Source organism: Halostella pelagica, from assembly GCF_004762015.1.
GTDB classification, from domain to species: domain Archaea; phylum Halobacteriota; class Halobacteria; order Halobacteriales; family Natronoarchaeaceae; genus Halostella; species Halostella pelagica.
In genome coordinates this window covers 105,289-217,628 of sequence record NZ_SJES01000002.1, presented here as the reverse complement: position 1 = coordinate 217,628, position 112,340 = coordinate 105,289, and the positions used below count along the sequence as shown (strand labels likewise).

The 112,340-nt window shown below is 64.3% G+C and carries 113 protein-coding genes and 2 tRNA genes (2 of these 115 only partly in view); 60 read left to right on the top strand and 55 right to left on the bottom strand.

The window, feature by feature from the left end; translation table 11 throughout:
• A protein-coding gene (locus EYW42_RS05525) for an MMPL family transporter (protein ID WP_449271869.1) crosses the window boundary here: on the top strand, positions 1-2,312 show its 3' portion. Its footprint begins 688 nt before the window's first position; only the last 2,312 of its 3,000 coding nucleotides appear in the window; its start codon lies beyond the left edge, outside the window; its stop codon occupies positions 2,310-2,312.
• Positions 2,312-3,082, top strand: coding sequence for a TrmB family transcriptional regulator (locus EYW42_RS05520; RefSeq protein WP_135534260.1), 771 nt, complete (start codon positions 2,312-2,314; stop codon positions 3,080-3,082). The genes EYW42_RS05525 and EYW42_RS05520 overlap by 1 nt, the downstream gene beginning before the upstream one ends.
• A 22-nt stretch (positions 3,083-3,104) precedes the next feature.
• Here the strand turns inward: EYW42_RS05520 and EYW42_RS05515 are convergent, their stop codons facing one another.
• Positions 3,105-4,190, bottom strand: a complete 1,086-nt coding sequence (locus EYW42_RS05515; protein ID WP_135534259.1) for an mRNA surveillance protein pelota — start codon at positions 4,188-4,190, stop codon at positions 3,105-3,107.
• Between the two features lie 175 nt (positions 4,191-4,365).
• Between EYW42_RS05515 and EYW42_RS05510 the strand changes: the two genes are divergently transcribed.
• From EYW42_RS05510 to EYW42_RS05500, 3 genes are read left to right on the top strand one after another with little or no spacing between them, the layout of a single operon-like run.
• Positions 4,366-4,617, top strand: a complete 252-nt coding sequence (locus EYW42_RS05510) for a hypothetical protein (RefSeq protein WP_135534258.1) — start codon at positions 4,366-4,368, stop codon at positions 4,615-4,617.
• Positions 4,610-5,101 (top strand): response regulator, encoded by a 492-nt coding sequence (locus EYW42_RS05505; protein WP_135534257.1) that lies wholly within the window; start codon positions 4,610-4,612, stop codon positions 5,099-5,101. Before EYW42_RS05510 ends, EYW42_RS05505 begins: the two co-directional genes overlap by 8 nt.
• Positions 5,098-7,266 (top strand): bacterio-opsin activator domain-containing protein, encoded by a 2,169-nt coding sequence (locus EYW42_RS05500; RefSeq protein WP_135534256.1) that lies wholly within the window; start codon positions 5,098-5,100, stop codon positions 7,264-7,266. The genes EYW42_RS05505 and EYW42_RS05500 overlap by 4 nt, the downstream gene beginning before the upstream one ends.
• Positions 7,267-7,409: 143 nt before the next feature.
• On the opposite strand, the gene EYW42_RS05495 is transcribed toward EYW42_RS05500, so the two are convergent.
• The 3 genes from EYW42_RS05495 to EYW42_RS05485 form a co-directional block, all read right to left on the bottom strand.
• The gene (locus EYW42_RS05495; RefSeq protein ID WP_135534255.1) at positions 7,410-7,634 is read right to left on the bottom strand and encodes a hypothetical protein; all 225 of its coding nucleotides are present in this window, start codon (positions 7,632-7,634) and stop codon (positions 7,410-7,412) included.
• A gap of 104 nt (positions 7,635-7,738) precedes the next feature.
• Positions 7,739-8,905 carry a hypothetical protein gene (locus tag EYW42_RS05490; protein WP_135534254.1) on the bottom strand — a complete coding sequence of 389 codons (1,167 nt, stop codon included), beginning with the start codon at positions 8,903-8,905 and terminating at the stop codon, positions 7,739-7,741.
• Positions 8,906-9,251: 346 nt separating this feature from the next.
• The gene (locus EYW42_RS05485) at positions 9,252-10,622 is read right to left on the bottom strand and encodes an NAD(P)/FAD-dependent oxidoreductase (protein WP_135534253.1); all 1,371 of its coding nucleotides are present in this window, start codon (positions 10,620-10,622) and stop codon (positions 9,252-9,254) included.
• 129 nt (positions 10,623-10,751) lie between these two features.
• On the opposite strand from EYW42_RS05485, the gene EYW42_RS05480 reads away from it, so the two are divergent.
• Positions 10,752-11,540: an enoyl-CoA hydratase/isomerase family protein gene (locus EYW42_RS05480; RefSeq protein ID WP_135534252.1), complete on the top strand. Its 789-nt coding sequence runs from the start codon at positions 10,752-10,754 to the stop codon at positions 11,538-11,540.
• 65 nt (positions 11,541-11,605) lie between these two features.
• Positions 11,606-12,559, top strand: coding sequence for a D-2-hydroxyacid dehydrogenase (locus EYW42_RS05475; RefSeq protein ID WP_135534251.1), 954 nt, complete (start codon positions 11,606-11,608; stop codon positions 12,557-12,559).
• 44 nt (positions 12,560-12,603) lie between these two features.
• On the opposite strand, the gene EYW42_RS05470 is transcribed toward EYW42_RS05475, so the two are convergent.
• The 8 genes from EYW42_RS05470 to EYW42_RS05435 all read right to left on the bottom strand — a co-directional run bounded on the left by EYW42_RS05470 (position 12,604) and on the right by EYW42_RS05435 (position 20,077).
• Positions 12,604-13,440 carry a hypothetical protein gene (locus EYW42_RS05470; RefSeq protein WP_135534250.1) on the bottom strand — a complete coding sequence of 279 codons (837 nt, stop codon included), beginning with the start codon at positions 13,438-13,440 and terminating at the stop codon, positions 12,604-12,606.
• Between the two features lie 163 nt (positions 13,441-13,603).
• Positions 13,604-14,638 (bottom strand): aspartate-semialdehyde dehydrogenase, encoded by a 1,035-nt coding sequence (asd, locus tag EYW42_RS05465; RefSeq protein ID WP_135534249.1) that lies wholly within the window; start codon positions 14,636-14,638, stop codon positions 13,604-13,606.
• Between the two features lie 157 nt (positions 14,639-14,795).
• Positions 14,796-14,984 carry a 30S ribosomal protein S17e gene (locus EYW42_RS05460; protein WP_135534248.1) on the bottom strand — a complete coding sequence of 63 codons (189 nt, stop codon included), beginning with the start codon at positions 14,982-14,984 and terminating at the stop codon, positions 14,796-14,798.
• Positions 14,985-15,008: 24 nt separating this feature from the next.
• Positions 15,009-15,596: a DUF447 domain-containing protein gene (locus EYW42_RS05455; RefSeq protein ID WP_135534247.1), complete on the bottom strand. Its 588-nt coding sequence runs from the start codon at positions 15,594-15,596 to the stop codon at positions 15,009-15,011.
• Positions 15,593-16,426 (bottom strand): triphosphoribosyl-dephospho-CoA synthase, encoded by an 834-nt coding sequence (locus EYW42_RS05450; protein WP_135534246.1) that lies wholly within the window; start codon positions 16,424-16,426, stop codon positions 15,593-15,595. The genes EYW42_RS05455 and EYW42_RS05450 overlap by 4 nt, the downstream gene beginning before the upstream one ends.
• A 255-nt stretch (positions 16,427-16,681) precedes the next feature.
• Positions 16,682-17,434 (bottom strand): tRNA-dihydrouridine synthase, encoded by a 753-nt coding sequence (locus tag EYW42_RS05445; RefSeq protein WP_135534245.1) that lies wholly within the window; start codon positions 17,432-17,434, stop codon positions 16,682-16,684.
• Entirely contained in the window at positions 17,434-18,444 is a 1,011-nt protein-coding gene (gene cofD, locus EYW42_RS05440) for a 2-phospho-L-lactate transferase (RefSeq protein ID WP_135534244.1), read from the bottom strand. Before cofD ends, EYW42_RS05445 begins: the two co-directional genes overlap by 1 nt.
• A gap of 61 nt (positions 18,445-18,505) precedes the next feature.
• Positions 18,506-20,077 (bottom strand): hypothetical protein, encoded by a 1,572-nt coding sequence (locus tag EYW42_RS05435; RefSeq protein WP_135534243.1) that lies wholly within the window; start codon positions 20,075-20,077, stop codon positions 18,506-18,508.
• Positions 20,078-20,236: 159 nt separating this feature from the next.
• Here EYW42_RS05435 and ligA point away from each other — a divergent pair, with 159 nt between their 5' ends.
• The 4 genes from ligA to EYW42_RS05415 all read left to right on the top strand — a co-directional run bounded on the left by ligA (position 20,237) and on the right by EYW42_RS05415 (position 24,241).
• A complete protein-coding gene (ligA, locus tag EYW42_RS05430; RefSeq protein ID WP_135534242.1) occupies positions 20,237-21,937 on the top strand; it encodes an ATP-dependent DNA ligase LigA in 1,701 nt (566 codons plus the stop codon).
• A 50-nt stretch (positions 21,938-21,987) separates the two neighbouring features.
• The gene (locus tag EYW42_RS05425) at positions 21,988-22,746 is read left to right on the top strand and encodes an MBL fold metallo-hydrolase (protein ID WP_135534241.1); all 759 of its coding nucleotides are present in this window, start codon (positions 21,988-21,990) and stop codon (positions 22,744-22,746) included.
• A gap of 56 nt (positions 22,747-22,802) precedes the next feature.
• Positions 22,803-23,780, top strand: coding sequence for a zinc ribbon domain-containing protein (locus tag EYW42_RS05420; RefSeq protein ID WP_135534240.1), 978 nt, complete (start codon positions 22,803-22,805; stop codon positions 23,778-23,780).
• Between the two features lie 77 nt (positions 23,781-23,857).
• Positions 23,858-24,241, top strand: a complete 384-nt coding sequence (locus EYW42_RS05415; RefSeq protein WP_135534239.1) for a hypothetical protein — start codon at positions 23,858-23,860, stop codon at positions 24,239-24,241.
• A 137-nt stretch (positions 24,242-24,378) separates the two neighbouring features.
• Here the strand turns inward: EYW42_RS05415 and EYW42_RS05410 are convergent, their stop codons facing one another.
• Entirely contained in the window at positions 24,379-25,470 is a 1,092-nt protein-coding gene (locus EYW42_RS05410; RefSeq protein WP_135534238.1) for a DNA topoisomerase IV subunit A, read from the bottom strand.
• Entirely contained in the window at positions 25,460-27,898 is a 2,439-nt protein-coding gene (locus EYW42_RS05405) for a DNA topoisomerase VI subunit B (RefSeq protein ID WP_135534237.1), read from the bottom strand. Before EYW42_RS05405 ends, EYW42_RS05410 begins: the two co-directional genes overlap by 11 nt.
• 263 nt (positions 27,899-28,161) lie before the next feature.
• On the opposite strand from EYW42_RS05405, the gene gyrB reads away from it, so the two are divergent.
• The 3 genes from gyrB to EYW42_RS05390 all read left to right on the top strand — a co-directional run bounded on the left by gyrB (position 28,162) and on the right by EYW42_RS05390 (position 33,323).
• Positions 28,162-30,075, top strand: coding sequence for a DNA topoisomerase (ATP-hydrolyzing) subunit B (gene gyrB, locus EYW42_RS05400; RefSeq protein WP_135534236.1), 1,914 nt, complete (start codon positions 28,162-28,164; stop codon positions 30,073-30,075).
• 1 nt (position 30,076) lies between these two features.
• Positions 30,077-32,566 carry a DNA gyrase subunit A gene (gyrA, locus tag EYW42_RS05395; RefSeq protein WP_135534235.1) on the top strand — a complete coding sequence of 830 codons (2,490 nt, stop codon included), beginning with the start codon at positions 30,077-30,079 and terminating at the stop codon, positions 32,564-32,566.
• A 124-nt stretch (positions 32,567-32,690) separates the two neighbouring features.
• Positions 32,691-33,323: a metallophosphoesterase family protein gene (locus tag EYW42_RS05390; protein WP_135534234.1), complete on the top strand. Its 633-nt coding sequence runs from the start codon at positions 32,691-32,693 to the stop codon at positions 33,321-33,323.
• Between the two features lie 61 nt (positions 33,324-33,384).
• Here the strand turns inward: EYW42_RS05390 and rocF are convergent, their stop codons facing one another.
• Together rocF and EYW42_RS05380 are read right to left on the bottom strand one after the other, a co-directional pair.
• Positions 33,385-34,305, bottom strand: coding sequence for an arginase (rocF, locus tag EYW42_RS05385; protein WP_135534233.1), 921 nt, complete (start codon positions 34,303-34,305; stop codon positions 33,385-33,387).
• A gap of 40 nt (positions 34,306-34,345) precedes the next feature.
• On the bottom strand, positions 34,346-35,257 hold the full coding sequence (locus EYW42_RS05380; protein WP_135534232.1) for an NAD-dependent epimerase/dehydratase family protein: 912 nt from the start codon (positions 35,255-35,257) through the stop codon (positions 34,346-34,348).
• 226 nt (positions 35,258-35,483) lie between these two features.
• Between EYW42_RS05380 and EYW42_RS05375 the strand changes: the two genes are divergently transcribed.
• Together EYW42_RS05375 and EYW42_RS05370 are read left to right on the top strand one after the other, a co-directional pair.
• A complete protein-coding gene (locus EYW42_RS05375) occupies positions 35,484-36,017 on the top strand; it encodes an Rrf2 family transcriptional regulator (protein ID WP_135534231.1) in 534 nt (177 codons plus the stop codon).
• Between the two features lie 241 nt (positions 36,018-36,258).
• The gene (locus tag EYW42_RS05370) at positions 36,259-37,413 is read left to right on the top strand and encodes an NAD(P)/FAD-dependent oxidoreductase (protein ID WP_135534230.1); all 1,155 of its coding nucleotides are present in this window, start codon (positions 36,259-36,261) and stop codon (positions 37,411-37,413) included.
• A gap of 370 nt (positions 37,414-37,783) precedes the next feature.
• Here EYW42_RS05370 and EYW42_RS05365 read toward each other — a convergent pair whose 3' ends face one another.
• The gene (locus EYW42_RS05365) at positions 37,784-38,605 is read right to left on the bottom strand and encodes a nucleoside phosphorylase (RefSeq protein ID WP_135534229.1); all 822 of its coding nucleotides are present in this window, start codon (positions 38,603-38,605) and stop codon (positions 37,784-37,786) included.
• A gap of 344 nt (positions 38,606-38,949) precedes the next feature.
• Between EYW42_RS05365 and EYW42_RS05360 the strand changes: the two genes are divergently transcribed.
• Both EYW42_RS05360 and gfo6 read left to right on the top strand, forming a co-directional pair.
• The gene (locus tag EYW42_RS05360; protein ID WP_135534228.1) at positions 38,950-39,378 is read left to right on the top strand and encodes a hypothetical protein; all 429 of its coding nucleotides are present in this window, start codon (positions 38,950-38,952) and stop codon (positions 39,376-39,378) included.
• 151 nt (positions 39,379-39,529) lie between these two features.
• Positions 39,530-40,594, top strand: a complete 1,065-nt coding sequence (gene gfo6 / locus EYW42_RS05355; RefSeq protein ID WP_135534227.1) for a D-xylose 1-dehydrogenase Gfo6 — start codon at positions 39,530-39,532, stop codon at positions 40,592-40,594.
• A 15-nt stretch (positions 40,595-40,609) separates the two neighbouring features.
• On the opposite strand, the gene EYW42_RS05350 is transcribed toward gfo6, so the two are convergent.
• The gene (locus EYW42_RS05350) at positions 40,610-41,305 is read right to left on the bottom strand and encodes a DUF502 domain-containing protein (protein WP_135534226.1); all 696 of its coding nucleotides are present in this window, start codon (positions 41,303-41,305) and stop codon (positions 40,610-40,612) included.
• Between the two features lie 30 nt (positions 41,306-41,335).
• Positions 41,336-41,521 carry a hypothetical protein gene (locus tag EYW42_RS05345; protein WP_135534225.1) on the bottom strand — a complete coding sequence of 62 codons (186 nt, stop codon included), beginning with the start codon at positions 41,519-41,521 and terminating at the stop codon, positions 41,336-41,338.
• Positions 41,522-41,711: 190 nt separating this feature from the next.
• On the opposite strand from EYW42_RS05345, the gene EYW42_RS05340 reads away from it, so the two are divergent.
• The 4 genes from EYW42_RS05340 to arsN2 all read left to right on the top strand — a co-directional run bounded on the left by EYW42_RS05340 (position 41,712) and on the right by arsN2 (position 43,827).
• On the top strand, positions 41,712-42,086 hold the full coding sequence (locus tag EYW42_RS05340; RefSeq protein WP_135534224.1) for an ArsR/SmtB family transcription factor: 375 nt from the start codon (positions 41,712-41,714) through the stop codon (positions 42,084-42,086).
• Positions 42,079-42,885: an arsenite methyltransferase gene (locus EYW42_RS05335; RefSeq protein WP_135534223.1), complete on the top strand. Its 807-nt coding sequence runs from the start codon at positions 42,079-42,081 to the stop codon at positions 42,883-42,885. The genes EYW42_RS05340 and EYW42_RS05335 overlap by 8 nt, the downstream gene beginning before the upstream one ends.
• A 108-nt stretch (positions 42,886-42,993) precedes the next feature.
• Entirely contained in the window at positions 42,994-43,266 is a 273-nt protein-coding gene (locus EYW42_RS05330; protein ID WP_135534222.1) for a hypothetical protein, read from the top strand.
• Between the two features lie 114 nt (positions 43,267-43,380).
• Entirely contained in the window at positions 43,381-43,827 is a 447-nt protein-coding gene (gene arsN2, locus EYW42_RS05325; RefSeq protein WP_135534221.1) for an arsenic resistance N-acetyltransferase ArsN2, read from the top strand.
• Between the two features lie 76 nt (positions 43,828-43,903).
• On the opposite strand, the gene EYW42_RS05320 is transcribed toward arsN2, so the two are convergent.
• From EYW42_RS05320 to EYW42_RS05295, 6 genes are all read right to left on the bottom strand, one after another.
• Positions 43,904-43,974 (bottom strand) — tRNA-Gly (locus EYW42_RS05320).
• A gap of 43 nt (positions 43,975-44,017) precedes the next feature.
• Complete coding sequence (locus EYW42_RS05315) at positions 44,018-45,037, bottom strand: NAD(P)/FAD-dependent oxidoreductase (RefSeq protein ID WP_135534220.1); 1,020 nt, start codon at positions 45,035-45,037, stop codon at positions 44,018-44,020.
• An 84-nt stretch (positions 45,038-45,121) separates the two neighbouring features.
• Positions 45,122-45,760 (bottom strand): class I SAM-dependent methyltransferase, encoded by a 639-nt coding sequence (locus tag EYW42_RS05310; protein WP_135534219.1) that lies wholly within the window; start codon positions 45,758-45,760, stop codon positions 45,122-45,124.
• 60 nt (positions 45,761-45,820) lie between these two features.
• Complete coding sequence (locus EYW42_RS05305) at positions 45,821-47,917, bottom strand: type II secretion system F family protein (RefSeq protein WP_135534218.1); 2,097 nt, start codon at positions 47,915-47,917, stop codon at positions 45,821-45,823.
• A 25-nt stretch (positions 47,918-47,942) separates the two neighbouring features.
• A complete protein-coding gene (locus tag EYW42_RS05300) occupies positions 47,943-49,646 on the bottom strand; it encodes a type II/IV secretion system ATPase subunit (protein ID WP_135534217.1) in 1,704 nt (567 codons plus the stop codon).
• An 84-nt stretch (positions 49,647-49,730) separates the two neighbouring features.
• Positions 49,731-50,357 carry a DUF7549 family protein gene (locus EYW42_RS05295; RefSeq protein WP_135534216.1) on the bottom strand — a complete coding sequence of 209 codons (627 nt, stop codon included), beginning with the start codon at positions 50,355-50,357 and terminating at the stop codon, positions 49,731-49,733.
• A gap of 122 nt (positions 50,358-50,479) precedes the next feature.
• On the opposite strand from EYW42_RS05295, the gene EYW42_RS05290 reads away from it, so the two are divergent.
• On the top strand, positions 50,480-50,953 hold the full coding sequence (locus EYW42_RS05290; protein ID WP_135534215.1) for a DUF5793 family protein: 474 nt from the start codon (positions 50,480-50,482) through the stop codon (positions 50,951-50,953).
• 18 nt (positions 50,954-50,971) lie between these two features.
• Here EYW42_RS05290 and EYW42_RS05285 read toward each other — a convergent pair whose 3' ends face one another.
• Positions 50,972-51,616, bottom strand: coding sequence for an RAD55 family ATPase (locus EYW42_RS05285; protein ID WP_202613817.1), 645 nt, complete (start codon positions 51,614-51,616; stop codon positions 50,972-50,974).
• A 179-nt stretch (positions 51,617-51,795) separates the two neighbouring features.
• Here EYW42_RS05285 and EYW42_RS05280 point away from each other — a divergent pair, with 179 nt between their 5' ends.
• Positions 51,796-53,157, top strand: a complete 1,362-nt coding sequence (locus EYW42_RS05280) for a phosphopentomutase/phosphoglucosamine mutase (RefSeq protein ID WP_135534214.1) — start codon at positions 51,796-51,798, stop codon at positions 53,155-53,157.
• Positions 53,158-53,239: 82 nt separating this feature from the next.
• Positions 53,240-53,623, top strand: a complete 384-nt coding sequence (gene cdd, locus EYW42_RS05275) for a cytidine deaminase (protein WP_135534213.1) — start codon at positions 53,240-53,242, stop codon at positions 53,621-53,623.
• A 25-nt stretch (positions 53,624-53,648) separates the two neighbouring features.
• Here cdd and EYW42_RS05270 read toward each other — a convergent pair whose 3' ends face one another.
• Both EYW42_RS05270 and EYW42_RS05265 read right to left on the bottom strand, forming a co-directional pair.
• Complete coding sequence (locus tag EYW42_RS05270; RefSeq protein ID WP_135534212.1) at positions 53,649-54,029, bottom strand: hypothetical protein; 381 nt, start codon at positions 54,027-54,029, stop codon at positions 53,649-53,651.
• A 76-nt stretch (positions 54,030-54,105) separates the two neighbouring features.
• Positions 54,106-54,723, bottom strand: a complete 618-nt coding sequence (locus tag EYW42_RS05265; protein WP_135534211.1) for an RAD55 family ATPase — start codon at positions 54,721-54,723, stop codon at positions 54,106-54,108.
• 158 nt (positions 54,724-54,881) lie between these two features.
• On the opposite strand from EYW42_RS05265, the gene EYW42_RS05260 reads away from it, so the two are divergent.
• Positions 54,882-55,394, top strand: a complete 513-nt coding sequence (locus tag EYW42_RS05260; protein WP_135534210.1) for a GNAT family N-acetyltransferase — start codon at positions 54,882-54,884, stop codon at positions 55,392-55,394.
• Positions 55,395-55,537: 143 nt separating this feature from the next.
• Here the strand turns inward: EYW42_RS05260 and EYW42_RS05255 are convergent, their stop codons facing one another.
• A complete protein-coding gene (locus EYW42_RS05255; RefSeq protein ID WP_135534209.1) occupies positions 55,538-55,732 on the bottom strand; it encodes a cold-shock protein in 195 nt (64 codons plus the stop codon).
• Between the two features lie 110 nt (positions 55,733-55,842).
• Between EYW42_RS05255 and fen the strand changes: the two genes are divergently transcribed.
• The 3 genes from fen to EYW42_RS05240 all read left to right on the top strand — a co-directional run bounded on the left by fen (position 55,843) and on the right by EYW42_RS05240 (position 58,755).
• The gene (fen, locus tag EYW42_RS05250; RefSeq protein ID WP_135534208.1) at positions 55,843-56,823 is read left to right on the top strand and encodes a flap endonuclease-1; all 981 of its coding nucleotides are present in this window, start codon (positions 55,843-55,845) and stop codon (positions 56,821-56,823) included.
• A 171-nt stretch (positions 56,824-56,994) separates the two neighbouring features.
• Positions 56,995-58,404, top strand: a complete 1,410-nt coding sequence (locus tag EYW42_RS05245) for a class II fumarate hydratase (protein WP_135534207.1) — start codon at positions 56,995-56,997, stop codon at positions 58,402-58,404.
• 117 nt (positions 58,405-58,521) lie between these two features.
• Positions 58,522-58,755 (top strand): HVO_2901 family zinc finger protein, encoded by a 234-nt coding sequence (locus EYW42_RS05240; RefSeq protein WP_135534206.1) that lies wholly within the window; start codon positions 58,522-58,524, stop codon positions 58,753-58,755.
• An 89-nt stretch (positions 58,756-58,844) separates the two neighbouring features.
• Here the strand turns inward: EYW42_RS05240 and EYW42_RS05235 are convergent, their stop codons facing one another.
• Complete coding sequence (locus tag EYW42_RS05235) at positions 58,845-59,594, bottom strand: GNAT family N-acetyltransferase (protein ID WP_135534205.1); 750 nt, start codon at positions 59,592-59,594, stop codon at positions 58,845-58,847.
• A 166-nt stretch (positions 59,595-59,760) separates the two neighbouring features.
• Here EYW42_RS05235 and EYW42_RS05230 point away from each other — a divergent pair, with 166 nt between their 5' ends.
• Genes EYW42_RS05230 through gatE form a run of 3 tightly spaced genes read left to right on the top strand, consistent with a single transcriptional unit; the run spans position 59,761 to position 64,007 of the window.
• Entirely contained in the window at positions 59,761-60,246 is a 486-nt protein-coding gene (locus EYW42_RS05230) for a PH domain-containing protein (protein WP_135534204.1), read from the top strand.
• Positions 60,243-62,009 (top strand): PH domain-containing protein, encoded by a 1,767-nt coding sequence (locus EYW42_RS05225; RefSeq protein WP_135534203.1) that lies wholly within the window; start codon positions 60,243-60,245, stop codon positions 62,007-62,009. The genes EYW42_RS05230 and EYW42_RS05225 overlap by 4 nt, the downstream gene beginning before the upstream one ends.
• A gap of 36 nt (positions 62,010-62,045) precedes the next feature.
• Entirely contained in the window at positions 62,046-64,007 is a 1,962-nt protein-coding gene (gene gatE / locus EYW42_RS05220; RefSeq protein WP_135534202.1) for a Glu-tRNA(Gln) amidotransferase subunit GatE, read from the top strand.
• A gap of 1 nt (position 64,008) precedes the next feature.
• Here the strand turns inward: gatE and EYW42_RS05215 are convergent, their stop codons facing one another.
• The 3 genes from EYW42_RS05215 to EYW42_RS05205 all read right to left on the bottom strand — a co-directional run bounded on the left by EYW42_RS05215 (position 64,009) and on the right by EYW42_RS05205 (position 66,356).
• Positions 64,009-65,013 (bottom strand): hypothetical protein, encoded by a 1,005-nt coding sequence (locus EYW42_RS05215; RefSeq protein ID WP_135534201.1) that lies wholly within the window; start codon positions 65,011-65,013, stop codon positions 64,009-64,011.
• Between the two features lie 64 nt (positions 65,014-65,077).
• Complete coding sequence (locus EYW42_RS05210) at positions 65,078-65,800, bottom strand: RNA methyltransferase (RefSeq protein WP_135534200.1); 723 nt, start codon at positions 65,798-65,800, stop codon at positions 65,078-65,080.
• 7 nt (positions 65,801-65,807) lie between these two features.
• Positions 65,808-66,356 carry a hypothetical protein gene (locus EYW42_RS05205; protein WP_135534199.1) on the bottom strand — a complete coding sequence of 183 codons (549 nt, stop codon included), beginning with the start codon at positions 66,354-66,356 and terminating at the stop codon, positions 65,808-65,810.
• Positions 66,357-66,537: 181 nt separating this feature from the next.
• Between EYW42_RS05205 and EYW42_RS05200 the strand changes: the two genes are divergently transcribed.
• The 3 genes from EYW42_RS05200 (at position 66,538) to EYW42_RS05190 (ending at position 69,143) form a co-directional block, all read left to right on the top strand.
• The gene (locus EYW42_RS05200; protein WP_135534198.1) at positions 66,538-66,888 is read left to right on the top strand and encodes a DUF7344 domain-containing protein; all 351 of its coding nucleotides are present in this window, start codon (positions 66,538-66,540) and stop codon (positions 66,886-66,888) included.
• Between the two features lie 246 nt (positions 66,889-67,134).
• Complete coding sequence (gene folP, locus EYW42_RS05195; protein ID WP_135534197.1) at positions 67,135-68,325, top strand: dihydropteroate synthase; 1,191 nt, start codon at positions 67,135-67,137, stop codon at positions 68,323-68,325.
• A 134-nt stretch (positions 68,326-68,459) separates the two neighbouring features.
• Positions 68,460-69,143, top strand: coding sequence for a 6-hydroxymethylpterin diphosphokinase MptE-like protein (locus EYW42_RS05190; RefSeq protein WP_135534196.1), 684 nt, complete (start codon positions 68,460-68,462; stop codon positions 69,141-69,143).
• A gap of 8 nt (positions 69,144-69,151) precedes the next feature.
• Here the strand turns inward: EYW42_RS05190 and EYW42_RS05185 are convergent, their stop codons facing one another.
• Both EYW42_RS05185 and EYW42_RS05180 read right to left on the bottom strand, forming a co-directional pair.
• A complete protein-coding gene (locus EYW42_RS05185) occupies positions 69,152-70,159 on the bottom strand; it encodes a quinone oxidoreductase family protein (RefSeq protein ID WP_135534195.1) in 1,008 nt (335 codons plus the stop codon).
• A 102-nt stretch (positions 70,160-70,261) separates the two neighbouring features.
• Positions 70,262-70,999: a hypothetical protein gene (locus EYW42_RS05180; protein ID WP_135534194.1), complete on the bottom strand. Its 738-nt coding sequence runs from the start codon at positions 70,997-70,999 to the stop codon at positions 70,262-70,264.
• Between the two features lie 241 nt (positions 71,000-71,240).
• On the opposite strand from EYW42_RS05180, the gene EYW42_RS05175 reads away from it, so the two are divergent.
• Positions 71,241-71,483, top strand: a complete 243-nt coding sequence (locus EYW42_RS05175; protein WP_135534193.1) for a PRC-barrel domain containing protein — start codon at positions 71,241-71,243, stop codon at positions 71,481-71,483.
• Positions 71,484-71,584: 101 nt separating this feature from the next.
• Here EYW42_RS05175 and EYW42_RS05170 read toward each other — a convergent pair whose 3' ends face one another.
• From EYW42_RS05170 to EYW42_RS05160, 3 genes are all read right to left on the bottom strand, one after another.
• Entirely contained in the window at positions 71,585-72,601 is a 1,017-nt protein-coding gene (locus EYW42_RS05170; RefSeq protein WP_135534192.1) for a TIGR04024 family LLM class F420-dependent oxidoreductase, read from the bottom strand.
• Positions 72,598-73,374 (bottom strand): SDR family NAD(P)-dependent oxidoreductase, encoded by a 777-nt coding sequence (locus EYW42_RS05165; protein ID WP_135534191.1) that lies wholly within the window; start codon positions 73,372-73,374, stop codon positions 72,598-72,600. The genes EYW42_RS05170 and EYW42_RS05165 overlap by 4 nt, the downstream gene beginning before the upstream one ends.
• A gap of 156 nt (positions 73,375-73,530) precedes the next feature.
• Positions 73,531-74,424: a DUF7504 family protein gene (locus tag EYW42_RS05160; protein WP_449271866.1), complete on the bottom strand. Its 894-nt coding sequence runs from the start codon at positions 74,422-74,424 to the stop codon at positions 73,531-73,533.
• A 164-nt stretch (positions 74,425-74,588) separates the two neighbouring features.
• Between EYW42_RS05160 and EYW42_RS05155 the strand changes: the two genes are divergently transcribed.
• The 5 genes from EYW42_RS05155 to EYW42_RS05135 all read left to right on the top strand — a co-directional run bounded on the left by EYW42_RS05155 (position 74,589) and on the right by EYW42_RS05135 (position 78,555).
• Complete coding sequence (locus tag EYW42_RS05155; protein WP_135534189.1) at positions 74,589-75,986, top strand: cryptochrome/photolyase family protein; 1,398 nt, start codon at positions 74,589-74,591, stop codon at positions 75,984-75,986.
• Positions 75,987-76,068: 82 nt separating this feature from the next.
• Complete coding sequence (locus EYW42_RS05150; protein WP_135534188.1) at positions 76,069-76,761, top strand: hypothetical protein; 693 nt, start codon at positions 76,069-76,071, stop codon at positions 76,759-76,761.
• Between the two features lie 124 nt (positions 76,762-76,885).
• The gene (sod, locus tag EYW42_RS05145; protein ID WP_135534187.1) at positions 76,886-77,488 is read left to right on the top strand and encodes a superoxide dismutase; all 603 of its coding nucleotides are present in this window, start codon (positions 76,886-76,888) and stop codon (positions 77,486-77,488) included.
• A gap of 187 nt (positions 77,489-77,675) precedes the next feature.
• Positions 77,676-77,951 carry a DUF5827 family protein gene (locus EYW42_RS05140; RefSeq protein WP_135534186.1) on the top strand — a complete coding sequence of 92 codons (276 nt, stop codon included), beginning with the start codon at positions 77,676-77,678 and terminating at the stop codon, positions 77,949-77,951.
• Positions 77,952-78,252: 301 nt separating this feature from the next.
• Positions 78,253-78,555 (top strand): HalOD1 output domain-containing protein, encoded by a 303-nt coding sequence (locus EYW42_RS05135; protein ID WP_135534185.1) that lies wholly within the window; start codon positions 78,253-78,255, stop codon positions 78,553-78,555.
• 72 nt (positions 78,556-78,627) lie between these two features.
• Here the strand turns inward: EYW42_RS05135 and EYW42_RS05130 are convergent, their stop codons facing one another.
• Positions 78,628-79,227, bottom strand: a complete 600-nt coding sequence (locus EYW42_RS05130) for an MBL fold metallo-hydrolase (RefSeq protein ID WP_135534184.1) — start codon at positions 79,225-79,227, stop codon at positions 78,628-78,630.
• A gap of 242 nt (positions 79,228-79,469) precedes the next feature.
• On the opposite strand from EYW42_RS05130, the gene thyX reads away from it, so the two are divergent.
• The 3 genes from thyX (at position 79,470) to EYW42_RS05115 (ending at position 81,666) form a co-directional block, all read left to right on the top strand.
• A complete protein-coding gene (thyX, locus tag EYW42_RS05125) occupies positions 79,470-80,213 on the top strand; it encodes an FAD-dependent thymidylate synthase (protein ID WP_135534183.1) in 744 nt (247 codons plus the stop codon).
• Between the two features lie 101 nt (positions 80,214-80,314).
• Positions 80,315-81,520: a helix-turn-helix transcriptional regulator gene (locus EYW42_RS05120; protein WP_135534182.1), complete on the top strand. Its 1,206-nt coding sequence runs from the start codon at positions 80,315-80,317 to the stop codon at positions 81,518-81,520.
• A 71-nt stretch (positions 81,521-81,591) separates the two neighbouring features.
• Positions 81,592-81,666, top strand: a tRNA-Glu gene (locus tag EYW42_RS05115).
• Positions 81,667-81,860: 194 nt separating this feature from the next.
• On the opposite strand, the gene EYW42_RS05110 is transcribed toward EYW42_RS05115, so the two are convergent.
• The 7 genes from EYW42_RS05110 to EYW42_RS05080 form a co-directional block, all read right to left on the bottom strand.
• Positions 81,861-83,705 (bottom strand): acetyl-CoA carboxylase biotin carboxylase subunit, encoded by a 1,845-nt coding sequence (locus tag EYW42_RS05110; protein WP_135534181.1) that lies wholly within the window; start codon positions 83,703-83,705, stop codon positions 81,861-81,863.
• Between the two features lie 281 nt (positions 83,706-83,986).
• Complete coding sequence (locus tag EYW42_RS05105; protein ID WP_310732939.1) at positions 83,987-84,307, bottom strand: acc operon protein; 321 nt, start codon at positions 84,305-84,307, stop codon at positions 83,987-83,989.
• A complete protein-coding gene (locus EYW42_RS05100; RefSeq protein WP_135534747.1) occupies positions 84,288-85,832 on the bottom strand; it encodes an acyl-CoA carboxylase subunit beta in 1,545 nt (514 codons plus the stop codon). The genes EYW42_RS05105 and EYW42_RS05100 overlap by 20 nt, the downstream gene beginning before the upstream one ends.
• 99 nt (positions 85,833-85,931) lie before the next feature.
• Positions 85,932-87,332, bottom strand: a complete 1,401-nt coding sequence (locus EYW42_RS05095) for a sodium-dependent transporter (protein ID WP_135534180.1) — start codon at positions 87,330-87,332, stop codon at positions 85,932-85,934.
• Positions 87,333-87,454: 122 nt separating this feature from the next.
• Positions 87,455-88,786: a sodium-dependent transporter gene (locus tag EYW42_RS05090; protein WP_135534179.1), complete on the bottom strand. Its 1,332-nt coding sequence runs from the start codon at positions 88,784-88,786 to the stop codon at positions 87,455-87,457.
• 180 nt (positions 88,787-88,966) lie between these two features.
• Positions 88,967-89,677: an SDR family oxidoreductase gene (locus EYW42_RS05085; RefSeq protein WP_135534178.1), complete on the bottom strand. Its 711-nt coding sequence runs from the start codon at positions 89,675-89,677 to the stop codon at positions 88,967-88,969.
• Between the two features lie 293 nt (positions 89,678-89,970).
• A complete protein-coding gene (locus tag EYW42_RS05080; RefSeq protein WP_237561282.1) occupies positions 89,971-90,222 on the bottom strand; it encodes a hypothetical protein in 252 nt (83 codons plus the stop codon).
• Between the two features lie 133 nt (positions 90,223-90,355).
• Here EYW42_RS05080 and EYW42_RS05075 point away from each other — a divergent pair, with 133 nt between their 5' ends.
• Together EYW42_RS05075 and EYW42_RS05070 are read left to right on the top strand one after the other, a co-directional pair.
• A complete protein-coding gene (locus EYW42_RS05075) occupies positions 90,356-91,027 on the top strand; it encodes a glycerophosphodiester phosphodiesterase (RefSeq protein WP_135534177.1) in 672 nt (223 codons plus the stop codon).
• A 142-nt stretch (positions 91,028-91,169) separates the two neighbouring features.
• Positions 91,170-92,804 (top strand): hypothetical protein, encoded by a 1,635-nt coding sequence (locus tag EYW42_RS05070; RefSeq protein WP_135534176.1) that lies wholly within the window; start codon positions 91,170-91,172, stop codon positions 92,802-92,804.
• 126 nt (positions 92,805-92,930) lie between these two features.
• Here the strand turns inward: EYW42_RS05070 and yqeC are convergent, their stop codons facing one another.
• From yqeC to EYW42_RS05050, 4 genes are all read right to left on the bottom strand, one after another.
• Positions 92,931-93,659, bottom strand: a complete 729-nt coding sequence (gene yqeC, locus EYW42_RS05065) for a selenium cofactor biosynthesis protein YqeC (protein ID WP_135534175.1) — start codon at positions 93,657-93,659, stop codon at positions 92,931-92,933.
• 109 nt (positions 93,660-93,768) lie between these two features.
• Positions 93,769-94,800: an Mrp/NBP35 family ATP-binding protein gene (locus EYW42_RS05060; protein WP_135534174.1), complete on the bottom strand. Its 1,032-nt coding sequence runs from the start codon at positions 94,798-94,800 to the stop codon at positions 93,769-93,771.
• Positions 94,801-94,916: 116 nt separating this feature from the next.
• Complete coding sequence (locus tag EYW42_RS05055) at positions 94,917-95,138, bottom strand: TRAM domain-containing protein (RefSeq protein WP_135534173.1); 222 nt, start codon at positions 95,136-95,138, stop codon at positions 94,917-94,919.
• A gap of 191 nt (positions 95,139-95,329) precedes the next feature.
• A complete protein-coding gene (locus EYW42_RS05050) occupies positions 95,330-95,974 on the bottom strand; it encodes a molybdenum cofactor guanylyltransferase (RefSeq protein WP_135534172.1) in 645 nt (214 codons plus the stop codon).
• 76 nt (positions 95,975-96,050) lie between these two features.
• On the opposite strand from EYW42_RS05050, the gene EYW42_RS05045 reads away from it, so the two are divergent.
• The 5 genes from EYW42_RS05045 to EYW42_RS05030 are packed head-to-tail and all read left to right on the top strand — an operon-like array spanning position 96,051 to position 99,690.
• Positions 96,051-97,817 carry an aldehyde ferredoxin oxidoreductase family protein gene (locus EYW42_RS05045; RefSeq protein ID WP_135534171.1) on the top strand — a complete coding sequence of 589 codons (1,767 nt, stop codon included), beginning with the start codon at positions 96,051-96,053 and terminating at the stop codon, positions 97,815-97,817.
• Positions 97,814-98,638, top strand: coding sequence for a DUF7124 domain-containing protein (locus EYW42_RS05040; RefSeq protein ID WP_135534170.1), 825 nt, complete (start codon positions 97,814-97,816; stop codon positions 98,636-98,638). The genes EYW42_RS05045 and EYW42_RS05040 overlap by 4 nt, the downstream gene beginning before the upstream one ends.
• Before the next feature lie 58 nt (positions 98,639-98,696).
• Positions 98,697-99,206 carry a hypothetical protein gene (locus tag EYW42_RS19740; RefSeq protein WP_202613815.1) on the top strand — a complete coding sequence of 170 codons (510 nt, stop codon included), beginning with the start codon at positions 98,697-98,699 and terminating at the stop codon, positions 99,204-99,206.
• A complete protein-coding gene (locus tag EYW42_RS19420; protein WP_161972910.1) occupies positions 99,203-99,346 on the top strand; it encodes a hypothetical protein in 144 nt (47 codons plus the stop codon). The genes EYW42_RS19740 and EYW42_RS19420 overlap by 4 nt, the downstream gene beginning before the upstream one ends.
• The gene (locus tag EYW42_RS05030) at positions 99,343-99,690 is read left to right on the top strand and encodes a hypothetical protein (protein ID WP_135534169.1); all 348 of its coding nucleotides are present in this window, start codon (positions 99,343-99,345) and stop codon (positions 99,688-99,690) included. The genes EYW42_RS19420 and EYW42_RS05030 overlap by 4 nt, the downstream gene beginning before the upstream one ends.
• Before the next feature lie 101 nt (positions 99,691-99,791).
• Here EYW42_RS05030 and EYW42_RS05025 read toward each other — a convergent pair whose 3' ends face one another.
• Complete coding sequence (locus tag EYW42_RS05025) at positions 99,792-101,024, bottom strand: DUF7405 family protein (RefSeq protein ID WP_135534168.1); 1,233 nt, start codon at positions 101,022-101,024, stop codon at positions 99,792-99,794.
• Between the two features lie 105 nt (positions 101,025-101,129).
• On the opposite strand from EYW42_RS05025, the gene EYW42_RS19735 reads away from it, so the two are divergent.
• Genes EYW42_RS19735 through EYW42_RS05015 form a run of 3 tightly spaced genes read left to right on the top strand, consistent with a single transcriptional unit; the run spans position 101,130 to position 101,781 of the window.
• Complete coding sequence (locus EYW42_RS19735) at positions 101,130-101,267, top strand: hypothetical protein (protein WP_168192958.1); 138 nt, start codon at positions 101,130-101,132, stop codon at positions 101,265-101,267.
• On the top strand, positions 101,268-101,549 hold the full coding sequence (locus EYW42_RS05020) for a hypothetical protein (RefSeq protein WP_237561281.1): 282 nt from the start codon (positions 101,268-101,270) through the stop codon (positions 101,547-101,549).
• Entirely contained in the window at positions 101,542-101,781 is a 240-nt protein-coding gene (locus tag EYW42_RS05015; RefSeq protein WP_135534167.1) for a hypothetical protein, read from the top strand. The genes EYW42_RS05020 and EYW42_RS05015 overlap by 8 nt, the downstream gene beginning before the upstream one ends.
• Positions 101,782-101,823: 42 nt before the next feature.
• Here EYW42_RS05015 and EYW42_RS05010 read toward each other — a convergent pair whose 3' ends face one another.
• The 4 genes from EYW42_RS05010 to EYW42_RS04995 all read right to left on the bottom strand — a co-directional run bounded on the left by EYW42_RS05010 (position 101,824) and on the right by EYW42_RS04995 (position 106,016).
• Positions 101,824-102,159 (bottom strand): DUF7344 domain-containing protein, encoded by a 336-nt coding sequence (locus EYW42_RS05010; protein ID WP_135534166.1) that lies wholly within the window; start codon positions 102,157-102,159, stop codon positions 101,824-101,826.
• A gap of 76 nt (positions 102,160-102,235) precedes the next feature.
• The gene (locus EYW42_RS05005) at positions 102,236-102,907 is read right to left on the bottom strand and encodes a helix-turn-helix domain-containing protein (protein ID WP_135534165.1); all 672 of its coding nucleotides are present in this window, start codon (positions 102,905-102,907) and stop codon (positions 102,236-102,238) included.
• Between the two features lie 335 nt (positions 102,908-103,242).
• The gene (locus EYW42_RS05000) at positions 103,243-103,869 is read right to left on the bottom strand and encodes a TorD/DmsD family molecular chaperone (protein WP_135534164.1); all 627 of its coding nucleotides are present in this window, start codon (positions 103,867-103,869) and stop codon (positions 103,243-103,245) included.
• Complete coding sequence (locus EYW42_RS04995; protein ID WP_135534163.1) at positions 103,866-106,016, bottom strand: 4Fe-4S dicluster domain-containing protein; 2,151 nt, start codon at positions 106,014-106,016, stop codon at positions 103,866-103,868. The genes EYW42_RS05000 and EYW42_RS04995 overlap by 4 nt, the downstream gene beginning before the upstream one ends.
• Before the next feature lie 284 nt (positions 106,017-106,300).
• Between EYW42_RS04995 and EYW42_RS04990 the strand changes: the two genes are divergently transcribed.
• The 6 genes from EYW42_RS04990 to EYW42_RS04965 all read left to right on the top strand — a co-directional run.
• Entirely contained in the window at positions 106,301-109,537 is a 3,237-nt protein-coding gene (locus EYW42_RS04990) for a formate dehydrogenase subunit alpha (RefSeq protein WP_237561280.1), read from the top strand.
• A gap of 38 nt (positions 109,538-109,575) precedes the next feature.
• A complete protein-coding gene (locus tag EYW42_RS04985) occupies positions 109,576-110,229 on the top strand; it encodes a 4Fe-4S dicluster domain-containing protein (protein ID WP_375137124.1) in 654 nt (217 codons plus the stop codon).
• Complete coding sequence (locus EYW42_RS04980) at positions 110,226-110,804, top strand: hypothetical protein (RefSeq protein ID WP_237561279.1); 579 nt, start codon at positions 110,226-110,228, stop codon at positions 110,802-110,804. The genes EYW42_RS04985 and EYW42_RS04980 overlap by 4 nt, the downstream gene beginning before the upstream one ends.
• Complete coding sequence (locus tag EYW42_RS04975; RefSeq protein WP_135534161.1) at positions 110,801-111,808, top strand: cytochrome b/b6 domain-containing protein; 1,008 nt, start codon at positions 110,801-110,803, stop codon at positions 111,806-111,808. Before EYW42_RS04980 ends, EYW42_RS04975 begins: the two co-directional genes overlap by 4 nt.
• A gap of 58 nt (positions 111,809-111,866) precedes the next feature.
• Positions 111,867-112,055: a hypothetical protein gene (locus EYW42_RS04970; RefSeq protein WP_135534160.1), complete on the top strand. Its 189-nt coding sequence runs from the start codon at positions 111,867-111,869 to the stop codon at positions 112,053-112,055.
• An 81-nt stretch (positions 112,056-112,136) separates the two neighbouring features.
• On the top strand, positions 112,137-112,340 hold the beginning of the coding sequence (locus EYW42_RS04965; RefSeq protein ID WP_135534159.1) for a proteasome subunit beta. Its footprint extends 435 nt past the window's final position; only the first 204 of its 639 coding nucleotides appear in the window; the start codon lies at positions 112,137-112,139; the stop codon falls past the right edge of the window.

Below are 112,340 nucleotides of genomic sequence, written 5' to 3'. Positions count from 1 at the left end.
GCAACGAGAGCGTCCTCAGCGAGGAGTACGCGGCCGTTCGGGACCGAGCGGACGAACTCCAGCAGCGGCGCGAGACCCTCACCGAACGAGGCCAACAGCTCAAAGAGCGACAGGCCGCGGTTCAGGCGGGCGCTCTCCCGCCCCTCGACGAGCAGATCGACCAGGTAGAGTCGATGAACGATTCTCAGGTCGAGTCCGTCGTCGAGACGCTTCTGAGCGGCGACAACGGTGGGAACGGCGGGCCGCTCGCACTGATGGCGTCGAACTACGACCCCGGGTCGACCACCGCGGACGCGCGGATGATGGTCGTGTTCCAGTCCACCGAGTCGAGCGTTCAGAACCCGGGAGAGGTTTCAGATAACTTAGTCGATACTCAGTTGGCCATCCGCGACCAAGCTGAGCGTCAGAGCAACGGGGAACAGTACATCGTCTTCGGATTCGGCATCATCGGCGAGGAGACCGACCAGTCGATGGGCGACAGTCTCGCCATCGTCGGGCCGCTCGCGCTGCTGTTCGTCCTCCTCACCCTCCTGATCGCCTACCGGGACCTGCTGGATATCGTTCTCGGGTTCGTCGGCATCTTCACAGTCCTCATCTGGACGTTCGGGTTCATGGGCTGGGCCGACATCACGTTCAACCAGATCATGATCGCGGTGCCCGTGTTGCTCATCGGGCTCTCTATCGACTACGCGATCCACATCTTCATGCGTCACCGCGAACAGCGCCAGGCCAGCGACGGCGAAAGCGTTCGCAGGTCGATGCGAGCGGCGCTCGTCGGCGTCGGCGTCGCCCTGGTATGGGTGACGGCGACGACGGTCATCGGATTCATGTCGAATCTCATCAGCCCGCTCGGGCCGATCCAGGACTTCGGGATCGTGAGTTCGTTCGGCATCGCGGTCGCGCTGCTCGTGTTCGGCGCGTTCATTCCGGCGCTGAAAGTCGAGATAGACGGGGCGCTGGAACAGCGCGGCATCGACCGCCGGAAGCGTGCGTTCGGTACCGGCGGAGGCCGGTTCAGCCGAGTACTTTCGGTGGGGTCCACGGCCGCGAAGGTCGCGCCGTTCGTCGTCATCGCTCTCGCCCTGACTGTCAGCGTCGCGGGCGCATACGGTGCGACGCAGGTCGACACAAGTTTCTCCAACGAGGACTTCCTCGCTGACGACCCGCCGGAGTACATGTACGACCTGCCGGAACCGTTCCGTCCCGGCGAGTACTCCGTGAAGAAGAACCTCGATTACATCAACGACAACTTCCAGCGCGAGGACCAAGTCGCGCAGGTGTTGGTCGAGGGTGATATCACTCACCCGGACACCCTCGAACGCGTCAATCGGTCCGAGGAACGTATCAAAGAAAACGACGTGGCGTTCGTCACTTCCGGCGGCAATCCATCGGTAACGAGTCCCAACTCGGTGATCAGGTCCGTCGCTGATCGCAACGGGACGATGGCGGCGGTCGTTAACGAGACTGACACCGACGGCGACGGCATCCCCGACGAGAACCTGACGGCCGTGTACGATACGCTGTACGAAGTGGCCCCCGGCCAGGCCGGGCAGGTGATCTACCGCGATAACGGCGAGTACCGCGCCGCCCAGGTCGAGGTGTCCGTTCGCGGCGGTCTGTCGACGGCCGAGACCACCGACCGGATGCGAGACGCCGCGGGCGCTGTCGACGACGACGGCGAGAGCGATATCTGGACGGCCACCGCGACCGGATCGCCGATCGTCAACGAGATCGTCCAGGGCCAACTGCTCGACACGGTCATCGAGAGCCTGATGATCACGCTCGTCGCCGTGTTCGGGTTCCTGATGATCGCCTACCGGGTCACGCACGGCAGCGCATCGCTGGGCGTCGTCACCCTCATGCCGGTCGCGCTGTCCGTCTCGTGGATCCTCGGGACGATGCACGTGATCGGGATGCCCTTTAACGTCCTGACCGGGATGATAACCAGCCTGACCATCGGACTCGGCGTCGCCTACAGCATCCACTTGAGCGAGCGGTTCAACCTCGAACGCAAGCGTCGTGACAACATCTGGGCGGCGATGGACACGAGCATCACCGGCACCGGCGGGGCGTTGCTCGGCAGCGCCGCGACGACAGTCGGCGGGTTCGGCGTCCTCTCCCTCGCCATCTTCCCGGCGCTCCAGCAGTTCGGTATCATCACCGGGCTGACGATCATCTACGCGTTCATCGCGTCCGTGGTCGTCCTGCCGAGTCTGCTCGTCGTCTGGACGAGGTATCTCGCACCCGAGGACCGCACGGCCGAAACCGGCGACACGGACGCGTCGATTCATCCCGACGGTGGTGAGAACTGATGGCCGAGAGCGACGCGGTGTCGTCGCTCGAACACCTTGGGCTCACCGGCTACGAGGCGAGAGTGTTCATCGCCTTGCAGAAACTCGGTTCCGGCACCGCACGCGACGTTCACAGGGTCGCTGAGGTGCCCCGGTCACAGGTGTACAGCGCCGCCGAGAACCTCGAAGAGCGCGGTCTCGTCGAGGTCCAACAGTCGAACCCGATGCGATACCGGCCGGTCAGCATCGAGACGGCCCGGTCGATCCTGCGCGAGCGTTTCGAGCGTGAACAGGAGCGGGCGTTCGACTACGTCGAGGGCGTTCGAGAGGAACACAGCGACGACGGGGAGGAACAGGAGGACATCTGGACTGTCCGCGGTCAGGAACACGTGGAAGACCGGATCGTCGAACTGATTCGCGAGGCAGAGGAGAGCGTCATCTTCGGAACGCCAGACCCAGACCTGATGACCGAGACTATCGAGACGGCGCTTCGTGACCGGGAGAAAGCAGGCCTGTACGTGGGCGTCGTCAGCGTCGACGAGGGGGTCTTCTTCTCCGAGCACGGAGAGGAGGACGCCTTTCCCGTCAACCCGAACGACTCGACCGATGCTCGTGTCGCCGCTAAACGGCGGCGGCGGGACAGTAGTGAGGACCGCATCGTCGGCAAACCGGTTCCGGACGTTTCGGGCATCAACCGGGAGACGGCGTTCTGGAGCGTCGAGACGAACTTCGCGTCCGCCCTGATCGAATTGATGAATTCCAGTTTCGACTCGTTCGACCGGAAGGTGTGACCGTTCGCCGGGACCGCCCGTCTCACTCGAGGCGGTATCGAAGCAGCGCCGCGATGCCGCCGAGGTTCGCGAGTTGTTCGCCGGGCGCGAAGTCCGAGGAGAAGACGGTCACGTCGCCGCCCTGTTGCTCGACGTCCCTGACTATCTCGTTGACATCGACATCCCACTCGGCCCCCTCCTCGTCCTCGCTCACTGCGCCGCGCTCCTTTCGGAGGCGCTCGTCCAGCACGAGCAACTGTTCGACCGCGCCGAAGTCGGCGGCTTTCGCGACCTGTTCGGGACCGTATGCCGCTTTCGCGCCCTCGCCGATCCGCTGAGTGAGGGCGTCGATGAGTTCCGCTTCCTCGGCGATACGGGTTTCCTGTTGCACGTCCGCGACGGCCCCGCGTTTCAGCACCTCGTGGACGCCCCGGTCGCCGACCGCGCTCGTGTCGACGGTCGTGACCCTCTCGGCCATGTCGGGCGCTTCCTCTTCGACGAAATCTAACAGGTCCCGCTTCGTGAACCCCGGACCGGCGAGGATGATCGCGTCGACGTCGAGTCGCTTCAGCGCGGCGGTGACCTCGCCGAACAGTTCGTCGCGGGAGCGTGCGTACTCTCCTTTGCCAGTTGTCCCCGTGAACGACCCGTACTCGTCGGTGCCGTACTGGGCGACTGTGTGGATGTGCGCTTCGCCCTCTTCGACGGTTGCGATGGCGACGTCCGGCGCGTCCGTCGCCTCGACGGCCTCCTCTAAGCGTTCCAACTGGTCCGGCTGAAACCGCTTGGTGATCGTTATCTCGTCGCGTTCTTCGACGTTGAGCGTGTGATGGAAGCCGAGTTGGTCCTCGCGGGAGGTGTCGACTATCTCCCCGCCGACCCGCAGGCGGTTGGCGAACTTGGCGAACTCGACGGAGTCCACCTCGATGGTGACGTACATGTGTTCGCGCTGTCCGCCGGTATCGCGCATCTTGTCGTCGTCGCGCTGTATGCGCCGCGTCGTGTCGCCCGAGACGGAGTCACCGGGTTCGAGCACGTACTGCAGGTGCCAGAGGTCGTCCAGGCTCTCCGGGACGAGGGTGATCCGCGTTCGGCCCTCCTCGGCGCGATCCCGGCTCTTGATCTCCATACCTTCCCCTGCGAACTACCCGGATAAGTGCCCTGCTATTCGCGTCGCCGGACCTCCGGTAACCGGTCGGAACAGCGGAATACATCATACAAGTATACAGTGAAAATTGTCATAACAGGCCGCTAGAGGGATGGTAATAGGGAAACTTATCCTTTCGGGGCCCTGTACCGAATATATGACTGAACGGGTCGGGGACACAGGGAGGGTCCTCTGTCGAGATGCGGGCGAAACCGGACCTCTCGATCGCTTCGGCGCGACCAACGACGCCGTCGAGGTAATTGCTGGGTGCGGGAATATTCTCGGTATGTGTTACCTTCCACGCGACGACTGCGTTTCTCCTCTCGAATGTAACACCGAACAGCGTGCCACGGACCGAACCATCCCGGACGAAACGCTTGCCGACACCACAAATCCCGACGATGAGTGAACGGGCCAGTTCGAGCGATCCGGCGGACATCCTGCTCGTCGAGGACAACCCGGGCGACGTCCGCCTGACGAAGGAGGCGTTCGAAGACGGCAGGATCGCAAACACGCTCCACGTCGTAAACGACGGGGTCGAAGCGCTCGACTTCCTCTACAGGCGCGGGGACCACGCGGACGCCCCCTGCCCGGATATCGTCCTGCTCGACCTCAATCTCCCGCGAAAAGACGGCGACGAGGTGCTCGAAGAGATAAACAGCGATCCCGAACTCTCGCGCGTCCCCGTGGTCGTTCTGACGAGTTCGGAAGCACAGGAAGACATCGTCAGGTCCTACGAACTCGACGCGAACGCGTATCTCACCAAACCAGTCGACCCGAACAAGTTCATAGACACCGTGAAGACGTTGCAGACGTTTTGGCTCTCGGTCATCCGCCTTCCGCCGTATGCGGGCGAGAACGGGCTTCCACCGTCTACGGGTGAGAACGAGTGAGCGCTTCCGACGCGCTCAACGTCCTCCTGATCGAAGACAACCCCGGGGACGCGCGACTGTTCGAAGAGATGCTCAGAAACGCGGAGGAACTGCTTCAGCGTGTCGACTTCGGCCAGACAACTGCAATCGGTTCGCGAATCCACCACGAAAAGCGTATTTCCGACGGCCTCGCACGGTTGACTGAATCTGATATTGACGTGGTCCTCCTCGACCTCGGCCTGCCGGAAAGTACCGGTCTGGACACGCTCAGTACGATGGTCGATGCGACGGAGTTCGTCCCGATAGTCGTCCTCACGGGACTCCGCGACGAGCAGGTCGGGATCGAGGCGATCCAGCACGGCGCACAGGATTACCTCGTGAAAGACGACGTGACGAGCGACCTGCTGGTTCGGTCGATCCACCACGCTATCGAGCGGAACCGTCAGGAACGCGACCGCACGCGACGACACGAGCAACTGAAAGCGCTCAACACGCTAAACCGCGCCCTCACCGACGCCGAGACGGCGGACGAGGTAAGCGAGTTCGTGGTCGAGGCGGCCGCGGAGACGCTCGGTCTCCCCGTGACGGCTATCGCGCTTTACGACGACCAGGAAGGCGACCTCCGCCCGTCCAGGATGACGGACGACGCCGCAGACGTTCTGCGTGACACCTCGATACTCGACATCGGCGAGGGGTCAGGCTGGGGGGCGTTCATCGAGAACGACACGCGCCGCGTATCCGTCCCGCCCGACGACGGGGAGAGTCCGGATCACCCGTTGGCTACCGAGTTGGCTATCTTCCCCCTCTCGAAACACGGCGTATTCATAACGGGGGCGACCGAGTCCGGCGGATTCAATGCGACCGATTTCGAGTTCGGCGAAACGGTCGCCGGAAACGTTACGGCCACGCTCGACCGGGTGGACCGCGAACGGGAACTGTACGAGAGAGAACAAACACTCGAAGCGCAGAACCAGACGCTCGAACGGTTGAACCGGGTCAACGACATCATTCGGACCATCGCTCAGTCGCTCGTTCAGGCGTCCACCAGACAGGAGATAGAGACGGTCGTCTGCGAACAGTTGGCGGACGTCGGTCCGTACGAACTCGCCTGGGTCGGCGAACGCGATGCGATGGCCGAAGAACTCTCACCCCGGGAGTTCGCCGGCGACGAGAGGAGGTTCCTCGACAACGTCAATTTAAACGTGGGTGACCTCTCTGAGACGCAAAACCCCACCGCTGAGGCGGTGAAGACACGCGAACCTCAGGTCGTCAACAACGTCGTCGTAGACCGTTCGCTGGGTCCGTGGCGTCAGGAGGCGCTCGAACGGGGCTACCACGCCACCATTGCGCTGCCGTTGAGTTACGAAAACACGCTGTACGGTGTCCTCAACGTCTACGCAGGGGAATCCGGCGTGTTCAACGAACTGGAACAAACTGTACTGACGGAGTTGGCCGACACCATCGCGTACGCGATCAACGCGGTCGAGAGCAAGAAGGCGCTCGTGAACGACGAGATCACGAGACTGCGGTTCTCCGTAACTGACTCTTCTCTCACCTTCGTTGAGTTGGCTCGGGACCTCGACTGCGATATCACTGTCGACAACGTGGTCCCGCGGTCGGCCGGCGGGGTTCGGTATTTCTTTTCGACGCGCGGGGTGCCGGCGGACGACGTCCTCGAATACACCCACCGCTTCCCGGCGTTCGACCTCACTGTGATCTCTGAATACGAGGAAGACGGCGTTCGAATCAGTTTGTTCGAGGCTGACCTCTCCGCCGAGAGCCTCGCAACGACCGTGCTGGATCACGGCGGACGGATGCACAAACTGTACGTTGAAGACGGGGTCGCCACAGTGACGGTCGACCTAGCCGCCGATGCGGCCATCCGCGAGTTCGTCGACATGTTTCAGACGAAGTATCAGAACTCGGAACTGGTCGCCCAGCGGAACAAGGAACGCCCCCACCAGTCGACCACTGGACTGCGAGCCTCGCTGACCGAGGCGCTGACTGACCGCCAGCTAGAGGCGTTTCAGACTGCATACTTCGGCGGGTATTTCGAGACGCCGCGCGAGCGCACCGCAGTCGAAGTCGCCGAGTCGATGGGTATCTCTCAGCCGACGTTCAACAACCACCTCCGCGCGGCCCAGCGGAAACTCTGTGAGAAACTCTTCCACGAGGGGTCGCTATAACGTCGGTGTCTCGACCGACCCTCTGATAGGGACTGTTGTAAGTCATTTCGGCCTGTCACCGTCACGGGTCGGCGAATACCGGTCCACAGTTACAACAGTCTCTAAAGGAGTACGACCGCGATGCCCGCTCCCGGGGCTCTGTGTCACGACCCACGCCGTGACAGCAACGGACCGATACCAACCGAGTACATGATCACGCCGCTGAATATCACGGCGTAGTACAGCCATATTGGCCAGCCCGCGCCCTCGAAGGCGAACGTTACGACGCCGACCCACGCGACGATGACCACCAGATCCAGCACCAGTACACGCCAGGGAAGGGATCCGAGAACGAGCCGCGGTAGCCGTGACAGCCCGGTCAACGCCATAGTTACTCTGTGGACGTTCTCGGTAGTAAAAGTACACTGCCGGCTGTAACTGTTTGTGCGTCAGTCACCGGTCGATCCGGCGAACTCGGTCGCTGATCCGCTGGTTAGAAATGCAGGCCGTACTCGGAGTACAGGTGGTGCGCAGCGGTTCCCCAGGCGAAGTTCGACCCGGGCCACCAGGTCCGGGCGTTGTTGATGCCGCCGACGAGGAGGTAGTCGTCCGGGTTTTCGGGGTCCTGATGGAAGTTCACCGACCCGCTGTCGCCGTCGACGAGATCGCCCTCGTCGCCCCACTTGAGCTGTCCGGATTTACAGACCGCTCCAGTGTAACAGGTCACGCCGTCGATCCCTTTGATCCGGCCCGCGGAGTCGTCTGACAGCGCACCGACTTTCCTGAGTGATTCCCCCCGTGCACTCAGGTCAGCCAGTCCCATCTTGGTGTAGTGGCCGATGACCTGCGACGGCGACGCCCGTTCGATCTCCGTCGACGGACGGTACTCCTCGGCCGGGGCGATCTGGCCGATATCTGCCTCCGGATAGCCTCGCTCCACAGTTCCGATCTGATGCTGTTCCCCGTCGTGGAGGAGAAACAGCGACTCGCCCTGATGTTCGGTCGATTTCGTCCCCGAAGCGCCGAACACGTGATTCGACGTGGCGAAGAACCGAGAGCCGGTTTCGGCGTCGAACAGTGCCGGGGTGAGAGTGCCGAAGTTCTCTCCAGCCTGACAAACGACGCCACCGGGAACGTGGGCCGGGTCGAGTTCGGACACCTGATAGGCGTCCTCCGAGTCGTGGTCCGTTCCGGATTTCGGGGGGATCTCGTCGACGAGACTCACCTCGACGGGGACCTCCTCCGTCAGGTTCCCCAGCGAGTCGGAGATGTTCTCCTCCGTCGCGTCGACGGAGACCGATGCCTGGGGGTCGTCGTAACTGCCCGGGACGATGAACGAACCCTTCACCGGCGACAGGCTCGACGAGCGGATCTCCTCCTGTACCCGTAACGCTATCCGCAGGCTCTCGTGCCACGCGACCGGCACTTCCTTCGTTCGGGGTTCGAGCGTCGTCGCCCCCGGTTCCGGCCGGGCCATCGCGTAGGTGATGCTGTCGAGGTCGTTCGACGACACGTAGTTCGCACCGAAACCGAAGACGAGCGCACCCGCCACGCCGACGTTGACACCGGTCCGTAACAGTTGGCGACGACGGACGCCGCTGTCCGGTTCGGAGCCCTGATTCTCCGAGTCGTCGGTATCGGGTCGCTCTTCGTCTGTCACGTCAGCCCTACAACGCCGCGCGTAATGAATCGTTGCCAGAACAGGACGCTGAAAAGACACGACTACGGGATTAAATGTAGGCCCGGAACACTAACGACCGACATCACTCCTGGCGGCGTGCCGGGTCAGTCGGGAAACCCTCGTGCCGGGCCAGCGCTACGGCGTCCGCAGCGCCGAATCTATCGCGTGCCTGGGTTCTCCGCACTGTCATCGCTCCCTGACGGGAAAACTCGGGCGGGGACTTGTGGCGCGCACATACCTCAAGGAGCGCAACGGGTTAACCCCTTTCGAATGCCCTAAACAGCTATACCGTGCCGAAAACCGTCACTGCGTCTCCGTCAGTCCGTTACAGTGTGTACTCGGATTCGTCGAACTGGACGTACTTGCCGTTTCGGTACTTCCGCTTCGTCGACTTGTACTTGCCGTAGAGTTTGAGGCCTCTGACGCCGCTCCGGATCCGCGGCTTGAGAAGGCTACCGCTACGGTCGTCGGAGAGCATGTCGGTGGCCACGGAGAAGGTACGGTCCCAGTCGTCAGGTTCGTACTCTGCGACGATGTCAGCGAAGGTGACGTTTCGCAGTATCTCGTCGCCGATGGCTTCCTTCCAGGCGTCGTTGTACCGCGAGATCGAATCCGTCGCGGCGAGTTCGCCAGCTATCTTGCCCGAGCGGATGGCGACGTGGTAGCCGCCCTCGTGGAACGCCGAGGTGGTCCCCATCGCGCCGCCGGCGACGGCGACGTTGGCCGCGGTCGGCGAGTCGATGGGGCGAGTGGAAGAGATCGGGTACGTCTCTGTCCCCTTCGTCTTTCCGCGGTCCTCGACGATCGGGAAGTCCGCCTCGATGTCGTACTCGTCGCCGTACTCGCGTTCGAGCAGGCGGCGGATGTACTCGCCGCCGCGGGGGATCTCCTCGTCGTCCGGCCGGAGCAGGTCGTACTCTTCCGGATTCTCGACGTCGTCGATGTCCATGCCGATAGGCATGGTCAGGCCGACGCGGGCGACCGTGCCGTCGTTGGGGAACACCCACGGGTAGGCCGTCTCGCCGGGCATTACACCCCACCAGAACTTCAACGTGTCGTCGTCGAAGACGTCCTCCGGGAAGCGTCGGTACTCCTGATAGGCGATGTGGTTCGCGTCGGTCGACGCCAGCACGTCGGTGATGCTCCGGTCCTCGGGCGTGAACTGGTCTAGTACGCGGTTGGTCACGGTCCGTTGTGGACCGTCCGCGAGAACGAGGTAATCCGCCTCGACCTCGCCGCCGTCAGCCAGCGTGAGGTGATGTGTCGGGCCCGAGAGGTCCGTTTCCACGGTCCCAACGCTAGTGCCAATGCGGTACTCGGCCCCGGCGTCCTCCGCTTTCTCGCGCCACCAGTCGTCCATTCGGGCGCGGTGGAAGGCGAATCCGAAGTGCGGGTACGAGGAGTCGATCCCCGTCCGACCGAGGGTACACGACGCGGTCGGACCGATGAAGTCGACGTCCTCCAGTTCCTGTAAGATAACCTCGTCCGGGATCTCCCGGTAATCGACGTCCATGATGTCGACCCAGTAGTCCAGCATTCCCGCGGCGTCCGTCGAATCCGGTCCCGGGCCGTCCCTGTCCTCTCGGGGGACGCCCTTCTCGAAGACGACGACGTCCGCGCCGCGTTGGGCCGCCTGCAACGCCGCGGCGGTGCCGGCCGGACCCCCACCGACGACGGCCACGTCTGTCCGTTCCATACGCGAACCCGACTGGTTGGGCGGTATTAAATTCCCCTGACTCCGCGACGCTCGTCCGGTCCGGTTCGGCCGCGGAGCGGCAGTCCTCAGGCGGGGGGACTTTTCCCGGTCCCCCGCGCAGTAGCACGCATGTCGACGTACGAGTATCTCTCAGTCGAGCGAATCGACGGCGTCGGACGGATCGCGATGGAACGCGCCGACCACCACAACGCGCTCACCGTTCAGATGGCGGGCGAACTCCGCGACGCGACGAACGACCTCGCCGAGGACGACGAGGTTCGCTGTCTCGCCCTCACGGGATCCGGCGGCACGTTCAACACCGGAGCCGACCTCTCGACGTTCGAGGGCGACGCGACCGACGGGCGTCGCCTGCGCGCTCTCGCGAGCCGACTACACGGCGCGGTCCGGAACGTCGCCACCGCGAAGATGCCGACGGTGACGGGCGTCAACGGCGTCGCGGCCGGCGGCGGATTCGGCCTCGCGCTGTCCGGCGATCTGGTCCTCGTCGCAGACGACGCTCGCTTCGAGTTCGCCTACCCGGAGATCGCGCTCTCCGGCGACGGCGGGTCGACGTACTTCCTCCCACGATTGGTGGGTCACCGCCGGGCGCGAGAGATCGCCCTGCTCGACGAACCGATCCCCCCGGCGGAGGCTGTCGAGATGGGCCTCGCGACGGAACTCGTCCCGGCAAAGGAGTTCGACGACCGCCTCGCGGAACTGGCAGCGACGCTCGCCGACGGGCCGACGCGGGCATACGGCGCGACGAAACGCCTGCTGAACAAGAGCTACGCGCGGGACCTCCCGGCCCAGCTCGCCGCCGAAACCGACTCCATATCTCATCTATCGAGAACGTCGGATTACGCGCGAGGTCACGACGCGTTCTTCGGGGCTGACGACCCCGATTTCACCGGTGAGTAAGTCGAGTATCCGCCGGCGAGCCGCTCTTCTCAACAATTAAGCGGTTCCCCGCAGAGAGTTGATGTATGGTCGACGCTCCCGAGGTTCTGGTGTTGCGGAAGGGAACTCACGGCGATCCGGTCGAACAGTACGCCGACGCGCTCCGTGACCGACTGCCGGACGGAACCGTGACGCTGGCTCGAACGCCGGACGAGGAACGGGAACTGATTCGGGACGCCCGATACGTCACCGGGATGGAACTGGACGAGCGCGTGCTGGAACGCGCTGACGAACTCGACGTGTTCGCCTGCGCGTACGCCGGGACGGGCCACCTGCCGCTCGATGCCCTTGCTGACCGAGGCGTCGCCGTGACGAACGCTTCGGGCGTCCACGGGCCGAACATGGGCGAACACGTTCTGGGTGCGATACTCTCGTTCACCCGACGGTTCCACGAGGGGTGGCGTCGGCAACAGCGCCGCGAGTGGCGTCACTACCAGACTCACGAACTGGCCGGGAGTACGGTCACGGTCGTCGGCCTCGGCGCTATCGGCCGGGCCGTCGTCGAACGGCTGGAACCGTTCGGCGTCGACACCGTCGGCGTCCGCTACAGCCCCGAAAAAGGCGGTCCAACCGACGAGGTGTTCGGCTTCGACGACCTGGGCGAGGTTGCGGCCCGCACGGACTACCTCGTGTTGGCCTGCCCGCTAACCGACGAGACGCGCGGTATCGTCGGCCACGAGGAGTTCGTCACGCTCCCGCCGAGTGCCGTCCTCGTCAACGTCGCTCGCGGGCCAGTCGTCGACACTGAAGCGATGGAGACGGCGCTCCGGAAAGGGTGGATCCGCGGGGCGTCACTGGACGTCACGGACCCCGAACCGCTCCCCGAGGACCATCCGCTGTGGAACCTCGAGAACGTCCAGATAACGCCGCACAACGCGGGCCACACCCCCAACTACTACGAGCGTCTGGCGGACGTAGTCGCCGGTAACGCCGAGCGGTACGCCGCGGGCGACGAGGACCTGGAGAACCGAGTGATCTGACGACGGTTCGTGTCTTGCTCATCTGTCCGGTGTCGTCACCGAAGTCACTCTATCCACGCGATCCAGAGGAAGAGACAGCCGACCGCGACGACCCACGCAGCTATCCAGTAGAGCGCGACCGGCTTGTCGGCGTTTCTGCCAAGCACCGCCAGCCCCGCGCCGCCGGCGATGGTCCCCAGCCCCAGCGCGACGAGCGCCGCGGTGGCGGCGAGCGACTGGGTGTCGGCCGCTTCCGCGTCCTCGGCGGTTCGGTCGAGCACGGGGACCACTTCGTCGGCCACTGTACCCGGGAGGACTAGCCACCGCGGCATCCCGACACCCGCATCGTGAGAGAGGGTCACGACGGCGTACCCGCCGATATCACGCTGCCGGACATCTGTGATGGCGTCGATGTCTATCTCGCTGTTAGCGTACGTGAGTGACCCGACGTCCGGATCCAACACGCCGTCGCTCGTGAGCCACTTCCCGGCGGCGAAGGCGGCGAGCAAAACCACGAACATCGACGCAAGCAGCACCGGCGAACCGACGGCGAACGCGGCGACGAGCGCAACCGCGCCCAGTGTGGCTGCGACAACCGTCCCGCCGACGCTCAAGCGCCGGAACTCCCGCCAGGTCTCGGGCATCGGCGGCCGCTGCTCCGGGTCGGTGAGAAGCGGCAGGAGATACAGCAGCGAGAACGGCCCGCCGACGAGCGTCAGGAGAACGAGCAGGCCCAATACCCGGTAGTTGCCGCTCCAGAGCGTGAGCGCGAACAGGCCCACGATGCTGCCGGCGATCACCAGCGCCATCCCACCGAAGACGGCGATCTGGAGGTAGCAGAACCCGCGGACCATCCGCGAGTTCCCGGATCCGAGTGACCACGTCACCCGTCGCTCGGCCATAGTTTCGGCTAGGAACGGCGTAACGAAAAACACTTGCATTCATCCGCACCGTCTGACTGCCCAGAGGTCGAAGTGCGTTTCATCGCCAGTGACGGCTCGTGAACTCGCCGCTCCGGGGGGCGTTGAAAAAGCAGCAGCGGCCACCGTGCTGCTGTCGGGGCTTTCAGATGTAGTTCTGGTCGACCAGCAACTCTCCGTTCAGTACGCTCGCGCCGGCGGCACCGCGAATGGTGTTGTGTGCGAGACAGTCGTACTGCACGCCATCGGACGTTTCCTGCACGGGTCCGACGGCGATCCCCTGGCCGTCGTCGATGTTGCGGTCGAGACGCGGCTGGGGGCGGTTGGGGTCGTCGAACACGTGAATGAGCCGATCGGGCGAGGAGGGAAGATCGAGGCCGGACGCGTCGCGGAACGCCTCCTCGACCGCTTCGGGCGACGCCGACTCCTCGGTCTCGGCCCAGACGTTTTCGAGGTGGCCGTCGAGGGTCGGCACACGGTTACACGAGGCGGCGACGTCCATCCCATGCCACTCCACCTCGCTCCCGTCGAACTCGCCGAGGAGTTTCCGGGATTCGGTCTCCATCTTCTCCTCCTCGCCGCCGATGTGCGGGAGGACGTTGTCGATGATCTCCATGGATGAGACGCCGTCGTAGCCGGCCCCCGAGACGGCCTGCAGAGTCGAGACGGTGACGCGCTCGAGGCCGAACCCGTCGAGCACCGCGAGGGAGGGGACCATCGTGATCGTCGAGCAGTTCGGGTTCTTGATGAGCGCGCCGTCCCACCCGCGCTCGTCGCGCTGGACCTCGATCAGGTCGAGGTGGTCGTGGTTAACCTCCGGGATGACGAGCGGCACGTCGTCGGCCAGTCGCGCGTTCGAGGAGTTCGACGAGACGATGTAGCCCGCGTCGGCGAACTCGGGTTCGACTTGCTCGCCGACGCTCGACGGGAGAGAGGAAAAGAGGAGATCGACGTCGTCCGGAACCTCGTCGGGGTCCGTCGCGCCGACAGTGATGTCGGCGACGCCGTCCGGGATCGGGCTGTCGACGCGCCACTTGGCCGCGTCGCGGTACGTTCGTCCGGCGGAGCTTTCACTGGCGGTGAGCGCTGCGATTTCGAACTCGGGATGCGGGTCGAGTAGCTGGATGAGTCGTTGCCCGACCGCACCGGTTGCACCTAAAACGCCTACGCGTACAGACATTGACGTACCTTCGGCAACGGCGACGCAAAACCATTTGGGTCAGGCCACGATTTGCTGGCAGTTCTATCTCGCGTGGCAGACGGCCCGGAATCCGGGAGAGAGAAACGCATCGCTACGGACCGTCGTTCGTCTTCTATCGAGCCAGAATCGGGCCGAACTACGCTTCGGCGGTGTTCTGTTTCTTCGTGACGTAGCCGGCGATGCGGTTCCGGACGCCCTTCGCCTCGATGTTGGTCAGTTCCTGCACGCTCTTTTTGTTCTGCTCGAAGTCGTCGTTGAACGCGTCCGGGTACCGCTCCAGGAGGATGGTCCCGGTCTTCTTGACGTAGTCGGGTTTGATCGGCATACCCTGTCCTTGCCCGGACTGGCCCTAAAAGGATTCGTTCTCCGATTTCCACCCGGAGAGTTCCGTCATGCGCTCGAACGCGGCCCGTTCGCGGTCGCCGCCGCAGGTTTCGACGACCTCCTCGAAGTACGCGAGTCGGTCCCGGAGGGCGGCGGTATCATAGGCGTCGACGTCCAGTCGCGACGCCGCGACGGTCGCCTCGATGACGGCGTAGTAGCCGCGGTTGGTCGTCGGAACGGTCTCGCGCTCGACGCCGGAGTCCGCCGGCCTGAGTTCCCACGTCTCCCAGCGCGTGTCGCCGTCGTCGCCCGCGTCCGATCGGTTCGCTGTCACCTCGGCCCACGCGTCTGCACTGTCGAGTACGGGACCGTCGACCTCGTGAATCGAGAGCGCGGCCTCGACGAACGTCTCGGGGTCGCGGGAAAACTGGACGTAGCCGCCGCCCTGCCGGTGGAAGTTCCGGCGCGTTCGAGTGTCGCCCCACGTCGTCGCCGTCACCGGGTCACCGGCGTGAAGGCCGAGCGCCGCGACGTTCCAGCGGTCGTTCGGGCCGAGCGTGGTCACGAGCGACTCCGTGACCCCCCGGAGTTCGACGGGCCAGGGGTCGCTCATACCTCGACCTCGTTGCGTTCCAGTGCGACGAACAGCGCCGCGGCGGTGAGGTCGGCGGTCGTCCCCGGGTTGACGCCGGACTCGACCAGCGATTCGGCGAACGCGTCGACGAGCGCGGGACCGTCCTCGCGGGCCTCCTGTGCGCGTACCATGACGCTCCGCGCCGCCTCCGTGCCGTGTTGCTTGGCGACGAACGTGTCTGGTTCCCGCGAGAGCATCCACAGGAACGTGTCTGCCGCGCGGGCCGACACGGGTCCGTCGGCGTCGGCGATGCGGTCTGCGGCGCGGAACGTGCGCTCGAAGCCGTCGACCCACTCCCGGGCGACACCGTCGTAGTCGGCGCTCTCCGCCATCACGTCGTAGAGGGTGAGTCCGCGGTCCCGGATATCTGGGACGGCATCGCTTCCTCTGCGGACGTCGAGGGCGTCCGCGTCGTCCGGCAGATCGCCGGCGTACACGTCCACGTGGTCGAACGCGCGGTAGAAGTTCGCGGCGTCTTCGACGGTCGTGTCTCCGGCGACGGCGGCGGCGTTCTCGGGCGACAGGGCGTCGGCGGTCCGGACCAGGGGGGTGAGAAGCAAGAGCGCGCCGAACTGCGTGTTACCGCCGCTCTGGTCGCTCATCCCGCGGACCGCCCGCTCGAACGCTTCGCCGACTGGCGCGCCGTCGGCCGCCTCTTCGAGTCCGGGGCGGGCACCGACCGCACCCGCAAGGAAATGTTCGAACCGGAGGTCATGGTACTCCCGCTCGCGGTCGACGTTTCCGGGCTTCGGCGTTCCCGCTACTTCGAGCAAGAGTGCGAGTTCCGCGTTCTGCGCGGGCGTTCTCATGGCATGAGCGTTTTCCCGTGCGACTACTTATACTGTCGGCTGTCCCCGCCAAACAGTGCCGCCGGAGAGGCTGGAAGTATAACGTACTGCTACGGTATTCGGAGTCGAGTTGTCCTGGCCTGAGAGACACTGGGCTATCCGTCCTGCAGACACCGTAGTAGCCAGTGAAACGGCTCATATTGACCGTCCGATAGCAGGTGATCGAGTGTACAATGACTGTCACTGGCGACTATCGGCCGCGCGTCCCGTCCGAAATCACGACTGAACGGCGCTCGCGGAAAACCAGTCCTCCACCGCCGTCCGAACCCGCGACAGCACTTCCGAGTCGTCGCTCGGCCGCCCGACGCTCACCGCGTCCGCGCCGTACTCCAGATATTCGACTGCCGTCTCCCGGTCGCGGACGCCGTTGTTAGCGACGACGAACGCGTCGGTCGCGTCGGCGATGTCCGCGACGACGCCCTCGGAGTCCATCGCGTCCACGTGGACGATATCTGCGCCCGCCTCGTCGAGGCGTCGGGCGGTCGTCGGCAGGTCGACGCCAGCGACTTCGGTTCGCACCTTTACGCTCACCGCTGTGCCCGTTTCGGACGCGGTCCGGACGTACCTACAGAGCCTATCCGCGTCCCGGAGGAGCGTCTGGCCACAGCCCGCGTCGCAGAGTTCCGCCTGCCGGCAGTGGGCGTTTATCTCGATGACAGCGTCGTGGTCGGCACAGATCGCGGCGGCCCTTCGAACGGGCTCGGCGGTCGAGCTTCTGACGTTGAACCCGGGCCGGAGCGGCGCGTCGTCCAGCGCAGCGAGGTGCTCGTCCATGAACACGTACGGGTCGGTCGGCAGGAACTCGTTGCGGTCGCGGTCCCGCACTATCTCGCGGGCGGCGTCGCGGGCGGCGTCGTCCAGTGCGATGCCGCCCAGAAACGCCGCCCCGGCATGATCCTCGACGGCCCGCGCCCACGCGGCGTCCGACTCGCCGCTGAGACTGGCCAGCGCGATACGGGGGGTGAACACTACGGTGCCTCCTCCAGGGCCTTTGCTTCCTCCAGCGCCTCCGCCGCGGCCCTGGCGACGCGGGCGGAGTCTTCCGGATCGTTCATCTCCGTGTTGGTCCGGACGACCGGTTGCTCGAACTCCGTTGCGTCGTCCTCGTCGAGGACGAACGCGTCGGCGAAGGGGTACGCCGTTTCGAGACCGGCAGTCGACGCCTCGCCACCGACCGCCTCCATGAGCTTCCCCGCCGGGCCGGAGAACAGTTCGTCTCCGACGAACGGCGAGACGGCGACGACGGTCGCTTCCTGAAGCTTCTGTCCGATACCCTGGATCGATAGCATCGGGCCGATGCTGGTCACCGGGTTCGACGGGCCGATCACGACGTCGTCTTCGAGCGCGTCGAGCACGCCCGGCGCGGGTTCCGCCGAGGACGCGCCGCGGAACTCGACCTGTTCGATCTCCGGTTCGGCCCCGTGGGCGACCCAGTACTCCTGGAAGTGCATCTTCCCCATGGGCGTGTGGATGAGGCTCGCGACCGGGTCGTCGCTCATCGGCAGCAGGTCGACGGAGAGGTCGAAGCCGTCCGCAAACGTCTGTGTCACCTCCGAGAGGCTCTGGCCCTGGTCCAGTAGACTGGTCCGGGTGATGTGGAACGCGCGGTCCCGGTCGCCGATAGTCATGAACTCCGCGACGCCGGAGAACCGTCGCCACGCCGCGAGCGGCCGCCCCTCGGTCTGTAACTCGTCGTCGAGGAAGTGCGGCCCCGTTTCGAGGTCGAACGCGCTCGCGAGGTCGTCGAGCGCCGAGTTCGTCCGTTCGGTGTCGCCGCCGATACCCCACCACGATTCCCTGTCGAGAATGCCAGCGCCCTGAAACAGGAGCGTATCGAGGTCAGGGCAGACGATGAGACCGCCGAGTTCGACGTCGTCACCCGTGTTCGCGATAACTGTCGTGTCGTCCGGGGAGAACGCGGCCGCGGCACCGTCGAGGAGCTTCGGCGTTCCAGTGCCACCGGAGAGAAACGTGACCATACGTCCCGATATTTCACGGAGGTGCCTAATCGTTTCCGGCCACATCCGCGTATCATCCGGTTCAGCGGTCGTCGACCCAGTCAGCGAAGCTCCCGTCGATCAGCGTGTCGCGCTGGCGGTCGATGTAGCGGCGCTGCATCCCGTAGACGGCCTCCTCGAACGTCGACCCGTCGGATAGCCGCTCGCGCACCTGTTCGTGTTTCCATCCGGCGGGCGTCAGCCGATGGCGCGCGCGCTGGCGGAGCGGCCAGAGGTACTTCGCGACTTCTTCGTCGGAGAGACCGCGCGACTGCAGGCCCGCTTCGGCGTGGTCGAACAGGTCGGCGTAGATGTCGTCGTACGCCTGCGTCTCGTGACCGTCGTTCGTGATCCAGCGGAGGTCGGCGTCCAGACCGTCCCGCATGGCGGCGTAGAAGTTGTCTCGGGCGATGGCCCAGTCCTGGTCCGAGACGGGGTGTTCCAGCCGCGGCAGGCTCTCCATGAGTCCGGCGAACATCGCGAGGACGGAGATGGAGTCCCGAACCGTCGGCTGGGCGGGGACCGGCCGAAACTCGATCCGAGCGTTGGCCGAGGACCGGTCCGGGCCGCCGAACACCGGGCGGACCCACCGCCAGAACGTCCCGTGTTTCAGTCGGAAGTGCGCGAACTTGTCGTCGAACCGGTCGCCCTCTGCGACTGGCATCGGGACGAACGTGTCGTCTTCGGCGACGCGTCTGACGGCCCCCTCAACGCTGTCGATATCGTGCGGGAACCGCACCTTCCCCGCCGTGTCGTGTTCGGCGTTCAGCACCGTCTCGAACGCGTTAATACGGTGTTCCATCCACGCATCGGCGAGGATGGATTCGGGATCAGCGTCCTCGTCGTACAGGTCCGGCGGGAAAAACGGGGAGTTGACGCCGAGAGCGAGCACCGGGCCCGCGATGCGGAGCGCGTACCGGAAATACTCCGGCAGGTCGACCGCCTGCGGGACCTGATAGTGCGGCTGGATCGAGGTGATCAGGCTCTCCGGCATCACGGTGTCCGCGTCGAGCGTCACGTGTGGTGCGTCGAGACGCATCCCCGCGGCGTCGGCGCGGTCGGTGTTCGCCATCGCGTGGTATCGCACCGAGTCGCTCATGTTCGACGCGATCCGAATTCCGCGGTCCTCGACGCTGTCCGTGAGATACGAACGGGCCGTCTCGCCTTCGGGCGGGATGGTCCAGAGACCGTCGCTGATCAGGCGCATCCCTTCGGCGCGGGTGGTCGAGAGCGCGGTCGATAGGCGCGCTTTCACCTCCGACTCCTGTGCGGCGATGCCGTGTGAGTTCATGGGCTGCGGACTGACCGTCATCTCAGCGTTGTGCAGTCCGAGTTCCTTCTCGAATCCGATGAGTTCGAGCATCCGCCGGGGAACCCGCATCAGCGAGCAGGTGTCGACCGGTTCCGTTTCCGGGTTCGTTCGCCGGGCGTCCGGCCGCGGTTCCGACACCGCGTAGAACTCGTATTCCAGACCCAAAATCGCCTGCGGGTTGTCGAACGTCCCGTCGCGTAACTCCTCGACGATCACGTCGACGTCGTCTTCGACGCGCGCCTGAAACGCCTGGGCATCGACATCGAGGATATCGTCAACCGCGCCCGCCAGGTCGCCAACCATACGGAGTCCATGTGCTTCGGACTTCCTTGAAACCCGCGGCTACCCCGGGCTAATTCGGGCTTCCTTCGCACGGATAGACCGGTCGTCTCTCATCCGTTCTCGGTCCAACGGCTCTCCCGATCCACGCCGTTTACGTGCCCGCTCCCGTACGAGGGAGTGATGGAGTTCGACGAGTTCGCCCGCTACGCGGCGGTGATAGAGGACGAACCTGCCGACCTGGCTATCGTCGACCACGTCACCGACCTCCTGCGAGCGGCCGACGACGACCTGCCGATAGTCGCTCGCTTCGTACAGGGTCGGGTCTTTCCGGCGTGGGAATCGACGACGCTCGACATCGGGCCGAACTACTGCTACGAGGCCATCGCTCGCGCCGCCGGGCGGAACGTCTCGGCTGACGACGTGGAAGACCGACTCGCGGAACGGGGAGAGATCGGCGAGGTAGCCGCCAGCTACGAGTTCGGCGGCCAGCGGGGGCTCAACGCGTTCGGCGGCGGCGGGCAGGACGGCCTGACAGTCGGCGAGGTCGCCGACGAACTTGCGTCGCTCGCCGCCGTCTCGGGCGACGGGAGTCAGGACACGAAGATAGACAGCCTGTTCGGCCTGTTCAACCGCTGCGACCCGGCGGAAGCACGCTACGTCGCGCGTATCGTTCTCTCGGAGATGCGCATCGGCGTCGGGGAGGGGACCGTCCGCGACGCTATCGCGGGCGCGTTCGACATCCCGGTGGAATCCGTCGAACGCGCGCTACAGGTGTCCAACGACTTCGGCAAGGTGGCTGTCGTCGCCCGGGACGAAGGACGCGACGGACTGGACGCGATGACCCTTGCGGTCGGCCGGCCCGTCCAGTCGATGCTCGCCCAGACGGGCACCGTCCGCGGCGCGCTAGACGACTGGGAGGAAGCGGCGGTAGAGTGGAAGTTCGACGGGGCGCGGGTCCAGTTACATCACGACCCGCACGCCGACGAGACCAGCGTCTACTCCCGGAACATGGAGGACGTGACGGACGCGCTCCCGGAAGTCGTCGAGTTCGCCGACGAATACGTAGACGAGTTGGTCATCCTCGACGGCGAAGTCGTCGCCGTCGACGACGAGGGCGATCCGCTCCCGTTTCAGGAGGTTCTGCGGCGCTTCCGGCGCAAACACGACGTCGCCGCCGCCCGCGAGGCGGTCAAGGTACGTCCGGTCTTCTTCGACTGCCTGCACGCGGACGGGACCGATCTGCTCGACGCGCCGCTGACCGAGCGACACGAACGCCTCGAATCCGTGCTTGACGGCAGCGAGGGTCTCTCGAAACTGTGGACTACTGACGACCCGGACGAGATAGCCGAGGTCGAGACGGACTCGCTGGAGTCCGGCCATGAGGGGATCATGCTGAAAAACCCCGGATCGACGTACTCCCCGGGCCGTCGCGGGCGGAACTGGCGGAAGCGCAAACCCGACGTAGAGACGCTGGATCTCGTCGTCACCGGCGCGGAGTGGGGGGAGGGCCGCCGCGCGAACGTCCTCGGCACGTTCTTGCTCTCCGCCCGGACTGAGGGTAAAAACGGCGCTGACGCCAGCGAAACGGTCACGAACGCCGGCTACGAGACGCTCGGAAAGGTGGCGACGGGGGTCACCGACGAGGAACTGGCGGAACTGACAGATCTGCTCGAACCCCACATTCTGTCCGAGGACGGTCAGGACATCGACCTCGAACCCGCAGTCGTCTTCGAGGTTGGGTACGAGGAGATCCAGGAATCGCCGACCTACTCTTCGGGCTACGCCCTGCGATTCCCCCGTTTCGTCGCCGTCCGAGACGACGTCGACCCGTCCGACGCCGACTCGCTGGAGCGCGTCGAGCGCCTCGCCGAGCAACAGTAACGCCGTCCGATAGCCGAACCCTTTTCCACGGATCCGCAGTAGCGGGGGACATGACAGTCTCCGTCGAGAGCCTCGCGATCGACTGGCTCGGCTACGCGACCGTCCGAATCGAGTCCGGCGACGGAACGGTAGTGTATCTGGACCCTGGCCGGTACGGCGTGCTCACGGGCGAGTGGGAACCGGACACGCCGGGTGTCGCCCACCCGGAACCGCGTGACTACGTGCCCGGCGACGCCGACGTCGTCTGCGTCACCCACGACCACCATTACGACTCCGACGGTATCGAACGGGTCGCGAACGACGACACGACCGTCGCGGTGTACGAGGCGGTGTATCCCCCCGGGATAGACCGCGACGTCGCGTCACTCGATGACCTGCCGGGCGAGGTAGTCCGCGTCGGGGAACACGACGACGACCTGTTCGCGGACGTGGTCGTCCGGTCGCTCCCCGCCTACAACGATCCCGACGGGCCGCACACCCGAGAGAACGGGGAGCCGTACCACCCCGAAGGGTTCGGCGTCGGATTCCACCTCACAATCGACGACACTCGCGTGTTCTGGCCGGGCGACACGGACGTTCTCCCGGGCCACGAGGAGTTCGATGTCGACGTCTTCCTCCCTCCTATCGGCGGCAGTTTCACCATGGACCGCCACAGCGCGGCTGACCTGGCGGCGGCGCTCAGCCCGACACTGACTATCCCGATCCACTACGACACGTTCGAGGCGCTCGAAACGGACTCGCGGGCGTTCGCCGCCGACGTCGCGAGCCGCGGCGTTCCGGTCGCCCTCGACGAGTCGCGGGGGGACTAATCTCGGCTCGCCGATCCGTCGGAACAAATAAGCCCGCGTCGGCCCACCGTCCGGACATGACCAACGGCGGTGCCGAACGCGCAGACGACCCAGGACCCGACGAGGAGTTCTGCCAGAGTTGCGGTGCAGTGGTCCACTCCGAGGCAGTTATCTGTCCGGACTGCGGCGTCGAACGGAACATGGGCGCGGGGACGACCGACTCCGCGACCCAACACCGTCTGATGAACCTCCAGGCCCAGGGGTGGGAAGTCGAGGACCGATACAGCGACGGCGCGGTGCTCGTCAGGCGGTCGGTCGGGTCGGTCGGTACCCACGTCATGATCGCGCTCTTTACCGTCTGGTGGACCGGCGGGATCGGCAACGCCGCCTACGCCGCCTACAAATACTTCGTCGATGTCGACCGACAGGTCGTGTACGACGATACGGCTTCAAGCGGGCGATCCATCTCCAACGAACTGTTCTGTCGGTCCTGCGGGACGGAGATAAACGCCAGCGCCGATATCTGTCCGCACTGCGGCGTCCGAACCGTTAACGCCAGTGGTTCGACGACCAACCGGTCGATAACGGATGCGGACGTCGGCGGTGACTCCAGCGGGTCGACGTTTCAGTGGGTCTTTGGCGTGTTTCTGACGCTCGTTGGCGTCGCTGCGACCACGGAAGCTAGCGGTGTAACCGCTCTCTTTGGCGCGATAATCGTGCTCCTCCTTGGCCTGTATTTCATTCCGCCTGTACGTGAGCGGGTCCGGAGCGAACACCCCATCACTACCTTCGGCCGCCACCAGCGCGTGGAAGAGACGGTACTTCGCGGGGGAGAACGACCCTGTTCGGTCTGTTTCGACCCGGTCGAAGAGGGAGTCGAGAGGGATTACCGCGACGAGTTCGTCGTCTTCGGGGTCCCCGTCTACACCTACGAGAGCGGTACGAACGAGTACTGTCGGGACTGTGTGTCCGGGCGCACTCACGACCACACGACCGACGCCGCGAACGAGATCCGGGACGAAGAGGCGGCGAGAGCTGATTACGAGACGGAATAAACACGTTCCGGATGTGTTTGAGATATATACTATGATGTACGTTAACATTCATTGTTCCCGGCGTTGATCGGCTCACTATGGGTGGGTTCGAACTGGTAGACGACCTTCGAGAGACGCTCGACGATAGACTTCGTATGGCTCTCGTGTACGAAGAAACCCAGTACAAACACATTTACCTCGACGAGGAACTTCGGAACGAGTACTCTCAGTCGGATATCGAGCGTCTTCGGCGCGAGATCATCGTCCTCGCACTCGGTAAAAACAGGCTCACCGACTTCACGCACGTGGGGGAACTGCGGCGGATCATCTACGATACGGACGATGCGATGTCCATCCAGTTCCCGTTAGGAGAGCACGAGGGCGTGTTCGTCAGCATCGACACCGAGAACGAAGCGGAACTGTTCGACGTGATCGAAACGACTCAGAACTGGATCGACCGCGGCTGTCCCGTCTCCTGTTGATACGCGCTCGAAGAACGTTCGCTCGGTCAGTCGTTGCTCACAGTCTTCCGAAACCGCTGCTCGATGCGTCTCCTTATAGGACACCCATCTCGGAGAGTCGTTCCTCCATTCTACCTCAACGACGCCTCGATGCGCGTTCAGAGAACGCCCATCTCGGAGAGTCGTTCAGGCAGATACGTCTCCGTCACGAAATCCAACCCACGTGACGCGAGCGCCTGCTGTTCTGCCTTCTTCCCGATATCTAGCTGCAGTTCGATCTGCTCCTCCCAGTAGTCCGTCTGGAACCGGGGGTCCTCGAGTTCGCTCTCAAGCGCGTTGATGTCGGAGTCCGCGAGCGGGTCCGTCGGAAGGTCGTACTCCACGATGTCCTCCGGCTGGATGCCGATGAACTGGGCCTCGGGCGTGGCGAGATACTCAGAGAGATGCGCGCTCTTGATCGACCCGTAGGAGACAGACCCGAAGATGCGGTACGACCAGGGGTCACCGTCAGTGAACACCGTGACCGGGAGATCCAGTTCGTCGTGCAGGCGCTTGATGAGCCGTCGGGTTGCTCGGGCGGGCTGACCGCCGAGGTGAACGACCAGCGCGTTGTACTCGTCGTCGAAGCCGTTCTCGACCAGCCGATCGCGCATGCCGCCGGTCTCCACGCAGAGGACGAACTCCGCGTCGTTGTCGAGGAACTCGATGGTGTCCGGGTTGTTCGGGATCTGGTAGCCGCCCTGGCCAACGTCTTTCTGGCAGTGGATGTCGCGGTCGCCGCGGTTCGTCTGCTCGCGGAGGAGCAGCGGCCCCATCACCTTGGCCCCGGACTCCTCCGGGCGCATATGGAAGTCCTCGCGTTTTACCTCTGAGACGATCTCCAGGTCCTCGATGAGCTGGTTCGATTCGTCTTGGTTGTTGAACTGCGCTTCGTCGGTCTCCCACGACTCCGAGAGGTAGTACAGCTCACGCAGGGTCGACGAGCGGTCCTCGTCCAGTTGCTCGGCGAGGAAGTCGATCGTGTAGATCGCCTTCAGCAGTTTGCGCGCGCCGCGGACGCTCTTTGCCGACCGCGTGCTCTGGCGGTCGCCGTACACCCAGACGTTCTCGTCCTCGTCGTACTCGATGTTGCTTTTCGTCCGGGTCGGCAGCGTCATCTGCGGGACGTCGCCCTCCTCGAACTGGTCGTAGAACTCCGCGGCGAGTTCGATCAGTTGTTCCCGTGCGTCGGCGTTCGTATCAGTGCTCATTGTTGACAGTCAGTTTCTCCGTCTCGACCCCGTCTACGTCGAGGTCGAACGATGCGTCAGTGTCGGTCTCGTAGGTGAGCGTAGCGTCGTCCCCGCTGGCGACGTCGACCGACCACTTGACGAACCACTCGCCGTCCATCTCGACGGCGGTCGCGCCGTCCGACAGGCCGGTTGGTTCGGCAGTGACGATGTCCGTCACTTCCAGCGACTCGCTCGCGTTCGAGTGGTTCTCGACGGTGACGGACACCTTCTGGCCGTCGCCGTTTTCCTTCAGGTCGCGTCCGACCCGGACGTTGTTCATGATCCGGGCCATCGCGTCGCTGATGTCCGGTTGCTCGTTGCCCGTCACGTCGGACACCTTCTCGGCCATCTCCGGCAGGATGTTCGTCAGCACGTCCTGTTTCTTCCGGCGTTTCTCCATCGAGCGGCGCTTTTTCAGGAAGCTCTTCAGGTCGCGAGCGGCCTCCCGGATAGCCAGTTCGATCTCGTCCTCGATCTCGGGAATGTTGGCGACGGCGTCTTTCGATTCGCTGGTGAACGGGACGTTCGTGGAGGCAATGTGGACCATGATGACGACCGGCCCGTTCGGGATGCCGCTGCCGCCCGGCTGGTCCAGATTGTAGTTCCGCCAGCCGATATCCTTGACCACGTCCGTCGTCGCACACGCTCCCCGCTGGTAGACCAGCGGCACGCGGTTCGCAAAGCGCATCACCTGGGCCTTGCCATCCGTCGGGAGTTCGCCGCCGTAGGCGATGCCCGCCTCGACGATGAACGGGTCACCGCCGGTGACTTCGGCGTCACGGGTCGCCGCCGCGTAGAAGTCCGCGTCGAACTCCTTTTTCAAGCCGGCTTCGACGAGTTCGTCGGTGATCGGCGCGAGGCAGTTCGTCGGCGGTGCCATGATGTCGGTCGCGCGCATCGCGTCGAGCAGTTCGCTCGACGCGTCGCGGTTATCGGCGAGGTCGCTGACCTTCGGCACCTCGTCGGGGACGCGCTCCATCACCGACCAGACGGCCTCGACGACGTTCTCGCGCGCGGTGTCGCCGATGCTTGCGTCCTCCCGTTCGGCGGTTCGCTCCGCCGCCCAGTCGACGTACTCGGCGAGTTCGTCGTGCGTCAGGCGGTCGCGGTCGTCCTCGTCGTTACGAAAGCGGTTCGCGATCCGAGAGGCGAGCGACTCGACCGTCGCGTCGTCTTTCCGCGTGCTCGTCGCTTCATCGACGAGTCCGTACAGGTCGGCGCGTCGCCGGCCGTCGGGGACGTCCTCGTCCGCTTCGTCGCTCACGCCAAGAACCGCGTCCCAGGCGGCCTCGACGGCGTTTTCCTGCACCGTCGAGCCGAACGTCACGCCGAACCCGTCGCCGACAGCCTCGGCGGCGTCCGAAACCGTCTCGACTATCTGATGGTATGCGACGCGGTCGTAGTCGGTGAGCGCCTCCGCTATCTCCTCGGCGAAGGCGTCCGTCGCGTCGGCACCCTTGTTAGCGGTGGCGTCCGAGACCGCGGCCGCTATATCCGCGCCGTCACGCGGCGGCTCCCACGCCATCTCGCGACCGAAGTGGCGGTCTCGGAAGTTGTCGATGACGCTGTCGGAGGTTTTCGAGCCGACTCGCGTGAACTCCTCTTGCAAGAACCCGGAGACAGAGTGGGAGTTCGTCGCCTCCAGCATCTTCAGGACGGTGCCGAGTTCGACGCCATGGGGGTGCGGGCGGATCTCCTCGGTTTCGTCCGGTAGCTGGTCGGTCGCGCGCTCGAACTTGAAGTGCTCTTTCGGTTCGCGGAGTTCGAGGCGGGCGTGGGGGTTGACGACCGCAGTGTGCTTGATGTAGTCGTGGAGTTGCTGGCGGGCGCGCATGTTCCCCTCCATCTCCATCTCGATCCGGGTCCCGTGCGGGCGGTCCCAGGAGGTGGTCTCCTCGACGCTGATCTCGGGTTCGTTGTTGTCCGTGTCGATGATCAGCTCGAAGTACTCGGCCTCGCTCGAACCCTGTGTCCGACTCGTTATCTTCGCGGGCTTCCCGCTGGTTAACTGCGAGTAGAGAACGGCGGCGGAGATACCGATACCCTGCTGTCCGCGACTCTGTTCCCGGGCGTGGAAGCGGCTCCCGTACAGCAGTTTCCCGAACACTTTGGGGAGTTGCTCCTTCGTGATCCCCGGCCCGTTGTCCTCGACGACGAGCTTGTAGTAGTCGCCGACCTCCTCGATCTCGACGTAGATGTCGGGGAGGACGCCCGCTTCCTCCGCCGCGTCGAGAGCGTTGTCGACGGCCTCTTTCACGGCGGTAACCAACCCTCGGGCCCCGCTGTCGAACCCGAGCATGTGCTTGTTCTTCTCGAAGAACTCGGCGATGGAGATCTGGCGCTGGCTCTCGGCCAACTCCTCTGCGATCTCCGACTCCTCGCCGAGTGTCGACTGGAACGAGGTCATTCTGTGCCCCCACTTAGACGTGGGGAGTTTAAAACCTGTGTGCTACCGGGGTGAAAGTGAAGTTCGGAAGCAGTTCCCTCTGGCGTTCAGAGCGGACGACGGCCCGCTTTCCGACGATAGATCCAGTGGTCGAACGCACAGAGCGCCACCGAGTGCCCCGATGCGGCCGAACGGTCGAGAACGTGATATATAGCTGACTCACGCACGCGCGAGCGCGTACGTGACTTTTAAGACCCCCGGAGGCATAGACGGAAACAGATTTTATGAGTGAGGAGTCAGAGTACGGCGCCGGGCAGATTCAGGTACTGGAGGGCCTTCAGGCCGTTCAGAAGCGCCCGGCGATGTACATCGGTTCTACGGACTCTCGCGGGTTGCACCATCTCGTTTACGAAGTCGTCGACAACTCGATAGACGAAGCGTTGGCAGGACACTGTGACGAGATCACTGTCACTATCCACGACGACGACTCCGTCAGCATCCACGACGACGGACGCGGGATCCCGGTCGACACCCACGAGGAGCACGACAAGCCTGCCCTGGAAGTTATCATGACCGTCCTCCACGCGGGCGGGAAGTTCGACAACAAATCCTATCAGGTCTCCGGCGGCCTCCACGGCGTCGGCGTCAGCGTGGTTAACGCCCTCTCGAAGTGGCTCGAAGTCGAGGTCAAACGCGACGGCGCCGTCTGGAACCAGCGGTTCGACCACGGGGAACCCGAACAGGGGATCGAACGTGTCCGGGACATGGATCCCGACGAGGACACCGGGACGACGATCCGCTTCTGGCCCGACGACGACATCTTCGAACACACCGACTTCACCTACTCGACGCTCGAGAGCCGTCTCCGAGAACTCGCCTTCCTCAACTCGGGCGTCGCGATCACGCTCCGCGACGACCGCGACGACACCGAAGACACGTTCCGGTACGAAGGCGGAATCAAGGAGTTCGTCGAATATCTCAACGAGACGCGGACCGCCCTCCACGAGGACATCATCTACTTCGAGGACGAAGAGGAGGGAATTCAGGTCGAGGCGGCGATGCAGGCCACCGACGAACTGCAGGGTTCGCTCCACGCCTTCGCGAACAACATCAACACTCGCGAGGGGGGGACACACCTCACCGGGTTCAAGACCGCTCTGACCCGGATCGTCAACGATTACGCCAACGACAACGGCCTGCTCGGGGACCTCGACGAGAACCTCACCGGCGAGGACATCCGGGAAGGCCTGACGGCTGTCATCTCCATCAAACACCCCGACCCGCAGTTCGAGGGACAGACGAAGACGAAACTCGGCAACAGCGAGGTCAGAGGTATCGTCGAGGGTGCGATCCACGACGGTCTCGGGACGTTCTTCGAGGAGAACCCCGACACCGCCGAGGCCATCGTCGCGAAGGCCGTCGAGGCCGCGAAGGCCCGGAAGGCAGCGAAGAAGGCCGAGGAGCTAACCCGTCGGAAGAGCGCGCTCGACTCCACGGCACTGCCGGGCAAACTCTCGGACTGTCAGACCAAAGACCCCAGCGACTCCGAACTGTTCATCGTCGAGGGCGACTCAGCGGGCGGGAGCGCGAAGCAGGGGCGGAACCCTGAGAACCAGGCCATCCTCCCGCTCGGCGGGAAGATACTCAACGTGGAGAAACACCGCCTCGACCGCATCCTGGAAAACGACGAGATCCGGAACATGATCACGGCGATGGGGACGGGAATCGGCGACGAGTTCGACATCGAGGACGCCCGTTACGAGAAGATCATCATGATGACTGACGCGGACGTCGACGGGGCGCACATCAGAACGCTCCTGCTCACGCTGCTCTACCGCCACATGAAGCCCCTGATCGAAGCGGGGTACGTGTACGCCGCCCAGCCGCCCCTCTACCGCGTCCGCTACCGCGGCGAGACGTACGACGCGATGACCGAGGCGGAGCGCGACCGCATCATCGAGGAGAAATGCAACGGTAACCCAACGCAGGTGCAGCGGTTCAAGGGGCTCGGAGAGATGAACCCCAATCAGCTCTGGGAGACGACGATGAACCCGGAGAACCGCGTTCTCAAGCAGATAAACATCGAAGACGCCGCCGCCGCGGACAAGATGTTCTCCGTGCTGATGGGCGATGCAGTCGAACCGCGAAAGCAGTTCATCAAGGAGCACTCGCCGGAAGCCGAGTGGGTGGATATCTAATATGAGTTCTGAAGCGCCAGACCCGACGGACGTGGACGCCGACGCCGCGCGCGTCGACCGCGTCCGCATCGAAGACGAGATGGAGCAGAGTTACATCGACTACGCGATGAGCGTCATCGCCGGACGCGCGTTGCCGGACGTCCGCGACGGCCTCAAACCCGTCCACCGGCGCATCCTCTACGCCATGCACGAGATGGGCGTCACCAGCGGTTCCAGCCACCGTAAGTCCTCGTCCGTGGTGGGCGAGACGATGGGTGACTACCACCCCCACGGTGACGGTCCCATCTACGACACGCTGACCCGGATGGCACAGGACTTCTCCATGCGGTACCCGCTGGTCGACGGCCAAGGGAACTTCGGGTCGATGGACGGCGACCCCGCGGCCGCCATGCGTTACACCGAGGCCCGGATGAGCCCCATCTCGGAGGAGCTTCTGGAGGACATCGAGAAAGACACCGTCGACTTCCAGTCCAACTACGACGACCGCCTCACGGAACCCGAGGTGCTCCCCTCGGCGTTCCCGAACCTGCTCGTCAACGGTTCGTCCGGTATCGCGGTCGGGATGTCGACGAAGATACCGCCGCACAACCTCGGCGAGGTGATCGACGCGACGGTCCACCTCATCGACAACCCCGACTGCGAGGTCGAGGACCTGATGGAGCACATCAAAGGCCCCGACTTCCCGACGGGCGCGAACATCGTCGGCCGCGACGCCATCTACTCGGCGTACGCGACCGGCCGCGGCCGACTCCGCGTCCGAGCGGAGTTCGAAGTCGAGGAGGACGAACGGATCGTCATCACGGAAGTGCCGTACCAGGCGAACAAGGCGCGCATCGTCGAGCGGATCGCCGAGGACGTCAAGGAGGGGAAGATCGAGGGCGTCCGCGACCTGCGCGACGAGTCCGACCGCGAGGGCGTCCGCATCGTCATCGAACTCAAGCGAGGGGCGAACGCCGACGTCGTGAAGAACCAACTCCTCGAACACCACCTCGAAACCACCTTCGGCGTCATCAACCTCGCGCTGGTCGACGGCCAGCCGAAGGTGCTGACGCTGAAAGAGACCTTAGAGGAGTACGTTGCCCACCGCAAGGAGGTCGTCCGCCGGCGCAGCGAATTCGACCTCGCCGAGGCAGAGGACCGCGCACACATCCTCGAAGGCCGACTGACAGCGCTCGAAAACGTCGACGACGTCGTCGAGCGAATCCAGAACTCCGAGGACCGAGACGCCGCCAAGGAGGCGCTTATAGAGGCGTACGACTTCTCGCAGGACCAGGCCGACCACATCGTCCGGATGCAACTCGGCAGCCTCACCTCGATGGAGTCCACGGAGATCGAGACGGAGTACGAGGAGGTGCAGGCTCGGATCGAGCGCCTCGAAACGATCCTCAACGACGAGAGCGAACTGTTCGCCGTCATCAAGGAGGAACTGCAGGAGATCAAAGACGAGTACGACGACGACCGTCGGACGAGCATCGTCGAGGACCACGGCACCGTCACCCACGAGGACCTCATCCCCGAGGAAGACGTCGTCGTGGTCGTCACGGAGGACGACTACGTCAAGCGGATGCCCGTCGACCGGTTCGACCCGCAGAACCGCGGCGGGAAGGGGATCATCGGCGTCGACGTGAAGGAGGGCGACCGCGTTTCGAAAGTGTTCCGTGCGAACACGCACGACTACCTGCTCTGTTTCACAAACCACGGCCAGGTGTATCGCCTGAAAACCTACGAGATACCCGAGATGAGCCGGACCGCTCGGGGCAAATCGGCGGTGAATCTCATCGACTTCGACGACGGTGAGGAGATCACCGCCGTCGTCGCCACGGACGAGTTCGGCGGCAACGAGTGCGTCACGACCGTCACCCGCGACGGGTATATCAAGCGCACTGCCTGCGACGAGTTCGAGAACATCCTCTCGACGGGTATCATCGCCGCAGACCTGGACGGCGACGACGAACTGGTAGACGTCGCCGTGACCGACGGCACGAACGATCTCGTCGTCGCCACGCGCAACGGCATGACCATCCGCTTCGACGAGTCCGAGGTCCGCGAGATGGGACGGAACGCCCGCGGCGTCGGCGCGATCAAACTCGACAGCGACGACCAGGTTGCCGGCCTCGTCGCCACCGACGAGAGCGACGGCCGCGCTCTGTTGACCGTCACGGAGAACGGGTTCGGCAAGCGCACGCCCCTCTCCGAGTACCGGACGCAGTCCCGCTACGGAAAGGGCCTCATCGACATCAAGACCGGCGGCCGGAACGGCGGCGTCGTCTCGGCCAAGTCCGTCAGCGAAGCCGACGACCTGGTCGCCATGAGCGACCGGGGACAGATAATGCGGACCCGTGCAGCCGACGTGTCATCGGTCGGCCGCAACACGATGGGCGTCACGGTGATGGACTTAGAAGAGGGCGACTGCGTCGCTAGCGTCGACGTCATTCCCGGCGGTAGCGACGACGAATCCGGTATCGAGGAGTCGAGCGGTAACGAAGAGTAGACTGCCTCGGCCGCTTTTCTCGGAGCCATCCACACTCAACTCGCGCACGTCCACGACCCCGCACTGGGGGTAGTACTCCACGCGCTTGCCGGACGATTATCCCACCTGCGGCCGTAGGAGCCGTATGCTCGTCCTCGGTGACGCACACGCCGCCGACCCGGAGAACCGCGAGGCGCTGCGCTCGGCTTATGACGCCGCGGACGCTGATGTCGCACTCCACGTCGGCGACCTGGAGTATTACGACCTGCCGGTCCCGACGTACTTCGTCGCCGGCAACAACGAGGATTTCGATGTCGTCGAATCGATGCGGCAAAACGCGACGCTCGGCGACCGAAACGCTCGCCTGCTTGCGAGTACGGCGGTTGAGGTATCGGGCCTCCGCGTCGCCGGCCTCTCCGGGAACTACGCGCCGACGCGGTACGAGAAATCCCGCGACGAACTCTCCGGCGACCGGCGGCGGCATTTCACCCACGAGGACGTCAGGTCGGCGATTGAACTGTCCGACGTCGACGTGTTCCTCACACATGAACCGCCTCAGGGGTTCATGGGGCGCGGGTGCGCACACGTCGATGACATCCTGCGGGCGCTTCGCCCGGTACTCTGTCTCGTCGGTCACCACCACCGCCACGCCGAGGGGCGGTTCGAAGACACGCGGCTCGTGGGGCTGGAACCGGTGTGGGAGAGTTACTACACGATGGACCCGGAGACGCTCGAACTGGAACGACACGATACGCCCGGTTCGGCGGCTGACGGGTAACCAGCCGAGTTCGACGGCGGGCGAACGGGGACAACGAGCCAATGAATATGACGATGAACCGCTACAGGATCCGCTCGCCCAGCGCGCTGGCCGCCAGTTCGACAGCGAGTTCCGCCGTCTCGTTGTGCTCGTCGAGGATGGGGTTGACCTCGACGAGTTCGAGAGAGCGAAGCACGTCGTCGGTCTCGTCGAGTTCGGCGACTTTCTCCAGTGCGGAGTGCGCCTCGCGGTAACTGACTCCGCCTCTAACCGGTGTGCCGACGCCGGGCGCTTCCTTCGGGTCGAGCCAGTCGAGGTCGAGGCTCACGTGTATCCCGTCCGTGCCGTCGGTCGCGACATCGAGGGCGTCCTCTACCACGTCGGTGACGCCGCGTTCGTCGATATCCGACATCGTGAAGGCGGTGACGTCGCTCTCCCGGATCGCCCGCTTCTCCGCGTCGTCTACGCTTCGGAGACCGACGATCGCGACGTTTTCCTCCGCCAGTCCGTCGGCGCGTGCCCACTCCATCTCACCGATCTCGCCGTGGCCGAGCGCGGCCGCCAGAGGCATTCCGTGGACGTTGCCGCTGGGCGAGGTCGCGGGCGTATTGAAGTCGCCGTGGGCGTCGAACCAGACGACGCCGACCTCTGCGTCGCGCGCTGCGCCGCCGATCGAACCGATAGCGACGGAGTGGTCGCCGCCGAGTACCAGCGGCGTTGCACCGTCGGCGATAGCCTCTGCCGTCGCGTCGGAGAGGCGACGGTTGATATCCTCGACTTCGTTGAGGAACTTCGCGTCGCCGGTGTCCGGGGCCCGCCGGTCGGGGTCTCGTTCCTCCGCGCGCGGTGCGGCGAGGTCGCCGGCGTCGACGCAGTCGCCTCTGATACGTTTCACCGACTCGGCCAACCCCGCGTATCGGATCGCAGACGGACCCATGTCTACGCCGCGTCGGTTCGCACCGTAATCGGCCGGGACGCCGATGATACGTACTGAATCGTTCATGATGATCTCTCTCCGAGCGGGGAAAGTAAATCCGGCGGTCTCATCGGTAGGGATCGCAGACCATCCTTACGCCGTCCTCGAAATCGACGGCGGGTTCCCATCCCGTCGCTTCGCGGAGTTTCGATGCGTCAGCGCGCTGCTGGTAGTTGTAATTCTTCAGCGGAACGGGCTCGTACTCCGGCTCGATACTCGTACCCATGGCCTCGTTTATCTGGTCGATCACTTCGCTGAACGTGTAGTTTTCGCCGGTGCCGACGTTGTACACGCCGTCGAGACGTTCTTCTGCGATGCGGACGATCGCCCGAACGACGTCGCTGACGTGGACGAAATCACGGGTTTGCGTCCCGTCACCCCACAGTACTGGGGACTCGCCGTTCGCGATTCGGTCCGCGAACTGGGAGACGGTGTTGGCGAACTCTCCCTTGTGTTCCTCCGCGCCGCCGTACCCCTGATAGACGGAGAAGAAACGCGTCCCCGCGACGGCGATATCGTCGTAGAAGTTGTTGTAGTACTCCGCGTACCGCTCCCGGGAGAGCATCGACGCGTCGTATCCGGTGTCGGCCGCGACTGCCTCGTCCTCGCTGGACGGCAGGTCATCGTCATAGATGGAAGAGGTGGAGGCGTACACGAATGTGTCACAGCCGTCGGCGTACGCCTGTTCGACCACGTTCACGAACCCTTCCACGTTGACCCGCGCACCGGTTCGGGGTTCGTCTTCGAGCATCGCCCTCGAAGACAGTGCAGCCAGGTGGACGACGACGTCCACGTCCGTCGGTAGGTCGTCGTCCATAACGCTCGCTTCGTGAAACGTCACGTCGTCATCGAGGTTTTGCGGCGTCCCCAGATGGAGATTGTCGACGACGGTCACGTCGTTGTCCTCGGAGAGGTGGTTCGCCAGGTTCGATCCGATAAACCCTGCGCCGCCGGTGACGAGGACACGTTTCTCCTTCATGTTCGCGGAACCGACGGCCACCGCCAAATGGCTATCGCTCTAACCGCACTGATAGGTCTCCCGTTCGGCCCGTTTCCTCGGTAACGTGTCGCTTTGGGAAATGACTGGAGAGACTACCGCGACCGCCCGGTACCGATCAGTCGGATCCGATGACCGTTCTCCGCCAATTTTCCCGAAGAACGGGCTTTCCGTCGGATTTAAGGAAATCAATTACGAAGGTTTCGGCATGTCATCGATCGAACTGACGCCCAGTCAGAAAACAATTCTCAACGCACTTATTAATCTCCACAGGGAGACGGAAGACGCCGTCAAAGGCGAAGACATCGCAGAGGAGGTCGACCGGAACCCGGGGACTATCCGGAACCAGATGCAGAGTCTCAAAGCGCTCCAGCTAGTCGAGGGCGTGCCCGGGCCGAAAGGCGGCTACAAGCCCACCGCGACGGCGTACGAGGCGCTCGAGATCCAGCAGATGGACGAGCCCGCGGCCGTGCCGCTTCAGCACGAGGGCGAACCCGTCGAAGACGCTAACGTCGAAGAGATCGATCTCAGCAGCGTTCACCACCCCGAACTCTGCCGCGCGGAGATCCACCTTCAGGGTTCCGTCCGGGACTTCCACGAGGGCGACGCCGTGACCGTCGGCCCGACGCCGCTTTCGAAACTCGTCGTCGACGGCATCGTCGACGGAAAGGACGACACCAGCAACATTCTCATCCTTCGTATCGAGGGCATGAAAGCTCCGGCTGGCGACCCTGACCACTGAGGGGGGCCCTTGTAACTGTATGCCGGTGTTCGCCGACCTCGCGTCGGCGAATTACAGAACTGAATTACAAGTTCCTCTGAGTCCGGAAACTCGTCTCTCGGATTTCTCCCGTCTCCTCTGTCCCGTCGCTGAGAGGGGAGTGTAGCGCCTGCGCTACGCCGGAAAACCGCCGTATGGTACCACGCATCAATGGTATTCGTCTTTCAAAGCCTTTGTATCAGAGGATACCCGAGTTCGACGCATGACAGCGAAGGTCGTCGTTCTCGGCGCAGGCTATGCCGGTGCAGGTGCTATCAACCAACTCGAGGAAGAACTCGATAGCACTACAGAACTAACGTGGGTCTCGGATACGGACTACCACCTCGTCCTCCACGAATCACACCGCTGCATCCGCGATCCGTCGGTGCAGGAGAACATCACTATCCCCGTCGAGGAGATAAAATCACCCTCGACCCGCTTCATTCAGAGCGAGGTCGTGGACCTCCACGTCGACGACCAGACGGTCGAACTGGCGGACGGCGACACTATCGACTACGATTACGTACTCGTCACGCTCGGCAGCCAGACCGCCTACTACGGTATCGACGGCATGCGGGAGAACTCCCTGACGCTGAAGAGCCTTGACGACGCTCTGGAGGTCCATCAGGCCGTCAAAACTGCCGCCAAGGACGCTACCCGGAACGATCCCGCGAAGGTCGTCGTCGGCGGTGCCGGCCTCTCCGGCATTCAGAGCGCCGGCGAGATAGCGAAGTTCCGCGACGAACACCGCGCGCCGATCGACATCTACCTCGTCGAAGCGCTCGACGAGATCTTCCCCGGGAACGACCCCGAAGTGCAGGGTGCGCTCCGCAAGCGGCTTCAGGAGGCTGACATCGAGATCATGACCGACGACCCCATCGTCGAGGCCACCGAGGACGCCATCCACTTCGACGAGGGCGACCCGCTTTCCTACGACGTGTTCCTCTGGACCGGCGGGATCACCGGTCGCGACGCGCTCGACGGCGCTGACCTGGAGAAAGAGCACAACCGCGTCAACGCCGACGCGACGTTCCAGACCAGCGACGACCGAGTGTTCGCCATCGGCGACTCGGCGATAATCGAGCAGAACGACAACCCCGCTCCGCCGACGGCCCAGGCCGCCTGGCAGGCCGCCGAAGTTGCGGGCAAGAACGTCGCACGAGCGATCGAAAACCGGCCCATGAAGCGCTGGACGCACAAGGACAAAGGAACGGTCATCTCGATCGGCGACAAGGCCGTCGCTCACGACGTGATGGGCGTGCCCATCAACACGTTCGGCTCGTTCCCCGCGGAGAACCTGAAGAAGCTGATCGCCGCGCGCTGGATCGCCGACATCACTTCGTGGAAGCGTGCGATGACGGCGTGGTCTGATCTGTAAACGCGACCGTTTGCGTTGTCGTTCGGAAATCGTTCCCGTGATTTCCGCGATGACGAGACGGCGAAGCCGTCTCGAACCACGGCGTGACGAACAGTCCGCGGGCGGCGGACTGCTCGTTGTCCTCGGTAAACCCTCGACCAAAACCACTCCTCCTTCGCTCCGTTCAGTCGTCGTACTTGAGAATCAGCGATCCTTGGCATCACGGAAATTCACGATCCCCGTAAGTCCGCTCGCGCCCCGGAGCTCGCGGTGCACCGCCCCCGCTCCGCTCGTGCGGACAATCATCAAAGACGGCCTACCCTCCCCCGACTCGGAACACGCTTCGCGCGGCGAAGCGGCTCCTCGCGGCCGAACGACGATAGACAGGCCGTTAGTCCAAACTCATCCCGGCGTGCCAGCTATCGACGCCCACCTCTGCCTTCTTCTCGTCCATCTGTGCGAGCAGTTTGACCGCGAGCGAGGCGGTTTCCGCGGCGCGGGACTCGCCTTCGGTTCGGAACTCGCCGGTCTCGCGGTTGGCGTACACGGTACAGACCGCGCCGGCGCGGAGACCGTAGAGATTGGCGAGCGTGAGGATTGAACTCGCCTCCATCTCTAAGTTCATCACGTTCGCGTCCTTGAGATTCTCGACGAGTTCGTCGCTGCCGGCGGCTTCGAACCCTTCGAACCCGGGTCGGCCCTGCCCGGCGTAGAAGCTGTCGGTGCTCGCGGTGATCCCGGTGTGATAGTCGTAGCCGAGGCGCTCCGCGGCGGCGACGAGCGCGGAGACGACTTCGTGGTCGGCGGTGGCCGGGTAGTCCTCGCGGACGTACTCGTCGCTCGTTCCCTCCTGTCGGACCGCGCCGGTGGTGAGTATCAGGTCGCCCACCTCCGCTTCGGGCCGGATGGCCCCGCAGGACCCGACCCGGAGGAACGTGTCCGCGCCGATGCGCGCCAGTTCCTCGACAGCGATGGCCGCGGAGGGACTGCCGATACCGGTCGAGGTGACGCTTATCGGCGCGCCCTGGTAGGTGCCCGTGGCGGTGCGGTACTCGCGGTGGTAGCCCTTCTCTTCGGACTCGTCCCACAGCGCCGTGACCTTGTCGACGCGTTCGGGGTTACCGGGCAGCAACACAGCGTTCGCGACGTCGTCCGGCCCGACCTCCAGATGGTACTGTACGTCCTCGTTCGGGTCCTCGCTGTCTCCTGGCATCGCCCGGAGGTTCGCAGGGGACGGACAAATAGCCCGGTGGCCTCGAGCGGAACTGTACACTGGCGGCTGACTCGAACACGATAGCGGAGCGTCCCCAGTCTGAAACAGATGCGTCCGACGGTATCCACAGTGGGAGTGGACCGGATCGGCTCTTCGTCACGTTCCCAGTACTTCTCGTAAGACCCATGACGCACGCCTGGTCTAACGGTCACGCAGTCGCCCGATAACCTCCGAATACGGGCTGGTTTCTCACGGCTGTTCGAGCGTGGTGTTTATCCGTGAGCAACCCCTCCCAATGAACAGAGGATATACTCTACAGTCAGAGTATAACCGACAGTATTCAAATGTTCGACGAGGACCCTATTCCCGTAAGAGAACAGGCACCCGATTACCCCACCGAATTCCAGGGTAAACGCCTTCTCGGTATCGACGCCTACCATCACGCTCACTACTGGCGCGGCGACCGCATCGAGGTCATGGAGAAAAACCGCATTCTGAGCCGAGAGAACGGCGACGCCGTCCTGAACACGGAGTACGAAACCGTAGGTATCGTCCAAACCGACGACGTGACCGGCGGCCCGGGAGAGTACCTGCGGTCGGTCGGTACGTATCTCGACGATATCGTCGACGACGACGCTGACCCAGTGTACGCCGCCGACCACTACTCGTGGGAATGGATCTCCGAGTACGCCCGTGATCTCGCATCCGATGACGCCTCTTACGGGGCGGCTGACAGCCCCTCTGATTCCCGGTACGGGCAGAACATGGGGTAAACCGACGAACAACGTGACGCCATACCGCGACGACGACAGAGACGATCCACCGATATCGACCCCTCGGTCAGATCGTAGTTCATGGCCCGGTTGTATCAGGTCGGTGTGACAAGGACCAACACATTAGCCGCTGAACGTCCAACATAGAGCGGTGGACCTGGGATCGTACTTCGAGAATTTCACTCGGCGCGATTGGCAGACGGTCGACGACGGTACCGTCCGTATCGCGGTGGTCGGACTCGGGGGGTTCGCGCGCAATCGAGCGCTTCCCGCGATCCGGAACGGGCAGTTCTGCGAGGCAACCGTCCTCGTCAGCGGGTCGCCCGACAAGGCGGCCGCTCTCGCCGGCGAGTACGGTGTCGACCGAGCGATCTCATACGAGGCGTTTCACGACGGCGAGGAGACCGACATGTACGATGCGGTGTACATCGCAACCCCGCCGGCGTACCACCGCGAATACGCAGTGTCTGCGGCGAGATTCGGCAAGCACGTACTGTGTGAGAAACCGCTGGCTTCGGAGTTAGAAGGTGCACGTGAGATGGTCGACGCGTGCGCCGACGCCGGCGTCGTGCTGATGACGGCCTACCGCCTCCGAACCGAACCGGCGATCCGCCGTATGAGAGAGGCGATCAGTGACGGGGTCATCGGCGACCCCGTTCAGATCCACGCCGGGTTCTCGTCGAAGTTACTCGCGAACGTCGGGGCTGACTCGTGGCGACTCGATCCCGGCGTCGCTGGCGGTGGCGCACTGATCGACCTGGGTGTGTATCCGTTGAACACGAGTCGGTTCCTCCTGAACGCCGACCCCGTGTCCGTGTGGGCAGAAACCGTCTCGTCCGGCCCACCGTTCGACCGGGTCGAGGAACACGTCTCGTTTCTGCTCGCGTTCCCGTCCGGAACGACGGCGTCGTGTACGGCGAGTTTCAACGCTCACCACGACAGCCGTCTGCAGATCCTCGGCACGGACGGCCAGATAGTGATACGTTCGCCGTTCGGCGGACACGTTTCGGAGGGAGTCGTCATCGCGAGCGGGGAGTCCGAGACGAGTTACACCGGTCCCGCCGTCGACGAAGTGTGCGAGGAGTTCGACTACTTCGCCGACTGTCTCCTCGACGGCAACGAGTGCGAATCCGACGGCAACGAGGGAGTGACCGATCTCCGGATCATAGAGAGCGCGTACGAGTCGGCCGAGTCCGGCACGAGGGTCTCGCTCTGATAGCCGGGAAGCCGGTCAGGTCGTCTCCGTCTGGACGCTTTCGTCGAGTGACAGACCGGTGGTCATGATGGCCTGCATCCCCTCCTCGACGGAAAGGTCGACATCGTGTACGCGTTCCCGCGGGAGATTCAGGAGGTGTCCGCCCATCACCGGATTCGGAGCCATCGGAACGAAGACGGTCAGCATCTCGTCTTCCCCGGTGGCCTCCTCGATCTCCGGTGGCGTATCAGCGGTCAAAAAGGCGAGCGAAAAGCTGCCCTCGCGTGGAAACTCGACTATCTTGACCGCCTGAAAGCTCTCGGTGTCGCCCTCGACGATGACGTCGCTCATGCGATCGACGCCCGTGTAGATCGACCCGATTCCCGGGAGATCGGCCATGAGCGTATCGACCCGCTTCCCGAGATTGGTGTCCGGCCCGTGTTGTGCGGCGAGGCCGACGACGAAGATGAGCCCGAACACCAGCGTTGCGGCCATGCTCTCCACGATGAGCGGATTCATTCCGTCTCCCGGACCAAGAGCGACCAGAAGGTCGGACAGCGGCGTGAGCGCGTTCGAAACGACGTTCAGGGCCCAGATCAGGATAAGTACCGTGATGAAAAACGGGATAGTGAGTACCATCCCCGACAGGAAAACCTGTTTCAGGTCCCGTTGTACCTCCTGTTTCTCCGCCGCCGCCACGTCGACGATGTCGTCTACGTCTGGCCGAGACATTGCTACGTGCTTCCTACTACCTAAACAGACTTATATCGTGGCCGATACCACTTTCGGATAGTCTTGCGCCTGCGGTATCGCCGCAGTCTCTTCTTCCAGCGCCGAGACGAGTTGTGCCTTCTCCGCAGGGGAGACGTCATCGAGATCGAACTGGAAGTGAGTGTCGTCCCGCGACTTCGGCCCCGTTGGATAGCTTTCACCATCTATAGTAATCACTGAAAATCAATACACACCTGATCGGACGACAGCAATGCGATCAGCATGTGAATCATTTCAGTGACTACTATAACTGGTACCCGAACGCTCTGAGCACAGTCACCGTTTCAAACCCTTGCCTGATCTCCGAGTACTGCCGTATTCACCGCAACCATTATATTAGCTCACCCTAATATTAGCATGTACTAAGATGGAGGGCCAACAAACAGGTAACGAGAAAGCGGGTTCGCACGGGATACAGGAGGCTGACTGTTGTTCGGTCGGCCACTCCTTGACGGGCGAAGAGGTAGCCGCCGACGTTCAGATCCTCGCGACCCTCGGAACCGACACCCGATACGAGGCGCTTCGATTCATCGCCGAGGCCGACGACGACGTCTGCGTTTGCGAGATAGAGCCGTCGCTCGGAGTGAGCCAGGGCGCGGTCAGCCAGGCGCTGTCACGGCTTTTCAGCGATGGATTGGTCGAACGGCGAAAAGAAGGCCGATGGCGCTACTACAGCGCGACGCCGCGCGCGGAGCGGATCCTACGCGTCCTCGACGACACGAGGTCACTCGACGATGACTGACGACACTCCGACTCCGACGGACGGTTCGCGTCTCGACGACGCGGAACAGCGTACCGCCGTACGAGAGCGATACGCGCGCATCGCGACGGAGTCGTCGTCGTGTTGCGACGATACGGATACGGCCCAGTCGTGCAAACTCGGCTATTCGGACGACGACCGCGACGCCGTCGGCGCGGGTGCGGATCTGGGCCTCGGCTGTGGCAACCCGACCGCGATCGCCAGCCTCGACGAGGGCGATACCGTTCTCGACCTCGGGTCCGGCGCTGGATTCGATTGTTTCCTCGCGGCACGGGAAGTGGGTCCGACCGGTCGCGTCATCGGCGTCGATATGACGCCGGAGATGGTCGAGAAGGCCCGCGACAATCGCGAGACGAACGACGTGGCGAACGTCGAGTTTCGACTCGGTGAGATCGAACACCTTCCGGTCGCCGACGAGTCAGTCGACGTGATCCTCTCGAACTGCGTCATCAATCTCTCGGCGGACAAGTCACAGGTGTTCCGCGAAGCGTTTCGCGCCCTTCGGCCGGGCGGCCGTCTCGCCATCTCTGATGTCGTGTTGACCACCGAACTCCCGACCGACCTCCGCGCGGATCCGTCGTCGGTGGCCGCCTGCATCGGCGGCGCGTCGTCGATCCCCACGCTCGAATCGATGCTGTCCGACGCCGGGTTTACCGACGTCGCTATCGAGCCGAAGGGGGACAGCGAAGAGTTCATCCGCGACTGGAGCGACGACCGCGATCTGAGCGACTACGTCATCGCAGCAACGATCGAAGGCGAGAAGCCGAAAACGAGGTCCTGATCACAGCATGAGTACTGGACTCACACCCGAAGTCCTCAAGAGAGCGACTGCTACCGTACGTGTCGACCGGCGCAACCACAACAGCCACCATTCGCTGTCAGAAGACCAATGAATTCACCGCCACCTGATCCACGATATCACCTGGCTCCGGACGAACCAACGTTACAGAGCATCCTCGCGGCCTACGCCGTAGTGGCTGCGTTTCCGCTGTTGCTTTGGGTCATAAGTAACCCGCTGGTAGGGGCCGTTACCGTCCTGACCACCGTCACCCTGATAACTGGGGCGCGACGCGCCGTTGCCCTGGTTCGTTGCTTCTACGAGTGCCAGGGGTTCACCGTCGACCTCGGTGGGAAAGTCCGGATCACCGTCGCGCAACCGTAAATCGATGACCCGAACGATAGGACTCTCCGAAACGGTTTACCCATCGATGGTTCACTGGCGAACGCAGCACGGCCCCAGAACCCGCCCTCGCGAAAGGGGTTTCACTGCGACCGTATGACCGACGCTTCGATAACTGTACGGCAGGCGGATACGGAGGACTTAGACCGCATCGAAGCCGTGTTGCGAGCGAACGGCCTCCCGTATCAGGACGTGCGAACGAAGCCGGAGTGTTTCTTCGTCGCCGACGCTGATACGGAGCGAATCGGCATCGGCGGCGTCGAAACACACGGTTCAGACGGGCTCCTCCGGTCGGTGGTGATTACCGAAGCGAACCGTGGCGGAGGGTACGGATCGGCGCTCTGTGACGCGTTAGAGGCTCGTGCGCGCCAGAACGGTGTAGAGACGCTGTATCTCCTGACTACGACCGCATCCGAGTTCTTCCGACGGCGCGGGTACGAGGCGATCGACCGGGAGGCCGCGCCGTCGAGTATTCAGGCGACGACAGAGTTCTCGGACCTCTGTCCCGCTTCGGCGGTTTGCATGAGAAAGGAACTGCGATAGCCCGGATTCTCACGTTCCGTCCTTCGTCTCCACGCCGTTCGTAGCCAACAGCTACCTGTTGGTTCCGTTCAGAAAGTGCGCCGGCCGGGATTTGAACCCGGGCCATGAGCTTGGAAGGCTCAGGTCCTACCACTAGACCACCGGCGCTCACCCACCGCTAAATCGCCCTGCAATAAGGGTGTTACCCTTTCTAGTCGTCACCGTGAGCACGGGCGGCGTCGCGGAGGCCGGGAGAGATAGCGGGAACGTCCGTCTCGTCGACGGTGCCGTCTTCGAGTTCGTCGAGGGATTTGGGGAACGTCCGGAGGCTCTTGTGGATCGCGATGCCTGCCTTCGCCCCCTGGCCCATGGCGACGGGGATCTGGTTGTGACCGGGCGTGAGGTCGCCGACTGCGTACAGGCCGTCGACGCTGGTGCGGCCGTGGTCGTCCACGGCGACGGTGCCGTCGTCGTTGATCTCCGCGTCGAGGTCGGCGGCGAGTTCGTTGTTGTAGTTTGACCCGTACATCGGGAACCCGCCACGGTACTCGCGAACGGTACCGTCGGCGAACTCGAAGCCGCCGAGCCATTCGGGGTCGTTCTCGTCCTGAAACGCGCCGGTGACCTCGGACTCGACGATATCGATGGGGTGAGCGCGGAGCAGTTCGTCCGTCTCGTCGCCCCAGGTCGGGTCGTCGCCGTCGAGCAGCAGGTCCACCCGGTCGGTGAAGTTCAGCATGATCATGGCGACGTGTGCGGCGCTCTCGCCGCGGCCCATCACGAACACGGATTCGTCGACGAACATGTAGGCGTCGCAGTGCAGACAGTAGTGCAGGCCGCGCCCAGTTCGGGGAAGCGGCGGATCCGGCCGAGCGTCCGAAAACCCCGTGGCGAGGACCACGCGATCCGCGAGATACGACTCGTCGCCCGCTTCGAGTCTGAACCGGGCGTCGTCCCCGTTGACGGCAGTCACGCCCTCGACGAACGCCTGACGGCTATCCGCACCGTACCCCTCGACCTGATCCCTCGCGCGACCGAGGAGGTCGTTGCCCGACACGTCCTCGGTGATACCGATGACGTTGTGAGTGTCTTTCATCATCGCGGCGCGGCCGCCGCCGCGGTCGATCAGGACGGTGTCGTGGCCCAGTCTGGTCGTGTACAGCGCCGTCGTGAGGCCAGCGGGACCGCCCCCGACGACCGCTACTTCGTACTCGGGGGGTCGTTCAGTCATGAAGTGCCAGATCGTAGACGGTCGACGGATAAAAACTCAGAGCAGTCGTGCGACCGAGGCGAACGACCGCGAGCGCCCCCGGCGTTACGCTCCTTCGACGACGGCGTAACAGTTCCCGCTGGAGACGAACGCACTCCGAACGCCGAGGTCGCTTTCGGCCAGGTCCGACTCGAACTCGTCCGGCGAGTACACGTGGTAAAAACGCGGGACCGTCTCCCCGCCCGGAAGCGTCCAGTCGACCGTCGTGTCGAACCCCTCGCCGGCGTCAAACCGGTCGTGAGCGGTACTCCACGCGCTGACGAGTCCGGGAGCCCCCGTGGAAAGTACGCGGGCGAGTTCGTCGAGACTGGCCAGGCGAGCGTCGCCGGTAGGGAGGTGATGGAGCGTCGCGACGTACACCGCGAGGCTGACGGAGTCGGTGGCGAGCGGTACGGCGCTGGCGTCTCCCTGAAGGAGGTCGGCGTCGATATTTCGCTCGGAAAGACGGCTCCGTGCCGTAGCTAGGAGGCCGCGACTGATGTCGCAGGCGAGGACCCGATCGGTATGTGCGGCGAGGAGTTCGGCGTGGCGTCCGTTACCGCATCCGAGGTCCAGGGCGACCTCGCTGCGAGGGGCGTCCTCGACGAACGATTCGACCTCTGGCCAGGGGTATTCGCGCGTCTCGGCGAAGTGACCCGCGATCCGGTCGTAAGTGTCTCGAACGTCGACGGGACGCCGGTCCATGGCGGACGTTCGACGCGCAACCCGTAAACCCCGGCGATCAGACCTGACGGGGTCACCCTATCAGAGGATGATGATGAATCCGGCGTACGACAGTGCGAGCAGGATCGCCGCGTGTTTCGCGCCGGCGCGGACGTCACCGCCGCTCATCTGTCCGGCGACCAGGCCGGAGAGGACTCCCTGGATGAGCGTCGTGTGGAAGAACACGAGCGTGTACGCCTCCTCGTTGATCGTTCCGAGGTTGCTGACGGTATCGATCGCACCGATGCTACCTGCCGCCTCGCTCGTGGCGTTTGGAACGACGCTCCCCTCGGGGAGACTCGGTATCAACACGTTGTTCAGCGCGGCCACGATGACCAGGAACACGCCGAAGGAGACGTACACCACGACGACGTAGGTGAGCATCTCCTGTCGCCGCTCACGCTTGAGCCGTCGGTCTGCTTTCGCCTGTGCGGCGGAGATGCGGAGGACGGTCGCCAGGTCCCCGCTCGCGTTCATCGCCTGCGTCACCAGCGTGACTATCCGCGAGACGGTTCGCGTCCGCATCCGCGCCTCGAATCGCCGGAGTGCCGTATCCACGTCCGAGCCCCACTGAATGTCGGCCCAGACGCGGTCGAGTTCCTGATTGAGCGCGCCGAGTTCGCTTCCGCGGACGCGGTCGAGGCTCTCGACGACGGTCATCCCGGCCTCGTTGACGCTCGCGAGACGGTCGAGGAAGTCGGGTATCGACGCCTCGATAGCTTCGATGCGGCGGTCGTGGATCTCGTAGGCTATCGCGAACGTCCCCACGACGAACAGTCCCGCCTGAATAAACAGGTCGTCCACGCCGGCGGCCGTCAGTTGACCGCCCGTGGTCGCCTCCGGCAGTCGCCAGAGCGTAACGGCGACAGCGATCGGTACGGTGACCCACAGGAGGGTGATGGGACGGTCGAGGATCGTCTGTACCGGTTGGCCGATCCTCGTTCGGATCCACTGAAACCGCCGATGGGCCGACAGGCGCTGGACGTTCGGGTGACGATTCTCGGGGCCTCCGCCGTCTTGCCTCACCGTCTCAGTTCGACGGATCCCCGTTAGCTCCGACGGCCCCTCCGTGTTGTCGTCCGACATGTTCGTACCCGTCATCGATTCCATCACCGTACTGAGATAGAGGATGAAAGCGATGTTGATGATCGGTAACGCGAAGTACGCGATCAGTTGTAACATCGGCAACGTGTCGGTGACGGTGATGCCGATAATGACGAGAATCGTAATGAGAAAGAGCGGCCCCGCGACGAGGACGGTCACGTACGCCTCCGCCATCGTCGCAAGGAGGTTGAGCAACTGCTCCTGTTGGGCCTCGGCTTCATCCTGATACTGGTCGTACTGCTGATGGAGGAACTCCGAAAGGTTACGTCCGCTCTGCAGGACGCTCGTCAGGTTCTCGCTGAACTCCTTGAACCCCTCGCTGGGCGTCCGGCGGGACATCGTCTTGATCGCGGAGATCATGTCCATTCCGAACATGTCCATGTTCCTGACCGCGACGCTCACTTCGTCGGCGGAAGCGCCGTACACGGATCGGTTTTCGGAGAGGGTCCGCATCACCTTTGGAAACGCCATGCCGCTCCGGGAGAGGGCGTAGATGAACGCGACGGTCTGGGGCATGCTCACGTCGATCCGGTCGGCGCGCTGGTCGGCGATGTGGCGCGGGTAGTACCAGCGGAGCCAGTACGTGAAGATCCCGCCCGCAGTCCCCAGGGTACCCCCGGCAACGAGCAGGAGAACGAACAATTTTTCGAGCGACACCACCGTCACGCCGCCGAACGTAGCGAGTATCGATAGCTGGTCCGGCAGGGTTGCGCGAATCGTCTCCGGGTCGATGGCGAGGAGTTCGAGGCCCCCCCAGATGACGTACGTCGCGAGAACGCTTCCCGCGAGAGCGATGAGAGCGGCGTACAGCAGCGTCTTTGCCGCGTAGATACGAAACGTCGTCGGCAGGTGTGCGGCGCGGAGCAGTTGGCGGCGCTTGGCGCGCCGTCGTCCGACATCGCTGACGTAGCCGCCAAACAGGGACATCGCGAACCGCGTGACAACCCGGTCGGCCCGGTTGCTAACCGGCGCGAGGGCGACCGGAAGTAGGACGAGAACAGCGACGACGAGCGGGACGTAGTTCGCGAGAGACATCAGTTACTCACCGTGTGTTCTGCCATCAGTCTGTGGTCGCCGGTTCCGGTCCGTCCTCTATCGACGCCATCGCCGCTTCCGGATCGGCGTAATACTCGTTTACCATGGCGGTGAACCGGCGGTAGTCGTTCACGTCATTGTCCCACAGTGACCGGAGGAAGTCGCGTCTCCGCTGGAGTTCCCGCAGCAGTTCGGACTGACTCCACCCGTTGTCGTCGCGGATATCGTCGAGCACTTCGCTGTCCTCCCGCGAGACGGAGTCGTCGTCGGGGTTCCAGACGAAGGCGTTCGAGTAGTCGAGTTCGCCGGTTCGTTGGTCGATCCCTTCGATCTCGGCGATAGTTTTGTTCCGGCGGACGCGTTCGTCCTCGAACCGGGTGAGCGTCTGGACACAGAGGATGTCGAGGCTCTGGACCATCGCCCGCGGGACGTTGATAGGCTCGTTTTCGAGGCGGTTTATCACCGTTCGGACGCTGTCGGCGTGCATCGTCGAGTACGTCGTGTGGCCGGTGTTCATCGCCTGGAACAGCGTGATCGCCTCCTCCCCCCGGACCTCGCCCACGACGATGTACTCGGGGCGATGTCGGAGCGCCGACCGGAGCAGGTCGTACATCGTGATGTCGCTCCCTTCGGTCATGCGGTCCCGCGTGACGCTGGAGAGCCAGTTGTCGTGATACAGCGCTAACTCGCGCGTGTCCTCGATGGTGAGTACCTTCGAGCGCGGCGGGATGAACATCGAAACCGCGTTCATCGAGGTGGTCTTTCCGGACGCCGTCCCGCCGGCGAAGATGAGGCTCTTGTTGTTCTCGATCGCGAGCCACAGGTACGCCATCTGGTCCACGGTGAACGTGCCGTACTCTAACAGGTCGACGGGGGTGAACGGCTCGTCAGCGTATTTCCGGATCGTAAAGGCGGAGCCCCGCGGCGTCACCTCCTCGCCCAGCGCGAGTTCGGCGCGGCTCCCGTCGGGGAGTATCGTCTCGACCATCGGGTCGCCGATAGAGATGTGTCGCCCGGAGTGCTGGGCCAGTCGGATGACGAAGTTGTCCAGCGCTTCCTGGCTGAACGAAACGTTCGTCTCGATGTCCGTGTAATCGTCGTGGTACACGAAGATCGGCAGGTCGTACCCGTCACAGGAGATGTCCTCTATGTGAGGGTCACGCATGATAGGGTCTATCTTGTTGAAGCCGCGGAACGCCCGGTAGAGATAGTAAAACAGCTTGTAGAACGTCCGCATGTCGACCTCGGCACCGTACCGTTCCAGATGCTCTCTGAGTTCCTCTTTGAGTACGGATTCGACGTCACCGTCGTCGACCTCCTTCCGGTAGACGAGCGGGTCCCGGATGTCGTCGAACAGCGCTTCGAGCAGGGCGTACTCCTGGTCTTCGAGTTCAGGTTCGACCACGTGATACTGGTGGTCGTTCTCCTTCGGGTCCCGTTGTATCGATACGAACGCAAAGGGGGCGTTCACCCAGTACCGATCGACTTCTTCGCAGCCGTCAACACCGTCGAACGTGACGAGTCGTTCGTGGCGCGACGGATCGTAGTTCTCCAGAGATATCGTCGATCCCCGAAGCATTTCCACCGTCCGACGGATCTGTCGTCTGACGGCCTCGACCCGCGTTTGACTGCCGGGGTCCGACTGGTCGGGCGCGCCGTTTCGGTCGGCCTGCGTCGGTTCCCCGCGCGGTGACGTATCGCCCGACTGGTTGTTTGGGTTTCCTACCATTGGTATCTCCGGTCCCGAGCGGGACCGGTACGTTTCACTTACCGGATATCAGTCGACCGGACTTAAATCAGGCGGCCGATTCGGTTATCGGTCGACTGTCAGCAAGACGCCGGCGAAGACGACGTAAATCATCGGTCCGAGCGGGAGAAACAACTGGTCGAGATTAAGCAGCGTTCCGGGGAAGTTCCGGTAAAGCAGAACTGTCGCGGCGACGTACGAGACGGCGACGACGCCAAGTAACAGACCCATCAGTCTGACGGCGTCGACTGGGGCGGTGTCGAGAACGTCCGCCTCGACGTACATCAGAACGCTGAGTGCCACGGCGAGGAAAAGGACGACGACGCCGAACGTCCAGGTGAGATACGCAAGCACCTGCCCCCCGTTGGACGTGGCCAGCGCGTCGCTGACCGTCTCGATAGTGAGCGAAACGTCCGTCGTCCCGTAGCGCGATTCCAGTTCGGCGTTCGAATACGTCTGTGTCAGGCCGAGCGAGATGCTTCGTTCGAGCGCGTCGATGGGCGTGACGAGTCGGGTCCCGTCCAGTTCTTCCGCCAATCCGGCGAGGTTTTCGTACATCAGGAAAGGGAACCTGATAACGACATACCGAGAGCCTCCGGGCGTCCCGTACGTCAGCGACCAGGGGAGTAGCGCCGACAACCAGGCGAAAAGTACGGCGGCCTCCTCGGCGTACTCGGAGCGAACCAGGTCCATGGTTGGTGGGGAAAGCGGTAGGTCTAAAAGCTATCGAAGACTGACGCGCTCCTGCCGACTCGGGCCGTTCCCGCCCCGGGCGTTACGTTCATACTCGGTGAGAACGTAGCGTATCATAGGGAATGAGGCGCGACTATTTCACGCTTGACGTGAGCAACGTAGACTGGGTGGACGAGGACGGCGAGCCCGCAAAACCGACCGTCGAGATCGACTTCGAGGGGCCTGCATCGACGCTCAAAGAGCGCCTCACAGGCCCGGAAGGCGACTTCCTCGAAACGGAGGGCACTGACGTCGCGTACCGGCTTCAATCAGCGCTCGATGACCCGGATGCCACGGGCGTCGTCAGCGTCACTAACCGGGTCACGGGAGATTTCATCATCGAACTCAACGAGGAGGCTGACAACGTACTCGCCTTCATTCGGGCCGCCAGACGGTACGGCGAGGAGGCGTCCGACTCGGACGGCCGCTACGAGGTTCGCATCTACGTCGACGGCGAGGAACTCGTCGTCTACGATAAGCGGACGTTTCTCGTGTACAACAGCGAAGGAAACCTGCTCCGACAGCACAGTCTCATTCCGAGCGGCGTCGAACTGTAACGGCGTTACGGTTCCGGCTTAAAAGTCGATCCAGCGGTCGTCGGCGTCCGGGAGGCCGAGAACGCGGAACGCCCGTGAATCGTCCCCCTCGTTTCTCGTCTCGATCGCTCCGTCGAACAGCTGTTTGACCGTGTTGACCGTTTGGTCGTCGTGGACATCGCTGTCTAACGTACACAGTCCCAGCCCGTCAGCCGAACTTATCCGACCGGTGAGGATGTGCAGGAAGCGAAACACCGTCTTCACGTCGGCGTACATCAGCAACTGCGACAGCGACGACAGTCCCGTCCGAACTCTGTGGCCCCGGTCGCCGAACGTTTCTATCAGTTCCGAACTCGCCATCCCGATGCCGGTGAGGTCCGCGGGCGAGGAGACGGAGCGGATATGCTCGTCGTCGGCATGTTTCCCTGACCGTTCCTGCCCCGCGCAGTCGACGATTCCGAGATCAGTCACAGAGTCGACTCCGAGTCCGGCGGCGAAATCAGCGTGAATCTGGTCCGGGCTCTTCTGGGTCGTGATGAAGACGGCACGCTCGTCGTATCGATAGCTGTCGGCGAGGAGTTCGACGAGCAGGTCGTACTTTCCCGTCATCGGCGGACCCGTGATCAGCAGGTTCGTGCCGGATGGGATCGAATCGACCGGAAAGTCGGTGTCGATAGAATACATGTGTTACGTCAACTTGATCCGTTGTCTGTGTTTACTCCTGTTCACACCTCCTTCGGTTAAACTCTCCCGAAATCCGATGCAGTTGTAACGCACCGCCCGAATTCGCCGGATAACGACGGCGAATTCGCTCCGGCAGCTACAACCAGCAGTATAAGTGCTCGGAGGGTAAACGCCACCGTATGACCCTCTTCGGAACCGCAGGTATCCGCGGTCCCGTCCGCGACGACGTGACGCCCGAACTCGCACTCGCAGTCGGGCGGGCGGCCGGGCAGGACGGCGAGACGTTCGTGGTCGGACGCGACGGCCGCGTCACGGGTCCGGCGCTCGCTGCCGCGATGGAGGCGGGACTTGAGAGCGCCGGTGCGGACGTCAGGCGAGTCGGCCAAGTCCCGACACCGACGCTCGCGTTCGCGTCCCGAGGTCGACGCGGAGCGATGATCACCGCGAGCCACAACCCCCCGCAAGACAACGGGATCAAACTGTTCGACGACGGCGTCGAGTACGACCGCGAGGCGGAGAAGGCAGTCGAACGCCGCGTCGACGACGGACTCTCTCCCGCGCCGTGGGGCGAGTGGGGAGACGGCGAGGAACTCGACGTGACCGAGGCCTACTGCGACGCCGTCGCGACGTACGCCCGCGAAACCGGAACTGGGGCTGAGCGGCCGCTCTCGGGGCTGTCAGTCGCCGTAGACTGCGGCAACGGGATGGCGAGTCTCGCCACACCGCAGGTTCTTCGGCGACTCGGAGCCGACGTCGTGGCGCTGAACGCAAACGTCGACGGCCACTTCCCGGGCCGCGAGAGCAAGCCCACGCCGGAAACGCTCACCGACCTCCGCGAGTTCGTCCAGGGCGACGCCGACCTGGGTATCGGCCACGACGGCGACGCGGACCGCATCGTGATCGTCGGTCCGGACGGCGACGTGATCCACGAAGACACGATCCTGGCGGTTCTGGCGAGTCACTACACCGCTGCGAGCGACGCCGGCGACCCCGTCGTCGTGACGACGCCGAACGCCTCGGCCCGCATCGACGAGCGGGTCCGGGCCGAGGGCGGGCGCGTCGAACGGGTCCGCCTCGGGTCGCTGCACGAGGGTATCGCCCGGGAACGAGCGGCCGGCGACGCCGACACGGAGATCGTCTTCGCCGCCGAACCGTGGAAACACATCCACACGAACTTCGGCGGATGGATAGACGGCGTGGCGAGCGCCGCAGTCGTCTCGGGGCTGGTCGCCGAAGCGGGCGGCACTGAACCGCTCCGTGAACCCGTTACCGAACGACCGTACAGGAAAGTCAGCGTCGAGTGCCCGGACGAGCGAAAGAGCGACGCCATGGAGTATCTCTCTGTCAGACTGCCCGAGCAGTACCCCGACGCAGATGTCAACACGGATTACGGCGTCCGCGTCGAACTCCCAGACAGCTCCTGGGTGCTCGTCCGACCCAGCGGCACGGAACCGTACATCCGCGTCTACGCGGAGAGCGACGAAGTCGACGCGCTCGTGGAGACAGCGGTCGAAGCGGTCGAGAACGCCGTCGGTCAGTGAGCGCGGTAAACCCGCCTGACGACAGCAGGAAAGCAGCGCGGACGCCGGTGATTACTTTTCCCCCGGGTTCGAACCTCGGTGCATGGACGAACTTGTCGAAGCCGCACGCGAGGCTATGGCGGAGGCGTACGCACCGTACTCGGAGTACCGCGTCGGCGCGGCGATCCGGACGAGCGACGGAACGGTGTACACCGGTTGTAACATCGAGAACGCGAACTACAGCAACAGCCTCCACGCCGAGGAAGTGGCTATCGGGTCAGCGGTCAGGGACGGCCACAGCGAGTTCGACCGCCTCGCTGTCACATCCGACAGCCGGGACGGCGTTACCCCCTGCGGGATGTGCCGGCAGACGCTCGCCGAGTTCTGCGACGACTTGACCGTCGTCTGTGACGAGGGCGACGGTGCGACGGAGTACGCGCTCGGTGAGTTGCTGCCGAACACGATCACGGGCGACATGCTGGACTGAGGCCAGTCCCCGGCTGACCGACCGCTCACTCCGGCATGACCGTCTCGACTGTCGGCGGCGTCTGCAGGTCTTCGACGGCCTTCGGGTCGGCGTCGATTCCGTACGTCGTCACCCGCTCAGCGCCGCTTTCCAGGCGACCGGTCCAGGCGATCCGCTCGTCGTCGACCGTTTCCCAGCCGTCGGTGCCGAGGTCCGCGAGCGGTACGCTCGCCGGGACCTCGTCCTCGATGCGAACGGTCACGGGCTCGTCGTGGAGCGAATCCACGGACAGCGCCACCGCCGGAACCGGAAACGCGTCCGTGACGACTGTCTTCTCGACGCGTACGCCCGCGACGACGACTGAGATCGACACTGCGGGATCCGCTGCGTACGTCAGGTCTGTTCGGGAGTTATTCGTAGCACCCATACGAGCGTCGGCATCGCTTTTCACCATTGTTATAGTGTGTCTACGCGTCCGAATCCGGACCCCGTTTATCGGCGAATCAGGCGATATCGCGGCTGTTATCGACAGTTATGCGTGGACTGAAGTCCAGTTTGAGCGCGTCGCAGGGCGCGTCGCCGCGCCGGCACTTCGGAACCGTCAATCTGGTTCGAAGCCGGTCCCGGTGCAGGTCGACCGAGAGGTCGAAAATGACGTCCGCCATGTACTCGGTGACGTCGCGTCCGTCGGGAACGGTGCGGCCGTCGACGCAGTGGAAGACGGCGACGCTTCCCTTCTCGCGGAGCCGCGACCGGAGTTCCGACAGCCCCGCGCGGTAGTCGGCGTTTCGTTCCAGCGGTGCCGCGGGGTCGACGACGACGAACGTCCCCTCGGCGAGCGCGCTGACCATCTCCAGCAAGTCGTCGAGCGGGTCGGACCCGCCTACCTCGTGAACCCGGACTCGTCCCGGGTCTGCAGCGTCGTGGAGCGCCGTTTCGACGGCGTCGGTCGTCCGCTCGGTCGTGACGTACAGCGTCCGCTGCTGCGTCGCGAGTTCGTACAGCAATCGCTCGGACTGACTCGCCGGCGGCGCTGCCAGCGCGACGAGACTGCCCCCCTGGATCCCCCCGTCGAGTTCCCGGTCCAGCCGTTCGATACCGGTCGTGAATCGAAGTCCCATCTCGGACAAAGTGTCGGTATCACTGGATATTGTTACGCGGTCGCTACCGGACGATCTATGGCTTCTCGACGACGTTTTTCTTCCAACAGTTCTGCGGGCTACCGGCACCGCCGACGGTGTAGCGCCAAGGTAAAACGACCGGCGAACGAAGTCGACCTATGGACGCCGAACTCCTCGGCTGGCCGCTGGACGGGCCGACGCTCCGCCTCGACCACGAGCGGTTCAGCTACGCCGGGAAGTTCGTCATGTCGAACACGGGGAAAGCGGTGATCCGGGAGGGAGACGACATCGTCGCCGCCGCGGCGTTCAACGAGGACCGAACGGACGACGGCGCGCTCTGGATCCGCTACATCACCGCGAGAAACGACCGCCGCGGCGAGGGACTCGGCCCGCATCTGGCCGAATTCGTCGCGGAGCGAGCGAGCGAGCGAGGCTACGAGCGCGTCCGAATCGCGGTCAACAACCCGTTCGCCTTCGAGGCGCTGTACAAAGCCGGATTCGGCTACACGGGCGAGACGACGGGCATCGCGGAGTTAGTGCTCGAACGACCGGGGGATCGGAGCGGTGAGCGCTACCGTGCGGGTTTGACCGAGTTCCGCGGCCGGGAAAACCTGAGCGACGCGGAGCGGGCGTTTCTGGCGGACGCTGAAGCACCCCCGGAAACGCTGTGAGCGTTCGACTGTATCGAGCGCCGATGCGAACGTAACTGTTCGTGACTTCTCAGCGCACTGCCGTCCGTACCCACTGCTCACCGCGGCCACCCTCCCGTGTTAGTTGCCCCGTTCAACCTCGTCGGACCGTCTACGCGGTCCGCTCAGAGACGCGTCAGGTTGATCGCTCGCGGCCCCTTTTCGGCCTGCTCGATTTCGAACTCGACCTCCTGTCCCTCCTCCAGGTCCGGGCCGCCGACGTCCTCCATGTGAAAGAAAATATCGTCGTCCGCCTCGTCCGTCTCGATGAACCCGTACCCTTTCCGGTCGTGGAAGAAGGCCACCGTTCCTTGTGGCATGTGAACTTCACTCACGGCTTCTCGCCACAAGCGTATATACCCATCGCCGCCGGGAGCGATCCGGTCCGAATTGCCACGTTTCAAAGCGGTCCGTCCCCTACACCTCTCCAATGGGAAACTCCGATCTACGCGACCTCGCCGCTATCGAGGAGGTGCCGTTCGACGATCTGGCTGGGGACGTCGTCGGCGTCGACGCGCACAACTGGCTGTACAGATATCTGACGACCACGGTGCGGTGGACGAACGACCAGGCGTACACCACCGCCGAGGGAACCGAAGTGGCGAACCTCATCGGCGTCGTACAGGGCCTGCCGAAGTTCTTCGAGCACGACGTGACGCCAGTGTTCGTTTTCGATGGCGGGCCGTCCGAACTCAAGCAGGCGGAGATAGAGAAGCGCCGCGAGGCCAGGTCGGACCGGGAGGAGCAACTGGAAGAGGCGAAAGAACAGGGTGATACGGTCGAGACGGCCCGCCTCGACTCGCAGACGCAGCGTCTCACCGACACCATCCACCGGACGACGCGCGAGTTGCTTCGCCGTCTCGACGTTCCGGTCGTCGAGGCCCCCGCCGAGGGCGAGGCGCAGGCCGCCCACATGGCCCGACAGGGCGCGATAGACGCCGTGGGAACCGAGGATTACGACGCGTTGCTGTTCGGTGCCCCCGTGACGCTCCGGCAGCTAACGAGCAAAGGCGACCCCGAGCGAATGGACTTTCAGGCGACGCTCGACCGCCACGACCTCACCTGGGAGCAACTCGTCGACGTGGGGATCCTCTGCGGGACGGACTTCAACGACGGCGTCACGGGCATCGGCCCGAAAACCGCCGTCACCGCTATCAAGGAACACGGCGACCTCTGGGGCGTACTGGAGGCCAGGGACGCCTACGTGGAGAACGCCGACACGGTGCGGACGCTGTTTCTGGACCCGACCGTCACCGACGAGTACGAGTTCGACACCGCTCTGGACCCGGACCTGACGGCCGCTCGCGAGTACGTCACCGAAGAGTGGGGCGTCGCCGCCGCCGAGGTCGAGCGCGGGTTCGAGCGGATAGAGGAGTCAGTCACGCAGGCGGGTCTGGACCGCTGGACCTGAGTGGGATTGTTGTAGCTGTTTCCCCGGTTTCGCCGACCCCGAATCGACCAACTACCGGACTGCAGTACTGGCAGTCCCTACGAGAGCGATCCACGGAACGGGGCGGCCAAAACGGCTGGTCGGCCGTACCGTTTCGGTGGCTTTTACCGCTCACCGGTCCCTCACTCAGGTATGTCCGATGATTACCGCACTGAGCAGGACAGCCTCGGGGAAATGCGCGTACCCGCGGACGCCTACTGGGGCGCACAGACCCAGCGCGCGGTCGAGAACTTCCCGATCAGCGGCCTGACGTTCGGACGGCGGTTCGTCCGCGCGCTCGGGGTCGTGAAGAAAGCCGCCGCCCAGGCCAACCTCGACCTCGACCTGATCCCGGCGGACAAAGGTGAGGCCATCGTCGAAGCCGCAGACGAGGTCATCGCCGGGAAGCACGACGACCAGTTCCCCGTCGACGTGTTCCAGACCGGGTCGGGCACCTCGACGAACATGAACGCCAACGAAGTCATCGCCAACCGGGCGACCGAGATCTACGGCGGTGAAGTCGGGACCCGCGATATCCACCCTAACGACCACGTCAACTTCGGCCAGTCCAGCAACGACGTGATCCCGACGGCGATGCACGTCGCCGCACTGGAAGCCGTCGAAAAGGACCTGATCCCGGCGCTCGATACGCTCCGCGAGGCGCTCGAAGCGAAAGAAGAAGAGTTCGACGACGTCGTCAAGACCGGTCGGACCCACCTGCAGGACGCGACGCCCGTCCGCCTCGGCCAGGAGTTCGGCGGCTACCGAACGCAGGTCGCGAAGGGCCTCGCCCGAGTGGACAAGACCCGCGAGCATCTGGCGGAACTCGCACTCGGCGGCACCGCCGTCGGCACGGGGCTGAACACCCACGAGGACTTCCCCGGCGTCGCCGCGGAGTACATCACGAAAGAGACCGGCGTCCAGTTCCGCGAGGCGGACAACCACTTCGAAGCCCAGGCCGCCCACGACGCGATGAGCGAGGCCCACGGCGCGCTTCGGACGGTTGCCGGGTCGCTCAACAAGATCGCTAACGACCTCCGCCTGCTCGCCTCCGGCCCGCGAAACGGCCTCGGCGAGATAGAACAGCCGGAGAACCAGCCCGGATCCTCGATCATGCCCGGCAAGATCAACCCCGTCGTCGCCGAGGCGGTCAATCAGGTCCACAAGCAGGTCGTCGGCAACGACGCCGCCGTCTCCGCCGGCGCTGCCGAGGGCCAGATCGACCTGAACCTCTACAAGCCCGTTCTCGCCTACAACTTCCTCCAGTCCGCCGAGATGCTCGCGAACGCGAGCGAGACGTTCGCGGAGAAGTTCGTCCGGGAACTCGAAGCGAACCAGCAACACTGCGAGACCCAGGTCGAACAGAGCATGGCGCTCGCGACCGCGCTGAACCCCCAGATCGGCTACGACAAAGCCAGCGACGCGGCCAAGACGGCGCTGAAAGAGGGCAAGACCGTCCGCGAAGTCGCGATCGAGAAAGGCTATCTCAGCGAGGCGGAAGCGGACGACGTGTTAGATCCCGAGAAAATGACGCATCGCGGTATCTTGGGCGACGACGAGTAGGTCTTGGTGGGCCCACCGCGGATCCTTTCAGATCGGGACGTACACGACCCGTGCTAGCCGTTCACGAAGCGTAAACGAACAGGTGTAGTTTTGAGTGATGACGTAGTGATTTCAAGTATGCATACCTGTCGGAACTGTAATCAGAGCTTCACAACGGAACTCGCCCTCGACCTACACCGCGACACCTGCGCCGACGCCGACCTGTTCTGTCAGGTTTGCGGCGAGCGCTTCCGGGAGGGCGCGGCCACGCGGGACGGCTGGCACTATCGATGTCCGAACGATGACTGCGACGGCGAGGGCCGAGACGACGATCTGTTCGCTGTCGAGGACGCGAAAGTACTGACCCAGTAAACGCTGTCAGAGGGACTGTCGTATCTCCGCCTCGGGATGTCGCCGACCACGCGTCGGCGAACTACCGAAACGACTCACGGCAGTCCCTATCAGAGATAGCCCGCGTCCCAGTCGTCGGCGCGGTGGACGTTGCCGCACTCGGAGCATTCTAGCCGCCCCAGGTCGTCGCCGGCCGCGACGACCGTCTCGGAGTGCGAACACCAGAACGCGTAGGGGTTCTCTTCCTCCCTGTCCGAAAACAGCGGGTAGAACGGTCCCTTCTCGCCGCCCATCTCCTCGTCTCTGGCGACGTACAGCGTCTCGCCCTCGTCCTCGACCGTTTCCGGAACCGACCCCGGGTCAGTCCGCTCTGTCTCCGCGTCCGCCTCCGGAACGAACACGTTGACCGCGTGTTCCTCGCCGTTTATCTCGACTTGGTCCGTTCCCGCCTCCCCGTAGCCGAACTTCTCGAAGAACTGTGCGCCCTCCATGTTGTCGGAGAGGACGTTCGCCTGGACGCGCTCAGCGCCGCGCTCCTGGAGCGTTTCCTCCATCCGTTCGAAGAGCGAGGTGCCGGCACCTCGCCCCCTGCCCTCCGGCGCGACGTGATGCCAGTGGACCTCACCGTACTCGTCGCCGACCTCCCCTTCAGCGAACCCGATCGGTTCGTCGTCGTCCTCCGCGACGATGAGGACGCTGTCGTCGTCGCTCGCTAACTCATCGAGGCGCTCGTCGGCGTGGTACTCCTCGACGAGCGCCTCGATAGTCTCCGGGCTCAGACCGTACGACGCCCGCAGCGACCTCCCTGCGATGTCTCTAATGGCTTCCCCGTCGACGGAGTCGGGTTCGCGTACGTTCATACACCGTTGTTATTCCGTCCGGGCGAATAAACGCCCGTGTCAGCGTTCGTACACGCTGAGTACTGCACGTCATCGCACGCTCCCGCCGCGTGTCGGCTCCGGATCGACCGCGTATGTCCCGGTCGGAAGGGACGGTTTCTTGACCCGTCGGATGCCATACCTCCGCATGGAGAAGCTTCATCCCCGCGTGCGGTTCGTCTGGGGCATCGGTGCGGCCGTCACGGCGGCAGTGGTCGCACTCGTCGTCGCGGTCGGAACTGTCCTCGGCGAGCGTGTCGCCGTCGTCGATGGGGTAACCGCTGGTATCGAACTCCCGCTCGGTATCAGCGTCGTCGTGTTCGTTCTCGGACTCGTCCACGCACTCGCCCGCTTCCGGATCTGGCAGTTCGAGATCCAGGAGGACGCGCTGTATCTCGAACGCGGGGTCATCACACGGATCGACACCGTAGTCCCGTTCGTCCGCGTCCAGCACGTCGACACACAGCGGGGACCGGTCGAACGCGCGACGGGACTCGCGAGCGTCGTCGTCTACACCGCCGGATCCCGCGGCGCGGACGTGACAATTCCGGGACTGACGCCGGACCGCGCGCAGCGACTACAGTCCGAACTGCGCGAACTCGCCAGAGAGAGCGAACAGCAAGACGCAGTATGAAACTCCATCCAATCTCGCTGCCGTACCGCGCGCTCTCTCGCGGCATCACCGGCGCGTCCATGCTGTTTTTCGCCGGCGTTATGGCGTCTGGGACGCTCGATCTGGTGAGCGCGGCCCTGACCGTCCCTCTGCTCGTCCTCGGTGCCTTGCTCGGCGGAGCTTACGAACTGGCGTACTACCGACGCTTCGAGTACGAACTGACGGGGGACACGTTCGACATCCGGTCCGGCGTGTTCGGCCGCCGCGAACGCGAGATCCCGCTCCACCGGATCCAGAACGTCGACATTAGCCAGAACCTCGTCCAGCGCGCGTTCGACATCGCGACGCTGACCATCGAAACCGCGGGCGGGGGCGAAACCGAGGCGTCGCTGCAGTACGTCGGCTACGACGAGGCGAAACGACTGCAGGACGAACTTCGCCGGAGAGCGGACCGCGTGGAGGCCGACCGCGCCGCCGACACCACGGTAGGTGAGACGAGCGCCGAAACCGCCGTGGATGGAACCGCTGCCGCCGAAGACGGGACCTCACACCCGATACCGACCGCCGGCTCGACGGACCGAAGACGCTCTACCGATACGACGGAGGAGCTGCTGTTTTCGATCCGACCCTACGAGCTCGTTTTGCTCAGCATCGCGTCCGTCAACCCCGGGGCGCTCGTTCTCTCGGTCCTCTTTTTCCCGTACGTCGAACTCATCGACGTGTCGACGCTTCTGGCCTTCGCCATTCCGGGCGGGGCTCGGCCTGACATCACTCTCGTCCTTCCGAAACTCGGTGCGCTCGTTCTCGGAGCCTGGATCATCAGCGCCGGCATGACGCTCGCGCGCTACTACGGCTTCAAGCTCACGCGCGTCGGCGACGAACTCCAGTACGAGCGCGGCCTGATCCAGCGGTACAGCGGTTCGATCCCGCTGGAAAAGGTCCAGACGATCACGGTCACGGACAACCCGGTCACGCGCACCGCGGGCTACGCGACCCTCGTCGTCGAGACGGCGGGGTACACCGCCGGCCAGTCCGCCGGAACGGAGTCGGCGATACCGCTCGCCGCTCGCGAGCGCGTCTACGAACTGGCACAGTCCGTGGAAACGTTCGAGGACCCGTCGTTCACCCGGTCGCCGAAGCGCGCCCGGGAACGGTACGCGGTTCGGTACTCGCTCGTCGTCGGCGCGCTGACCGCGACGCTGTACGCGGCGGACCTGACGCTCGGCGGGCCGGACCAATGGTACGCGGCGCTCGCCTTGCTCGCAGTCGTCCCAGTCGCCGCACACCTGACCTGGCGGCACCGAGGCTACCAGACCCAGGACGGCCACGTCCTCACCCGGTCGGGGTTCTGGACCCGGACGACGAAGGTCGTGCCGTACTACCGACTTCAGACTGTAGTCCGGCAGCGGACCGTCTTCCAACGTCGCCGGAACTTGGCGAATCTCACTGCCGACACCGCGGGGGCGTTTAGCATCCGCCAGCGTGACGCGACGGCGATCGATATCGACGCCGATGACGCCGCCCGGATCCGCGGTGTACTCCGGGACCGTCTGCAGGAGAGCTTGCGGGAGCGGCGTCTGCGGGACCGTACGGTGCCCAGTAGCCGGACCGATGGACGGGTGGCCGAACGCGGGACCGATGCCGACGCCGCCGACGGCCTCGGGACGGCGAACGACGACGGAACGCCTGGTCGGGACGACGACACCGATGAGAGAACAGTGAACCGTGATGCCGACACAGACGACGGACCGTCGGAGCGCGACGACGAGTCGCGGCCGAACTGAACGGTTTTTTACCCCTCGCACCCGGAGTCATCAGCAATGACCGAGTACGACTACGAGGAACTGGGGCTCGTGGCTGGGCTGGAAATCCACCAGCAACTCGATACGGAGGCGAAGCTGTTCTGCGAGTGTCCGACGGAACTACGCGAACCGGACCAGTCGGTGCGGTCGTTCACCCGCTATCTCCATCCGACGAAGAGCGAACTGGGCGAGATAGACGAGGCCGCACTGGAGGAGAGCCAGGTCGAACGGGAGTTCGAGTATCTGGCCTACGACACTACCTGTCTCGTCGAAGAGGACGACGAACCGCCCCACCGCCTCGACGCCGAGGCGACGGAGGTCGCACTCGAGATAGCGCAACTGCTCGACATGAACGTGGTCGACCAGGCCCACGTCATGCGGAAGATCGTCGTTGACGGGTCGAACACGTCCGGATTCCAGCGGACGACCAAGGTCGCAAGCGAGGGCGAGATCGAAACCGACGCCGGGACCGTCGGGATCGAGGACCTCATGCTCGAAGAGGAGAGCGCCCAGCGCGTCGAGGAGACCGACGACGGCGTCCGCTACTCGCTAGACAGGCTGGGAATTCCGCTCGTCGAGATAGGCACCAAGCCCGACATCCGCTCGCCGGAGCAGGCCCGCGCCGCGGCCGAACGGATCGGCATGCTCCTGCGCTCGACCGGCGCGGTCAAGCGCGGCCTCGGCACCATCCGCCAGGACGTGAACGTCTCCATAGCCGAGGGGGCCCGCGTCGAGATGAAAGGCGTCCAGAGCCTCGACGACATCGACGACCTCGTCCGCAACGAGGTCCGGAGACAGGTCGAACTGCTCGACATCGCCGAGGAACTGCAAGCGCGCGACGCGAGCGTCGGCGACGTGCAGGACGTGACCAGCGTGTTCGAGGATAGCGAGGCGCAGAGCGCCTCGGACCATGCGAGCGGGCAAAGCCCGCGAGCAGACACGGACAGCGACGTCATTCAGGGCGCACTCAGTTCGGGCGGCGCGGTCACAGCCGTCCCGCTGTACGGCTTCGACGGCCTCGTCGGCCGCGAGATCCAACCCGACCGCCGCCTCGGAACCGAACTGTCGGACCACGCCAAGCGCCACGGCGCTGGCGGCATCTTCCACACCGACGAACTCCCCGCCTACGGCGTCACCGAGGACGAGGTGTCCGCGCTCCGAGACGCGGTGGATGCCGGGCCCGAAGACGCCGTCGCCATCGTCGCCGACGACGAGGAGACGGCCGCCGCCGCCATCGAGGCCGCCGCGGAGCGCGCGTCGGTCGCCATAGAGGACGTCCCGGAGGAGACACGCGGCGCGAACGACGACGGTACCTCCCGCTACCTTCGTCCGCTGCCCGGCGCGGCCCGGATGTACCCCGAAACGGACGTGCCGCCCGTCGAACCGGACGTCACCGAGGTCGAGACGCCCGAACTGCTCACCGAGAAGGTAGAGCGCTATCAGGACGAACACGGCCTCGACGAGGGTCTCGCGGAACAGGTCGCGTTCGGCCGCCGGATGCCCCTGTTCGAGGATCTGGTCGGTGACGGCGTCGCTGTGAGCGATTCGAGCGGGGGACCGTCGGACGGCGTCGACCCGACGCTGGCCGCCGGGACGCTGGAATCCACGTTGACTGCCCTCGACCGGGACGGCGTGCCGGTCGAGAACCTCACGGAGACGCACCTGTGCGACGCGATTACGCTCGTCGACGGCGGCGACGTTCCGAACGAGGGGTTAGAGGACCTGCTGACCGCACTCGCGGAAACCCCGGAGCTAACTGCCGAGGAAGCCGTCGAAGAGGAAGGTCTGGGCGGCGTCGACGAGAGCGAGGTCCGGGAGGCTGTCGCCGAGGTCGTCGAACGCAACGCCGACCAGGTCGAAGCGGAGGGTATGGGCGCGTTCTCCGGACTGATGGGCGAGGCGATGGGCGCGCTCCGCGGCAAGGCGGACGGCGACCTCGTGAGCGAGGTCCTTAGAGAAGAGATACAGCAGCGGGCGTGATCTAGCCGCTCACGTCGTCTTCTTCGTACGTCGCCTCGATAGACACTTCGCTGCCGTCCTGTTGGAGGTCGAACTCGCTCGCTTCGGCTCCGAGTCCGGACTCTAACTTGTCCGTAACGACGTCGTCCTCGCTGTCGTACACCACGCCGGCCCGGGCAGTCGCCTTGTTCGTGTCCGAGTCGATCGCTAGTGACTGCGAGAGACCGACCGCGCTGGTGAACGGCCTCACGTTGACGCCGAGGTCGTCCGACCCGCTCTCCGACTCGAACGTCTCCGACTCGGGCAACACGCCGTAGAGTAGATCGCCGTCGGTGACGGCCTTCGTCACTCGGTCGAACGTATCGTTGTCCTCGTGTTCTCGGGTTACTTCGCCGCGCTCGGCGTCGATGATGGCCGTTGCGATGCTTCCGGGGTCCTCCAGGTCGTTTCCGGAGACGGCGACGATAGTGTCGCTCCGAATCCCCACGGCGTAGGGGTTATCGGGATGTTCGTACAGGGAGAAGTCCCCAACCTCGCTCGGGTCGTCGTAGCCCATCTGGTCGAAGTTCGATTCGAGTTCCTCAGTGTCGAACGACCCTTCGAAGACGCTGTACCCGCCGACGAGCATCCAGCGGTCTATCGGGTTAGAACTCTTGTCTATCCCCTCCATGACCGAGGAGAGGCCCATCTGACTGTAACTGAGCGAGAGGAATGCGGCGGCGAGGTAGATCCCGAGCGGGTTCGCGACGAGCGGGTCCGTCGGCTGACCGGAGTCCGAATCCGATTGGTCCTCCGAATCGTCTTCCAGTTCGGCAAGCGCCGACATGTCGAACACGCCGTAAAGATATCCTCCGCTTTCGCCTTCGAGTTTGGACGCGGTCGGGAACCAGTCCCGGTAGTCAGGCGCACCGCCCGACGAACTGTCGTCGTCGCTTCCACCGTCTAGGACTCCGCTACAACCGCTGAGAAGGGCAGCGCTGCTCGCGCCGACCGTCTTGAGAACCGTTCGTCTATTCGTGTTAACCATACTATATACGAGTGTTCTGGAAATATATAATTATACTGTATTGCCATGAATGCCGACCGCGCCATTACTCCTCGTTCAGGCTCGATGTCGCGCGACGGAAAATACCTGTCAGGCGCGACGTCTCGCGCTCAGTGGGGTGGGCGCGGCCGACGAGGCGACGGAGCATCCGCTCGGTTTTCGACCGTTTGACCTCTGGGTGACCCACAGCGACGAGGAACGCCGAGAACTCGTCGTGCAGGCGCTCGATAGCCGGTTGGGCGGCGCGTTCCCGTTCGCGGTCCGGTAGCTGCGTCTCCGCCATCGCTAGATCCCGTAGCTCGTACAGCGTCACCGTCGCCGCCTGTCCGAGGTTCAGCGAGGAGTAGTCGGCGCTGGCGGGGATCGATCCGATCTGGTCGACGCGTTCGAGTTCGTCGTTGGTGAACCCGTTGTCCTCGCGGCCGAACAGGACGGCGGTGTCCGTTTCGACGGTGATCAGGTCCTCGGCCAGTTCGTCCGGCGTCGAGAACGGAAACCGGGTGTGCTTTCGGCAGTCTTCGTTGGTGGTTGCGGTCATTCCGACGGTGTGGTAGTTCTCGACCACCTCGTCGAAGGTGACGGTGTCGGCGTTCGGTAGGATGTCTTCGCGCGCCTGGCCGGCGAAGCCGTACGCCTCGCCGTCCCGGTCGAGTTCCGGCGGGTTCACCAGTTTCAGGTCAGAGAACCCGAAATTCTTCATCGCGCGAGCGATAGTGCCGACGTTGCCCGGCGTCTCCGCGTCCACGACGACGATCGAGGGCGCAGTCATCGTCGTCTCACGACGGGTAGTCCGCGGAGAGGTCGATGTCATCCAGAGCGTCCTCGTCGAGGTCGGTTTCTTCCGGTTCCATAGCGTCGCGGAGGGTGATGCGATAGCGGTCCTCGTCGTCGTTGGGGTTTGGCGGGTCCGGCAGCGCCTCGGGGTCGGTGTCGACGTGGTCGACGCCGCCGAACGCCTCCGGCGCGCGATTGCCGTCGTCGAACCAGCCGTGGAACGCGTCCTGCAGTTCGTCCTCACCGCGGTAGTCGTCCCCGCCGGCCTCGCTGAACCAGTAACGGAAATCGGCTTCGTGTTCGTCGCAGAGCACGACTTCCGACTTCGGTTCGCCGTAGACGATCTCGGCCTCGCGACACCGTTCGATATCCTCCTCGCCGTGGACCAGGAAGCACGCGTCACACGGTTTGGTGACGAGCGTTCGCAGACGAAGGAGACGTTCGCGGTCCTCGTCGTGCATCTCGTCGAACGGCCGCCAGTTGCCGTCCTCGGTGAATATTTCCGACTCCTCGAAACGCCATCCGCGGAGTCCGACGCTGACCTTTGCCATACGTGATGCTATCCGTCCGCGGCGTAAAAAGCGATTGAAACAACTGAGCGGCCGGTCGTGGGACCGTGACGGTCGGGTCAGTAACGGCTCGTATGCGGACGTAGAACGGTTCCGCGGTTCGGTAGACCCAAAGGGTTTGGCGTCACTCCGATGTTCTCTGCCTCGTATATTCCAGCTATCTATGAACCAGAAACCCGTGAAAGAAGGCGACAGTGGAACCGAAACGGAGGAAACGGATGTTCTCTTCTCAATTCTGTCGCGCGAACGCCGTCGGTACGCTCTTTACTGCCTCAAGCAGTACCGGAACCCGCTGACGCTCGCCGACCTGGCTGACGAAGTCGCTCGAATCGAACACGACGAGCAGAACCTCGCTCAGATCCCCGGCTCAGCCGTCAAATCGATCTACATGGACCTGTATCACTCGCACGTCCCGAAGATGGACGACGCGGGCGTGGTCGAATACAGCCAGTCCGACGATACGGTGCGTCTCAAGTACGAGTTCACCGACCTCGACCTAGAAGAGTTCGCGTAAATACGATGTTTCCCGTCTGAATACGTCGTTTCCCGGGTGAATACGTCGTTTTCCGTATGACCACGGCGTTAACCTACGGCCAACCGTTGCGCGTTTCGGCTTCGCACGCCGGCCCTTGGAACCCTCTCTCGGACGGGGGCGGTCATCCCCCAACGACTCGGAGAGACCGGGACTCGAACGGTCACATCAGGGGAGCGGTTCGCTCGGAACGCACTCCTTTTGGTTCCGTGGTCCCGCAGTACAGCCATGCGAAACGTTGACGCCGCGGGGCTGGGGATCGGCGACGACTACCCGCCGCGGATCATGGGCGTGTTAAACGTCAGCGAGGAGTCGCCGTACGACCCGAGCGTCTACGACGACCCCGGTGAAGCGGCCGCGTACGTGGACGAGGACCTGATCGGCGAAGGTGCGGACATCGTCGACGTGGGCCTGGAATCGGCGAACAAGAGCTTCAGTGTACTCTCCGCAGAGGAGGAACTAGACCGTCTAGACACCGCCGTCAACGCCATCGAGAGTGTGAGCGGCGACGCAGTCTTCTCGATCGAAACCCGCTACGCCGAGGTAGCCGACGAAGCGCTCTCGCGCGGATTCGACATGGTCAACGACATCTGCGGATTCGCCGACCCCGATATGCCGAACGTGTGCCGGGAGTACGATGTGGCCGTCGCCAAGATGGCTAGCCCGCCGGATCTGGAACGACCCGGTGCCCTCGAAGACGTAGACTGGGCGGAGCGACGGTCCGCCGAATGGGAGCGTAACGCCAGCTACGCGGACTATATTTACGACGCGCTGAAGCAAAACGGTCTCACGGACAAGACCATCGTCGACCCCGCCTTCGGCGGGTGGAGCGAGGAGAAGACGCTAGAGGACGACCGCGAGACGTTCCGCCGCCTCCGCGAGTTCCGCGGACTCGACCGCCCGATGCTCGTCTCGATCAACCGGAAGAACTTCCTGCGGAGTATCAACGACCGTTCGACGGAGGAGGCGTTACCGGTGAGCCTCGCCGCAACGTCGATGGCCGTCGAGCGAGGCGCGCACATCGTCCGGACCCACGACGTGGCAGAGACACGCGACGCCGCGCTCGTCGGTGACACGTTCGCCCGCGAGCGCATCCGCGACGGCGACGGCATCCGCATCGAGGAACTGGACGTGACGACGACCGACGAGGCGCGGCGACACATCGAACGTCTCGGCGGAGACCCGGACGCGGCAACAGCGTGTACGATGCGGGTGTTCGAACTGACAGGACTGACACGCGATGCGCGGCGCGCCCTCGCGTCGGCCGCGGCCGACCGGACCGCCGTGTTCGAAACGGGCGGGGACGGGGTGCTTCTGGCCGGTAAGCCCGCAGATCTATCAGCTATCGCGGCCGTTACTGCGGAGTGCGCCCCCGAGTTCGGACCGACGGAACGACAACTGCGTGACATGCTTGGGTAAGAGAAAACTTATGCCGGATGGATGTGTAGCCCCGCTTGGTAGCCGGAAGGGCCCTCGGGTAGGGGTACTTGGAGGAGCCATTCCGGCTCACGAAATCACGCGTTCCTAAGGATGGTTAACGTCCAGCTACTGCTATGAATTTCGACGAATGGAACCCGGTTTACGAGGCGATCCTGGCCGATTTCGGTTTCGAGCGGTCGGCGGACGAGCGCGTCCGAGACCGCCTCGCCGAACTAGTGTCACCGTTCGATACGGACCGACTCCCCGAGTTCGACGGGTCGACTGTCGCCGTCGCCGGTGCGGGGCCGTCGCTCTCTGCGGAAACCTCCGTCGCGCGGGAGGCTGACGTGGTCGTGGCGGCTTCCACGGCCGCGGACGTACTCCGAGCGCATAATGTAGCCGTCGATCTGATGGTGACGGACCTCGACAAAAACGTCGGAACGGCGGTCGACCTCTCCGAACGCGGCGTTCCCGTGGCCGTCCACGCCCACGGCGACAACGGCCCGGCGGTCCGGTCGTTCGTCCCCTCGTTCGACCCCGATTTCCTTCTCCCGACGACGCAGGCGAAACCGGCCGGTCCGGTACGGAACTTCGGGGGGTTTACCGACGGCGACCGGGGTGCTTTCCTCGCTGACCACTTCGGTGCGGCCGAACTCCGGTTTCCGGGGTGGGACTTTGACGACGACGCCGTCGATCCCGTGAAGTCGAAGAAACTCGACTGGGCGGAGCGACTGCTCCGTTGGTTAGAACGTCGGCGGGAGGAGCGATTCGACGTACTCGACGGGCGGCGGGACGGGATCGACTCGATTCCGGAGTGACGACCGATTCAGGTCCGCAGGACGACTTTCCCGGTGGAGTTCCGACCCTCGATGAACTCGTGGGCCTCGGCGGCGTTTTCGAGGGCGAACTCCTCACCGACGACAACTTCGAGTTCGCCGGCCTGTAACCCGCGCTGTAGGTCGGGGACGGCGCGGAGCACGCGGTCGGGGTCCTCGACCATGGCCCGGCCGAGATGGAACCCGGTCACGGTCTTATTGCCGAACAGGAGCGTTGCCGTGTCGACCTGTCCCGGTTCGCCGCTCGCAGCGCCGTAGGCGACGATCTGACCGAACTGCGGGACTGCGTCGACGCTCTTTCGGAACGTGTCACCGCCCACGCCGTCTAACACCAGGCCGACGCCCTCGCCGTCCGTTATCTCGTTGACCCGGTCGACGAAATCCTCTGACGTGTAGTCGATGGGGTGGTCACAGCCCAACCGTTCCGCGAGTGACCGTTTCTCCTGCGTGCTGGCAGTGCCGAACACCTCGGCACCCGCGCGGTGTGCAAGTTGTACCGCCGCTGTGCCCACGCCGCCCGCGGCGGCGTGGATCAGGACGCGGTCCGCCTGCTCGTCCGAACCGTCGCCGGACGCTCCGCCGTCCGGGTCCAGACTGCCCCACTCGAACAGACAACTGTGCGCGGTGAGGAACTGGACCGGAAAGCCGGCGGCCTCCGCGAACGACATGCCCTCAGGGACGGGAAACAGCGACTGCGCATCGGTGGTGACGTATTCGGCGTACGCCTCGCCGTCAGTCATCGCGACCACGCGCTGTCCCTCGTCCAGGTCGACGCCCTCGCCGACGGCATCGACGGTGCCCGCCGCCTCCATTCCGGGGACGAACGGCGGTTCCGGGCCGCCGTGGTAGTGTCCGCGACGCTGCATGATGTCGGCGAAGTTGATCCCGGCCGCCTCGACCGCGACGCGAACCTCGCCCTCGTCGGGTTCCGGACGCTCCCGCTCGACGAGACTCAATACGTCACTAGACCCGAACTCTTGGACCTGAACAACGTCCATGTTACCGCTAGGGCGGGATCGCCGATAAATGCCGGTAAACGGTGACAAACTACGGAGAAGTTGCGCTCGATAGCCGGCGCGTCAGCCGACTACGGAAGGGACTCAGCTGTCGAGTGCAGCCGTGACACCGTCGAGATGGTCGATGCCGACGACCGCGAGAACGTCTCCCGCCGTCCGGAGGTCAGCGAGTTTAGCGGCCATGCACTCTTCGCGTGTCGCGTCCCGGAGATGCATCGGCTCCGGGGTTTCGAAGGCTCGGAGGAGCGAGAGGCTCTGATTCGCCTGTCGCTTCTCGTCGGTCGCTTGCTCCGCGGGGGGATCCCAGCGAGTGCACTCGTGGTCGAGGGGGCGGTCGAGTTCGATAGTCCGTCCAGTAAGCTGGGCAACGACCGCACCTAGGCGGCACTGTAGGGCGTGACGCGACACGCTGAGCGTGCCGCGGAGGACGCGGTAGACGGTCCGAGGATCCGGCCGCTCGTCCAGTATCCGCGCCGCGAGGCGAACGACGAACGCGGCGTTCGGCGCGTCTACGCCGACGACCTCGCAGTCTGCGGCCTGAACCGCCGCGCTCATCTCGCCGCCGAACTCGGGCGGAGCCTCGTCTCGCTCTCCGGTCGCGTACGCCTCGAAGAGGGGGATCGCAAGCGGCGACAGTTCGAGGGCGACTGTCGCGGGGTCGTTCGATCCGATCAGCGAACGAACCCGATGGACGCTCGCGGGATGGTCGTGAACGACGCCGACGAGGGTGATGTCGCCGGCCTGGTCGTTTGCAGACGCGTCGGAGGGAATCGTTTCGACGTATTCGTCGTGAACGCGGGGGTCGTCGGTCGGGGCAGCCATTCGCTATCACCGACTACGACCGGAAGTTGATAACGCTTGCTTTCCTTCAGTAAGCGGGAATTACGAACTGCGACCCTCCGAATCTGTACTGATATCCAGCAGCCTAGCGGGGTAAGCCAGCGTTACTTGCAAAACCGGGCTGATGAGGGGATGGGGTTTTCGGAAAGTAGTCATTTCCTCCGGCAAGTTCACGAAACGATTCTGTCCTCTTATTGCGTCTTCCGTCGCCGGTAAAACCGGAATGAGATCGAACATCACGGACGACGACGAGGGCAAAAGCGTTGTCAACGCCGACGGCGAGACAGTTGGAATGGTCACGGAGGTACGCGGTGGGACGGCACACGTCGACCCCGACCCCGGGGTCACAGACAAGATCAAATCGAAACTCGGCTGGGGTGACACGAACGAGGACACATACCCCCTTCAGGAGGCGAACGTCGACGCGGTGACTGACGACGAGATCCGTCTAAGGCGAGACCTCTAAGCGGCCGTATCGCCGTTTCACCGGAAGCGTAGCACCGTCCAGAATAGATTGCCGTTCGTTCTCCGGGACTGCCGGCGAACGACGACGAAAGCGGTCGTTTCCTACGGTTCTAGCGCGTCGAGCGTCTGCCGCGCATCATCGACCGTCGCAGCGCGCGGGAAGCTGACGGCGACGACATCGACTCCGTCTATGCTCTCGAACGTCCGGATCCGGTCACGAACCTCGTCAGGTGTCCCGACCGCGGCGAGGTCGTCGAGGAGCGCGTCGTCGACGAGTTCCACGGCACGGTCGCGGTCGCCGTTCGCCCACGCCGTGGCGACGTCGTGAGCGGTGTCCTCGTACCCCTGCCGGGCCAGCGAGTCGCGGTAGTACGTCCCCATCCCACCGATGTAGAACGCGCAGTGTTCAGCGCCGAGTTCCCGCGCCCGCTCGCCGTCGTCAAGCGCACAGCAAGGAAGAGAGAGCGTCACGCGCACGTCGTCGATGTCGCGACCGCCCAGTTCGACGCCGCGACGGAGGTCCCCGAGTCGGTCCCGGAGTCCCTCGGGAGTGAAAACGATCGCGTGCCACCCGTCCGCGAAGCGTCCGCAGAGTTCCACCGCCTTCGGCCCCATTCCCGCAGCGTCGATGGGTGGCACCTGTTCCGGCGGGTCACAGCGCAGACGAAAGCCGGCGAGATCGAACACGTCGCCGTCGTAGTTCAGCGTCTCCCCGTCGAGAACGGTGCGGTACACGTCGATGTACTCTCGGGTCCGCCTGAGGGGACGGTCGAAGTCGACACCGTGCCAGCCTTCGATGACGGCGGGGCCGCTCGGACCGACAGCCACCCGGAGTCGTCCGTCCGCGACCTCCTGAAGCGTCGCCGCGCTCTGGGCGATAAGCGCCGGCGACCGCGAATAGACGTTGAGAACGCTCGGTCCGATTCCGATCCGTTCAGTGCCGTGTGCCATACTCGTAAGCGTCGTGACGGCGTCCCGGCCCCAGGTTTCGGGGAGCCATGCCCGCTCGTATCCCAGGTCTTCGGCCCGTCGAGTGAGGTCGACGAGCGTCTCGACGCTCGGCTGGGCCGCGACGGGCAGGTGGACGGTCCGGTCGGCCGCCGTCGGTTCGTCCGTCATATCTCGGGATCCTCCTTGATGTCGGGAACGCCGGCCGGAGCGATCGACTGTCCGACGAGGTACGAGGCGGCGGGACTGGCGAGGAACTGCGCGATGTCGGCGATCTCCTCGCTGGTGCCGAGTCGTCGCTCGACCGTCTCCCTGTCGACCTCGTCGGCGGACACGCCCATCTGCGCCTCGACGCCGGGCGTAGCGACGTATCCCGGCGAGATGCAGTTGACGCGGACGTTCTCGCTCGCCCACTCGAAAGCGAGCGTCCGAGTGAGGTTGATCACGCCCGCTTTCGCCGCACCGTAGTGACTCATGTACGGTGCGCCCTGCTCACCGGCCACGCTGGCGAGGTTGACGACGGTACCGCCCCCGTCTTTCAGGTGTTCGCCGGCGACCTGCGTGCAGTGATACGTTCCGGTGAGGTTGATGTCGACGACAGTCCCCCACCCGTTCGGCGTGATGTCGTCGAAGTTCGCCATGAAACTCGCCCCGGCGTTGTTCACCAGCACGTCTATCCCGCCGAACTCCTCTACGGTCGCCGCTATCAGCGCCTCCACGGCGTCTCGCTCTGTCACGTCGCATTCGACAGCCAGCGCATCGCCCGGACGGTCGCTCTCGGCGATCCCGTCAGCGATCGGTTCGACGTTGTCGATGTCGCGGGAGCAGACGACGACGTCGACGCCGTCGTCCGCGAACCGCTCGGCGATGGACTTTCCGATGCCGCTTGACGCCCCCGTTACTACCGCCGTCTCGCCGTCGACGTGGAACTGTTCGACCGTCACGTTTGACCCTCTCCTGAGCGCATATCCGATAATACACGATCAACTCTCATAAAGTTGTACGGATGCCGCGCAGTTCAGACTGGAAACGCGCGGCCGAGTGTCGCTGATGCGCCGTCGGTCTCGGCGGGGAACCGACCGCTGACTGCCCGCTACGGCTTAGTTCCGTTCGTCCGGGTGCGCCAGCGCGAGATACGGTTCCACCTCGGTGACCACCTCGGTCGCGGAGACGACTCGGTCCTCGACGGCGACAAGCCCGGTTTCTCGGAGTTTCGGCAGGTCGATGTGGTGGAGTCTGGTGACGATCTGTTCGATATCCGGTTGCTCGGTCGTCTGCGCGGCCGCGATACGCTGTGCGAGTTCGCGCACGTGGAGCGTTCCCTCCGCTCGCAGGAGACTACGCAGTACGAGCCGTTGTGAGCGGGAGGAAAGTACATCGAACACGTCGTCGGAGGACAGTTGGTCGTCAGTCGGTTCGAGGCTTCGGCCGAGTCGCCCCAGTTCGAACACCGTGCCGAACGTCTCCGTGACGGGTCGGATCATCCGCTCGCCGCGTTTGCCAGTTTCGAACGACGCACAACTGACCGCTCCGAGCGCCGACAGTGACGACGTGAGTCTGTCGAGAAAGCCGGTTACTGACGGGATCGGAACGTGATCTAATAGGGCGTTCACCGTATCGAGGTAGACGACGGTACGATCCGCGTCGGGCAGTTCGTTGAGATGCGCCTCGACGGCATCGTGGAGGTGCTGCAGGTTCCCCGGATCGGAGACGGTCCGGACTTGGTCTGGGTCTACTCCCGAAACAGTCGGTCGCGTCCGCTCTCCCACGTCGACGATGCCACACGTGAGAGGCGGCGCGCCGACGTAGTCGCTCCACCGATCGACGAAGCGTTCCGCAGACAGGTCACAGGTGACTGCCACCACGTTTCGCTCCGTCGGACGGTGTCCACTGACAATATTGAGACAGGTCTCCCGGGAAGCGGTGTTCAACCGTCTGGTCAGTATTACGGTGTGTGAATTCGCGTTCGAGAGTACACCTCTTGTTATCGACATTTTCCCAGCCACTGAAACGCGATTTCTGTTCACGAGGATATGGCATAAAACTTTGTATAGAACTACAATTTGAACCAACAGCGGACGCACATGACTGGTGGGTGTTATATGTGTTACATGAATGGCGGCCCGGGATTTTTCTCCCCACCGTCCTCACGGTACGTATGCAGCTCCACTGGCACCGGCGGGACCTCCGAACGGCGGACAACCGGGCGCTTTCACGGGCGACCACTGACGGTCCGGTCGTTCCGGTGTTCGTGTTCGATCCCGCCGTGCTCGAACACGGGTCGCCGCCACGGGTCGAGTTTCTGCTGGACGCGTTGTCGTCGCTTCGCGAGCGATATCGCGACCGCGGGAGTGACCTGTTGGTCCGACACGGCGAACCCGAAGTGGTCCTCCCCGAACTGGCCGAGACGTACGAGGCGGAAGCGGTGTTCTGGGCGAAAGACTATTCGGGCCTGGCACAGGAACGCGATGCCGCCGTCCGGCGCTCGCTCGACGAGGCCGGGTTCTCCTGCGAGGCAGTCCGCGACGGGATCCTCCACGAGCCCGGGGCTATCACCACCGCGGACGGCGACCCGTACTCGGTGTTTACGTACTTCGGACGAAAGTGGCTCGACCGAGAGAAGGGAGCGCCGTACGACGTGCCGGATGCGGGCGCGTTCGCCGACGTAGAGGGCGACGCACTGCCGACGCTAGACGACCTCGGATTCGACGACCCGGAGGCCGACATCTCACCGGCGGGTACGGCCCCCGCCCGCGAACGTCTCCGGGCGTTCTGCGAGTCAGACATCTACCGATACGAGGAGCGCCGTGACTACCCGGCGGACGAGGCTACGTCCCGCCTCTCGCCCCATCTCAAGTGGGGCACCATCGGCGTTCGCGAGGTGTACGACGCGACGACGGACGCGCTCGCAGAAGCCGAGACCGAGGCGGAACGAGACTCCGTCAAGGAGTTCCGGTCGCAACTCGCCTGGCGCGAGTTCTACACGCACGTCCTCTATTTCCATCCGGACGTGGTGCGGTCGAACTACAAGTCGTACGAGAACGACATCGCTTGGCGCGACGACCCGGACGCGCTTCGCGCCTGGAAGGACGGCGAGACGGGGTACCCTATCGTCGACGCGGGGATGCGACAGTTGCGGGCGGAGGGGTGGATGCACAACCGCGTCCGAATGCTCGTCGCCGCCTTCCTCACGAAGGATCTGCTGATAGACTGGCGTGAGGGGTACGACTGGTTCCGGGAAAAACTCGTCGACCACGACACCGCAAACGACAACGGCGGCTGGCAGTGGGCCGCGTCCACCGGAACTGACGCACAACCATATTTCCGGATATTCAACCCGATGACGCAGGGCGAGCGGTACGACCCCGACGGCGAGTACGTCCGCGAGTACGTCCCCGAACTCGCCAACGCGACCGCCGAACAGATCCACGACTGGCCCGACCTGACCCTGACTGAACGGCACCGCACCGCGCCGGGCTATCCCGAGCCTATCGTCGACCACGGCGAACGGCGCGAAGCCGCGGTAGCGATGTTCGAGGCCGCGCGCGGCGAGTGAACGGCTGTCGCGTTCCTCTCCGAAACCCTAGTAATGCGAACGGTTAGGGTGGTCGTTGTCGTACTACCACTGGGAGATTCTAATGACGGGGAACCATCACCAGCGACGGCGACTGCGGATCCGCCGGCGGACGTTTCTGGCCGGCGTTAGCGGGATCGCGTATAGTTTCGGGACGGGAACCAGCGCTGCCGCACAGGAAACGGAGGAAGACGGTCAAGAGACTGACGACGGGCAGGGAACTGAGGAGGAGGGAGAAGTCCAAGCGACGCGGGAGATCGTTTTGCAGGAACAGGGCGATCCCTGGAATGGAAACTACGTCGGACAGTTCATGATCGCCACGTACCGTCCGGACGATCAGGGGTCGATCCCGGCGGCCGTGGGTGACTGCGAGATGGACTGGGGGGTAAACGAGGCGCTGCGGTACAACGGTATGCTCGTCGACCGCATCCGGGACGACCCCCAGCGACGGGAAGTCGAAATGTACGTTGACGGGACCACCTGGGAGACCGAAATGGGAACGCCGTTTATCATCACTCGAAAGAGCGATTGCACGGACGAGTTCATCCGCCTCACGATAGAGACGGTTCCGCCGGACCGCGGGGAGGTAGCGACCGGGAGCGGCCCCACGGTCGAGGGTGAACCTGACGAGAACGGAACGAACACCGATACTGGCGACGGCATGCCCGGGTTCGGTGCGCTGGTCGCGGGGACTGGTATCGCTGGCGGAGTAGCGACCCGGCTACTTCGATCGAAAACCTCGGAATCGAGCGAGTAACGTGCGGATGTACGGCCGCCTGGTTAATGTAACAATACTTACTTTAATCTGCTTCCGGGTTCGTTGACCGGTTCGTGTGGTTTTAACTACGATCCTAGCGAACGTCTCTCTGGAGGAATTTACTATGGCAGACCACGAACTCCCACCACTTCCGTACGACTACGACGCGCTCGAACCGGCTCTTAGCGAACAGGTACTCACCTGGCACCACGACACGCACCACCAGGGCTACGTCAACGGCCTGAACAGCGCCGAGGAGACGCTCGCGGAGAACCGCGAGTCCGGCGACTACGACGGCACTGCGGGCGCGCTCGGCAACGTCACGCACAACGGCTGTGGACATTACCTCCACACGCTCTTCTGGGAGAACATGGATCCGAACGGGGGAGGCGAGCCGGAAGGCGAACTCGCCGACCGCATCGAGGAGGACTTCGGTTCCTACGAAGGCTGGAAGGGTGAGTTCGAGGCCGCCGCGAGCGCCGCGGGTGGCTGGGCCCTTCTCGTCTACGACCCGGTCGCCAAGCAACTGCGCAACATCGCGGTCGATAAGCACGACCAGGGCGCGCTGTGGGGTAGTCACCCGATCCTCGCGCTCGACGTCTGGGAGCACTCCTACTACTACGACTACGGTCCGGACCGCGGTAGCTTCATCGACGGGTTCTTCGACGTAGTCGACTGGGACGCGGCCGCCGAGAACTACCAGGACGTCGTTCAGCTGTTCGAGTAACCGTCGCCGCGTAGCGACGAGTCGTTCACCTTCGAATTTTTATCGCGTTCGTGACCGTACGCCGGAGCGATGGGTCCGTTCTGATAATCGTCCGACAGCGCAGAGGGAATACGACGGCGCGAAAGACCCTCGATACCCGCCTCTCGACATCGTGCGATTTACCCCCACCTCCGCCGTAGTCGTCCGTATGCCCGTTCCGAAAGACGAGTTCGACCAGTTACACCCCTGTGACTTCTACACGCCGGACGAACTGCTGGCACCGGGGCAGATGTACACCGTCTACGAGATCGCACGAATGCTTCAGGAACTCGACCCGGACGCAGAGATCGACGTGGAGACCGAGAACGTCCTGCTCGACTGGGCGATCCCCTGGATCATGCGCAATTCGGACGATCTCGTCGTCGCGCAACCGCGCGAGGAAGAGGAACCGGGGTACTACGGGTTAAAACAGACTGAAGACTGATATATCGGCCGTAATTCCTTGAAGAATATCGGACCCTCGGGGTCTGGTTATCTTTACGAAGTTACAGCCACCGGTATGAGATACCCACAGCGTCAGCGGCGGTCGATCAGCGTTCAAGCACTGTTGTACCACCCGAAACCGGCGTCGAACACCAGTTCAACCGCAGATCGACGTTTTACCCGAGAGCCCTCGAAACACTTCCTTCAAGCATACCTTGCGGCGGTAAAATCTGCCGGAGCTTCCCTTCTGAAAGAAAAACAGTGACGTAGGTTTATAATCGGTAAGGTTGGGATACAGTTTGATGACGTCGAAAAGCAACTCACTTTCACTGTCCTCGAAGGACACGCCCGACTACGCGGTCGAACACGATTTCGGGGGCGACCAGTTACTGAGTACTACCGTGATCTCCGCCGTCGCTGATAGCGCCGGCGTTCAACCGCTCGAACTACCGCCGCTCTACGAGACTATCGACCCTGACACGCTCGACTCGCTGTTTCGTCCGTCAACCGGGGACGGGCCAGATCACATCTCGTTCACGCACGTCGGATACGCCGTCACCGTGTACGGCGACGGGACGGTCGTCGTCGAAGACGCCCCACAATAGCTCCTCGATCACCTGCTTGCTCGCATCTTGACGTTCCTGTCGTCTCGTTCGGTTCTCAGTTTCCGACGGGAATCAGGCCTGTCTCGCCATCTTCGCCGCAAGTTCGATGTGCGAGTACGGGTCATTGCTGACGCTCGGCCCGTGACCGGTGTGCATCTCCCGAAGCGTCCCGTTCACGCGGTCGGCCACACGATCGATGCTTTCTATCAGGGTTTCCCTGTCTCCCTCCTCCAGATCCGTGCGGCCGAAACTCCCGTTCTGGAAAACCAGGTCCCCGGCGAACAGCACGTCGGCGTCCGGTGAGTAGAAACACAGGTGGTCGTCCTTGTGCCCCGGCGTGTGCAAGGCGACGTACTCGTCGTCGCCCAGACGGACCGTTTCCTCGTCGGCGATGGCGCGGTCCACGTCGTCCCGCGAACCGTCGTACCCCCACACCTCGATCCCGTCACCGTCCGGACCGTCGTCGAAGGCGGCGACGACCTCGGAGAGGTTACCGATGTGGTCGGGATGGGTGTGTGTCAGTACGACGGCATCCAGTCCGTCGACGCGCTCTCTGACCTTCGAAACGACATCGAAGTTCGACCCGGTATCTACGAGTACCGTTCGGTCGCCGGAGACGAGAAACGCGTTGCTCGTAAACGCCTGCGTGTCGGCAGCCAGGTTAGATATCATGTCCACCACTACTCGTCACCGATGCTTGGGACTTCTTATTGCGTACCGGTTCTCCTCGACCGAGACGGCTGTGGATCGCTCGCCGATCCGCGGGGGCCATCCGTGACCACTTCATCAGTCCGCGAGAGAGGCGTCCGCGACCATTCCTCCCGTCCGCTCGCGAACCGCAGTCTGCTCGGCGAGCGCGTGGCAGGAGTGCCGAAGGAAACATTTACCAGCAGAGTACGAGTGGAAACCCTGTAATGAAAGTCGAACTCCTCGAGGCGACTGAGGACCCGGAGCGCGTGATCTGTACGGCGGCGCGAAACGACTACATGGGCGAGTTCGTCGGCGATCAGTCGTTCGAAACGATCATGTCTACCGTCGAGGGTGAGACGATGGACGAGCGAAAGCGGACGCTCATCGGCCACCTCCTCGACCACGGTCACTTCGGTCCGTTCGAGCACCCGCAGGTGACGTTCGCCATCAAGGGAATCAGCCGTTCCTGCATGGCCCAGATCACTCGGCACCGCCACGTCAGTTTCGACGTGCAGTCAATGCGGTACGTCTCCTTCGACGATGTCGACCCCGCCGATGTCGAGGAGGGGGAGATGGTGGTCACGCCGCCCTCTGCGTCGGACCCGGACTGGGTCGGGCGGAATCAGCAGTCGGGCTCCGTCGACGAAGACACCGTAGCGAAGCGCGAAGAAGTGTTCCAGCGGTCCGTCCGTCAGTCAGTCGAGGATTACCAGGAACTGCTCGATCTGGGAATGCCGCCCGAGGACGCACGATTCGTTCTCCCGATCGGGACGGAGGTGAACATGGTGATGAGTATGAACGCCAGGATGTTGATGCACGTAGCTGATATGCGGGCCGCCGCCGATAGCCAGTGGGAGATCCGAGACATGACAGAACGCATTCTCGATCTCGCGGCGGAGTGGTGTCCGATCACGTTCGAGTACTACGAAGAGAACATGAAAAACCGAAAGAACCGTCTCGCACCGTAACCCCGAGCGATCACGGTCGGAAAGAGACGGTTAAAATGTAGTAATTCTCATACAAAGCACGTCGCAAAGCCTTTGACAACGCCCCGATTTCACTTACACGAATGAATCGGGCGCTCGGTATCGCTCTCCTGATCAGCGTGGCCGCACTCGCCGGAGCGGCCGTGTACGATCCGGGTTCCGGAGGGCAGGAACGCGGCGTCGTCAGTTCCGACGTTGCGCGGGCCGAAGAGTCGAACGTGATCGGAACCCAGCAGTTCGATTACGCGGAGTTCCGGATCGAGATGCTGTCGAACGGGTCAGCGCGGTGGACGTTCCACTTCGAGCGCCGACTGGGTAACAGTTCAGAAGAAAGACAATTCCGGGAGTTCGCCGAGGAGTTCGAAGAGAACGAGACACAACTGTTCACGGACTTCCGCCAACAAGGTGTGGCGCTAGCGGACAAGGGAACGAACGCGACCGGTCGGTCGATGAACGCCACGGCGTTTTCACGGCGCGCCGAGGTGGCCAAGGAACTCGGGACTGACACGACGGGCGTCGTGGAAATGTCGTTCACCTGGCGCGGGTTCGCCGAGCGAGACGGTGACCGCGTTATCGTCGGCGACGTGTTCGAAAGCGGCCTCTACATCGGCCCGGAGCAGGCGCTCGTCATCGAGACGAGCGACGACCTGACCTTCGAGTCCGTCTCGCCGGACGGCGAACTGTCTGACGGAGCGCCGTCCGAAAGCGATTCGGTGACCTGGCGCGGCGAACGGCGGTTCACGGACAACCGCCCGCGCGTCGTCCTTGCCCCTCCGAGCGCCGTCAAAACGACAGCGACACCCACGACGGAGAACGTCGCCGATGATGGGGGCAACACCGACTCGCCCGACGAGGACGAAAGTACTGTCCTGAGCAGTGACCTCACTATCGCCGCCGCGCTCGCCATCCTTCTGGTCGGTGCCGTCGCGGTCGTGGCGCTTCGTCGCGGGGACGCGTTATTCGGTGAATCCGACGAGGGCGGGGACCGGTCCGAGGACGACGAAACGAGTAGGACGCGAACTACCGGAGCGTCGGATGCTCCCGTCGACAACGAGGAGTTCCTCTCTGACGAGGACCGAGTCGTCAAACTCCTCACTGAGAACGACGGCCGGTTGAAGCAGGTCAAGATCGTCGAACGGACGGGATGGTCGAAATCGAAAGTCAGTATGCTTCTCTCGGACATGGAAGAGGAAGGGACTATCAGCAAACTCCGCGTCGGCAGGGAAAACATCATCAGCCTCGACGGCGACGAACCCGAAGCCGCCGGGTCACCGTTCGACGATGAGTGATACGAGAAACCGCCTCACGGCGTGACTAAAACGCAACCGTTAAAATACCCACACCTCCTACAATTTAATGCGCTCTGGTGGTGTAGTCCGGCCAATCATCTTGCCCTCTCACGGCAAGGACCAGGGTTCGAATCCCTGCCGGAGCATTTCTGTCGACGCAACTTCGCGTAGCGACGCGTTCCGTGCCGCTCGCCGAGCTAAATCCGGTTTGTCGGTTCGGATACTCTCGGACGGAGTTCTCGCGAGCAGGCCTGGTTGAGAATGCCGAGATCCCGCCGCGCTGACGGTTCCCGAAGGTGACGGCACAGTCGGGTGGGGGTCGGTCGCCGGGCGTTCTCTATCAGTCCATCACGACCAGCACGTCGCCCATGTCGACGCTCTCGCCTTCGCTGATGGCGACTTGCGTGACGGTGCCGCCCCGTTCGGCGACGACGTCGTTCTCCATCTTCATCGCTTCCAGCACGCAGATCACGTCGCCGGCAGCGACTTCGTCCCCTTCGGCGACGTTCACTTCGAGGATCGTGCCCTGCATCTCCGCGGCGACCTGTTCGCCCTCGCCCGTTATCTCGGTGCCGCCGGAGTCGCCGTCGCTCCCCCCGGCCGAATCGGGGCGTTCGGCGGTCGCGCCGCCAGCGCCTCCGCCGCCGGAGGCGGCGATGGGCGGCGCACCGCGCTCTTCGAGGTTGACCTCGAACCGCTTGCCGTTGACCTCGACGGTGAACTCGCGCTCGACGACCTCTTCGTCCTCGGCACCGGCACCGCTGATGTCCTCGGGGCCCCACTGATTCTGGGCGTCCTCGATCCGACTCTTGTCGATATGCTCGTCCAGATACTTCGTCGTGTGCGTCCCGTTCGTGAACCGCTCGTCAGTGAGCATCAGGCGGTGGAACGGGATGATCGTCACGACGCCGTCTATCTCGTACTCGCGGAGCGCCCGGAGGCTTCGTGCGATGCACTCGTCGCGGTCCGACCCATGAACGATCAGTTTGGCGATCATCGAATCGTAGTCGGTGACGATCTCGTCGCCTTGGCGCAGGGCGTCGTCCATCCGGACGCCGATACCGCCCGGCGGGTCGTACGTCTCAAGTTCGCCGCCCTGGGCGGGCGCGAAGTCGTTCGCGGCGTTCTCGGCGTTGATGCGGAACTCGATCGCGTGGCCGTCGAAGGTGATGTCGTCCTGCGAGAAGCCGAGTTCCTGACCCGCGGCGACCCGGATCTGCCACTTGACGATGTCGATGTTCGTTATCTCCTCGGTGACGGTGTGTTCGACCTGTATCCGCGTGTTCACTTCGAGGAAATAGAAGTTCGCGTCCGGACCGAGCGGTTCGTCGGGGTGGCGCTCTTCCTCCTCGACGAGGAACTCGACGGTTCCGGCGTTCGTGTATCCCGCTTCGCTAACCCCGCGGCGGGCGGATTCGCCGATCTTCTCGCGGAGTTCGTCCGAGAGCGCGGGGCTCGGTCCCTCCTCGATGACTTTCTGGTGTCGGCGCTGGAGCGAGCAGTCGCGTTCGCCGAGGTGGCGGACGTTCCCCTCCTCGTCCGCGATGATCTGCACCTCGATGTGGCGCGGGTTCTCCAGATAGCGCTCCAGGTAGACGGAGTCGTTGGAGAAGTATGCCTCGCCCTCGCGTTTGGCGCTCTCCAGTTGGTTTTCGGCCTCGCTCTCGCTCTGAACGACTTTCATGCCGCGGCCGCCGCCGCCGCCTTCGGCCTTGATCGCGATGGGGTAGCCGTGTTCGTCGCCGAAGTCTGTGACTTCATCGACGCTCTCGACCGGGTCGGTGGTCCCCGGAACGATCGGGACGTCGGCCGCCTGCATCGCCTTTCTCGCCTCCGTCTTCTCGCCCATCCGCTCCATCGCTTCGCTCGACGGGCCGATCCAGGTGAACTCGCTCTCCTCGACGCGCGCCGCGAACTCGGCGTTCTCGGCCAGGAATCCGTAGCCCGGGTGAACGGCGTCGGCATCGGCTTTCCGGGCGGCATCCAGGATCGCCTCCTGGTCCAGATACGATTCGCTCGCCTTCGCCGGCCCCACGTTGTACGCCTCGTCGGCGTAGCGGACGTGACCGCCGTTCTTGTCGGCGTCGCTGTAGATGGCGACTGTCCCGATGTTCAGTTCCTCGCACGCTCGCATTACTCGAACCGCGATCTCGCCGCGGTTCGCGACCAGAACCTTCCTGAACATTCCTACACGAAACCTCAATAGGCGGGTACCTTACTTTTTCGCAACTTCCCGTTCGCGGCGATGACGTATCAGATGGGCGGACGTGTCGCCTGCCCCATCACGCTGATCGCAGCGTCGACGAGCGCCGCCCGGGCTTGCGAAACAGCACGGATGCCGTGTCCTCCGAGCAGTCGAGAGCGTCACGGAGGCCCTCGACCCGGTGCTGAACGTGACGCTTCGTCCCGAAGAGGTTCGGTTGCGCGTTCGGCGTCGCGAGACGTAACGGCGACCGACGGCGCGGGTCAGAACCGGTCGGCCCGCGCCGCGGCCGTCCACTCGTCGGTCGGGGCCTCGGTCGGGACGCGGACGTTTCGTTCCTGCATCGCCTCGATACGTCCGGCGAACGTCCAGCGCTTGCCCTCCCAGGTCGGTTCGCTCTCGGCCGCGGCGGCGGCCGCACGCTCCTGGTCGTGCATGTGTGCGCCCACTGCCGCGACGATGGCCGCGGCCTCCTGTTCGGAGGCGTCGTCGGGAATGTCTATCGACACGTCCTCCGGGAGCAGGTTCGGCACCTCCCCATTGGCCTCCTCCGCGGTCGCCGCCTCAGAGCGGGATGTTACCATGTTTCTTATCGGGTTGGTCCTCGCGTTTCGATCTGAGCATCTCTAAGTCCTGGATGAGTCGCGGCCGCGTCTCGGTCGGTTCGATCACGTCGTCTAGGAACCCGCGGTCCGCCGCGGTGTACGGGTTGGCGAACTCCTCGCGGTACTCGTCGATGAGTTCCTGGCGGAGCGCCTCGGTGTCTTCTGCCTCCGCGAGTTCGTCGTCGTACAGCAGGTTCACGGCCCCCTGTGGCCCCATGACCGCGATCTCGGCCGTGGGCCAGGCGTAGTTGACGTCCGCGCCGAGGTTCTTCGATGCCATGACGCAGTACGCGCCGCCGTAGGCTTTCCGCGTGATGACGGTCAGAAGCGGCACCGTCGCCTCGCTGTAGGCGTACAGCAGTTTCGCGCCGTGGCGGATGATGCCGCGGTGCTCCTGGTCGGTGCCAGGCATGTAGCCCGGAACGTCGACGAACGTGACGATGGGGACGTTGAACGAGTCGCAAAAGCGCACGAACCGCGAGGCCTTCATCGAGGAGTTGACGGTGAGCGTGCCGGCGTTGACCCGGGGCTGGTTGGCGACGACGCCGACGGAGCGGCCGTCTAGCCGGCCGAAGCCGACGACGATGTTCTTCGCGAAGTTCGCGTTCACCTCGAAGAACGACCCCTCGTCGACGACCGAGTCGACGACGTTCGTCATGTCGTACGGCTTCTGCGGGCTGTCGGGGACGATGTCTTTCAGGTCATCGTCGCGGCGTTCGGGGTCGTCCCACGGTTCGACCCGGGGAGGGTCTTCGACGTTGTTCTGCGGGAGATACGACAACAGCTGACGGATCCGGTCGAGCGCGTCCTCGTCGTCCTCGCAGGCGAACTGGGCGATCCCGGTCTCGGACGAGTGGGTCATCGCACCCCCGAGTTCCTCGTGGGTCACGTCTTCGCCGGTGACCGTCTTCGTGACGCCCGGCCCGGTGATGTACATGTGGCTCGTGTCTTTTACCATGAAGACGAAGTCGGTGATCGACGGGGAGTAGACTGCACCTCCCGCACACGGGCCCATGATGCCGGATATCTGGGGGATCACGCCGCTGGCTTTCTGGTTGCGGTGGAAGATGTCCGTGAACCCGCCGAGGCTGGCGACGCCCTCCTGGATGCGTGCGCCGGCCGAATCGTTCAGACCGACGATAGGCGCGCCCACCTCCATAGCCATGTCCATGACTTTACATATCTTCTCGGCGAACACCTCACCAAGCGACCCGCCGAAGACGGTGAAGTCGTGCGCGAAAACGAACGTCTTCCGGCCGTTGACCTCCCCGTAGCCCGTCACAACGCCGTCGGTGAGGATCTGCTTTTCCTCCATCCCGAAGTTGTGCGAGCGATGGGTTCGGAACTGGTCGAACTCGTTGAACGTCCCGTCGTCGAGGAAGTACTCGATCCGTTCGCGGGCCGTCATCTTGCCCTTCTCGTGCTGGGACTCGATCCGGGCCTCGCCGCCGCCTTCTCGAGCCTCCTCCTGGAGTTCGCTAAGTTCCTCGATGCGGTCCTCCATCGTCATGGTCGGAACCACCCGTGTCTCATCGTTGACCGATCCCACTACCAGAAGATGGAAAAGGTTTCCTGTAAGGCGGAGGTCGCGTCCGGCGTTCGACTACAGCACCGACCGGGACCGGCGGAGACCGACGAACGCGGCGACCGCCGCTGTGACAGACAGCGCGGCGACCGCGGCCGACGGTAACGAAACGTTCGCTACCCCGAGAACTCCCGTCGTTACGGTGAAAGTGAGGCCAAGCGGAAGGACGACGCCGACGACGTACAGCCACGGTAACGCGAGTACCCGGCCGAGCGACCCCGCGCCGTTACGGAACTCCTCTGTCGCGTCCGTCCCCAGCACCCAGCCGGTGAACAGCAGGAAACAGAGCAGACCGAGAGAGAGCAGCAGGTCGACCAGTGTCGACGCGACGAAGTCGAACACCGCCGGTCGGAGCGCGTTCACCGCCCCGAAGACGAGAAAGAGGCCGGCGAGTCCGGCCGTGGCCCGCCGCCGCTCCACGTCGTACTCGTCGACCAGGAAGGCGACGGGGAGTTCGAGCATGCTGATCGAACTCGACAGGGCCGCGAGCGTCATCACGCCGAAAAAGACCACGCCGACGAGGCGACCGGCGGGGAGCGTCGAGAACGCGCCCGCGAGGCTGACAAACAGCGCGCCCGGCCCGCTCTCGCCGACCGGCAGGTCCTGTGCGAACAGCAACGGGAACACGACGAGTCCAGCGACGACGCCGATGAGCGTGTTGAACACGGCGATGGTCGCGCCGTCCGCTGCCAGCGACCGGTCCTCGCCGAGGTAGGAGGCGTAGGTGATCATCGTTCCGGCACCGACCGAGAGGGTAAAAAGCGCCTGCCCCGTGGCGGCTCCGAGCACGTCGAAGAAGTTCTCGCGCAGGTACGCCGCGTCGAACGACAGGAAGAAACTGAGGCCGTCCCCTGCGCCGGAAAGTGTCGTTCCCCAGGCGGCGAGTCCCACGAGCAACACGACTATCGCGGGCATCATCACCTTCGTCGCGGCTTCGATCCCCCGCCGGACGCCGCCGAAGACGATGGCCGCCGTAGCCGCCAGGAAGACGGCCTGAAAGGCGACTGCCTCGGGGCCGAAGGCGATCGAATCGAAGTACGCCCCCGGTGCGTCGAAATACGCGCCGGTCGCGCTTCCGACGAGATACCGGAGTATCCACCCGCCGACGACGCTGTAGAACGAGAGGAGAAACACCGTCGTAACGACCGGGATCAGACCGACGACGCCCCACCGGTCCGACTCGGAGAGCGACGAGAGCGCGCCGACCGGGTTCCGTCGCGCCCTGCGTCCGATGACGAACTCCGCGAGGAGTCCGGGGACGCCAACGATCAGTACCAGTGCGAGGTACAGCATCAGGAAGGCGCTGCCGCCGTTCTGGGCCGTCATCCAGGGGAACCGCCAGACGTTCCCGAGGCCCACTGCGCTTCCCGCAGCGGCGAGGATGAAACCGGTTCGCGTCGTCCAGGATTCACGCGTCACTGGGGAACAGTCTCACGAGAGCGCAAAAGAGGGTTGCGAACCGAGAACAGGTAGCCGAAAACCGATGTCACATCACCGCAGCTCCCGCCCGGAGACGGTCGAAAAGCGGCGGCCGAGGCGACTCAGACCGGCGGCAGTATTCCGGGGTCTTCGGCGAGTCCCTGCACGCCGAGAATCAGCGTCGCCAGCACGGCGACGAGCACGACGACGCGCACCGTCCACAGCCAAACTGGGCCGAGCGTGGGGATGCCGTTCGTCCCCTTGCGGAGTTCGTCGAGCGCCTCGTCGGCGAGCACCCAGCCGACGAAGACGAGGATCAACAGGACCGAAAGCGGCAGAAGCGCCCCGTACGCGACAGCGTCGAACCACGTGAACATCGCGATGTCGAGCGCCGACGGAACGCCGAGGAGAAACAGCACGAGACCGAGTCCGACCGCCGTCGACGGCCGCGAGATGTCGTAGTTGTCCACGACGTAGGCGGTGACGACTTCGAGCAGACTGATGGCCGACGAGAGCGCGGCGATGAGCACGACGCCGAAGAAGATGACGCCGAGTGCCCGGCCGGCCGGCAGCTCAGAGAACGCCTGTGCGATGCTGATGAACACCGCGCCGGCACCCCCTTCACCCGGTTCGACGCCCTGTGCGAACAGCAGGGGGAAGACGACCAGCCCCGCCAGCACGCCGACGAACGTGTTGAGCACGACGATCGAGATGCCGTCCTGTCCGAGGTTGTCGTCAGCGCCGAGATACGAGGAGTAGGTGATCATCGCGCCCATCCCGAGCGACAGCGAGAAGAACGCCTGACTCACGGCGAACGGAACGATATCGGTCCAGTTGGAACGCAGGTCACCGAAATCCGGTGAGAGGAAGAACTGGTACCCCTCGCCGCCGCCGGACAGCGTCGTCGCCCAGACGGCCAGACCGACGAGCAACAGGATGATGCTCGGCACCATCACCTTCGTCGCCTTCTCGATGCCGTCCTCGATGCCGAACGCGACGATACCGACGGTAATCGCCATGAAGACGGCGTGGAATCCGACGGTCGCGAGTCCCGCGTTGATAGTGGTGAAGTATCCTGCGGGGTCGCCGAAGTACGCGCCGGTCACGCTCCCGACCATGTAGCGGATCACCCATCCGCCGACGACGGAGTAGTACGACAGGATCCAGAACCCGGTTATCAAGCCGAATATCCCGACGAACCGCCACTCTCGGCGTCCCAGCCCTCGGAACGCGCTCACGACGTTCAGATTCGACCGCCGGCCGATGACGAACTCCGCGAGCATCGCCGGGAGACCGATCGCGACCGCGGCGAGCAGGTACACGACCAGAAACGCTGCCCCACCGAACGTCGCCGTCTTGAAGGGGAACTGCCAGATGTTACCCAACCCGACGGCGCTGCCGACCGCCGCAAGGATGAATCCGATCCGGGTACCCCAGACTTCTCTTTCTGGCATATCTATGCGTGAAACCACCGTTGCCACCAAAGTATCTGGCCCTTCATTCCAACATTGTTAAGTAATGTCACAGGATAACGCGATGAGAGATACGTCTACCCCTCGCCGTCATTTTCTACGAGGACATAGATAGCATTCGCCGTGATTCTCTACGGAAAATAGGCGCCTCTCCCGCGAGAATCACGCCTCGCCGTACACGGGCACCGCCGCCCCGCTCGTCACGCTCGCGCACTCACTACAGAGGAACACAACGACGTCAGCGATGTCTGCCGGGTCGACCCATTCGTCGTGGTCCGCGTCGGGCATCATCTCGCGGTTCATCGGTGTGTCGATGACGCTGGGCATGATTGCGTTGGCCCGGAGGTCGCCCTCGTTTTCCTCCGCGAGGGTCTCTGTGAGTAGGCGGATTCCGGCCTTGGAAATGCGGTACGGACCGTCGCCCTCGCCGCCCTCCAGCGAGGAGCGGGCGCTGACGCTGACAATAGCGCCGTCCGCCTCGCGGAGATGCGGGACGAGATGCTTCGAAGTGAGAAACGCCGACTTCAGATTCACGTCCATCAGGAACTCGAACTCCGCGATATCGGTCTCTTCGATGGGCGTTCCGCCGCGCCAGGTGCCGGCGATGTTCGCCAGATGGTCGACGCGGCCGTGGTCGTCGACCACGGCGTCGACGGTTTCGGCGACGTCGCCCTCGTCGGTTAGGTCCGCCTCGTAGAAGTGGGTGTCTTCGTCGAGGTCTAGCAGTGACCCGTCCTCGTGGGGTGCGACGATGTCGACGGCGCACACCGTCGCACCGGCGGCGCGAAACCGGTCGACGATAGCGCTGCCGAGCGCACCGCTCGCGCCGGTGACGACCGCCACGCTCCCGTCGAAGTCGAAACTCACAGACATATCGTGTTCGACGGCGGCGACGAAAATAAAACGGGAGGATCAGGGACCGTCGAGCGCCCCGAACGCGCTGACTCCGAACACGTGGCCGTACTCGTCGACCCGCATCCGTCCCGTTACCCGTGTTTCGCGGTGGCGAACTGCTCGCACTGCCATTGCGACCGACGCGACGCTGATACTGTCGGCTGTAATCCCTTGGAGAATATCGGACCCACGGGGTCCGAGTATCTTTACGAAGTTACAGCCGACAGTATGAGACGCCCGGATGCCCCGTCAAGTGGGGGTAACCGTCTCGGTCACTCCTCCGACGGTTCGTCGTAGAGACCCATCTCCTCCGCGACGAGGTCGGCGAGTTGGTCCGCGAGGGCCGGGTCGACTTCGGCGGCCTCCTCGCCGTCGTGTATCTGCTCGTTGTGTTTTTCGATGACGTCGGCGACGTCCGAAAGCGGGACTCGGCTCTCCGTTTCGCACACGGTACAGACTATCGGGACCTCTGGTGCGGACTCGTCAGCGTCACGGGGCATTGTGATCGTTTGGAACTGCCACATCTACGGGCAAAATAGTTGGTTCGTCCTGACGGGACAGGACGTGCACATCCTCGGCGACCGGACCTGACCGAACGGGAGCAGTTCCCGTGTCGAGAGGCCCACGATACTTTGTCCGGGAACGCGAACGGGCGGTATGGACCTCATCGCTCATCGCGGCTTCGCCGCCGAAGCGCCCGAGAACACGCTCGCGGCGGTGCGTCGCGCGGCCGACCGGGCGGACATGATCGAGGTGGATGTCCGCCGGTGCGGGTCCGGCGAACTGGTGGTCGTCCACGACGCGACTGTCGACCGCGTGACGGACGGGAGCGGTGCCGTCAGCGATCTGACGCTGGCTCAACTCCGCGGACTCGACGTGCTTCGGTCCGGCGAGACTATCCCGACGCTCCATGCCGTCCTGGAGTCGGTCCCGGACGATACCGCCGTGAATATCGAACTGAAGGAAGGCGGTCTGGTGGCCGACGCCCTCACCGCCGCGACCGCCGCCGACAACGACCTGCTCGTCTCCGCGTTTTCGCCGGCCGTCCTGCGAGAGGTGGCGAACGTTGACCCGGGCGTGTCGACCGCGTTCGTCTGCACGCACGAGTACGACCGTCCGGTGCGGACGGCAACGGACCTCGGCTGTGACGCGCTTCATCCGTCGTCTCTCCTCTGCCTGACGATCCGCACCGTTCGACGGGCCCACGAGTCCGACCTCGCGGTGAACGCTTGGACAGTCACGCGACGACCGGTCGCGCGCCTGTTAGAGACGTGCGGTGTGGACGGAGCTATCGCGGACATCTCGGATATCGGCTGTTCGCGTCGGTGAGCGGATACCGCTCGTGATCCCGCGGCGGAACGCTCGGCGTTCCGTCACCCGTGTTCTACGGTGTCGATGGAAAATATAACTCCTCTATTGGAAAGTATAAATGCCAGCCAGACGTACGGACTCACCACTGACCACAGTGCCTATGGTCGAATTTCGCATCCACCACAGCGCGAGAGTCGCACGGACCGAACTGACGCGCCATCAGCGCGAATTCGACGGGCGGTGGTTCGGGCGACGCGTCCGTTCCGGCTTGCTTCTCTGTGTCGGCGTTTTGCTCGGTGCGTTCGCTTACCGACTCGGACGTGACCTCGCTACGGGCCAGACGGCACTGCCCGCCGGTCTGTGGACCGCCGTCACTGCGCTGTTCGTCTGGATGGTGTGGCGGAGTTCTTCGTTGACGCATGCGCGATTCGAGCGTCTGAACGCCGACTTGCTTCTGACTACTGTACCAGCCCGAACGGTCACGTCGGGCCTCCTCCTCTTCGGGTACGCTCGGCTGATCACCGTGCTCGCCCTGCCGGCGCTGGGCATTGCGGTCGGGACCGCGCTCGGCCTCCGGTCGCCGATGGTCGCTCTCACGGTCGTCGCCGCAGTCGCGAGTTTGACGGCGCTCGCCGTCGCGGTCGGCACCGCGGGGAGACTCGCCGCGCATCTCGTCGGACTGCGGATCGTTCGGCTTGGGTTCTACAAGGACCTGTTCACCGTCTTTGGCTGGACGATACTGCTAGTCGTCTTTATCATCTTTCAGGACACGTTGGCGACGGTCGTCCCGGCGATAGCGGTGAGCGAACTCCGGCCGGCGGCGTGGGTGATCGACCTCGCGCTCTCGGGTGCGAGCCACCAAGCAGGTGTCGCAGTGCGTCGCGGTCTGAGTGCGCTCGGAGTCGTTCTCCTCTCGGTCCCGCTCCTCGCGGGCGTGACGACCGTTCTGGCCCGCCGTATCTGGGAGGCCGACCCCGCAAGTTCGACGGAGGACCGCGGTTCGCACTCACTCGTCGACGACTGGTGGCTGGAACGGTTCCTCGGAGAGCGCGTTTCACGGCCCGTCCGCACCGTTGCCAGAGGGCGATTGCTCGTGGAGCGACGGGTCCCACGGGGGGTTCTGAACACGGGATACGTCCTCGTCTTCGCCGCCCTGGTCCTGTTTCCGGCAGTCGCTATCGTCGGCGGGGCAAACACCATGCTGTTGCTTGTTGCGTTCTCCCTCGGACTTGCGGGTGGCGTCGCTTTCGGTACGGATCCGATCGGAGTCAAGTACCGCGTCCTGCCCGCGCTGTTAACGACGGTCGGAGGGCGGCAGTTCGTCGACGGACTCGTTCTGGCGGCGCTCGTCGCCGGCGTTCCGGTCGTTACGGTCGTCGTCCTTCCGCTCGGAGTAGTTGGCCCCGTCGGCGTCGTAGAGGCGGTCCTGATGGTCCTCGTCGGCGTTGCCGTCTGTGCGTGTTCCGCGGCGGTCTGTGTCGCCGTCGGAATGGGTGTCGACCGCACCGAGTTCGTCCCCATCCCCTTTTTCTTCACTGACGTACCGGTGTACGCGGAGATAGGATCGGCACCGTTTCTCAGGCTCGGGGGGATCTTCGTGGTCGTGTTGATCGCCGCCCTCCCGGGGTTTTTGGGGAACATTCCGTCAGTGTACGGGGGTGCGTCAGCCCTCGGGGTCCCGGCCGTCGCCGTCCGGACCGGATCGCTCTGTCTCACCGTACTCGTCGCGGTCGGTCTCTCTGTGTTCGCACGTCGGATAGCTGTCCGGCGATACCGTGAGTATCGGATCCGGTGACCGCTGGGACTACGACGGGGACGAGCGGGCCGCAGGAGGGAACGCGGGGGGACCGATACCGCGCCGTCCGACAGCAGTTTCGTCGGCAGCGGGCGGACTCCCAGCGGTTGGGCCGACGAATGCTGACTACTCCTCGACGGCGACGAGCGGGTCGGGGTCGGCCATCCGCGCGAGCACGACCTTCGGCACGTCGCTCCGGGCGAGTACCTCCGCCGCGATGTCACCCGCGACCGCCGCCAGTTCCTCGTCGTCGACCTTGTTTATCAGCGGGATCGCCCTCGCTCCGTCAGGAACGCCCTGCATCCCGCCGTCGTCGCTGGCGAGCACTGCCGCGACGTCGACGGGCCGGATCTCGTCGCCCTCGTCGCGACCGGTGATCGCCGCGACGCGTTCGGGTCGGTGGACGTACTCGCTCGTCAGGGGCTTGCCGACCGCGTGGGCGCTCGCGACGGGAACGACCGTATCCGCCGACGGCGGGACCTGCGGTTCCTGGTCGTTCGGAGCCTTGAACTCCCTCGTCCGCGCTCCGTCGGCCTTGACGAGAACGGCGTCAGCGGCGTCCGCCGCCGCGATAGCCGTGATTGTCTCGGGATCGTAGCCTGGGTACCGGTCCTCGCGCTCTCGTTCGGGGACGAGTCCGAGCGGCCAGCGGTCGGCCGTTCGGACCGCATCGGCCGGATCGTCGGTCACGACGACCTCCGCGACGTGTCGGTCGAAGATGGGGATCCGGACCGTCGCCGTCACGACGGCGCGGTCGATCCGGTCAGCGAGCGCGTACAGCGTCGTCTTCTTCCCGCCTGCGCCGACGAGACAGGTCGTCCCGCCTGCCGCGTCGAGGGCGTCGACGATGTCCATGCTCTATCTCGCGGAACGGAAACGGAAAACTCCGGGGCCTCGGGAAAACGGTTCGGTCGGGGTCGGCAGTCCCCGCGTTACAGCGGTCGCGAGGCGAAAACCAACCCGTTTACTGCGTGCGCCGCTTGACGATCCCGACGTTGTTCGCGACTCGTTCGGTCATGTCGCGGAACGCCTGCCCCGTCTCGCTGTCCTCGTCGAGGACGACGGGTTCGCCCTCGTCGCCACCGGTCCGCACCGCGGGGTCGAGCGGGACGGAGCCGAGAAACGGCATCTGGTGTTCCTCGGCGAAGCGCTCGCCGCCGCCCTCGCCGAAGATGGGGTGGTCGCTGCCGCAGTCGGGACATTTGAACGTCGCCATGTTCTCGGCGATGCCGAGGACGGGCGTGTCGTGCTTGCCGAACATCTCCAGCCCTTTGCGGGCGTCGTCCAGCGCGACCTCCTGGGGCGTCGTGACGATGACCGACCCCGCGATGGGGACGCTCTGGAGCAGGGTCAACTGCGTGTCACCAGTGCCCGGCGGCAGGTCGACGACCATGTAGTCGAGGTGTCCCCAGTCGACGTCCTCCCAGAGTTGGGTGAGGATCTTGTGGACCATCGGGCCGCGCCAGATGACGGGGTCGTCCTCGCCGACGAGAAAGGCCATGCTCATCAGCTTCATCCCGAACTGTTCGGGCGGGATGATCGTCTCGTCGGCGGTGGCTTGCGGAACCTCTTCGGCGTCGACCATCCGCGGGACGTTCGGCCCGTACACGTCCGCGTCGAACAGGCCGACCCGCGCGCCCATCTGCGAGAGTCCGGCGGCGAGGTTGACCGCGACGGTGCTCTTGCCGACGCCGCCTTTCCCGCTGGCGACGGCGATGATGTTCTCTACGTCGGGAAGCACTTGCTCCTCTGGCGAGAGCCCCGAGTCGACCTCAGCCGAGAGGTCCGTTTCGAGGCCGGCATCGCCGAGCACCTCGCGCACGCGCTCCGCGATCCGCGTCTCGTTGGGTGAGTACGGCGCGCCGAGCGCCAGCGAGACGTGCGCCGTCTCGTCCTCGACGGTCACGTCGTTGACGAGGTTCAGGGAGACGATGTCGTCGCCGAGGTCCGGGTCCTCCACCTTGCGCAGCAAGTCGAGCACGTCGTCTGCGTTCATGCCCGGTGATAGGCGCGGAAACGCCGATAAGGGTTGCGAACCGTTCACTTGCGTCGCGGCCGACAGTTCCTGGGTTCTCCGTCTTGGTCGCGCGGTCGATTGGGCTTTTCCGTCGACTAGCTCACGTCCGACTCCGATTTGACGGCCTCACCGCGGGCGAAGTCCTCCTGAACCTCGTCGATACGGACCGTCACCCGCTCGCCGAGGGCAGCGTCGGGGACGAGAACGACGAAGTCCTGAACCGTGGCGACGCCGTCGCCTTCCTCCCCGGTGTCCGCTATTTCCACGGTGTACTCCTCTCCTTCTTCCACTGGTACGGGCGTATCGTCTGTGCTCATCGCTCGCCGTACCACGTTCGCGCCAATCAAGGTACGTCCCGGTTAGTTACCAGCCGGCGGGAGCGCCCGGCGGCCGTTCAACCGCGGTCAGGGGAACACTGCTCGGGGTCCGTCTCCGGAGTTGTAATAACAACTGAAACGATTTACACACCGATCGCACAACCGTCGTGCGATCGGGTGTGCAATGACTGTCAGTGGCTACTATCGTTCGAGTCGCTCTCGCCGTCCGCGAACCGCTCGGCCGCCGCCTCGAACTCCTCGCGGGTGTTCAGGTTCTCGAACGTCTCGGTCGACCCGACCGACTCTATCTCGGTTCCCTCCACGACGACGTAGTTCAGGTCGAACAGCGGTTCGAGTATCTTGTGCTCTCCCGCCGCGAGCGCGTCGTCGCACGCGTCGGCCATCGCTTCCGCACGGTAGACGGCCTGAGTGGTCTGGTACCACTGGTCGTCGAGTTGCACCACGGCGGCGTCGTAGTCCGCCGCGCGGTCGAACAGGTACGACGCGATGTCCGGGTCGACGAAGGGCATATCGCAGGCGACGACGAAGGCGTACTCGGTGTCGACGGCGCGCAGGCCGTTCCGGATACCCGCCATCGGCCCCTGGTTGGGATCCGGGTCGACGGCGAAGGAGACGTCGTGATCGTAGCCTCGCATCGCCTCGCGGATCGGTTCGACCTGGTCCTCGCGGCAGTTGACGACCAGCGACTCGACGACGCCCGCGATCCGGTCGGCGACCCGGCGGATCATCGGCGTTCCACCCAGTTCCGCGACGGCCTTGTCTTCTTCGCCGAATCTGGTCGACCGTCCGCCGGCGATTATCACTCCGGTCGGCATCTCTCCCGTCCTTTCTCGCGAAGTGCGTTATCGATTACGATAATCCTTATGCGCAGCGTCAACGTACCGGACGTAGATGGAGTACGACCTACCCGACCGCCTCTTGCGGGTGGATCTCACCGCGGCTACCGTGAGTAGCGAACGGGTGCCGGCGGAGTGGCGTCGCCGATACGTCGGCGGGAAAGGACTCGGGGCCCGCTACCTCTACGAGGAACTCGCCCCCGGAACCGACCCGCTCGGTCCGGCGAACGCGCTTCTGTTCATGCAGGGCCCGCTCTCGGCGGTGTTGCCGGGTGAACCGCGCTATGCGGCGGTCACGAAATCGCCGCTGACCGGCACGTTTCTGGACTCGTACAGCGGCGGCGGCTTCGCCGAACGGCTCTCGGGTGCCCTTGAGGACCATCTCGGACTGCTCGTCACCGGGCGGGCCGACGACCCCGTCAGGGTCGAAGTGACGGACGGCGATGCGACGGTCGCCCGGAGCGACCAGTGGGGCGAAGACGCGGTCGAGACGTGTACCGCTCGTCCGGACGCCGCGGTGGCCTGCGTCGGCCCCGCGGGCGAACAGGAAGTCCAGTACGCGACCATCGCTTCGGACGATGCCGACCACCACGCGGGCAGGGGCGGCGCGGGTGCAGTCATGGGGTCGAAGCGCCTGAAAGCCGTCGTCGCCCGGGGCGACCCGCCCGAGGGGTTCGGCGACCTTCGCGAGCGATACACCGACGACTACCTGAACGCGGATGTCGGCCGGTGGCAGCGCGCCAGCGGCACCGTCGAATCGGTCGAGTTCGCCGACGAGGTCGGCGTCCTCTCTACGCGCGGGTGGCAGGAGAGCGAGTTCGAGAGCGCGGACGCGGTCGGGGTCGCGGCCGTCCGCGAGGCTTCGAGCGGGCGCGAACGCGAGGACGACGACGTGCCCGGCGGCTTCCGCGTCGAGACGGAGTCGGGCGAGTACGTCCCGCGCGGCGGGACCGCGATGTCGCTCGGCGCGGGACTCGGCGTCGGCGAGTTCGACGCCGTCGCCGCGCTCGGTGAAACCTGTGACCGCTTGGGCGTCGACGTCATCAGCGCCGGCAGCGCGGTAGCGTGGGCGGTCCGCGCCAGCGAGGAGGGCGTCCTCGACCGCGACCTCTCGTTCGGGGACGAGGACGGTGCCCGCGTGCTGATAGAGGAAATAGCGTCGCGGTCGACGCCGCTCGGCGACGCGCTCGCTGACGGCGTCGCGGCGGCCGCAGAGCGGTTCGGCGGTGAGGGACTCGTCCCGACCGTGAAAGCGATGGAGCTTCCGGGGTACGACCCCCGCGGGTCCAGAGCGATGGCGCTCGCGTACGCCACCAGCGACCGCGGCGCGTGCCACCGTCGCGCCCGCCCCGTCGAGGAGGAGGTGTTCGGTGACTGGTCCGACGCTGACCGCGTCCGCGCCGTAGTCGCTGAACAGGACCGCCGGTCGCTCGTCTGGAGCCTCGTGGGGGACGACTTCGCCGGCGAGGTGCTCGACGACCTCGCCGCGGAGTGGTTCCGGGCCGCGGGCGAGAGCCGGACGCCGGACGAACTGCGGGCCGCCGGCGAGCGGATCTGGACTCTGGTCCGCCTGTTCAACGTGCGAGAGGGGTTCGACCGCTCGGACGACGAACTCCCGGAGGTACTGACGCGCCCAGTCGACGACTCGGACGGTATCGACCCGGACGCGTTCGACCGGCTCCTCACGCGGTATTACGCGGCCCGCGACTGGGGGTTCGACGGGCGTCCCACACGAGCGCTGTGCGAACGGTTGGATCTCACAGACGCGGTCGACGACGACACGCCCCTCGCGGACGGTCCTGCCGGGGCACCAGAACTATGACAGAACGCATCGACCTCGACGACATCGACGCCGACGACGGGACCGAAGACGGCGAACCGAACCCGGGCGACTGGATCTGGCGGGACGACGGTGACGACGACGCCCCCGTCTCGACGCAGTCCGCCGAGGACGCGCCGGTCGGGCCGTCGTCCTCGGGTGACTCTTCCGTAGACGCTGCCGGTAGCGACTCGACGGACGACCAACCGATATCCGAAGCGGGCGGTGACGGCGTGCCGTCGCCGAGGATCCGAGACGTCGCGGACGGTTCCGACCGCGATGCCGGCCAGGCCTCTGACGCTAGCGGCGAGGCGCGCGTCCCGCACGTCCCGCGGGAGAACCGGGGCGATCCAGTCGGGATCCCGAAGCGGTCCGGCGGAGCGGGTGCCGGGAGCGAGGGCGAGTCTGACGCGACCGCCGCGGCACCGCCGGACGCGGAGGCGAGCGGCCCCCACGGCGGCGGCGTCGACGACATGGTGACTGCGCTGACCTACGAGGCCGCGAAGCGCCTGGCGAACCCCGCCGCGGCCGTCGCCGACGCGAAGGTCTGGTCCGACTGGATCGGTATCGTCGGCGACGTGCCAGCCCACGTCATCGGCACCTTCCAGCGCAACCACGGCGTCGACGCCGACTTCTTCAACGGCACGGGAACGGGCCCGGGCGAACGGCTGGCGGAGATCGACGTGCACTCGATGTTCTACTCGGAGCGCATGGTCGTCGTCGGCGTCGAAGGCGAGGACGAGTACATCGCCGAGCGGGCAGACTGGGAGTTCGTCCCCGTGGCAGACGCGGCGGCGAAGGCGAACTGGGAACTGACGGAGTAACGTCGCCGTTCGGAGAGGTTGGTGAATCGTTTTCACAGTCGACGTGGATCGCTACCGCATGGTGAAGCGATACGCTCTCAGACAGCACCCGGTGCTTCTGGCGGCCGTGTTGCTGCTCGGTGCGTGGCTGATCCTCTCCGCGATGAACGTGTTCGTCTCGATGGGTCAGACGGGGCCGTTCGAGGGGTACGTCGGACACACACCGGCCAGCGGGTGGGCCGGCCTGGCGGTGATAGTGGCGCTGCTCGGATTCCTCGTCGTCCTGTACTCGGAACTGGGCGAGCCTGGTCCGCTCCCCGAGTCGTTTCCGCCGGAGACGGCGCGCGGCGGGGCCGGACAGAGGAGGGTGCACCGTCACACCGACCGGTCCGAGCGGATGGCCTCCGCCCGAACTGACCACGTCGAACCGAAGACGTACTACAAGTGTACCCAGTGCGGAACGGTGTCCGCGTCCGACGAAGCCGTCGCTGAACCGCACGCGCGATACTGCGAAGTCTGCGACGCGGAGACTGAGTGGGTGCCTGCGGAGGGAAGCGGTCCCGTCGACGAAGGGGGGTCGAGGACGTGACGTACTACGAGTGCGCCGAGTGCGGGACGATGGCGTCGTTGCTGGGTGAGAGCGAGCAGGTGCGACCCTGCCCGGTCTGCGACAAGGTGACCCGCTGGGAGGAGTCCTTCGTCGACGAGGACGCGGGGGTGTCGTTTTGACGCTGGCGTTCGAACCCGGCGACCGCTTTCTGGAGGCCGTCGACGACTGGAGCGACCAGCGGATGATGGACCACGAGCAGGCTATCGAGACCAAGGCTGAACAGGCGTTGCTGGAGATCGAACATCTGGTCCGCGACGTCGAGGACCCGGACGACATCGCCTTCGGGGTCGAGGGGACAGAGATCAGACACGACCCGAGCGAGGAACTCGCCGAATTTCTCGACGCCCAGGCCGAAGAGAGCGGCCTCCCGCCAGAGGCCGTCCTGAAACTCCACGTGGACCTGTTCGCCCGCGTCTTCCTCGACGACGACCAGAAGCGGCCGCCGGGTGCGCCGCCGACGTAGCGTCGCCCGCTCAGCCGGAGTTACGCTGTCGGCCCGAGGCGGATGGAGAACCTCGACGCACTGCGATGTCGAATATCGTCGCGAAGGGCCGCCCGCCGGAGTTAGAACATCGGCAGCGCTCGGTACTCGCGGGTCGGGACGTAGAAGTTCGCCCGCGACTCGACGGTGATGAACTCCAGGATGCCGTTGTTCTGCCGGTCACGCACTTTGGTGCTGTCGTCGCGGACGTACCAGCCGTTCATCGCCTTTCGCGTCTTCTCGAAGTCGTCGAGCGACGCCTGGAATGAGAGGAAGTGGACGCCCGCCCGGTTGCCGTCGACGGTGTTGAAGTCCCGCCGAAGGACGATCGGTTCGCCGTCCTCGCGGACCCGGGCCACTTTCTCGTGGTGGCCGACGACGTCGTGTTCGCTCGCGTGGTCTGAGACGGCGTCGCTGAACGGGACGGTGTCGGTGAACTCGTCTACGTCCTCGTCGGAGAACTCCGGGGAGAACATCCGCGCGACGCGCTCGTTCCGGTCGAACCCCTCGAACCAGCGAGTGAGCGACTGGCTCAGGTGGCTCAGATGCATCGTCGTCCCCCCCTCGAACGACCCGGAGTCGATGGTGACGCGGTCCTCGCTGGCCTGCGTGCCGCGCATTCCCGAGCGAAAGCCCATGAACATCCGGTCGGAGTCGGACAGCGGCGGGTCCTCAGGGAACCCTTCGGCGTCCGTGTGCTCGACCGGCAACCCCTCGCCGATGAACCCGGTGCGTCGACCGCTGGTCGAGAACACGTCGCCGAGGCGGTCGTCGACTGAAACGTCGCCGAGAGAGTCCTTCGGACCGAACAGAGCGTTCTCCGCGGCGTCGAGGTGCGACGGAACGTCGCTCGACAGGGCGAGCGCGGCGTCGAAGTCGAGGAGGTCCGGGTCGTCCGTACGCGAGAGTACCTCAGGCCGGCGAACCGGTGTCGCGTCCAGTGCACCCACTCGCTCGAAGTAGTTCGGCCCCCAGGCGAGCAGGTGAAAGAGCCCGTCGGGTCCCCACTCGTACGCGCCTTCGAGAGTTCGCATCGCGCGCTCTATCGTGCGGCCCGTTTCTTTCGACGGCGACGCGCTCAGGTCGAGCAACAGGACCCGGTGATGCCGGGGCAACAGCGGATTGCCGTGCCGGTCTCGCCGGACGAACGACGACTGCGCGTGCTGACGGTTCGGCAGCCCGTCGGCGTGCGGGTTCGGGTCTAATCCGAGGTCGGTCTCCGACCGCGCCGGCCGTAGGAACTGCGAACACCCCGCCAGGCCGACGGCTCCGGCGATACCCGCGATCCGTTCGAGGAGTGTGCGTCGACTTGCCATGCTATCGCTTGACAAGAGTACTGGATCTCGGCGTATAAGCCCGTCGTGTATCACGTTTTCCGAGAGTAGCAAGCGTTTATGCGAATTCACTGCTTGCAACTACGCATGTTACACGCTAGCAGTGGACTTTCATCGGCCGAACTCCCGCTGCCGGCCGACGACGCCGTGACGGTACTGCTCGTGGGATCAGTCGTTCTGGGCATCATCGCGTACGATGCCTACAGGTACCACTGGGGGGCGTAGATGTCCGAGCGCACCGTTGCTCGCGGCGAGCGTCTCGACGGCACGCGGGTCGTCAGGGTCCTCGGATACGCCGTGTACGTGCTCGCGACGCTTCTTGCCCTATCGCTGTTGACCGTCGGCACCATCGCCATCATCGCGGAACTGAAAGGAACCTGGCACTGGGCGATCCACCTCCAGTCAACTGTCAGTTACGTCGGACTGTTCATCTCGTACCTGTTGACCGCCCTCGTCCCGCTTTTCGGACTCTTGCTCGTCTCGCGGTGGTGGGTCGACGATGCGTAGCCTGACGCGAGTCTGCCGGGTGGGAACCGTTCTCTCGGCAACGGCGCTGTTGCTGGTAGTCGCCCTCGTCGGTCTCGTCGCGTTCGTCGCGGAGATGCACGCGACGTGGACCTGGTACTTCCGCATGGAACGGACCATCTCGGCGGCGACGCCCGTCGCGATGTGGCTGCTCGGTTCGTCGCTCGTATTTCTGTTCGGCACCGTGGCGACGGCGAGATACGAGAACGGATAGATATCCACCTCTTATCCGCCAGAACCCAGTCGTTCGACGGCGCTACCCACCTTCGATGAGGTCCGTGAACCGCTCCAGGCGCTCGTCGTCGGCGAGTCGAACCATATCGCCCTCTTGGTCGTACCGTGCTATTCCTGCACTGTCCAGTTTCGGAAGATGATTGTGGTAGAGCGAGAGGTAGATCCGCTTTACGTCCTCCGCGGGGATCTCGGTGATCGGCGACCCGTTCTCCCGGACGGCGATCTCGTCAGCGAGGTCGGCCAGTGCCATCGGTCCCTCGTACTCCCGCAAACAACGGATCGCGTACCGGCGGCGAGTGTGAGAGAGGCACTCGAAGACCGCGTCTACGTCTCCGTGTGATTGATAGACGTTCGTCATATCACTGGGTAATTCCTCGTAACCCAAGAGAACAAGGGTTGTATATTCACCCCATTCACCGGTCCGAAAGCGCTCTCTACTGTGGATCGTCTCTCGACGGGTAGTTGATAGTTAACGTACTCGAAATCAGGTTCCGGTGGCCGGTGTGAAACCGCTTCGACAACGCCTGCTGCGAGAGATCCATCCGGTTCGCGAGTTCGCTCATCGTCACCTGTTGAGGCACCTCGTAGTACCCCTCTTCGAGCGCAGTCACCAGCGTCTCACGCTGTTTCGTCGTCAGGTCGTACTGGACGCTCGCCATCGGCTGTTCCTGTTCCTTGAGTTCGTTGAGTTCGAAGGTGATGTCGTTCTCGTCGCAGTACTCCTGGAAATCCGAGAGCCGACTGCGGTCGTCGAAACGTATCCGCAGTTCCCAGGTTTCGTCTCTCGCGACGGCCCGCAGGATCGTCGCTCCGATCTCGACGTACGCGTAGACGATCGTCTCGACGTTTTCCGTCCACTCCGCGCGGTAGAGCCTCCCGTCGTCGATCTCGTCGATTTTGGCGACGTTCTTCACCGACTCGTCCTCCCGGAACGCGTCTTCGAACTCCGATTGTTCGAGGCCGCTGACCCAGAAGTACGGCATGACTTTGTCTTGCATCGTCGCGACGACGCGCTCTATCTCGACTATCATCTCCGGTACCGCCGTCAGGGTGTGAGGGAGCGCAAAGTCGTCTGAAGGAACGGTGAACTCCGCGATGACACTCATATCCACGGGGTTCGGTATCGAGTAGAATAAGGGCCGTGGAAGAACGGGATTTGTGCTCTCTTCCGATACCGGCGTCGATAACTGTTGTCTGACCGCCGGTCCGCGCTTCGAAACGGCTGTCCAGTCAGGAAACCCACTCCAGTTTCGGAGCCGTTTGGTACGGACTGTTGTAAGTCATTTCCGGAGGGCACCGACACGGGAACGACGCATACCGGTTCACAGTTACAACAGTCCGTATGAGCGACTCCCGTTTCGTCTCGCGGCCGGCAGCCTGGGGCGTATCCTCCGCACCGCCGCGGGTCGAAAGCGGTGACTCGCGGACTGCGCCGCTGTCGCTACGGTGCCATCTGTGCGGTGAGTTCGTCCTCGAAGGCGACGACGCCCTCGGTGATGTCCGCCGCGGCGAGGTAGAGGTCCGACTCCGTCTCCTCGCGCACGTCAGCGGCGAACTCGTCTATCCACTCCAGTAGATGTTCGTCGAGGAAAACCCGTTCGTAGCCGAACGCCTCGGCCTCACCGCGGCGCTGGCGTCGGATCAGGTGTCTGAGAAAGGCGAGTTCGACCGCGACGAAATCGTTCTCCTCGGGGTAGTCCTCCGGCGGTTCCCACCCGACGGCGTGATAGCTCTCCTCGACTTCGGCGAGTCCCTCCCCGATGTACTCCGTGTCGTCGCGGTAGTACGTCTCGTGGGGGGTGATGACGGGCCTGAGACCGACGAACAGGCGCGTGTACTCGGTTGTCAACTCGTCCTCCACGTCGCGTATCGGTCGGTCCTCGTTGTCCTCGACGAACCGTTCGAGCGCGGCGAACCCCTCGTCCAGCGACGGGTGGACCTCGTCGTCGGGAACCGTCACCCCAGAGAACAGGTCAGTCAGGAACGCCTCGTTCGGCGCGTCGCCGAGCGAGTCGACGGCGAAGTCGAACAGTTCGAGTCGTGCCTCGTAGACGGAGTCGGTGTTCATGTGTCGAAGTGGAGTCTGGCACGGCAGTCGTTACAGTACTCGAACACGCTGTGTTCCGAGTCCGGCGCGATACCCTCGACCCGCTCGCCGACCGCCGCCTTCACCTTCTCGGCCGAACCGACGCTCGTGAACTCGCGACCGCAGCGGCGACAGGACAGTATCTCACCGTCGTACACCGTCATCCACGCCGGATCGTTCGATTCGGCGTCCGCGTCTGTGACGGCCTCTCGATTCTCGGGCAGCAACGACAGGTCCAGTCCGTCGCGCATCGTGATGGCTCCCTCCGGACAGCCGTCCTCGCAGAGCCCGCAGTTCACGCAGCGTTCGTGGTCGAACTGCAGGTCGCTCCCCTCTCTGCGGATCGCGTCCGTCGGACACATGTTCGTACACGTAGGCGTCAGCGCGCAGTCGTCGGATACCTCCATCCAGCCGAAATCCGATAGCCCTCGGATCACGTCGCGGTCAGGATCGGTGTGGTCGACTATCGCCCGGACGCTCTCCAGCGCCCACCCGTGATTGTCGAACGGCGGCGTCTCTCGTCCGTCGTCTACGTCGCCGGTCGCGACGTGTTCGCCCGCGGGAACCGGGGAGTCGTCGAGCCCGTTTACGAACGCGGAGAGGGCGTCGACGAACCCGTCTGGGTCGCGGGGGTCGGGCGCGAAGAAGTCGACGCGTTCGCCCAGCCCGAGGTCGCGACACGCTGCGTTGACGCTGTCGACCAGTGTCGCCTTCGGATCGGGGCCGGAGTGGAGACAGGATCCGCCGCATCCGACGACGGCAACCCCGTCGGCCCCGCTCGCGAGCGCGTGGAGCGCGTGGGCCTCGCCGACCGTGTCCGTACAGTCGACCCGGACCGGCAACACCGGCGGATACGAGAGGTCCCGTCCCGCCGCGGAAAGGCGGCCGTACTCCCGAACGGCGTCGTCGGCGCGTTCCGAGCAGACGAACGTGACGACCTGCTCGCCGATGGGGTCGTCGCCGCCGAACAGACCGCCGGATTCGCGGGGCCGGACGAGCGCCTCGACTTCGCGGGCGATCCGTTCGTTCGAGGGGTCCCGCAACCGGACCGCGCCGGTGGGACAGGAACTAGTGCAGGCCCCGCAGTCCTGGCAGGCGACGGGGTCGAACTCGACCTCGTCGATACGGGGTCGTTCGACCGCACCGTGCGGACAGGCCTCTACGCACTCGTTGCATCCGCGCTTGCTCGACGCCCCGGACGCGCAGACGTCCATGTCGATGTCCAGATGCTGCGGTTTTTCCAGGCCGCCGAGTAGCCGTTCGACCGCCGCGACGGTCCCAGCGTCGACGGGACCAGTATAAAACCCGAGACGCCCGCCGCGGTCGGCGGACGTCGCGGCGGGGTAGATCACCTGGTCCGCTTCGATAGCGCGTTCGACGCCGTCCATCTCGATGGCGTTCGTCGGACAGCACTCCGTCCACTCTCCGTCGGGGGCGTCGGGTACGATGTCGACGGGAACGCGTGCGACCATGCCGTCCGGCCCTTCGCGGACGCAGTCCATACAGGAGATGCAGTCTTCGGTGACCCGGGCTTCGACGGTCACCTCGAACTCGCCGTATTCGCCGTCGACGCGGGTGACCCGGCCTCGTTCGACAGTCACGTCGTCTAAGTTTGCGTCCACTCCCGCGTATTCGCCGCCGTTTGCGATCAGCGTTATCTCCGCGTCACCGGTCGACCCCGTATCCCCCGCCAGTGCGCTGGCGGTTTTCGCGTCGCCGACGACGACCACGTCGTTTCCGGCGTCGCGAGAGACCGAACGGGACACCGGTTCCTCTCGCAGGCCGGCGTGACGGGCGGTCAGCATTCGCGCCGTCTTCTCCGACGCCGCGTCTCTCCCGTGTACCCATCCGGCGCTCTCGCGGTGGTCGACGAAGTCGACCGCTTCGGGGTGGAGATCATGCTCGTCAGCGAGGCCGCGTAACCGGCGCTTGCATCCGTCGTCGACCGCGGTGACGAGCAACTGGTCCAGGTCGTGTTCGTCTATCACCTGCGACATCGCTGGTAGGCCGTCATCGCAGAGATGGCTCGAACTCGCGACTACGTCGACGCCTTCGACACTGTCCCGCGCTTCCTCCGGGTCTACGGCGCACCCGTCCCCGCAGGCGCAGACGAAAGCCCCCGTGTTCATGTGCCACAGTGATACTACTTCTCAGGGCAAGTATGTTACGAATGGTCAAAAATCAGAACACAATAGATCGAACGGGCAGAATTTTAAAAATGAGAATGGTAAGGGAGAAGTGGTATAAATTAATATTATTCTATATAAACTCGGCAAAAGTGTACATAAATAAGGTCAAACACGTATTCTCTCGACAAAATTGGTGAAGACTCTTACGCGCTCCAGTTGATCTTCTAAGTCATGCCCATAGTTACCGTGCCGAACCGAACGGCCGGGCGACGGGGGTCGGTACCGTGAGCAACGAACCAGTGCAACTCGACCTCGATCGACGGTCGTTCATGAAGGCGAGCGCGCTCGCCGGAGCGGTCGCCATCGGTGGCGGAGCGGCGGGGCACGTTCTCGCTCAGGAGGGCGAAGACGAGACGCCGGACGGTGCCCTCGGCGAGAACGAGACCGTTAACTCGGTGTGTAACTACTGCGCCGTCGGCTGCGGTTTCAAGGGCGAGCGACGGGGGAACGCGTTCGTCGGTCAGGAGCCCTGGTTCGAGAACCCGATCAACAACGGGTCGGTCTGTGCGAAAGGGGCGAGCATCTACGAAACCGAACACTCCGACAAGCGGGTCAAACACCCGCTACAGCGCGTCGACGGCGAGTGGCAGAAGATCACGTGGGAACAGGCGTACAGCACTATCGTCGGCGAGATAGAGCGGATCTGGGACGAGTACGGCCGAGATAGCATCTACTGGCTCGGCAGCGCTCACCACTCCAACGAGGAGGCGTACGCGCTTCGCAAACTGATCTCCTTTATGGGGACGAACAACGTCGACCATCAGGCACGGATCTGCCACTCGCCGACTGTCGCCGGCCTCGCGAACACGTGGGGCTACGGCGCGATGACGAACACGATCAACGACTACCGCAACTACGACCTGGACATCATCATCGGACAGAACCCCGCCGAGGCCCACCCGATCGCGATGCAGCACATCCTCGAAGGGCAAAAGCGCGGCGGGACGCTGATCGTCGTGGAACCGCGGTTCACCAAGACCGCTGCCCACGCCGACCAGTTCTACCGGCTTCGGTCCGGCACTGACACGGCGTTCATGCTCGGACTGATCAACTACCTCCTCAACAACGACGCGCTCGACCGGAACCACATCGAGGGGCGGGTCAACGGGTGGCCCGACGTCGAAGCCGAACTGGAGAACTACGACCTCGAAACGGTGTCTGACATCACCTGGATCAGCGAGGAGTCGATCGAGGAGGTCGGCGATCTCATCATCGAGAACATGCCCAACGTCCAGATAGAGTGGGCGATGGGCGGCACCCAACACACCAACGGCACGCAGAACATCCGCGCCCACGCCATCACTGCGCTGGCGACGGGCGGTATCGGCCGTGCGGGCGGCGGATTGCAGGTCATGCGGGGACACGCGAACATCCAGGGGACGACCGACCTCGGGCCGAACGCTCACATCCTGCCGGGGTACTACTCCGTCTCGTCGGTGGACTCGTGGCGGCACTGGGCGAACGTCTGGACGAAGAGCCCGTACACGGAGGGGGAGGTCAGCTTCGAGGACCTGTACGAGAAGTTCGACCACATGCCCGAGGAACTCTGGCAGGAGCAGGCCGGCGGCGGCGACGCCGTCATCGGCGACCCGGGCGATCAGGAGGACGACACCTCGATGATGTTCCAGAACGGTCTGACCGTCTCTCGATGGTACGAGTCCGCGCTGGACCAGGAGGACCGCCTGATCGAGTCCACGCTCTATCAGCCCGAGAAGACGAAGATGGCCGTCTTCCAGGGGCATTCGGCGAACTCACTGACCGAGATGGACCGGATGAAACAGGCGATGGAGGCGCTCGACCTCCTCGTCGTCATCGATATGTTCCCGTCGGTGGCGTCCGTGATGGCCGAGCGGGACGACGGCGTCATCTTCCTGCCCTGTGCCAGTCCGTACGAACACGCCGGTAGCGTGACCAACTCTCACCGCTCCGTTCAGTGGAAGGAGCCGGTTCGGCCGCCGGGGCACAACACCCGACCCGACCTCCAGATCATCCAGCAACTCGCCGACCGTCTCGGGTTCGGCGAACACTTCAACTGGGGTCCGGGGCCGGAACTGTACAACGGCACGGAGTCCTACGAGGATGTGATGCGGGAGATCAACCTGGGTGTCCGCACCATCGGCTACCAGATGTCGCCCGAGCGGTTGCAGGCCCAGCAGGAGTACGACGAGGTGTTCAGTACCGAGGATCTGCAGGCGAAAGCCGGGCCGTACGAGGGCGAGTTCTGGCAACTGCCGTGGCCGTGCTGGGGGACCAGCCCGAACGAAAACGTCCCCGACCACCCCGGCACCCCAATCATCTGGCGCGACCGGTTGGACCCGCGAGAGGGGGGCCACGACTTCCGCGCACGGTGGGGAACTGAAGCTCCCAGTCCAGACAACTGGGAGACCGTCCGCGGCGAAAGCGGGTTCCCGGCCGAGGAGTACCCGCTCAGCGAGACGTACGACCAGCAGGGAGACGAGGGACTGGACATGCTCCGGAGTTCCTACCAGCCCGACTGGTGGGATAGCGAGGTCGAGGGCGTCCCGCAGTACCCCGGGTTCGCGAACACGCTTCCGGCGGACCCCTCGAACTCCGACCAGATGGCCGGTCCGGTCCGGTACGCGCTGAACCCGGCGCGGTCGCCGTACGACGCCGCACAGGACTTTCAGGACCGGTTCATCACTGACCTCGACCCCGCCGACTACGAGGAGTACCAGAACCGACAGCCCGACCCGCCGACCGGCCGCGGTCGGGCGCGTGCCGTCGCGTGGAACTTCTACGACCCCGTCCCGATCCACCGCGAACCGATCGAAAGCCCGCGTCCCGATCTGGCCGATGAGTGGCCAGCGTTCGGCCCGCAGACGAACCTCTATCGCCTCGACCAGGACAACCGCGCCGTTCAGGAGCAGGCCACACAAGAGGCACAGGATCAGGGGTTCGAGACGATCATGACAACGGGCCGGCAGGTCGAACACCAGGGCGGCGGCGCGGAGACGCGGAACAACGTATTCACCGCCGACCTGCAGCCGCACATGTACGCGGAGATCCATCCGGACCTCGCCGAGGAGATCGGCGACGGCATCGACGGCGGAGACTTGGTCGTCGTCTCGACGACAAACCGAGGGTCCGTCCTCGTCAAGGCCCGCGTCACCCGGCGCGTGAACGACCGCGAGGTGTTCCTCCCGTACCACTGGGGCGGCGTCTACAAGGGGCAGGACCTCTCGGACCGCTACCCGGACGGCCTCACGCCGCTGGCTATCGGCGACAGTGTCAACATCATCACGTCTCCCGGGTACGACTCCGAAACCCAGATGCAGGAGACGAAACCCGCGCTGGTGAACGTCCGTCAGGCGACCGAGGACCTGCTGAACGAACTAAACATGGACACGCACCTGCTTAACGAGGGCTTCCCGCAGGACGAAGCCGGTCTCGGCCGACAGAAGACGTACGACGTCAGGGACCGCCCGAACGACAGCCATTAACAATGTCAACTGACCAAGAATCCCAGGACCGACAGGTGATGAGACAGAGCGTCTTCAGCACCGGCGAAGGGACGCGAATCTTCCCGGACGTGGAGGCGTGTATCGACTGTGGCGGTTGCTACGTCGCCTGCAAGCGCACGTGGGACATCCCGCGCGACGAGCAACGGATCAGCATCTCGACGATGCTGGAAGGCCAGATGGCGGAGGACACCGAGAACAACCCGCGGAGCGGGGCGGCCATGAGCGAGGGGCAAGACCCGGGCGAAACCAGCGTTCCGATGCAGTGTTACCACTGCGACAACGCGCCCTGCGTCTCCGTCTGCCCGACGGACTCGCTGTTCAAGAACCCGGATAACCGATACGTCGAGGTGCGCGACGACCTCTGTATCGGCTGCCAGTACTGCCTCTCGGGGTGTCCGTTCGGCGCGCCGCAGTTTCCCGAGTCGAACGACGGGGGAGCCGAGTTAGCGGGCAGCGGCGGTATCATGGACAAATGCACCATGTGCGAGGAGCGCCAGCTAGAGTCCGGAAAGGGCCCCGCCTGCGCGGAGGAGTGCGCCACCGACGCCATTCTCGTCGGGACGGCCGACCAGATCGCCGAGGAACTCGACCGCCGCGGCGAGGCGTCCTTTTTCAACGACGAGGCGCTCGAGATCATCTTCGGCGACGACGCGGAGGCGTTCGACCGATGAGCGGGACGTCCGACGACCGGGACCGGGATCCGGACCGGCCACCGGACGACCGTGAAGGGGGGACGCCGCACAGCGACGCGACCGACCAGCGGGACCGAGAGGCGGGGACCGACCCGTCCTCTCGCTCGGAGCACGAACCGGTCCGGGAGATGCCGCACAAGGAGCGGCCCCGGAACTACACGGACCCGGACAGTCGCCTGACCGACCGCCTTGCGGTCCTCATCAGCGCCCTCGTCGGCCTGATAGTGACCGGGCTCGCGTACTGGTGGGCGCAGTCGCAGGCGATATTCACCGAGGAACTGTACCGCGTCCAGCCGACGGTTGAGGAGCGCGGTATCGGCGCGGACTGGGTGCAGGGAAACACCGACCCGGCGCTAGACGCGATGATCGCCATCATCCACGCGGCGGACGCCCTCATGGGCCTCGGCATCCTCGTGATAGTGTTTCTCCACTGGGCCGCGTTCCGTCGCCTCGCGTCGCAGATGCGCCAGCCCGGCGAAACGCGCCGGTCGGATGCCGTCGCCGCCGACGGCGGTGCGGAGGCGGACGGTGAGCGCGGAGGTGACGCCGGATGACCAGCCTCGACCACGGGAAGTTCACCCGGGTCACGACCCTGTTTCACTCGCTGCTGGCGCTAGACGTGTTCCTGCTGTTTTTCACCGGATACGCCATCATGTTCAACGACGAACTCTGGTGGCTGGTCGAGGCGACCGGCGGGAGCAGCGGCGTGGTCGCGGTACATCGCATCGCCGGCCTCGGACTGATCGCGTTGACTATATTCTGGATGACGCTGCTTCTCATCACGCCCGGCGGTCGAGATAACTTCGGTGCTGTACTCCCCGGAACTGACGATATCGAGGCCGCGGTACAGGACGTGAAGTTCGCGCTGGGGTACGCGGACGAGCGCCATCCCAACGCCCGCCAGTTCGCCGGCTACAAGGCCGACGAGGTCCCACTGCTGTCGTACGTCGGGAAAGGCGTCGTCTGGATATTCGCGGTCGAACTGACGCTGCTCATGATCTCCGGCCTGCTCATCTGGAGCAAGACCGGCCTCGTCGGGTTCTTCCAGACGAAGGCGTCGGCCATGGCGTTCGTCGTGTTCCACGGTCTCCTCGGTATCATCATGCTGATGGGCGTGATGTTCCACATCTTCGAACACGGCGCGCACCCGGCGTTCTACCCGGTCGAACTCAAGGCGTTCCTCCCGAAAGACATCACCCCGGAGTATCACGCCGACGAGGACCACGACACCACCGGCATCGAGAACCTCGAACTCTCGCCGACGTGGAACTGGGCGGCCAACCTGCTCGGTCTCCTCACCGTCATCGGCATCGTCAGCGTGCTGATCGGAAGCATCTTCGACGAAGGGTATCCCATACCGAGGGAGTTGGCAGTCGGCGGCGGTCCGACGAACCTGTTGCTCACTATCGGGATCAACATCGGCATTCTCGTGCTGTTCATCGGCCTCGTACTGTCGATGTACGGAAACGTCATGCGCCGGCGGTACGAGCGCCAGATCGCCGAGGAGCGACGCCAACCCCCGACCGCGACGGACGGAGGTGACGCCGGTGACGACTGACCGCCGTCACTCGTCCGGCGGAGCGTCTCCGACCGGATCTACGGGGGTGACGTGACCGATGGTGAGCGTGATCTGGGAGGCGATGGGTGTCCTCGCCGTGCTGTTGGCGATAGCGGGACTGCTGTACGTTCTCGGGCTGTCGGGCACGGCCGGTGACGACGACAACGGCCCGAGGTGGTCCGGCGTACTGGTGGGACTCGTCGTCGCGGCGTTCCTGCTAGCGATGATTGTCCCGCTCGTGATGTGACCGCCGACGGTCGGCGAGCGGTCCGCCGGCTAAAATATATTTTAGCTAACATATATCCCCGCCCGTCCCCGAGACATCTGTATGGCAAGACAGTCGCACGGACCCGACGCAGGTGAGAAGAACCAGATCGCAAAGACCGGGACGACTACCGTCGGCTTGACCGCGACTGACGGCGTCGTACTAGCGGCCGACCGGCGGGCGAGTCTCGGCGGGCGATTCGTGGCGAACAAGGACGTATCGAAGATCGAACAGGTACATCCGACGGCCGCGATGACCATCTCCGGG

Coding starts and splice junctions, on each gene's coding strand:
- EYW42_RS05520 (WP_135534260.1), top strand. CDS start 2,312: ATGGCCGAGAGCGACGCGGTGTCGTCGCTCGAACACCTTGGGCTCACC.
- EYW42_RS05515 (WP_135534259.1), bottom strand. CDS start 4,190: ATGGAGATCAAGAGCCGGGATCGCGCCGAGGAGGGCCGAACGCGGATC.
- EYW42_RS05510 (WP_135534258.1), top strand. CDS start 4,366: ATGACTGAACGGGTCGGGGACACAGGGAGGGTCCTCTGTCGAGATGCG.
- EYW42_RS05505 (WP_135534257.1), top strand. CDS start 4,610: ATGAGTGAACGGGCCAGTTCGAGCGATCCGGCGGACATCCTGCTCGTC.
- EYW42_RS05495 (WP_135534255.1), bottom strand. CDS start 7,634: ATGGCGTTGACCGGGCTGTCACGGCTACCGCGGCTCGTTCTCGGATCC.
- EYW42_RS05485 (WP_135534253.1), bottom strand. CDS start 10,622: ATGGAACGGACAGACGTGGCCGTCGTCGGTGGGGGTCCGGCCGGCACC.
- EYW42_RS05480 (WP_135534252.1), top strand. CDS start 10,752: ATGTCGACGTACGAGTATCTCTCAGTCGAGCGAATCGACGGCGTCGGA.
- EYW42_RS05475 (WP_135534251.1), top strand. CDS start 11,606: ATGGTCGACGCTCCCGAGGTTCTGGTGTTGCGGAAGGGAACTCACGGC.
- EYW42_RS05470 (WP_135534250.1), bottom strand. CDS start 13,440: ATGGCCGAGCGACGGGTGACGTGGTCACTCGGATCCGGGAACTCGCGG.
- asd (WP_135534249.1), bottom strand. CDS start 14,638: ATGTCTGTACGCGTAGGCGTTTTAGGTGCAACCGGTGCGGTCGGGCAA.
- EYW42_RS05460 (WP_135534248.1), bottom strand. CDS start 14,984: ATGCCGATCAAACCCGACTACGTCAAGAAGACCGGGACCATCCTCCTG.
- EYW42_RS05455 (WP_135534247.1), bottom strand. CDS start 15,596: ATGAGCGACCCCTGGCCCGTCGAACTCCGGGGGGTCACGGAGTCGCTC.
- EYW42_RS05450 (WP_135534246.1), bottom strand. CDS start 16,426: ATGAGAACGCCCGCGCAGAACGCGGAACTCGCACTCTTGCTCGAAGTA.
- cofD (WP_135534244.1), bottom strand. CDS start 18,444: ATGGTCACGTTTCTCTCCGGTGGCACTGGAACGCCGAAGCTCCTCGAC.
- EYW42_RS05435 (WP_135534243.1), bottom strand. CDS start 20,077: ATGGTTGGCGACCTGGCGGGCGCGGTTGACGATATCCTCGATGTCGAT.
- ligA (WP_135534242.1), top strand. CDS start 20,237: ATGGAGTTCGACGAGTTCGCCCGCTACGCGGCGGTGATAGAGGACGAA.
- EYW42_RS05425 (WP_135534241.1), top strand. CDS start 21,988: ATGACAGTCTCCGTCGAGAGCCTCGCGATCGACTGGCTCGGCTACGCG.
- EYW42_RS05420 (WP_135534240.1), top strand. CDS start 22,803: ATGACCAACGGCGGTGCCGAACGCGCAGACGACCCAGGACCCGACGAG.
- EYW42_RS05415 (WP_135534239.1), top strand. CDS start 23,858: ATGGGTGGGTTCGAACTGGTAGACGACCTTCGAGAGACGCTCGACGAT.
- EYW42_RS05410 (WP_135534238.1), bottom strand. CDS start 25,470: ATGAGCACTGATACGAACGCCGACGCACGGGAACAACTGATCGAACTC.
- EYW42_RS05405 (WP_135534237.1), bottom strand. CDS start 27,898: ATGACCTCGTTCCAGTCGACACTCGGCGAGGAGTCGGAGATCGCAGAG.
- gyrB (WP_135534236.1), top strand. CDS start 28,162: ATGAGTGAGGAGTCAGAGTACGGCGCCGGGCAGATTCAGGTACTGGAG.
- gyrA (WP_135534235.1), top strand. CDS start 30,077: ATGAGTTCTGAAGCGCCAGACCCGACGGACGTGGACGCCGACGCCGCG.
- EYW42_RS05390 (WP_135534234.1), top strand. CDS start 32,691: ATGCTCGTCCTCGGTGACGCACACGCCGCCGACCCGGAGAACCGCGAG.
- rocF (WP_135534233.1), bottom strand. CDS start 34,305: ATGAACGATTCAGTACGTATCATCGGCGTCCCGGCCGATTACGGTGCG.
- EYW42_RS05380 (WP_135534232.1), bottom strand. CDS start 35,257: ATGAAGGAGAAACGTGTCCTCGTCACCGGCGGCGCAGGGTTTATCGGA.
- EYW42_RS05375 (WP_135534231.1), top strand. CDS start 35,484: ATGTCATCGATCGAACTGACGCCCAGTCAGAAAACAATTCTCAACGCA.
- EYW42_RS05370 (WP_135534230.1), top strand. CDS start 36,259: ATGACAGCGAAGGTCGTCGTTCTCGGCGCAGGCTATGCCGGTGCAGGT.
- EYW42_RS05365 (WP_135534229.1), bottom strand. CDS start 38,605: ATGCCAGGAGACAGCGAGGACCCGAACGAGGACGTACAGTACCATCTG.
- EYW42_RS05360 (WP_135534228.1), top strand. CDS start 38,950: ATGTTCGACGAGGACCCTATTCCCGTAAGAGAACAGGCACCCGATTAC.
- EYW42_RS05350 (WP_135534226.1), bottom strand. CDS start 41,305: ATGTCTCGGCCAGACGTAGACGACATCGTCGACGTGGCGGCGGCGGAG.
- EYW42_RS05340 (WP_135534224.1), top strand. CDS start 41,712: ATGGAGGGCCAACAAACAGGTAACGAGAAAGCGGGTTCGCACGGGATA.
- EYW42_RS05335 (WP_135534223.1), top strand. CDS start 42,079: ATGACTGACGACACTCCGACTCCGACGGACGGTTCGCGTCTCGACGAC.
- EYW42_RS05330 (WP_135534222.1), top strand. CDS start 42,994: ATGAATTCACCGCCACCTGATCCACGATATCACCTGGCTCCGGACGAA.
- arsN2 (WP_135534221.1), top strand. CDS start 43,381: ATGACCGACGCTTCGATAACTGTACGGCAGGCGGATACGGAGGACTTA.
- EYW42_RS05315 (WP_135534220.1), bottom strand. CDS start 45,037: ATGACTGAACGACCCCCCGAGTACGAAGTAGCGGTCGTCGGGGGCGGT.
- EYW42_RS05310 (WP_135534219.1), bottom strand. CDS start 45,760: ATGGACCGGCGTCCCGTCGACGTTCGAGACACTTACGACCGGATCGCG.
- EYW42_RS05305 (WP_135534218.1), bottom strand. CDS start 47,917: ATGTCTCTCGCGAACTACGTCCCGCTCGTCGTCGCTGTTCTCGTCCTA.
- EYW42_RS05300 (WP_135534217.1), bottom strand. CDS start 49,646: ATGGTAGGAAACCCAAACAACCAGTCGGGCGATACGTCACCGCGCGGG.
- EYW42_RS05295 (WP_135534216.1), bottom strand. CDS start 50,357: ATGGACCTGGTTCGCTCCGAGTACGCCGAGGAGGCCGCCGTACTTTTC.
- EYW42_RS05290 (WP_135534215.1), top strand. CDS start 50,480: ATGAGGCGCGACTATTTCACGCTTGACGTGAGCAACGTAGACTGGGTG.
- EYW42_RS05285 (WP_202613817.1), bottom strand. CDS start 51,616: ATGTATTCTATCGACACCGACTTTCCGGTCGATTCGATCCCATCCGGC.
- EYW42_RS05280 (WP_135534214.1), top strand. CDS start 51,796: ATGACCCTCTTCGGAACCGCAGGTATCCGCGGTCCCGTCCGCGACGAC.
- cdd (WP_135534213.1), top strand. CDS start 53,240: ATGGACGAACTTGTCGAAGCCGCACGCGAGGCTATGGCGGAGGCGTAC.
- EYW42_RS05270 (WP_135534212.1), bottom strand. CDS start 54,029: ATGGGTGCTACGAATAACTCCCGAACAGACCTGACGTACGCAGCGGAT.
- EYW42_RS05265 (WP_135534211.1), bottom strand. CDS start 54,723: ATGGGACTTCGATTCACGACCGGTATCGAACGGCTGGACCGGGAACTC.
- EYW42_RS05260 (WP_135534210.1), top strand. CDS start 54,882: ATGGACGCCGAACTCCTCGGCTGGCCGCTGGACGGGCCGACGCTCCGC.
- EYW42_RS05255 (WP_135534209.1), bottom strand. CDS start 55,732: ATGCCACAAGGAACGGTGGCCTTCTTCCACGACCGGAAAGGGTACGGG.
- fen (WP_135534208.1), top strand. CDS start 55,843: ATGGGAAACTCCGATCTACGCGACCTCGCCGCTATCGAGGAGGTGCCG.
- EYW42_RS05245 (WP_135534207.1), top strand. CDS start 56,995: ATGTCCGATGATTACCGCACTGAGCAGGACAGCCTCGGGGAAATGCGC.
- EYW42_RS05240 (WP_135534206.1), top strand. CDS start 58,522: ATGCATACCTGTCGGAACTGTAATCAGAGCTTCACAACGGAACTCGCC.
- EYW42_RS05235 (WP_135534205.1), bottom strand. CDS start 59,594: ATGAACGTACGCGAACCCGACTCCGTCGACGGGGAAGCCATTAGAGAC.
- EYW42_RS05230 (WP_135534204.1), top strand. CDS start 59,761: ATGGAGAAGCTTCATCCCCGCGTGCGGTTCGTCTGGGGCATCGGTGCG.
- EYW42_RS05225 (WP_135534203.1), top strand. CDS start 60,243: ATGAAACTCCATCCAATCTCGCTGCCGTACCGCGCGCTCTCTCGCGGC.
- gatE (WP_135534202.1), top strand. CDS start 62,046: ATGACCGAGTACGACTACGAGGAACTGGGGCTCGTGGCTGGGCTGGAA.
- EYW42_RS05215 (WP_135534201.1), bottom strand. CDS start 65,013: ATGGTTAACACGAATAGACGAACGGTTCTCAAGACGGTCGGCGCGAGC.
- EYW42_RS05210 (WP_135534200.1), bottom strand. CDS start 65,800: ATGACTGCGCCCTCGATCGTCGTCGTGGACGCGGAGACGCCGGGCAAC.
- EYW42_RS05205 (WP_135534199.1), bottom strand. CDS start 66,356: ATGGCAAAGGTCAGCGTCGGACTCCGCGGATGGCGTTTCGAGGAGTCG.
- EYW42_RS05200 (WP_135534198.1), top strand. CDS start 66,538: ATGAACCAGAAACCCGTGAAAGAAGGCGACAGTGGAACCGAAACGGAG.
- folP (WP_135534197.1), top strand. CDS start 67,135: ATGCGAAACGTTGACGCCGCGGGGCTGGGGATCGGCGACGACTACCCG.
- EYW42_RS05190 (WP_135534196.1), top strand. CDS start 68,460: ATGAATTTCGACGAATGGAACCCGGTTTACGAGGCGATCCTGGCCGAT.
- EYW42_RS05185 (WP_135534195.1), bottom strand. CDS start 70,159: ATGGACGTTGTTCAGGTCCAAGAGTTCGGGTCTAGTGACGTATTGAGT.
- EYW42_RS05180 (WP_135534194.1), bottom strand. CDS start 70,999: ATGGCTGCCCCGACCGACGACCCCCGCGTTCACGACGAATACGTCGAA.
- EYW42_RS05175 (WP_135534193.1), top strand. CDS start 71,241: ATGAGATCGAACATCACGGACGACGACGAGGGCAAAAGCGTTGTCAAC.
- EYW42_RS05170 (WP_135534192.1), bottom strand. CDS start 72,601: ATGACGGACGAACCGACGGCGGCCGACCGGACCGTCCACCTGCCCGTC.
- EYW42_RS05160 (WP_449271866.1), bottom strand. CDS start 74,424: ATGTCGATAACAAGAGGTGTACTCTCGAACGCGAATTCACACACCGTA.
- EYW42_RS05155 (WP_135534189.1), top strand. CDS start 74,589: ATGCAGCTCCACTGGCACCGGCGGGACCTCCGAACGGCGGACAACCGG.
- EYW42_RS05150 (WP_135534188.1), top strand. CDS start 76,069: ATGACGGGGAACCATCACCAGCGACGGCGACTGCGGATCCGCCGGCGG.
- sod (WP_135534187.1), top strand. CDS start 76,886: ATGGCAGACCACGAACTCCCACCACTTCCGTACGACTACGACGCGCTC.
- EYW42_RS05140 (WP_135534186.1), top strand. CDS start 77,676: ATGCCCGTTCCGAAAGACGAGTTCGACCAGTTACACCCCTGTGACTTC.
- EYW42_RS05135 (WP_135534185.1), top strand. CDS start 78,253: ATGACGTCGAAAAGCAACTCACTTTCACTGTCCTCGAAGGACACGCCC.
- EYW42_RS05130 (WP_135534184.1), bottom strand. CDS start 79,227: ATGATATCTAACCTGGCTGCCGACACGCAGGCGTTTACGAGCAACGCG.
- thyX (WP_135534183.1), top strand. CDS start 79,470: ATGAAAGTCGAACTCCTCGAGGCGACTGAGGACCCGGAGCGCGTGATC.
- EYW42_RS05120 (WP_135534182.1), top strand. CDS start 80,315: ATGAATCGGGCGCTCGGTATCGCTCTCCTGATCAGCGTGGCCGCACTC.
- EYW42_RS05110 (WP_135534181.1), bottom strand. CDS start 83,705: ATGTTCAGGAAGGTTCTGGTCGCGAACCGCGGCGAGATCGCGGTTCGA.
- EYW42_RS05105 (WP_310732939.1), bottom strand. CDS start 84,307: ATGGTAACATCCCGCTCTGAGGCGGCGACCGCGGAGGAGGCCAATGGG.
- EYW42_RS05100 (WP_135534747.1), bottom strand. CDS start 85,832: ATGGAGGACCGCATCGAGGAACTTAGCGAACTCCAGGAGGAGGCTCGA.
- EYW42_RS05090 (WP_135534179.1), bottom strand. CDS start 88,786: ATGCCAGAAAGAGAAGTCTGGGGTACCCGGATCGGATTCATCCTTGCG.
- EYW42_RS05085 (WP_135534178.1), bottom strand. CDS start 89,677: ATGTCTGTGAGTTTCGACTTCGACGGGAGCGTGGCGGTCGTCACCGGC.
- EYW42_RS05080 (WP_237561282.1), bottom strand. CDS start 90,222: ATGTGGCAGTTCCAAACGATCACAATGCCCCGTGACGCTGACGAGTCC.
- EYW42_RS05075 (WP_135534177.1), top strand. CDS start 90,356: ATGGACCTCATCGCTCATCGCGGCTTCGCCGCCGAAGCGCCCGAGAAC.
- EYW42_RS05070 (WP_135534176.1), top strand. CDS start 91,170: ATGGTCGAATTTCGCATCCACCACAGCGCGAGAGTCGCACGGACCGAA.
- yqeC (WP_135534175.1), bottom strand. CDS start 93,659: ATGGACATCGTCGACGCCCTCGACGCGGCAGGCGGGACGACCTGTCTC.
- EYW42_RS05060 (WP_135534174.1), bottom strand. CDS start 94,800: ATGAACGCAGACGACGTGCTCGACTTGCTGCGCAAGGTGGAGGACCCG.
- EYW42_RS05055 (WP_135534173.1), bottom strand. CDS start 95,138: ATGAGCACAGACGATACGCCCGTACCAGTGGAAGAAGGAGAGGAGTAC.
- EYW42_RS05050 (WP_135534172.1), bottom strand. CDS start 95,974: ATGCCGACCGGAGTGATAATCGCCGGCGGACGGTCGACCAGATTCGGC.
- EYW42_RS05045 (WP_135534171.1), top strand. CDS start 96,051: ATGGAGTACGACCTACCCGACCGCCTCTTGCGGGTGGATCTCACCGCG.
- EYW42_RS05040 (WP_135534170.1), top strand. CDS start 97,814: ATGACAGAACGCATCGACCTCGACGACATCGACGCCGACGACGGGACC.
- EYW42_RS19740 (WP_202613815.1), top strand. CDS start 98,697: ATGGTGAAGCGATACGCTCTCAGACAGCACCCGGTGCTTCTGGCGGCC.
- EYW42_RS05025 (WP_135534168.1), bottom strand. CDS start 101,024: ATGGCAAGTCGACGCACACTCCTCGAACGGATCGCGGGTATCGCCGGA.
- EYW42_RS19735 (WP_168192958.1), top strand. CDS start 101,130: ATGTTACACGCTAGCAGTGGACTTTCATCGGCCGAACTCCCGCTGCCG.
- EYW42_RS05020 (WP_237561281.1), top strand. CDS start 101,268: ATGTCCGAGCGCACCGTTGCTCGCGGCGAGCGTCTCGACGGCACGCGG.
- EYW42_RS05015 (WP_135534167.1), top strand. CDS start 101,542: ATGCGTAGCCTGACGCGAGTCTGCCGGGTGGGAACCGTTCTCTCGGCA.
- EYW42_RS05010 (WP_135534166.1), bottom strand. CDS start 102,159: ATGACGAACGTCTATCAATCACACGGAGACGTAGACGCGGTCTTCGAG.
- EYW42_RS05005 (WP_135534165.1), bottom strand. CDS start 102,907: ATGAGTGTCATCGCGGAGTTCACCGTTCCTTCAGACGACTTTGCGCTC.
- EYW42_RS05000 (WP_135534164.1), bottom strand. CDS start 103,869: ATGAACACCGACTCCGTCTACGAGGCACGACTCGAACTGTTCGACTTC.
- EYW42_RS04995 (WP_135534163.1), bottom strand. CDS start 106,016: ATGAACACGGGGGCTTTCGTCTGCGCCTGCGGGGACGGGTGCGCCGTA.
- EYW42_RS04985 (WP_375137124.1), top strand. CDS start 109,576: ATGAGACAGAGCGTCTTCAGCACCGGCGAAGGGACGCGAATCTTCCCG.
- EYW42_RS04980 (WP_237561279.1), top strand. CDS start 110,226: ATGAGCGGGACGTCCGACGACCGGGACCGGGATCCGGACCGGCCACCG.
- EYW42_RS04975 (WP_135534161.1), top strand. CDS start 110,801: ATGACCAGCCTCGACCACGGGAAGTTCACCCGGGTCACGACCCTGTTT.
- EYW42_RS04970 (WP_135534160.1), top strand. CDS start 111,867: ATGGTGAGCGTGATCTGGGAGGCGATGGGTGTCCTCGCCGTGCTGTTG.